The organism is Bradyrhizobium sp. JYMT SZCCT0428 (assembly GCF_018131075.1).
In the GTDB taxonomy this organism is placed as follows: domain Bacteria; phylum Pseudomonadota; class Alphaproteobacteria; order Rhizobiales; family Xanthobacteraceae; genus Bradyrhizobium.
Genome location: NZ_JAFCLS010000016.1, coordinates 1 through 115,343 on the forward strand (window position 1 = coordinate 1; position 115,343 = coordinate 115,343).

General features: G+C 62.7%; 101 protein-coding genes and 1 pseudogene (1 of these 102 running past the window's edge). 44 read left to right on the forward strand and 58 right to left on the reverse strand.

Features of this window, described 5'->3' with window-relative positions:
* Positions 1-582 precede the first annotated feature (582 nt).
* Entirely contained in the window at positions 583-1,530 is a 948-nt protein-coding gene (locus tag JQ575_RS17895; RefSeq protein ID WP_212034541.1) for an ABC transporter substrate-binding protein, read from the forward strand.
* 142 nt (positions 1,531-1,672) lie between these two features.
* Here JQ575_RS17895 and JQ575_RS17900 read toward each other — a convergent pair whose 3' ends face one another.
* The gene (locus JQ575_RS17900) at positions 1,673-3,313 is read right to left on the reverse strand and encodes an acetolactate synthase large subunit (RefSeq protein WP_212034542.1); all 1,641 of its coding nucleotides are present in this window, start codon (positions 3,311-3,313) and stop codon (positions 1,673-1,675) included.
* Complete coding sequence (msrA, locus tag JQ575_RS17905; RefSeq protein ID WP_212034543.1) at positions 3,310-3,849, reverse strand: peptide-methionine (S)-S-oxide reductase MsrA; 540 nt, start codon at positions 3,847-3,849, stop codon at positions 3,310-3,312. Before msrA ends, JQ575_RS17900 begins: the two co-directional genes overlap by 4 nt.
* Before the next feature lie 276 nt (positions 3,850-4,125).
* Between msrA and JQ575_RS17910 the strand changes: the two genes are divergently transcribed.
* Both JQ575_RS17910 and JQ575_RS17915 read left to right on the forward strand, forming a co-directional pair.
* Complete coding sequence (locus JQ575_RS17910; RefSeq protein WP_212034544.1) at positions 4,126-6,453, forward strand: tetratricopeptide repeat protein; 2,328 nt, start codon at positions 4,126-4,128, stop codon at positions 6,451-6,453.
* A 243-nt stretch (positions 6,454-6,696) separates the two neighbouring features.
* The gene (locus tag JQ575_RS17915; RefSeq protein ID WP_212034545.1) at positions 6,697-7,041 is read left to right on the forward strand and encodes a hypothetical protein; all 345 of its coding nucleotides are present in this window, start codon (positions 6,697-6,699) and stop codon (positions 7,039-7,041) included.
* Between the two features lie 68 nt (positions 7,042-7,109).
* On the opposite strand, the gene JQ575_RS17920 is transcribed toward JQ575_RS17915, so the two are convergent.
* Positions 7,110-7,388, reverse strand: a complete 279-nt coding sequence (locus tag JQ575_RS17920) for a hypothetical protein (RefSeq protein WP_212034546.1) — start codon at positions 7,386-7,388, stop codon at positions 7,110-7,112.
* 337 nt (positions 7,389-7,725) lie between these two features.
* On the opposite strand from JQ575_RS17920, the gene JQ575_RS17925 reads away from it, so the two are divergent.
* Together JQ575_RS17925 and fsrB are read left to right on the forward strand one after the other, a co-directional pair.
* Entirely contained in the window at positions 7,726-8,568 is an 843-nt protein-coding gene (locus JQ575_RS17925) for a cyclase family protein (RefSeq protein ID WP_283842625.1), read from the forward strand.
* Positions 8,569-9,080: 512 nt separating this feature from the next.
* Entirely contained in the window at positions 9,081-10,370 is a 1,290-nt protein-coding gene (fsrB, locus tag JQ575_RS17930; protein WP_212034548.1) for a siderophore utilization protein FsrB, read from the forward strand.
* 5 nt (positions 10,371-10,375) lie between these two features.
* Here fsrB and JQ575_RS17935 read toward each other — a convergent pair whose 3' ends face one another.
* From JQ575_RS17935 to JQ575_RS17945, 3 genes are read right to left on the reverse strand one after another with little or no spacing between them, the layout of a single operon-like run.
* Entirely contained in the window at positions 10,376-11,215 is an 840-nt protein-coding gene (locus tag JQ575_RS17935; RefSeq protein WP_212034549.1) for a GNAT family N-acetyltransferase, read from the reverse strand.
* A gap of 35 nt (positions 11,216-11,250) precedes the next feature.
* Complete coding sequence (locus JQ575_RS17940) at positions 11,251-11,943, reverse strand: endonuclease/exonuclease/phosphatase family protein (RefSeq protein ID WP_312015959.1); 693 nt, start codon at positions 11,941-11,943, stop codon at positions 11,251-11,253.
* On the reverse strand, positions 11,940-13,973 hold the full coding sequence (locus tag JQ575_RS17945; protein ID WP_212034551.1) for a VTT domain-containing protein: 2,034 nt from the start codon (positions 13,971-13,973) through the stop codon (positions 11,940-11,942). The genes JQ575_RS17940 and JQ575_RS17945 overlap by 4 nt, the downstream gene beginning before the upstream one ends.
* 206 nt (positions 13,974-14,179) lie before the next feature.
* Here JQ575_RS17945 and JQ575_RS17950 point away from each other — a divergent pair, with 206 nt between their 5' ends.
* Entirely contained in the window at positions 14,180-16,243 is a 2,064-nt protein-coding gene (locus JQ575_RS17950; protein WP_212034552.1) for an ATP-dependent helicase, read from the forward strand.
* Between the two features lie 548 nt (positions 16,244-16,791).
* Here JQ575_RS17950 and JQ575_RS17955 read toward each other — a convergent pair.
* The 8 genes from JQ575_RS17955 to JQ575_RS17990 form a co-directional block, all read right to left on the reverse strand.
* The gene (locus tag JQ575_RS17955) at positions 16,792-17,964 is read right to left on the reverse strand and encodes a fumarylacetoacetate hydrolase family protein (RefSeq protein WP_212034553.1); all 1,173 of its coding nucleotides are present in this window, start codon (positions 17,962-17,964) and stop codon (positions 16,792-16,794) included.
* Positions 17,965-18,023: 59 nt separating this feature from the next.
* Positions 18,024-19,526 (reverse strand): hypothetical protein, encoded by a 1,503-nt coding sequence (locus JQ575_RS17960; protein WP_212034554.1) that lies wholly within the window; start codon positions 19,524-19,526, stop codon positions 18,024-18,026.
* A 167-nt stretch (positions 19,527-19,693) separates the two neighbouring features.
* Positions 19,694-20,776 (reverse strand): zinc-binding dehydrogenase, encoded by a 1,083-nt coding sequence (locus JQ575_RS17965; protein ID WP_212034555.1) that lies wholly within the window; start codon positions 20,774-20,776, stop codon positions 19,694-19,696.
* Between the two features lie 76 nt (positions 20,777-20,852).
* Positions 20,853-22,016: an autotransporter outer membrane beta-barrel domain-containing protein gene (locus JQ575_RS44675; RefSeq protein WP_249166727.1), complete on the reverse strand. Its 1,164-nt coding sequence runs from the start codon at positions 22,014-22,016 to the stop codon at positions 20,853-20,855.
* A complete protein-coding gene (locus JQ575_RS44680; protein WP_312015960.1) occupies positions 22,013-24,766 on the reverse strand; it encodes an autotransporter-associated beta strand repeat-containing protein in 2,754 nt (917 codons plus the stop codon). The genes JQ575_RS44675 and JQ575_RS44680 overlap by 4 nt, the downstream gene beginning before the upstream one ends.
* Before the next feature lie 201 nt (positions 24,767-24,967).
* Positions 24,968-25,912 (reverse strand): DMT family transporter, encoded by a 945-nt coding sequence (locus JQ575_RS17980; RefSeq protein WP_249166738.1) that lies wholly within the window; start codon positions 25,910-25,912, stop codon positions 24,968-24,970.
* Positions 25,913-26,266: 354 nt separating this feature from the next.
* Positions 26,267-27,109, reverse strand: a complete 843-nt coding sequence (locus JQ575_RS17985; protein ID WP_212034557.1) for an aldo/keto reductase — start codon at positions 27,107-27,109, stop codon at positions 26,267-26,269.
* Between the two features lie 7 nt (positions 27,110-27,116).
* The gene (locus JQ575_RS17990) at positions 27,117-27,746 is read right to left on the reverse strand and encodes a LysR family transcriptional regulator (RefSeq protein ID WP_212034669.1); all 630 of its coding nucleotides are present in this window, start codon (positions 27,744-27,746) and stop codon (positions 27,117-27,119) included.
* Positions 27,747-27,874: 128 nt separating this feature from the next.
* Between JQ575_RS17990 and JQ575_RS17995 the strand changes: the two genes are divergently transcribed.
* Together JQ575_RS17995 and JQ575_RS18000 are read left to right on the forward strand one after the other, a co-directional pair.
* Positions 27,875-28,750 (forward strand): VOC family protein, encoded by an 876-nt coding sequence (locus JQ575_RS17995; protein ID WP_212034558.1) that lies wholly within the window; start codon positions 27,875-27,877, stop codon positions 28,748-28,750.
* Positions 28,743-29,417, forward strand: a complete 675-nt coding sequence (locus JQ575_RS18000) for an L-2-amino-thiazoline-4-carboxylic acid hydrolase (RefSeq protein WP_212034559.1) — start codon at positions 28,743-28,745, stop codon at positions 29,415-29,417. Before JQ575_RS17995 ends, JQ575_RS18000 begins: the two co-directional genes overlap by 8 nt.
* Before the next feature lie 7 nt (positions 29,418-29,424).
* Here JQ575_RS18000 and JQ575_RS18005 read toward each other — a convergent pair whose 3' ends face one another.
* The 8 genes from JQ575_RS18005 to JQ575_RS18040 all read right to left on the reverse strand — a co-directional run bounded on the left by JQ575_RS18005 (position 29,425) and on the right by JQ575_RS18040 (position 39,355).
* On the reverse strand, positions 29,425-30,342 hold the full coding sequence (locus JQ575_RS18005) for a hypothetical protein (RefSeq protein WP_212034560.1): 918 nt from the start codon (positions 30,340-30,342) through the stop codon (positions 29,425-29,427).
* A gap of 175 nt (positions 30,343-30,517) precedes the next feature.
* On the reverse strand, positions 30,518-33,223 hold the full coding sequence (locus tag JQ575_RS18010) for a nitrate reductase (protein WP_212034561.1): 2,706 nt from the start codon (positions 33,221-33,223) through the stop codon (positions 30,518-30,520).
* A gap of 13 nt (positions 33,224-33,236) precedes the next feature.
* A complete protein-coding gene (locus tag JQ575_RS18015) occupies positions 33,237-34,454 on the reverse strand; it encodes an NAD(P)/FAD-dependent oxidoreductase (protein ID WP_212034562.1) in 1,218 nt (405 codons plus the stop codon).
* Positions 34,455-34,463: 9 nt separating this feature from the next.
* Positions 34,464-34,889, reverse strand: a complete 426-nt coding sequence (locus JQ575_RS18020) for a globin family protein (protein WP_212034563.1) — start codon at positions 34,887-34,889, stop codon at positions 34,464-34,466.
* 101 nt (positions 34,890-34,990) lie between these two features.
* Positions 34,991-35,785 (reverse strand): ABC transporter ATP-binding protein, encoded by a 795-nt coding sequence (locus tag JQ575_RS18025; RefSeq protein ID WP_192734817.1) that lies wholly within the window; start codon positions 35,783-35,785, stop codon positions 34,991-34,993.
* A gap of 12 nt (positions 35,786-35,797) precedes the next feature.
* A complete protein-coding gene (gene ntrB / locus JQ575_RS18030) occupies positions 35,798-36,718 on the reverse strand; it encodes a nitrate ABC transporter permease (protein ID WP_212034564.1) in 921 nt (306 codons plus the stop codon).
* 62 nt (positions 36,719-36,780) lie between these two features.
* The gene (locus JQ575_RS18035; RefSeq protein WP_212034565.1) at positions 36,781-38,097 is read right to left on the reverse strand and encodes a CmpA/NrtA family ABC transporter substrate-binding protein; all 1,317 of its coding nucleotides are present in this window, start codon (positions 38,095-38,097) and stop codon (positions 36,781-36,783) included.
* 319 nt (positions 38,098-38,416) lie between these two features.
* Entirely contained in the window at positions 38,417-39,355 is a 939-nt protein-coding gene (locus JQ575_RS18040) for a dioxygenase (RefSeq protein WP_212034566.1), read from the reverse strand.
* A 135-nt stretch (positions 39,356-39,490) separates the two neighbouring features.
* On the opposite strand from JQ575_RS18040, the gene JQ575_RS18045 reads away from it, so the two are divergent.
* On the forward strand, positions 39,491-40,753 hold the full coding sequence (locus tag JQ575_RS18045) for a serine hydrolase (protein ID WP_212034567.1): 1,263 nt from the start codon (positions 39,491-39,493) through the stop codon (positions 40,751-40,753).
* 46 nt (positions 40,754-40,799) lie between these two features.
* On the opposite strand, the gene JQ575_RS18050 is transcribed toward JQ575_RS18045, so the two are convergent.
* The 3 genes from JQ575_RS18050 to JQ575_RS18060 all read right to left on the reverse strand — a co-directional run bounded on the left by JQ575_RS18050 (position 40,800) and on the right by JQ575_RS18060 (position 43,709).
* Positions 40,800-42,119: a TRAP transporter large permease gene (locus tag JQ575_RS18050; protein WP_212034568.1), complete on the reverse strand. Its 1,320-nt coding sequence runs from the start codon at positions 42,117-42,119 to the stop codon at positions 40,800-40,802.
* Complete coding sequence (locus tag JQ575_RS18055) at positions 42,116-42,631, reverse strand: TRAP transporter small permease (protein WP_212034569.1); 516 nt, start codon at positions 42,629-42,631, stop codon at positions 42,116-42,118. The genes JQ575_RS18050 and JQ575_RS18055 overlap by 4 nt, the downstream gene beginning before the upstream one ends.
* Positions 42,632-42,710: 79 nt before the next feature.
* Entirely contained in the window at positions 42,711-43,709 is a 999-nt protein-coding gene (locus tag JQ575_RS18060; protein ID WP_212034570.1) for a TRAP transporter substrate-binding protein, read from the reverse strand.
* A 277-nt stretch (positions 43,710-43,986) separates the two neighbouring features.
* On the opposite strand from JQ575_RS18060, the pseudogene JQ575_RS18065 reads away from it, so the two are divergent.
* A pseudogene (locus tag JQ575_RS18065) lies at positions 43,987-45,490 on the forward strand (sensor histidine kinase).
* Between the two features lie 189 nt (positions 45,491-45,679).
* Here the strand turns inward: JQ575_RS18065 and JQ575_RS18070 are convergent.
* The gene (locus JQ575_RS18070) at positions 45,680-45,946 is read right to left on the reverse strand and encodes a hypothetical protein (protein ID WP_212034571.1); all 267 of its coding nucleotides are present in this window, start codon (positions 45,944-45,946) and stop codon (positions 45,680-45,682) included.
* Between the two features lie 647 nt (positions 45,947-46,593).
* Here JQ575_RS18070 and JQ575_RS18075 point away from each other — a divergent pair.
* Complete coding sequence (locus JQ575_RS18075) at positions 46,594-46,989, forward strand: helix-turn-helix domain-containing protein (protein ID WP_192734827.1); 396 nt, start codon at positions 46,594-46,596, stop codon at positions 46,987-46,989.
* 179 nt (positions 46,990-47,168) lie between these two features.
* On the opposite strand, the gene JQ575_RS18080 is transcribed toward JQ575_RS18075, so the two are convergent.
* Positions 47,169-48,824 (reverse strand): FAD-dependent oxidoreductase, encoded by a 1,656-nt coding sequence (locus tag JQ575_RS18080; protein ID WP_212034572.1) that lies wholly within the window; start codon positions 48,822-48,824, stop codon positions 47,169-47,171.
* Between the two features lie 51 nt (positions 48,825-48,875).
* Positions 48,876-49,859 (reverse strand): tripartite tricarboxylate transporter substrate binding protein, encoded by a 984-nt coding sequence (locus JQ575_RS18085; RefSeq protein ID WP_212034573.1) that lies wholly within the window; start codon positions 49,857-49,859, stop codon positions 48,876-48,878.
* A 160-nt stretch (positions 49,860-50,019) separates the two neighbouring features.
* On the opposite strand from JQ575_RS18085, the gene JQ575_RS18090 reads away from it, so the two are divergent.
* From JQ575_RS18090 to JQ575_RS18100, 3 genes are all read left to right on the forward strand, one after another.
* A complete protein-coding gene (locus JQ575_RS18090; protein WP_212034574.1) occupies positions 50,020-50,745 on the forward strand; it encodes a glutathione S-transferase family protein in 726 nt (241 codons plus the stop codon).
* A gap of 20 nt (positions 50,746-50,765) precedes the next feature.
* Positions 50,766-51,587, forward strand: coding sequence for an enoyl-CoA hydratase (locus JQ575_RS18095; protein WP_212034575.1), 822 nt, complete (start codon positions 50,766-50,768; stop codon positions 51,585-51,587).
* A 105-nt stretch (positions 51,588-51,692) separates the two neighbouring features.
* A complete protein-coding gene (locus tag JQ575_RS18100) occupies positions 51,693-52,922 on the forward strand; it encodes a CaiB/BaiF CoA-transferase family protein (RefSeq protein ID WP_212034576.1) in 1,230 nt (409 codons plus the stop codon).
* 60 nt (positions 52,923-52,982) lie between these two features.
* On the opposite strand, the gene JQ575_RS18105 is transcribed toward JQ575_RS18100, so the two are convergent.
* The 8 genes from JQ575_RS18105 to JQ575_RS18140 form a co-directional block, all read right to left on the reverse strand.
* Complete coding sequence (locus JQ575_RS18105; RefSeq protein WP_212034577.1) at positions 52,983-54,065, reverse strand: isocitrate/isopropylmalate dehydrogenase family protein; 1,083 nt, start codon at positions 54,063-54,065, stop codon at positions 52,983-52,985.
* 119 nt (positions 54,066-54,184) lie between these two features.
* The gene (locus JQ575_RS18110; protein ID WP_212034578.1) at positions 54,185-55,252 is read right to left on the reverse strand and encodes an alcohol dehydrogenase; all 1,068 of its coding nucleotides are present in this window, start codon (positions 55,250-55,252) and stop codon (positions 54,185-54,187) included.
* Positions 55,253-55,361: 109 nt separating this feature from the next.
* Positions 55,362-56,342, reverse strand: coding sequence for an ABC transporter ATP-binding protein (locus JQ575_RS18115; protein ID WP_212034579.1), 981 nt, complete (start codon positions 56,340-56,342; stop codon positions 55,362-55,364).
* A complete protein-coding gene (locus tag JQ575_RS18120) occupies positions 56,339-57,334 on the reverse strand; it encodes an ABC transporter ATP-binding protein (RefSeq protein ID WP_212034580.1) in 996 nt (331 codons plus the stop codon). The genes JQ575_RS18115 and JQ575_RS18120 overlap by 4 nt, the downstream gene beginning before the upstream one ends.
* Positions 57,331-58,203, reverse strand: a complete 873-nt coding sequence (locus JQ575_RS18125) for an ABC transporter permease (protein WP_212034581.1) — start codon at positions 58,201-58,203, stop codon at positions 57,331-57,333. The genes JQ575_RS18120 and JQ575_RS18125 overlap by 4 nt, the downstream gene beginning before the upstream one ends.
* Positions 58,190-59,140 carry an ABC transporter permease gene (locus JQ575_RS18130; RefSeq protein ID WP_212034582.1) on the reverse strand — a complete coding sequence of 317 codons (951 nt, stop codon included), beginning with the start codon at positions 59,138-59,140 and terminating at the stop codon, positions 58,190-58,192. Before JQ575_RS18130 ends, JQ575_RS18125 begins: the two co-directional genes overlap by 14 nt.
* Positions 59,141-59,146: 6 nt before the next feature.
* Entirely contained in the window at positions 59,147-60,688 is a 1,542-nt protein-coding gene (locus JQ575_RS18135; protein WP_212034583.1) for an ABC transporter substrate-binding protein, read from the reverse strand.
* A gap of 153 nt (positions 60,689-60,841) precedes the next feature.
* Complete coding sequence (locus tag JQ575_RS18140) at positions 60,842-62,047, reverse strand: CaiB/BaiF CoA-transferase family protein (protein ID WP_212034584.1); 1,206 nt, start codon at positions 62,045-62,047, stop codon at positions 60,842-60,844.
* 191 nt (positions 62,048-62,238) lie between these two features.
* Here JQ575_RS18140 and glgA point away from each other — a divergent pair, with 191 nt between their 5' ends.
* Together glgA and JQ575_RS18150 are read left to right on the forward strand one after the other, a co-directional pair.
* Entirely contained in the window at positions 62,239-63,666 is a 1,428-nt protein-coding gene (gene glgA / locus JQ575_RS18145) for a glycogen synthase GlgA (RefSeq protein WP_212034585.1), read from the forward strand.
* A gap of 265 nt (positions 63,667-63,931) precedes the next feature.
* Positions 63,932-64,228, forward strand: a complete 297-nt coding sequence (locus tag JQ575_RS18150; protein WP_212034586.1) for a hypothetical protein — start codon at positions 63,932-63,934, stop codon at positions 64,226-64,228.
* Between the two features lie 107 nt (positions 64,229-64,335).
* Here JQ575_RS18150 and JQ575_RS18155 read toward each other — a convergent pair whose 3' ends face one another.
* From JQ575_RS18155 to JQ575_RS18165, 3 genes are all read right to left on the reverse strand, one after another.
* A complete protein-coding gene (locus JQ575_RS18155) occupies positions 64,336-66,282 on the reverse strand; it encodes an alkyl/aryl-sulfatase (RefSeq protein WP_212034587.1) in 1,947 nt (648 codons plus the stop codon).
* Between the two features lie 43 nt (positions 66,283-66,325).
* The gene (locus JQ575_RS18160) at positions 66,326-68,146 is read right to left on the reverse strand and encodes an NAD(P)/FAD-dependent oxidoreductase (protein ID WP_212034588.1); all 1,821 of its coding nucleotides are present in this window, start codon (positions 68,144-68,146) and stop codon (positions 66,326-66,328) included.
* Between the two features lie 93 nt (positions 68,147-68,239).
* Positions 68,240-68,668 (reverse strand): DUF1772 domain-containing protein, encoded by a 429-nt coding sequence (locus tag JQ575_RS18165; protein ID WP_212034670.1) that lies wholly within the window; start codon positions 68,666-68,668, stop codon positions 68,240-68,242.
* Between the two features lie 53 nt (positions 68,669-68,721).
* Between JQ575_RS18165 and JQ575_RS18170 the strand changes: the two genes are divergently transcribed.
* A complete protein-coding gene (locus JQ575_RS18170; RefSeq protein ID WP_212034589.1) occupies positions 68,722-69,195 on the forward strand; it encodes a MarR family winged helix-turn-helix transcriptional regulator in 474 nt (157 codons plus the stop codon).
* Positions 69,196-69,359: 164 nt separating this feature from the next.
* Here JQ575_RS18170 and JQ575_RS18175 read toward each other — a convergent pair whose 3' ends face one another.
* Complete coding sequence (locus JQ575_RS18175; protein ID WP_212034590.1) at positions 69,360-70,364, reverse strand: ABC transporter substrate-binding protein; 1,005 nt, start codon at positions 70,362-70,364, stop codon at positions 69,360-69,362.
* Positions 70,365-70,474: 110 nt separating this feature from the next.
* On the opposite strand from JQ575_RS18175, the gene JQ575_RS18180 reads away from it, so the two are divergent.
* The 6 genes from JQ575_RS18180 (at position 70,475) to JQ575_RS18205 (ending at position 75,825) form a co-directional block, all read left to right on the forward strand.
* Positions 70,475-71,122, forward strand: coding sequence for a TetR/AcrR family transcriptional regulator (locus tag JQ575_RS18180; protein WP_192734844.1), 648 nt, complete (start codon positions 70,475-70,477; stop codon positions 71,120-71,122).
* A 229-nt stretch (positions 71,123-71,351) separates the two neighbouring features.
* Positions 71,352-72,122, forward strand: a complete 771-nt coding sequence (locus tag JQ575_RS18185) for an ABC transporter permease (RefSeq protein WP_212034591.1) — start codon at positions 71,352-71,354, stop codon at positions 72,120-72,122.
* 15 nt (positions 72,123-72,137) lie between these two features.
* Positions 72,138-73,175, forward strand: coding sequence for an NAD(P)-dependent oxidoreductase (locus JQ575_RS18190; RefSeq protein ID WP_212034592.1), 1,038 nt, complete (start codon positions 72,138-72,140; stop codon positions 73,173-73,175).
* Positions 73,162-73,986, forward strand: a complete 825-nt coding sequence (locus JQ575_RS18195) for a GNAT family N-acetyltransferase (protein ID WP_212034593.1) — start codon at positions 73,162-73,164, stop codon at positions 73,984-73,986. The genes JQ575_RS18190 and JQ575_RS18195 overlap by 14 nt, the downstream gene beginning before the upstream one ends.
* 7 nt (positions 73,987-73,993) lie before the next feature.
* Positions 73,994-75,049 (forward strand): dihydrodipicolinate synthase family protein, encoded by a 1,056-nt coding sequence (locus tag JQ575_RS18200; protein WP_212034594.1) that lies wholly within the window; start codon positions 73,994-73,996, stop codon positions 75,047-75,049.
* Positions 75,037-75,825, forward strand: coding sequence for an ABC transporter ATP-binding protein (locus tag JQ575_RS18205; protein WP_212034595.1), 789 nt, complete (start codon positions 75,037-75,039; stop codon positions 75,823-75,825). Before JQ575_RS18200 ends, JQ575_RS18205 begins: the two co-directional genes overlap by 13 nt.
* 155 nt (positions 75,826-75,980) lie before the next feature.
* Here JQ575_RS18205 and JQ575_RS18210 read toward each other — a convergent pair whose 3' ends face one another.
* From JQ575_RS18210 to JQ575_RS18220, 3 genes are read right to left on the reverse strand one after another with little or no spacing between them, the layout of a single operon-like run.
* Positions 75,981-77,084 carry an ABC transporter ATP-binding protein gene (locus JQ575_RS18210; protein ID WP_212034596.1) on the reverse strand — a complete coding sequence of 368 codons (1,104 nt, stop codon included), beginning with the start codon at positions 77,082-77,084 and terminating at the stop codon, positions 75,981-75,983.
* Between the two features lie 28 nt (positions 77,085-77,112).
* Entirely contained in the window at positions 77,113-78,144 is a 1,032-nt protein-coding gene (locus tag JQ575_RS18215; RefSeq protein ID WP_249166728.1) for an ABC transporter substrate-binding protein, read from the reverse strand.
* A 22-nt stretch (positions 78,145-78,166) separates the two neighbouring features.
* Complete coding sequence (locus JQ575_RS18220; protein WP_249166729.1) at positions 78,167-79,882, reverse strand: iron ABC transporter permease; 1,716 nt, start codon at positions 79,880-79,882, stop codon at positions 78,167-78,169.
* Between the two features lie 289 nt (positions 79,883-80,171).
* Here JQ575_RS18220 and JQ575_RS18225 point away from each other — a divergent pair, with 289 nt between their 5' ends.
* The 9 genes from JQ575_RS18225 (at position 80,172) to soxA (ending at position 88,098) form a co-directional block, all read left to right on the forward strand.
* Positions 80,172-81,566 carry an MFS transporter gene (locus tag JQ575_RS18225; protein WP_212034598.1) on the forward strand — a complete coding sequence of 465 codons (1,395 nt, stop codon included), beginning with the start codon at positions 80,172-80,174 and terminating at the stop codon, positions 81,564-81,566.
* Between the two features lie 207 nt (positions 81,567-81,773).
* Positions 81,774-82,226, forward strand: a complete 453-nt coding sequence (locus tag JQ575_RS18230; protein ID WP_192734853.1) for a (2Fe-2S)-binding protein — start codon at positions 81,774-81,776, stop codon at positions 82,224-82,226.
* 10 nt (positions 82,227-82,236) lie between these two features.
* Positions 82,237-84,429 (forward strand): molybdopterin cofactor-binding domain-containing protein, encoded by a 2,193-nt coding sequence (locus JQ575_RS18235; RefSeq protein ID WP_212034599.1) that lies wholly within the window; start codon positions 82,237-82,239, stop codon positions 84,427-84,429.
* Between the two features lie 59 nt (positions 84,430-84,488).
* Positions 84,489-84,785, forward strand: coding sequence for a cytochrome C (locus tag JQ575_RS18240; RefSeq protein WP_212034600.1), 297 nt, complete (start codon positions 84,489-84,491; stop codon positions 84,783-84,785).
* 17 nt (positions 84,786-84,802) lie between these two features.
* Positions 84,803-86,077, forward strand: a complete 1,275-nt coding sequence (locus JQ575_RS18245) for an NAD(P)/FAD-dependent oxidoreductase (RefSeq protein ID WP_312015965.1) — start codon at positions 84,803-84,805, stop codon at positions 86,075-86,077.
* A gap of 7 nt (positions 86,078-86,084) precedes the next feature.
* Entirely contained in the window at positions 86,085-86,522 is a 438-nt protein-coding gene (gene soxX / locus JQ575_RS18250) for a sulfur oxidation c-type cytochrome SoxX (RefSeq protein ID WP_212034602.1), read from the forward strand.
* A gap of 9 nt (positions 86,523-86,531) precedes the next feature.
* A complete protein-coding gene (locus tag JQ575_RS18255) occupies positions 86,532-87,008 on the forward strand; it encodes a SoxY-related AACIE arm protein (RefSeq protein ID WP_212034603.1) in 477 nt (158 codons plus the stop codon).
* On the forward strand, positions 87,008-87,328 hold the full coding sequence (gene soxZ / locus JQ575_RS18260) for a thiosulfate oxidation carrier complex protein SoxZ (RefSeq protein ID WP_212034604.1): 321 nt from the start codon (positions 87,008-87,010) through the stop codon (positions 87,326-87,328). Before JQ575_RS18255 ends, soxZ begins: the two co-directional genes overlap by 1 nt.
* Complete coding sequence (gene soxA, locus JQ575_RS18265) at positions 87,325-88,098, forward strand: sulfur oxidation c-type cytochrome SoxA (protein WP_212034605.1); 774 nt, start codon at positions 87,325-87,327, stop codon at positions 88,096-88,098. The genes soxZ and soxA overlap by 4 nt, the downstream gene beginning before the upstream one ends.
* 85 nt (positions 88,099-88,183) lie before the next feature.
* Here soxA and JQ575_RS18270 read toward each other — a convergent pair whose 3' ends face one another.
* Complete coding sequence (locus tag JQ575_RS18270) at positions 88,184-88,957, reverse strand: ferredoxin--NADP reductase (RefSeq protein ID WP_212034606.1); 774 nt, start codon at positions 88,955-88,957, stop codon at positions 88,184-88,186.
* A 149-nt stretch (positions 88,958-89,106) separates the two neighbouring features.
* Between JQ575_RS18270 and JQ575_RS18275 the strand changes: the two genes are divergently transcribed.
* The gene (locus JQ575_RS18275; RefSeq protein ID WP_212034672.1) at positions 89,107-90,303 is read left to right on the forward strand and encodes an amidohydrolase family protein; all 1,197 of its coding nucleotides are present in this window, start codon (positions 89,107-89,109) and stop codon (positions 90,301-90,303) included.
* Positions 90,304-90,449: 146 nt separating this feature from the next.
* Complete coding sequence (locus JQ575_RS18280; RefSeq protein WP_212034607.1) at positions 90,450-91,139, forward strand: hypothetical protein; 690 nt, start codon at positions 90,450-90,452, stop codon at positions 91,137-91,139.
* A gap of 55 nt (positions 91,140-91,194) precedes the next feature.
* Here the strand turns inward: JQ575_RS18280 and JQ575_RS18285 are convergent, their stop codons facing one another.
* The 3 genes from JQ575_RS18285 to JQ575_RS46445 form a co-directional block, all read right to left on the reverse strand.
* A complete protein-coding gene (locus JQ575_RS18285; RefSeq protein ID WP_212034608.1) occupies positions 91,195-91,491 on the reverse strand; it encodes a hypothetical protein in 297 nt (98 codons plus the stop codon).
* A gap of 317 nt (positions 91,492-91,808) precedes the next feature.
* Positions 91,809-92,072 (reverse strand): GlsB/YeaQ/YmgE family stress response membrane protein, encoded by a 264-nt coding sequence (locus tag JQ575_RS18290; protein ID WP_212034609.1) that lies wholly within the window; start codon positions 92,070-92,072, stop codon positions 91,809-91,811.
* A gap of 263 nt (positions 92,073-92,335) precedes the next feature.
* Entirely contained in the window at positions 92,336-92,809 is a 474-nt protein-coding gene (locus tag JQ575_RS46445) for a YidB family protein (RefSeq protein WP_212034673.1), read from the reverse strand.
* A gap of 497 nt (positions 92,810-93,306) precedes the next feature.
* On the opposite strand from JQ575_RS46445, the gene JQ575_RS18300 reads away from it, so the two are divergent.
* From JQ575_RS18300 to JQ575_RS18310, 3 genes are all read left to right on the forward strand, one after another.
* The gene (locus tag JQ575_RS18300) at positions 93,307-94,179 is read left to right on the forward strand and encodes a trypsin-like serine protease (RefSeq protein ID WP_212034610.1); all 873 of its coding nucleotides are present in this window, start codon (positions 93,307-93,309) and stop codon (positions 94,177-94,179) included.
* A 78-nt stretch (positions 94,180-94,257) separates the two neighbouring features.
* Positions 94,258-94,641: a RidA family protein gene (locus JQ575_RS18305; protein ID WP_212034611.1), complete on the forward strand. Its 384-nt coding sequence runs from the start codon at positions 94,258-94,260 to the stop codon at positions 94,639-94,641.
* A 116-nt stretch (positions 94,642-94,757) separates the two neighbouring features.
* The gene (locus JQ575_RS18310; protein WP_249166730.1) at positions 94,758-95,870 is read left to right on the forward strand and encodes a nitronate monooxygenase family protein; all 1,113 of its coding nucleotides are present in this window, start codon (positions 94,758-94,760) and stop codon (positions 95,868-95,870) included.
* Positions 95,871-95,997: 127 nt separating this feature from the next.
* Here JQ575_RS18310 and JQ575_RS18315 read toward each other — a convergent pair whose 3' ends face one another.
* Entirely contained in the window at positions 95,998-96,549 is a 552-nt protein-coding gene (locus JQ575_RS18315; protein WP_212034612.1) for a cytochrome P460 family protein, read from the reverse strand.
* 247 nt (positions 96,550-96,796) lie between these two features.
* Between JQ575_RS18315 and JQ575_RS18320 the strand changes: the two genes are divergently transcribed.
* The 3 genes from JQ575_RS18320 to JQ575_RS18330 all read left to right on the forward strand — a co-directional run bounded on the left by JQ575_RS18320 (position 96,797) and on the right by JQ575_RS18330 (position 100,243).
* Positions 96,797-97,258 (forward strand): hypothetical protein, encoded by a 462-nt coding sequence (locus JQ575_RS18320; RefSeq protein WP_212034613.1) that lies wholly within the window; start codon positions 96,797-96,799, stop codon positions 97,256-97,258.
* A gap of 675 nt (positions 97,259-97,933) precedes the next feature.
* Positions 97,934-98,860: a hypothetical protein gene (locus tag JQ575_RS18325; protein ID WP_212034614.1), complete on the forward strand. Its 927-nt coding sequence runs from the start codon at positions 97,934-97,936 to the stop codon at positions 98,858-98,860.
* Between the two features lie 411 nt (positions 98,861-99,271).
* A complete protein-coding gene (locus JQ575_RS18330; RefSeq protein ID WP_212034615.1) occupies positions 99,272-100,243 on the forward strand; it encodes an ABC transporter substrate-binding protein in 972 nt (323 codons plus the stop codon).
* Positions 100,244-100,326: 83 nt separating this feature from the next.
* Here JQ575_RS18330 and JQ575_RS18335 read toward each other — a convergent pair whose 3' ends face one another.
* Positions 100,327-101,916, reverse strand: coding sequence for an ATP-binding protein (locus JQ575_RS18335; protein WP_212034616.1), 1,590 nt, complete (start codon positions 101,914-101,916; stop codon positions 100,327-100,329).
* Between the two features lie 539 nt (positions 101,917-102,455).
* On the opposite strand from JQ575_RS18335, the gene JQ575_RS18340 reads away from it, so the two are divergent.
* Positions 102,456-103,385, forward strand: a complete 930-nt coding sequence (locus JQ575_RS18340) for an ABC transporter substrate-binding protein (RefSeq protein WP_283842626.1) — start codon at positions 102,456-102,458, stop codon at positions 103,383-103,385.
* Between the two features lie 186 nt (positions 103,386-103,571).
* Here the strand turns inward: JQ575_RS18340 and JQ575_RS18345 are convergent, their stop codons facing one another.
* The gene (locus tag JQ575_RS18345; RefSeq protein ID WP_312015963.1) at positions 103,572-103,886 is read right to left on the reverse strand and encodes a DUF1127 domain-containing protein; all 315 of its coding nucleotides are present in this window, start codon (positions 103,884-103,886) and stop codon (positions 103,572-103,574) included.
* Positions 103,887-103,983: 97 nt separating this feature from the next.
* On the opposite strand from JQ575_RS18345, the gene JQ575_RS18350 reads away from it, so the two are divergent.
* Positions 103,984-105,546 (forward strand): winged helix-turn-helix domain-containing protein, encoded by a 1,563-nt coding sequence (locus tag JQ575_RS18350; RefSeq protein ID WP_212034618.1) that lies wholly within the window; start codon positions 103,984-103,986, stop codon positions 105,544-105,546.
* Positions 105,547-105,763: 217 nt separating this feature from the next.
* Here the strand turns inward: JQ575_RS18350 and JQ575_RS18355 are convergent, their stop codons facing one another.
* Complete coding sequence (locus JQ575_RS18355; RefSeq protein ID WP_212034619.1) at positions 105,764-106,552, reverse strand: DUF4239 domain-containing protein; 789 nt, start codon at positions 106,550-106,552, stop codon at positions 105,764-105,766.
* Positions 106,553-106,902: 350 nt separating this feature from the next.
* Here JQ575_RS18355 and JQ575_RS18360 point away from each other — a divergent pair, with 350 nt between their 5' ends.
* Both JQ575_RS18360 and JQ575_RS18365 read left to right on the forward strand, forming a co-directional pair.
* On the forward strand, positions 106,903-108,303 hold the full coding sequence (locus JQ575_RS18360) for a selenium-binding protein SBP56-related protein (RefSeq protein WP_212034620.1): 1,401 nt from the start codon (positions 106,903-106,905) through the stop codon (positions 108,301-108,303).
* A gap of 83 nt (positions 108,304-108,386) precedes the next feature.
* On the forward strand, positions 108,387-108,974 hold the full coding sequence (locus tag JQ575_RS18365; RefSeq protein WP_249166731.1) for a hypothetical protein: 588 nt from the start codon (positions 108,387-108,389) through the stop codon (positions 108,972-108,974).
* A 45-nt stretch (positions 108,975-109,019) separates the two neighbouring features.
* On the opposite strand, the gene JQ575_RS18370 is transcribed toward JQ575_RS18365, so the two are convergent.
* The 7 genes from JQ575_RS18370 to JQ575_RS18400 all read right to left on the reverse strand — a co-directional run.
* The gene (locus JQ575_RS18370) at positions 109,020-109,475 is read right to left on the reverse strand and encodes a MarR family winged helix-turn-helix transcriptional regulator (RefSeq protein WP_212034622.1); all 456 of its coding nucleotides are present in this window, start codon (positions 109,473-109,475) and stop codon (positions 109,020-109,022) included.
* A 32-nt stretch (positions 109,476-109,507) separates the two neighbouring features.
* Positions 109,508-110,212: an ABC transporter ATP-binding protein gene (locus tag JQ575_RS18375; RefSeq protein WP_211995753.1), complete on the reverse strand. Its 705-nt coding sequence runs from the start codon at positions 110,210-110,212 to the stop codon at positions 109,508-109,510.
* A complete protein-coding gene (locus tag JQ575_RS18380; RefSeq protein ID WP_192734878.1) occupies positions 110,209-111,000 on the reverse strand; it encodes an ABC transporter ATP-binding protein in 792 nt (263 codons plus the stop codon). Before JQ575_RS18380 ends, JQ575_RS18375 begins: the two co-directional genes overlap by 4 nt.
* Complete coding sequence (locus tag JQ575_RS18385) at positions 110,997-112,895, reverse strand: ABC transporter permease (protein WP_212034623.1); 1,899 nt, start codon at positions 112,893-112,895, stop codon at positions 110,997-110,999. The genes JQ575_RS18380 and JQ575_RS18385 overlap by 4 nt, the downstream gene beginning before the upstream one ends.
* A 242-nt stretch (positions 112,896-113,137) precedes the next feature.
* Entirely contained in the window at positions 113,138-114,343 is a 1,206-nt protein-coding gene (locus JQ575_RS18390) for an ABC transporter substrate-binding protein (protein WP_212034624.1), read from the reverse strand.
* A 26-nt stretch (positions 114,344-114,369) separates the two neighbouring features.
* A complete protein-coding gene (locus tag JQ575_RS18395; protein WP_192734881.1) occupies positions 114,370-114,954 on the reverse strand; it encodes an amino acid synthesis family protein in 585 nt (194 codons plus the stop codon).
* 15 nt (positions 114,955-114,969) lie between these two features.
* On the reverse strand, positions 114,970-115,343 hold the 3' end of the coding sequence (locus tag JQ575_RS18400) for a UPF0280 family protein (RefSeq protein ID WP_212034625.1). It continues 535 nt past the right edge of the window; only the last 374 of its 909 coding nucleotides appear in the window; its start codon lies off the right edge, out of view — the gene reads right to left on this strand; its stop codon occupies positions 114,970-114,972.

Below are 115,343 nucleotides of genomic sequence, written 5' to 3' on the forward strand. Positions count from 1 at the left end.
CCGGCCTCCCCTGCGCAATGGCTTTACGGCTTATGCCGTGATCTCCCCGGAGACGAGTTCTTGGTTGACTCCGTCGCTGCCGTTTCCGCTTGCGCTTCTCCGACAACTTGACGCCTGCAACGGGCGCCAGGACCACACGGTTTTGCCGTACGCTGATCCACGCCGTCGTCGAGGCGTAAACCAGCGTCCACCGCAACCCGCCCAACGTCCGTGACGACGGCCGACGCCCTTCTGACCAGGACGGGATGGCCGAATGTATGCACCTGATTTGCCATTCTGGTAAACAGAAATGTTTTTTATCTTGGGGCTTGACACGAATTCCGTAAATCAGAACTGATTTGCCCGTCGCGTTGTTTTGTCGCGCTTGCAGAATTGGCGGCTGTCGCCGATCGCCGGCGCATCCGCTTTGCGCGAGCAGCGGACGTTCCCCTAGCGCAGCTTTGACCCTTCGGACGTCGGGGTGCTTGTCTCCAATTGCTTTTTCCGCTTCAATTGCGCGTGGAATTGAGCACGGCCTACCTGCACCATAAGCACTGTTTTCGCTATCGGCGACGAGGTGTTCAAATGAGGCGGCGGGAGTTCATGAGCCTTGTCACCGCAACGGCTATTTGGCCGATTGCTGCGATTGCCCAATCAAAAGCCATAGCGAAAATCGCGATTATCGGATCGCTCAATCAGACTGCGATCAACGTATTCAAGGATGGTTTGCGCGAGTTCGGCTTCGTCGAAGGCGAAACAATCATCATCCTTGGCAGCCCAGCCAGCGCGGCTTCGCCGGAGGAAGTGTCAAAGTCGGTCTCCAATTTCATTTCGCAAAAGATCGATTTGATCTTTGCGTCCGGGGCAGTCGCCGGGAGAACAGCTAAGGCTGCAACAAGCACGCTCCCAATCGTCTGTCTCACCGGTGATCTGGTTGGGGCGGGATTGGTTCAAAGCCTAGCAAGTCCCGGCGGCAACATCACCGGCATTAGCATTTTAACGGCAGAGGCGAGTGCAAAACGGCTTGAATTGCTAAAGCTGCTCATCCCTGGACTCGAGCGGGTCGCGGCGTTCTACAATGTAGCGGACCCTACAGCTGGCCTCTCGCTGAAGCCAACGGAAGCAGCGGCGAAAGAACTGCAGCTTACCGTTGAGGCGTTAGGAGTTCGCGGGGAGAGCGACTTCAGGAATGCCTTTGCCGCAGCTATTGCAGCGAGGGCGCAGGCCATCGCACTCACAAGCAATCCTCTGTTTGATATAGCCGGAAGTCAAATCGCGGAACTTGCGTTGCAGAACAAGCTCGCGACAATAAGTTTTGCGGATTCATTTCCCAAAGTCGGGGGGCTTGTTTCCTACGGACCAAACATTATGGGCTCCTATCGCCGAGCAGCCTATTTCGTTTCCCGTATCCTGCGCGGCGATAAACCGGAGAACCTCCCTGTGGAACAACCTGCCAAGTATAACCTCGGCATCAACCTGAACACGGCAAGAGCACTTGATATAAGCGTTCCGAAGGGTCTACTGGCATTTGCCGACGAGGTGATCGAATGAGATGGCGACTTCCATTGATGGGCACTTAGCAGACCTTATGTTTCGGTGAACGTCCGCTTTGCCCAAAGGAAGCCCTTCCGCGAGCGCCGGCAGCGCCGTTCTTTTCCTTTCCAAGGTGATCGAGAACCCGACCCAGGCGCTTTCACACCGCCTTAGCTACCGAGTGCAGCTCCTCGACCAGCACGCGCATGTTCTCGCTGTAGTCGACGGGAACCACGACCAGATGCACGCCGCCTTCGCTGAAAGCAGATTCCAGCATCGTCGAGAGCTCCGAGACCTTGCCGACGCGCGCGCCCTTGGCGCCGTAGGACTTGGCATAGGCGACGAAATCAGGATTACCGAACTCGAGGCCGAAGTCGGGAAATTCATCGACTTGCTGTTTCCAGCGGATCATGCCGTAGGCGCGATCCTCCAGGATCAGCACGACGAGGTTCAGCTTGAGGCGCACCGCCGTTTCCAGCTCCTGCGAATTCATCATGAAGCCGCCGTCGCCGCAGACCGCGAGCACGCGCCGCTTGGGATAGAGCAGCGCCGCTGCGATCGCCGAAGGCAGCCCCGCCCCCATGGTCGCCAGTGCGTTGTCGAGCAGCAGCGTGTTGGCGACGCTGGTGCGATAGTTGCGGGCGAACCAGATCTTGTACATGCCGTTGTCGAGGGCCACGATGCCGTCCGGCGGGATGACGGAGCGGACGTCGTGCACGATGCGCTGCGGCGTCAGCGGAAATCGGTCCTCGGTCGAGCGCTCGGCGAGATGGGCGAGAATGCCTTCGCGCAGGCCCAGCAATGCCTGACCGTTGGGCAGCTTGCCTTCGAGGCGATCGGCCAGCGCGGCAAGGCCGGCGCCGATGTCGCCGACGATCTCGGCCTGCGGGAAGTAGACCTGCTCCACCGTCGCCGGCGTGACGCCGACATGGATCACCTGCGGTCCGTCATGGCCCATCAGGAACGGCGGCTTCTCGACGGTGTCATGGCCGATCGAAATGATCAGGTCGGCCTGGTCGATGGCCTCGTGCACCCAATCGCGTTCCGACAGCGCAGCGGTGCCCATATAGAGATTGGAGCCGGCATTGACGGCGCCCTTGCCCATCTGGGTATTGAAGAACGGAATCTTGCATCGGCGCACGAACGCCGACAGCGGCTCGGCCAGCAGCGGGCGGCTCGCCGCGGCGCCCAGCATCACGAGCGGCTTTTTGGCGGCGATGATCATGGCCGCGGCGCGATCGATCGCCGCTGACGGCGCCACCGGCAGCTCGACGGTGTGCGGCGGAATCATATCGGCGGTGGCTTCATCGGCAGCGATGTCCTCGGGCAGTTCGAGATGCACCGGGCCCGGCCGCTCCTGCTGCGCGACGCGGAAGGCGTCGCGAACCAGGGTCGGAATACTCTGTGCTGACACGATCTGCGTCGCCATCTTGGTCAGCGGCCGCATGGTTGCGACGATATCGACGATCTGAAAGCGCGCCTGGCGGCTGCTCCGGATCGCCTTCTGTCCTGTCAGCATCACCATCGGCATCGCGCCGAGATGCGCGTAGGCCGCGGATGTCGTCAGGTTGAGCGCGCCGGGACCGAGCGTCGTCAGGCAGACGCCCGCCCGTCCGGTAAGCCGGCCATAAGTGGCCGCCATAAATCCGGCGGCCTGCTCGTGCCGCGTCAGCACGAGCTTGATCTTCGAGCGCCGCAGCGAATCCAGCACGTCGAGATTCTCCTCGCCGGGAATGGCGAAGATGTATTCGACGCCCTCGTTCTCGAGGGCCGCGACCAGGAGATCGGAGGCTTTGGTCACGCGGCTCCCCTCACCCCCGGCTCCGCCTTCTCCGCCCGGTGCGGCAGCGTCCAGTCCGGCCGGATGAAGTGGCAGGTGTAGCCGTCAGGATATTTCTCCAGATAATCCTGATGCTCGGGCTCCGCTTCCCAGAACGGACCGACGGGCGCCACCTCGGTGACGACCTTGCCGGGCCAAAGGCCGGAGGCATCAACGTCGGCGATAGTGTCTTCCGCAACCCGCTTCTGCTCCTCATTGGTATAGAAGATGGCCGACCGATAGCTCGGGCCCAGATCGTTGCCCTGGCGATTCAAGGTTGACGGATCGTGAATCTGGAAAAAGAACTCCAGCAGCTTGCGATAGCTGATCACTTTCGGATCGAAGATGATCTCGATGCCTTCGGCGTGATTGCCGTGGTTGCGATAGGTCGCATTCGGCACTTCGCCGCCGGTATAGCCCACCCGGGTTGAAATCACGCCGGGATAGCGGCGCAGCAGATCCTGCACACCCCAGAAGCAGCCACCGGCAAGGACTGCGCGTTCCGCCGAAACCGTCATGTCGGTCCTCCCTTCGGTTCACTGCGGGCGTCGTTCCCCGCAAGCCATCAAGCGCGCATAATGCGGCCGAACGATGCCAAATTGCAAACAGCAACAAGCGGCTGCCTTGCGCCAGAAGCGGCCGTTCGAGCCAAGTCGGCTTTTGAACCGAAGGAGACGTCGATCAGACTTACCAAGCGGGCTCATTCTCATCGCAGGCTATGCTGGGCATGCCCGGGGGGCGATCCACGCCGTGACGACAATATGCGCCGCGCCGCCTCCCCCTAGGCGCTTTGGATGGAGTACGAGACGTTTCGGCGTTGCCTTTTCTTAACCCTTTTCCTGGCTCCGGCGTTCCTGCCCCTGCTCGCGCCGCCGGCCCGCGCGGCGGACAAGGCGTGGGAGGATTGCGGTCAAATCGCCGATCAGGAACGCAAGATCGCCGGATGCACGGAAGTGTTGGCGCGCGGTGCGGCAGAGAGCGCGACAGGCCGCGCCAACGCCTATGTCAATCGCGGTTATGCCTACGGCACTGTTGATAACGACCGCGCCATCAAGGACTACGACGAGGCGATCCGCCTCGATCCGAAAGTTGAACGTGCCTATAACGCCCGCGGCCGTTCGTACTTCTTGAAGGGCGACTACGACCGCGCCATCAAGGATTACGACGAGGCGATCCGCCTCAATCCGAAATATGCGCTTGCCTATACCGGTCGCGGCAAGGCCTACTATGGCAAGGGCGACAACGACCGTGCCATCAGGGATCACGACGAGGCGATCCGCCTCGATCCGAAATTGGCGGATGCCTATAGCAATCGCGGCAATGCCTACTCCGGCAAGGGCGACAACGACCGCGCCATCAGGGATCACGACGAGGCGATCCGCCTCGATCCGAATTTTGCGGAGGCCTATTTCAATCGCGGGCTTGCCTACACCAGCAAGCGCGATCACGACCGCGCCATCAAGGATTACAGCGAGGCGATCCGCCTCAATCCGAAGGACGCGAGCGCCCATATGCATCGTGGCGGCGCCTACTTCTTCAAAGGCGATTATATCAGCGCCATCAAGGAGTACGACGAGGCGATCCGCCTCGATCCGAAATATGCGCTGGCCTATGAGATCCGCGGGCGGGCCTATGAAAACAAGGGAGACGCCGCCCGGGCCAGGAAGGATTTCGACGAGGCGGCGCGGCTGCGGCCGAGAGCGGGGCAAGCGGCGTTGACCCCAAAGAATGCCGACGACTTTAACGATCGCGGACACGCCTACGCCGAAAAGGGCGACTACGACCGCGCCATCAAGGATTTCGCCGAGGCGATCCGTCTCGATCCGAAAAATGCGACGTCGTACAACAATCGCGGAGGCGCCTATTCCCACAGGGGCGACAACGACCGCGCCATCAGGGATTTCGATGAGGCGGTCCGCCTAGACCCGAAATTTGTGGCCGCCTATTTCAATCGCGGCAATGCCTACAGGGAGAAGGGCGATTACGACCGCGCCATCAAGGATTACAGCGAGGCGATCCGCCTCGATCCGAAATACGCGCCGGCCTATTTCAATCGCGGGGCGGTTCACACCACCAAGGGCGATTACGACAGCGCCATCAAGGAGTACGACGAGGCGATCAGTCTCGATCCGAAAGATGCAAAGGCCTATTACAATCGCGGCGTCGTCTACTCCAGCAAGCGCGATAACGACCGCGCCATCAAGGATTTCGACGAGGCCATCCGCCTCGATCCGAAATATGTGATTGCCTATTATAATCGCGGCAATATGCACAGGGAGAAGGGCGACAACGATCGCGCCATCGAGGATTACAGCGAGGCGGTCCGCCACGACCCGAAATATGTGGCTGCCTACTTCAATCGCGCGGCTGTTTTCGTCGCCAAGGGCGATCCTGACCGCGCCATCAAGGAATACGACGAGGCGATCCGCCTCAGGCCGAACGATGCGGCCGCCTATGCCAATCGCGCCAGCGTCTACGCCAGCAAGAGCGACAACGAGCTCGCCATCAAGGATTTCAGCGAGGCGATCCGCCTCGATCCGAAAAATATGCGAGCCTATAGCGGTCGCGGCGATGCCTGGCGCCGCAAGAGCGATTTCGATCGCGCCATCAGGGATTACGGCAAGGTGATCGAACTGGCCGGCAAGCCGGAGAAGGCGCACTGGACCTACTGGCTTTACCGCGGCGTGAGTTTTGAGCGGCTCGGCAAATGGCCGCAGGCGGAAGCGGATTTTCTCAAGGCGATGGAGCTCGATCCCGATCAACCCGACGTGCTCAATCAACTCGGCTTTAACTGGGTCGATCGGAAGCTCAAGCTCAGGGAAGGCCTGGCGCTGCTCGAGAAGGCCGTAAAACTCAGGCCGGACGACGGCTATATGCTCGACAGTCTCGGCTGGGCGCACTACCGCCTCGGCGATTACACGGAGGCGATCAAGGTCCTGGAGCGCGCGGCCGCTCTTGAATCGGACAACAGCGAGATAAGAGACCATCTCGGCGACGTGCACTGGCGGGCGGGACGCCAGGACGAGGCGCGCAAATCCTGGGAGCTGGCGTTATCGCTCAAGCCCGATCCAGCCGAGGCGAAGAAGATCAAGGGCAAGATCGCGAAAGGGCTGGAAAAATGAAGCGCCTGCCGGCGCAAGTGGCGACGCGACCGGCCGCGTCCGCGTCTTGCGCCTGCACTGCTTTGAAGCAAAGCCTTCTTTGAAGCAAAGCCTCCTTCTTAGAAGCAAAGCCTTGGGAACATCTAAAAAGATAGATAAAACGGAGCGAAATCCAAAACGGTTCGCAACCTATCTAAATTGAGTGTTCCTCAACTTCGCGGGCTGATGCTCGGTGCAACCGATGGGGCGCATCAGGAGCCGATCATGCCGACCAAAGCTCGAGCAACCGCAACCGCCGGCCCCGCGCAAGCGCGCGAAGATATCATGAGCGCGCAAGCCCTCAGTACCCTGAGCGCGGGTGCGGTAAGCGCGATGAGCGCCGTTGGGGCCGCAGTCCTCAAGAGGCATAAGGATGCGATGGCCAAAAAGCCGGAATGGTTCTGGCACATCTTCGCGAAGTGCGAGGCAAAGGCCGCTCGCATCGCCGAGCAGGCCGCCCGCGCCCCTCAAGCGTGCGGCGATGCGGCATTCATCGAGTCCTATGCCAGGAGCCTGCCGAAACTGATGGCTACTGCGCTAAAAGCTCACGAGAAAGCTCTAAGAGACTGAGCCTGAGGCGTCAGAGACTGAGCCTGAGGGCATCAGAGACTGAGCCCGAGGGCATCGCCTGGAGCAGCCTACGGAGACCGACCTCTCTTTGTGGGGTCGACCAGCACGCTGCGAAGCTCGTCGATCCGTTGCGCAAGATCTATCGCATTTTCCTTCAACACGTTCATCGCATGACCGCGGTGACCCTCATCTTCCAATTCTGCGATCCGGTCGTTGAAGGCGTGCAGCTCCTCTTCCAATTGCTGAATTCCATGCTGAATTGGAAATCGCCGAGCAGGATATTTATCGACGGTTGGTCGCTTCGCTGGACCCGCACCCTGCAAGCCTCGCCGGCGCTGTGTTGACATGGCTCCTCCGAATCGCGAGCACGTGGCGACTTCAATCTAGCGCGTTTTTCGTCGGAAGTAGCGCCATGTTGTTGCTGCGGTGCATGGTCTGCTGGGTAGCCTGGATTACCTCGTCCGGATGGCACATCGTCCCAGGCACGTTGTCCTGCCTTGAACCGCCCGGACGGGACCCGCATACTCTATCCTGGGGTGCCGTTCCAGAGCACCCGCTCTTGGGAGGAACAGGGATGAAAGCATTCACTTTGGGTGCGGCGATCACGCTTGCATTTTCCGCCGCCGCCTATGCGCAGGCACCAAGCTGGACCGTTCCGACGGAAAGCCAGCGCTGCCCTTCGAAATGGGGCGCGGCCGACGAGCGCGGTTCGGCCAATCACCAGAAACCCGCGGCCGTGATGAACGCCGCGAAGCTGTCAAGAGCGGCGAGGTCATCGAGCTCGCATACGTGCTGGGTCCCAGCATGCCGTTCTTCGGGACACGGCGCTTCGACGTGCACACCAAGCGCACCTTCATGAACCAGTTCTCAAACATGCGCGGTTCGAACGAAGAGCTCGTCGTCACCGAACTCGGCCAGGTCGGCACGCAGTTCGACGGCTTTGCGCACCAGACCCATCTCAACAGCTGGTACAATTGCCAGAAGGTCGACGAGAACGCCGAGCGCAACGGCTTCAAGAAGTTCGGCGTCCACAATGTAGGCACGCTGTTCACGCGCGGCGTCCTGATCGACGTCGCAGGCTTCAAAGGCGTCGAGATGCTGGGTGACAATTACGAAATCACCGTGGAGGATCTCGAGGGCGCGCTGAAGAAGCAGAATCTGACGCTGCAGCCCGGCGACGCGGTGCTCATCCACACCGGCTGGGGCAAGATCTACGGCAAGGACAATCCGCGCTACGTGAAATCCTGCCCCGGCATCGGCGTGCCGGCCGCGCTATGGCTCGCCACCAAGGACCCGATGCTGCTCGGCGCCGACAACTGGCCGGTCGAAGTCTCGCCCAACCCCGACAAGCAATTGTCGCTTCCGGTGCACCAGATCGCACTGGTGGTGAACGGCATCCACCTGCTGGAGAACCTCAAGCTTGACGAACTCGCGCAAAAGGGCGTCGGAGAGTTCGCCTTCGTGATGCAGCCGCTCAAGATTCAGGGCGGCTCCGGCTCGACGGTGTCACCGATCGCGGTGAGGTAGCGGCGGCTGTTCGATTTCCAAAAAGCCCGGGGCTTCGACGACGTCCACTCTGGAAGCAGAGCGGACGTCGCACGGCCTTGGGCGATCTGGACATGTCTCACTTGCGGATCTGGCGGGACGACGCTCGCTGATCGCCAGTATCGCGGGCGCTAGCCCGCATTAAAACTGGAAGTTTTCAATCTGGAGCAATTCTAGTCACCACCCATCGCGCTGCAGGGGTGAGTGCGTTAGAGCGAGGCCTCAAAAAATCGTACCGGCCAAGCCGGCAGGCTTCAGGATACATCGCAGCGTGACACCAAGAGAGTTCCACTCGCGTTTCGTCACCCGACGTCAACTGACACGGATGATCTGCCTTGGGGCAGCAGCGGATTTGCCCTCGCCCTGCCGGCGGGCGCCGCACTGGCGCAGTCGTCACTCCCGCGGATCACAGTGGAATCGCCGCAGCAGCGGGCGCAAGGCGATCGGCAAGGTGACCTATCGATGGTGAGGCAACCCCAACACGGGCGAACGCCATGAGATCGATCTTCGGACGACTGCATCGCTGGGCCGGCCTTCTCACGGCCGGCTTTCTGTTTTTCTCGGGCATCACCGGCGCGATCATCTCGTGGGATCACGAGATCGACGATTTGCTCAACAAGCAGCTGTTCGACGTGACCAGCAGCGGTCCGGCTATACCCTCCATCGATCTCGTCAAGCTGATCGAGCAGCGCGATCCCCGTGCGCGCGTCGTCCACATGTTCATGACGCCGGAAAAAGACCACTCGCTGTGGTTCTTCGTGCTGCCGCGGATCGATCCCGCCACCGGCAAGCGATTCAGCCTCGATTACAATCAGATCTTCCTCGATCCCAACACCGGCGTAGAGCTCGGGCGGCGCTACTGGGGCGCGGTGTGGCCGGTGACGCGCGAGAACTTCGTCTCGTTCCTCTACAGGCTGCACTACACCATGCACATTCCGGAGTTCTGGGGCAGCGACCGCTGGGGCATGCGCGTGCTCGGCGTCATTGCCATCATCTGGACCATCGATTGCTTCGTCGGTTTCTATCTGACGCTGCCGTCGCGTCGCCGCGCCCGGGCGGGCCGCGCCCCTGCCGTCGAGCGCGAGCTCGGCCGTGGCTTTTGGGCGCGCTGGGCGCCGGCCTGGAAGATCAAGACCTCGGGCAGCACCTACCGGATCAATTTCGACATCCACCGCGCCTTCAGCCTGTGGACCTGGGCGCTGCTGTTCGTGATTGCCTTCACGGCGTTCTCGCTCAATTTGTATTTCGAGGTGTTCTCGCCGTTGATGAAGACGGTGTCGGACTACACCCCGACGCCCTATGAGCAGCGTCCTTATCGGCATCTCGACGATCCGATCGAACCCAAGGTCAGCTTTGCCGACATCGCCGCGCGTGCGGCGGCCGACGGCAAGAGCCGCGGCTGGACCACGCCGGTCGGCTCGATCAACTATGGCCCGGCGCACGGCGTGTATGCCGCGGGCTTCTTCCACCCCGGCGACGATCATGGCAGCGGCGGCGTCGGCCCGGCGCAGCTTTATTACGACAGCGAGGACGGACGCCCGATCGGCGCGCGACTGCCATGGGTCGGCACCGCCGCCGACATCTTCGTGCAGGCGCAGTTCCCCCTGCATTCCGGCCGTATCGTCGGACTGCCCGGCCGCATCCTGATCTCGATCATGGGGCTCGTGGTTGCGGCGCTGTCGGTGACCGGCGTCGTGATCTGGTGGCGCAAGCGCCGCGCCCGGGTCCGGGTGCGCGAAACCGCGGCGGCACGACCTGGCGGACAGCTCGCGCCTGCGGAATAGCGCCGCTATCCGAGCTCGAAGGTCGTGACCCCGAACACCCGCTCCAGCCGCAGCGGCGGGATCGCGCCGGTATACATCCGCGCGGTCTCGAACACCGGCGTGAGCCCGAGTTCTTGCGCCAACGCGACGGCGTCGCGGTTGATCGCGGGAACGTCGAGGAAGATCTCGCCGCCACCCACATCGGCCAGCAAAGCCGACAGAACCACCTCCGCCGTGGCGCGGTCGTCGGCAACCAGCGGGCCGATCTTGTGGCCCTGCCGGCATGGCCGGATCACGCCCCATCCGGCAAGCGCGCCATCGCGCAGGAGCGCACGGCCGCGATGCCCGGGCGCGTTGATCCAGGCGCGCAGGAAGGCGCTGCGCGGCGCCGGAAACACGGTCGCGTCGTAGGCCTCCACGGCCGCGATCGGAATTTCTCTCAGCGCGACGACGCCGGTTGGCGCGGCCGGGGCCGCGACGGTACCGCCGTAACGGATGTTGGCATAAGCCAGTTCGAACGCGGACCGCCGGTAGTTTTGCTGCTGCGCCACCACGCCGTCGAGCCCGATCACGCGGGGGCCCGCATGCGCGATGGCCGCGTTCCATATTTGCAGACCATGGCCCCGGCCGCGCAGATCAGCGCGCACGATATAGAAACCGAGGAAGGAAAAATAATCGCTGTAATTGACACAGGAGATCGTCGCCGCCGGCGCGCCATCGAGCTCGCCGATGAAGAAGCCCTGGGGATCGACTGACGCGAAGCAGGCGTCGTCGGCAAAGCCCGGGTTCCAGCCTTCGGCCGCCGCCCAATCGACGGCTATCGAGATTTCGTCCGGCCGCATCGGCCGGATGCGCAAATTGTCCATGGCGGCGATCGCGCAGTTGGAGCCTTCAACCGATATCACAAATTATTATGCGAAAACGCGATGTCCGCAATAACCGGCAGATGGTCGGAACAACTTCTTGCCTTGTCATCGGTCCACGCCTTCACGATCGTCCCGCTTGGGGTGGCGTAGATGCGGTCGAGACGCAGTATGGGAAGTCGCGACGGGAACGTCCGCAGCCGGGTTCGAACCGGACATCGCGATGCCAGGGCCCGGCGCACGGACCTGAACCAGAACCAGTCGTTGAAGTCACCGAGGACGATGGTCCAAGGCGCATCTACCAGCGCGGCGAGCGCCTGCGCCTGGGCGTAGCGCTCGTGCATGGAGAGGCCAAGATGGGTCGCCACCACAGTCACCTCGCCGATCGGCGTAAGGATGCGCGCGGAAATCGCCCGGCGCGGTTCCCGCTCCTGATAGGAGACGTCGGTCACTGCAGGTTCGCAGGCGAAGGGCCATCGGCTCAGCAGGACCTGGCCATAGTGGCCGTCCTGCGTGACGATGGAGTGGGCTTCCACGCGATGCTCGCCGACCGCGTCCGCCAGCCGCCCGAACACATCGTCAGAACGCCCTCGCGAGTCGACCTCCTGCAGCGCGACGACGTCGGGCGACCATTTCTCAATGACCGAACAGACGCCTTCAAGGTCGAAATCGGGATTGAGATTGAACGTGCCGTGCACGTTCCATGTCATGACGCGCAGCGTACCCGTCACGTTCGCCGACCGCTCAGCCAGGTCACCAGGAACTGGACCGCGAGACAAACGGCGATCCACAGCACGATGGTCAGGCCGAGCGGCACGATGTTCGACCATGAGGCATTCCTGGCGAAGTCTGCGATCTGCGCGCCCAGCGCGGCCATCGTGATGATGCCCGGCGCCATTCCAAGCAGGGTTCCGATCAGAAAGTCGCTCAGTCGGAGCTGGCTCGCGCCGGCCAGAAGGTTGACCAGCGTAAAGGGAGCGATCGGGACCATTCTGATCATCGCCACCGCGACAACGCCGCGGCCGGCGACGCGGTTCTGAACGCGCAAGGCGCGGGCGCCGAGTACCGCCTGAAGGCGTTTGTGACCCATGAGACGGCCGATCATGAACAACAGCAGTGAGCTCAAGAGGACCCCGACTGTGGCGCTGAGGGCGCCGATCCAGGGCCCCAACGCGGCCGCCGTCGCGGCAATCAGGACGATCACCGGAAATACCACCAGCCCGCCCAGCACGAACAGCGCAACCGCATAGAGCGGCGCAAATGCCGATTGCGCGTGCTGCGAAATCAGCGAGGCTACATATCCAAGATCGGTGTAGCTGCTCAGCGGCGTATAGCGCCAGGCAAGGGCCAGTCCCGCCAACGCGACCGCCGTGCCGGCCGCCGCCATCACGGTACGCCCGTTCCACATCCGCCGCGCGGTGCGCTGAAGGTTGAGCGGATGCCTGGGATCCGCAATCGGCTGGACGATGCCGATCAGCGCCGGCGCATGTTCGAAATCGATCGGCACCAGTGCCCTGCCCGCGCCACTCGCCGCATGGCGGTCGATAAATCCAAACAGGTCGTCCTCATTGTCCGCGATGACAGATTCATCGAGCCCGCAAAAATGCCCGATCAAGCGGCGCCGCTGGCTGCGGATGAAATCACGGTGACGTTCGGACGTCGCCTCGAACGCCAGGTCGCATTCGGTATCCGCCCCCATGGAGCGGTTGTTGATATTGGCGGAGCCGACACGGAGAAAGCCGTCGTCGACGATCATGACCTTGCTGTGCACCATCACTGCCGCGGATGATTTCGCATCGGCGACCGACGGATAGAGGATACGAAGACGATCGGTAACGCCGGCGGCAATGAACGGATCGAGGAAGCCTCCCCGGCCGCCCTGCATCGCCTGGGATTCGAACCATGACGAATGCCCCTTCGGGGTCACGATGAGAACACGTAAGCCGGGAACGTCCACCATCCGCCGCGCCAGCAAGCGCGCGATCTCGTTCGCGCTGGTGAACTGGTTCTCGATATAGATGAAGCGGTTCGCCGCGTTGATCGAGGCCTCGAACAACCGGGCGACCTCATCTATTTCCTCGCAGGTCTCGGTTTTCGGCTCGGTTCTCGCGATGCCGGCCGTGATCGCCCGCGCCTGCGCCGGTACGGATGCCGGCCAATGATCGCCTGCGACGGGCAGCAAGGGTTCGCTGGTGCAGCCGGCCGCCGTCCACCTCGCGATTGCGATTTCGCCGAGCGCGGCAGCCGCCGATCCCTCGACCATGCACTGGACATCGTGGAATGGCGGGTAAGGCTTGCCGTCGGGATCCCTGCGCAACGGATGATCGAGTCGGTGCTCGCTGGTGTCCCACCTGCGGATCGTGAGGTCGAGGCCGCCGACGAAGGCGATCGCATTGTCGACCACGACGATCTTCTGATGCTGCGCGGAGCCCAGTGGCAGACAGGCATCCAGGCAAAAGCGAAGCCGTCCGTCACATCCGGACGTGAATTTTTTGGCGGAGTTCCATTCGCGCTCCGAGGCATATAGCGCCGCGAAGTCCCAGGTCAGGATGTTGATGCGCAGCGCCGGCTTGCTCTGCAGCAAGGCCTTCAGGAACGCGCCGAGCTTGACCGGCAATCCATCTTCGGCGCGGCCTGACGGCCCCACCAGGTCCGTCTCGCTGTGAATATCCCAGCCGACGATATAGACCTGCCGCTCCGCGCGGAGCAGCACGTCCCGCAGGGCCGCGAAATATTCGGCCGCGTCGTTCAGCACCGCCACCCGGCTTGCTTCGCCCTTTTTCCAGATGGTCTGGCCAGGGACGAGAATCGATGCACGTTGAAGCAGTCGTCACCTCTGCGGAATGAGTACATATCCCATTCAAACGCCCGGGAACTTGCTGAGTTCCTTCCTGGCAGTGGCGACGGATCATTGCGAACAAAGCGAGAATCAGTGACCGTTGATTCGCCCCTGGGGACGAACCATCCGTGTCAATTGCCGCTGCCTATCTCGACAATCTCAATCCGGAACAGCGCCGTGCGGTCGAGCATGGTGCGATCGGACCGGGCCCTGTTGCGCCCTTGCTGGTGATTGCCGGAGCCGGATCCGGCAAGACCAACACGCTTGCGCATCGCGTAGCCCATCTGATCGTCAGCGGTGCCGACCCCCGCCGCATTCTTCTCATGACGTTTTCACGCCGCGCCGCGTCCGAAATGACCAGGCGCGTTGAACGGATCGCGCGGAAGGTGATGGGTGGCAATGCCGGCGTGATGACCGATGCCCTGGCCTGGGCAGGCACCTTCCACGGCATCGGCGCGCGTCTGCTTCGTGAATACTCCGACCAGATCGGCCTCAACCCCGCCTTCACGATCCACGACCGCGAAGACTCCGCCGACCTCATGAATCTGGTCCGGCATGATCTTGGCTTCTCCAGGACCGAAGACCGTTTCCCGACCAAGGGTACGTGTCTTGCGATCTACTCGCGATGCGTCAACGCCGAGGCGCCGATCGAGCAGGTTTTGGGGGCATCGTTCCCCTGGTGCGCCGGATGGGCGACTGAGCTGAAAGAATTGTTCGCCGGTTATGTCGAGGCCAAACAGCGCCAGAACGTGCTCGATTATGACGACCTGCTGCTCTACTGGGCGCAGGCCATGAACGAGCCTGAAATCGCCGACGATATCGGCGGCCGCTTCGACCATGTCCTGGTCGATGAATATCAGGACACCAACCGTCTGCAGTCATCCATTCTGTTGGCACTCAAGCCCGGCGGCCACGGCCTCACCGTCGTCGGCGACGATGCGCAGGCGATCTATTCATTCCGCGCGGCGACGGTGCGCAACATCCTCGACTTCCCGACGCAATTCTCGCCACCGGCCAGCATCATCACGCTTGACCGAAACTATCGGTCGACACAGGCCATCCTGGCCGCGGCCAACGGCGTGATCGATCTGGCCCGCGAGCGCTTCACCAAGAATCTCTGGACCGACCGGAGCTCTGGCACGAAGCCTCAGCTTGTCACGGTGCGCGACGAAGCCGACCAGGCGCGCTGCATCGTGGAACGCGTTCTGGAGAACCGGGAGTCCGGCGCGCGGCTGAAGGAGCAGGCCGTCCTGTTCCGGACATCCAGCCATAGCGGTCCGCTGGAAGTCGAGTTGACCCGGCGCAACATCCCGTTCGTCAAGTTTGGCGGTTTGAAATTCCTCGATGCCGCTCACGTCAAGGACATGCTGGCGCTGCTGCGCTTCGTCGAGAACCCGCGCGACCGGGTGGCCGGCTTCCGGCTGATGCACCTGATTCCGGGCGTCGGCCCCGCCTCGGCGCAGCGCGTGCTCGATCACATGGCCAATGATCCCGATCCGATGGCAGCCCTTGCCCGGGCACCGATCCCGCCGCGCGCCGGCGAGGACTGGAAAGCATTCACCGCCGTCCTTGCGGACCTGCGTCATTCAACCTGGCCGGCCGACCTCGAACGCGCGCGTTCGTGGTACGAGCCGCACCTCGACCGCATTCACGAGGATGCCGAAACCCGCCGGGCCGACCTCATCCAGCTCGAACAGATTGCGAGCGGATATGCTTCCCGCGAACGCTTCCTCACCGAACTGACGCTCGATCCGCCCGACGCCACCAGCGACCAGGCCGGCGTTCCCCTGCTCGACGAGGACTATTTGATCCTGTCGACGATCCATTCCGCCAAGGGCCAGGAGTGGAAGTCGGTGTACGTGCTCAATGTGGTCGATGGGTGCATGCCCTCGGACCTTGGTACCGGAACGACGGCCGAGATCGAAGAAGAACGACGGCTGCTTTACGTCGCCATGACCAGGGCCAAGGACGATCTGCATCTTGTCGTCCCGCAGCGTTTCTTCACGCACGGGCAGCACGCGAAGGGCGACCGCCACGTCTATGCCTCGAGAACCCGTTTCATTCCCGCTTCCCTGCTCGCCTTGTTCGACAAGACGACCTGGCCAATTGCAGTGACGGGAGCCGCCTCCCGGCCCGCAAGCAATGGTCCGCGCATTGACGTCGGTGCACGCATGCGCGGGATGTGGCGCTAGTCCGCTGGGCATCTGCCAACGAGATGAGCAGTTCGCAGAGCTGCGCTGGTTCCAATTGTCTTATGTTTGCAACAGGCGCGGCGAAAATTTCCGGCGACACAATCGCGCCGCAGGAAAATCCAAATTGAAAACGCAACTGGTCCCCGATCGACGCAAATCAGGGGACAACTGAATGCGACATGAACGAAATCGGATGAATGGCGATGGGGAACCGGGTGGCTACAGTTTCTTTTTTCAGATCGCGAATGACGGTGAACGGCGGGCCTGTTGCGTCAAAGTCGACGCGCCAAGCATGCAGGAGGCATCGGTTCTGTTCCGCGAGAAATGGCCTGTTATCGAATCGATGGCGCGCGACGGCATCAAGGACGGGGTCGTCGAGGACGGTGTGATTACGCTCGTGATGCCGTAACCACGGGCGACGATTGTAGGGCGGGTTAGGCGAAGCCGTAACCCACCGCCATGGGAAGCAAGTTGGTGGGTTACGCTTTCCGCCTTCGCTCTTCGAGCTACGGCGAGACAAGGCGCTTTGCCCACCCTACGAAGCAACGCTACAGCACCTTCCGCTTCGCCAGGTTCCGCATCAGTTCGCCGATGCCGAACGTCCAGGGCTCGCACTCGTCGCTGGTGCGCATGCGGTTCACGAGCTTTCCGAGTTGCGGCGCCGAAATCGTGACGATGTCGTCGCGCTTGTGGGTAAAGCCCTCGCCCGGCGCATCGCGGTCTTTCACGGGCGCGAACATCGTGCCGAGGAACAGCGCAAAACCATCGGGATATTGATGCACCGGTCCGATGGTCTGCGCTACGAGGTCGGTGGGGTCGCGGCTGATCTTGCTGATCGAGGAATGGCCGTCGAGGACAAAACCGTCCTGCCCCTTCACGGTCAGCCCGACATCCATCTTCCTGACGTCGTCGAGCGAAAAACCATTGTCGAACAGCCGCAGCAGCGGGCCGACGGCGCAGGAGGCGTTGTTGTCCTTGGCCTTCGACAACAGCAGCGCCGAGCGCCCCTCGAAGTCGCGCAGATTGACGTCGTTGCCGAGCATCGCGCCGACAATCGCGCCGCGGCTCGACACCACGAGCACGACTTCCGGCTCCGGATTGTTCCAGGTCGATTTCGGATGCAGGCCGGCGTCCATGCCGGTGCCGACGGAAGACATCGTCGGCGCCTTGGTGAACACTTCGGCGTCCGGACCGATGCCGACTTCCAGATACTGGCTCCAGGCGTTCTGCTCGATCAGCACCGACTTCAGCTTCATCGCTTCGCCCGATCCGGGCTTGAGCTTTGAAAGGTCGTCGCCGACCAGCCGCACCACTTCCTTGCGGATCGCGTCCGCCGAGGCCGGATTGCCGCGCGCCCGCTCCTCGATCACGCGCTCCAGCATCGAGATTGCGAACGTGACGCCCGCGGCTTTCAGGACCTGCAGGTCGAGCGGCGCCAGCAGCCAGGGTTTTGCCCGGTCACGCCGATCGGGCGGCGTGTTGGCGACGATGCTTTCGAGATCGCCGATCCGCGTGCCCGCGGTGCCGCGCAGCGCGTTCGCGGGGTTGGCCTCCTCGCACAGCGCACTGACGGTGGAGAACCGTGCACTGACATCGAAGACGCCGTCGCTGCGGACTGCGACCACGGCCGGGCCTGCCAGATCTGGCATCCAGACCCGCCCCACCAGCGTGCCATTAGCGCCGTCTTCCGGCAGGACGTCTTTTGCGGTTAGTGTGATCATTTGCTCGTCTCCCCTTGCGACTGGTTTTTTGTCACTCTACACGCCCGGCGGCCACGACGCTAACGCGCCGATCGAAGCGCGATCAGTGTCGCCAGCATCTTCGCCCGATCGGCCGAGTCCTGATATGCGTTGACCAGCGTGATCGCGTCATCCAGCTCGGGCCCGGCGGCGCAGCCATGCCGCGCCAGCCATATCAGATTGGGCAACTGCTCGCTGGTCCCCAGCCGTTGCAGCAGTTCGGAATAGGGCCGCGGCTCGTCGGTCGGCGCCGGGCGGTAGATTTTTGCAAACTGGTCGTGCAACTCGCTGAGCGCATTCATGCACAAAGGCTGCGTCGCCTCGAGGTCGAGCCTGACGAGGAAGCGCTGCAGTTTCCAGCGGCTTTCCTCGTCGTATTTGTCGCGCAGAATTTCAACCGCGTCGGCGGTGCGGCTGCTCACCTGGCGGGCGCCGGCCAGCGCCTGCGCCTGCAGGCCCGCCTCGTCGACAAACCTGAGCCATCCCCGCAAATGCGACTGCGCGTTCAACATCGAGAAGCGCTCCGGGCGCTCCCGCGCAGTTCGTCCCAGTTGTTTGGGGTCACGAAGCTCGGCCAGGCGGTGAACGTCATAGCTGGGATCGGTATACGCCTGCGCCATGGTTTCCCACGCCTTCGATTCCGCATCGCAGGAACAGCCATATCCGACCAGCCAGCCCATCGCGGCGAGCGCACCGGATACCTGGTCGGCGATCGCGGCATAGGGTTGGGGCTTGGCGCTGCTCAGCACCAGCGATTCAGCGCGCTTGCCGAGCAGCGCGCGGGCTTTCGCACACAGCGCCGGCGTCGGATCGAGATCGAAGAAGGCGAGATAGCGAAGCGGAAAGTCACCACGCTCAAGCATCGCCTCGGCCTGGACCTGGCGCTGATCAATGCTGTCGAGCACCTTCTGTTGCTTGGTCCCGTCACGCGTCTCGAGGAACGGCGTCCAGTCCCACAGCGGCGCATTGGCGGCTAGGCGCGCGAGATCGGCATCGTACTTTTGCAGCCGCACGGCCTCCTGATCGTCCACCGCCTTGCGCATCTGCGACAGCGGCCAGATCGAGACGCAGACGGCCACGATCGCCGCCAGCAGGACCCCACCGACGATCCGAACGGTGCCTGCGCGCAACGACGCGGCCGACAGCGTGAACAGAGCCCACACAACGATCAGCGGCGGCACCAGCGCCGGAATAACGATTGGCCACAAGAACGGTGAAACGAAAGGGCGCGCGAGCAGATCAGTAGCGGCCGCCGCCACGAGACCCGAGGCCGGAACGATGACCAGCGCGGCAAATTTGGAGGCCCGGGGCGCTGCCCCTGTGGCGCTTGCGAGAATCGTCAGGACCATCAGCAGCAGCCACAGCACGATCATCTGGATCGCCGCATAGGCCTGCGCGAGGCCATTGCCCGCCGCATCGCTCTGGCCGAGACTGGCCACGGTCACCAGTTGCAGGCCCCATAGCAGGAGAATGACGATGCCGAGGACGATGGCGGCGGCGATCGCACCGACGGGAGGCTTTGGCTGGGCTGGTGTGGTGTTCATCGGCCCTGCCTAGCACATGGATATTTCGACGTCGTCGTCCCGGCGAACGCCGGGACCCATAATCCCGGTCATCTGTTGTTGAAAGATAGCCGTCGACCATTGTGCTCAACAACTACTGCCGCGGCGTATGGGTCCCGGATCGCGCTTCGCTTGTCCGGGACGACGATCTACCGCCACGGCTCCACGATGATCTTGGTGTGCCGCTCCGGATTGGCCAGATCCGCGAACGCCTGCGCGACGCCGTCGATGCCGACGCTTGCGGTCACCAGCGAGGCCGCATCGACCTCGCCTTCCGCGATCAGGCGCAAGGAATAGGCGAATTCATCCGGCGTGTAGCCGAGCACATACTGGACGTTGAGCTCCTTGAGGATGCCGAGCATTGGTTCGGAGCGGTCGGTCTCCATGCAGACGCCGACCACGACGATGCGCGCATCGCGCGGCGCGCCTTCGAACACCTGCTGGATCACGCCGGGGATGCCGACGCATTCGAAGATCAGCGCGGGCTTCAGCGCCGGCAACAGGGCCTGCAGCGGCGGCCGCGCGGCCTTTTCCTCCGGTGACATCGCGGCGTGCTCCGCCCAGGTCGTATAAGGCTGCGTGCGCGCAGGGTCCACGACGATGTCGGCGCCGAGCTTTTCGGCCAGCGCCCGGCGCGCCGGCGAATAATCCGCCGCCACGATCGGGTGCAATCCCCTGATCTTGAGTGCGGCGATGACGGCGAGCCCGACCGGGCCGCAGCCGATCACCAGCGGCACTTCGTTGCCGCTGATATTGGCTTTCGCAACCGCGTGAACGCCAACCGCCAGCGGCTCGGTCAGCGCCGCATGCTCGGCCGCCAAGCCATTCGGGACTTCCAGCAGCAGCGCTTCGCTGAGCAGCATGCGCTCGGCATAGGCGCCGACATTGTCGTTGGAGTAGCCGATGCCCTGCGGGCCTTCCGCGGTCAGCAGCGCCGGCAGCGAGCACACCCTGGTGCCGGCCTTGAGTTTTCGCGTGGTGCCCGGACCGTAGTCGAGAATTTCGCAGCAGAATTCGTGGCCGAACACGACGTCACGCGAAAGGTCCATCGGCTTGCGGCCGGGAAAATGTTTTGCAAGTTCAACCATGCGGTGGGCGTGCTTGCGCGCGTGCAGGTCGGAGCCGCAAATGCCGCAAGCCAATGATTTGACCAGCACCATGCCGGGGCCCGGCTTGGGCTCCGGCATCTGGTCGACGACGATCTCACCGTTCCGGAAGATTGCTGCGCGCATCGGCGTCCTCTCCTGTTTTTCGTTATCTTTTCCTCCCACAGCCGGTCGCCGAAGGGAAGAACGAAAACAGGCGGTGTCACCAGCTGGAGCGGATGACGCCCTTGCCGGCATAGGAGCGGGTGATGTCGGAGAATTCGCCCTCGAAGGTGGCTGCGGCGGACCAGCCGCTCAGCCATTTCATTTCGGCGGAGGCCGTGGTCAGCGCGGTTTTCGGCGCCTGCGCCGCGCCGCTGACCAGGAAGGTGGCACCGGGCACCGACTGGAACAGCGCCGTGATGCTGCGGTCGGTATTGAAGTTATGTGCCCAGGCGGCGCGGCCGCGCAGCGTGAGGACCGCGTTCTGCATCGCAAAGGAGCGGTCGAGCCGGACGCCAAGTTCGCTGCGACCCGTGGTGACATCCTTGGCCGCATAGTTCAGCGCAAAGGCATTCGAACCCGACAGCACCTGTTCGGCATAGGCCGGCAATTGATAGGTGGTGAACTGGCCGGCGGCATAGGGCGTGATGCCCATCCATGGCGTGACGTAGCGGTAGCCGCCTTCGACGCGCCCCGACCAGGCGTTGGCGTTGAACTCGGCGCGCAGGCGGTCGACTCCGGCCACAGTGACGGTGCGATCCGTCGTCACATCCTGCCAGCCATAGACCGCCGCGGCGGTGACATAGGCCGCACCGACAGTGTGGCGCACGAAGGCGCCGGCCTGGAACAGGTCCGACCGCCCGTAGCCCGAGCCATTGACGCTGAAATTGGTGCCGCCGCCGGACAGCGCAAAGCCGACCAGCGTCGATGGCGAGATCCGGTAGTCCGCGCCGGCGGCGAGACCGAACGCGCGCACCGCGGCGTTGTTCGATCCGACATTGGCGCTGCCGTCGCTGTTGCTGCCGCCGCCAAAGGCCGAACCCCACACGCTCCAGCGCTGATCGAACAAATCGTTGCGCGCGACATCGGCCTTGGTCGGGAATTTGGCGAAGGCGTCGCGCGCCGTGCCCTGCCGCTTCGCGGCGTAGGCGTATGAACCGCTCTCGCCCGCCAACGGCGTTGCGCTGCCGCCACCGACGCTGGCGCCGCCGTTGCGGCCGGCGATGAAGGGATCGGTCAACAGGCCGAGGAAGATGTTCATCGCATCGAAGGTCGCCTGCTGCGAGCCGGTCGCGACTTCGCCTGAAATTTGCGTCAGGCCCGCGGGCGTCAGGGATCCGACCGCGACCGGAACGCCGCCGCCGGAATTGAAGGCATTCGTCAACGCGTTGGCGACGTTCTGCTGGTTCGGCTGAGACCGTTAGTGAAACTGAGCGCGAGGTTGAGATAAACATTGTTGGCGTCGTAGCTCAGGGTGGGTTTGAAGTTCGGCGCGTTGGTGCCGACCACCGGATTGAACGTGCCGCCAACGCCGCCTGCGGCGTTGAGGATGATGTATTGCTTGACCACATTGCCCGGCCCGAAGCTCGCAGTGACGGTGGCGCCGCCGAGCGCCGCGGCAGCCGTCACATTGGTGCGGTCGGCGGTGGCACCCGAGACCTCGATTAGGTAACTGGCCGCGGCGGTGAATGCGAGACTGCCCTGCACCGTGAGCAGGCCGACCGAATTGCCCGGTGCCAGCGTGCCGCCGTTGATGGTGGTGCTGCTGACGATGCCGTTGCCGCCGAGCGTGCCACCGGCGTTGACGGTCACGCCGCTCGACGAGACGATCGAACCGTTGACGGTGAGTATGCCGCCGTTCACCGTCGTGCTGCCGGTGTACGTATTGATGCCGGACAGGATCAGATTTCCGGTGCCGACCTTCTCCAGCGAGCCGGGACCCGGAAAGCAGCCGCAATCATCGGCAATCACACCGGTCACCTCGGTGGAGAGGTTGTTTCCACCGACGACCAGGGTATTGCCGCCACCGATATAGTAATTGCCGGAACCGGCAAGCGAGCCCACCGTGATGCGGTCATCACCGTTCGGGCCAAGGCTGCCGCCGAATTCGACAGAGCCGGTGCCGTTGGTGATGAACTGCGCGGTGCCGCCGTTGGCGTTGTCGAAGAAGCTGGTGGTGCCGCCGTCATTGGTGATGATCTTGGCGTTGCCGGCGGTGCTGTTGTCGAAGAAACCGGTAGCGCCGCCGTTGTTGGTGATGATGGTGGCGTTGGCCGCGGTGGAGAATGCGTTGAACTCCGTCAAGCCGAAGTTATTGTTGATGATCGTGGCATTGCCGGCGGTTGGCGCATCCGGTCCACCGGGGGCCTGACCGAACGACGTGGTGCCGAAGTTGACGTTGGTGATGGTCGCAGATCCGGCGGAAGCCTGTTCAACGAATAGCAGCTGGGCACCATTCAGGTTGTTGATCTTCGCGGTGCCGGCGTTGGAATTCGCGAAGAAGCCCACGACACTGTTGTCGTTGTTGATGGTCGCACTACCCGCCGTGGCGGTATCGGTCCCGCCGAAAGTACCGAAGGCGAGCTGGCCAAAGTTGATGTTGTTGATGGTCATGCTGCCGGCGGAGGTGGCATTGAGAAAACTCGTAAGTCCACCGTCATTGGTTAGCGAGGTAACACCGGACATGTTGGCGTTGACGACATCGAGGCGCCCGAAGTTGGTGATATCGCCAACGAGCGACGCCGTATGCGTGGCGTCGCCAAGCTGCAATGACCCGCAATTGCAGGAGATTTCTGTGCCGCCGGTATAGGTGTTGTTGCCGAGCAGCACGACCTTGCCGCCGCCGAGCGAGTCCAGCACCGTCAGCTTGCCGGCGCCGATGCCGTCGGAAATGTTGCCGGCAATGGTCAGTGTGGTGCCGTTGGCGTCGATCGCACTGCCAGCGGCGGAGTTGTTGATCCTGAAATTGTTGTTGAAGGTCAGGTTACCGCCGAGACCATCGGGCTGGAACACCGCGTTGTCGAGCGTGACCGTTCCGGTGCCGACCGAACTGTTGTTGGTGACCTGCAGCGTGGTGTTGGTCACCACCGTTCCGCCGGTATAGGTGTTGTTGATGCCGGACAGCAGCACCACGGTGCCGGCCGTGTTGGTCGAATCCGTAATCCGCAACTCGCCCGCACCGCTGATGTTGCCCGCAATCGCGAGGCTGAAGCTGGCCCCGACGAAGCCGTTGGCGTCGATGGTGCCGCCACCGGCATTGAGTTTGAAGTCATTGTTGAAGATCAGGTCGGCAGCTCCGGCCTGGAACGTGGCATTGCTGAGCGCTACCGTCGCGTTGCCGACCGAACCGGCGGTGGTCGCTCTCACCGTAGCTCCGGTCACGTTCAGCGTGCCGGCGATCACGTTGGCGTTCGTCAGCACCAGGGTGCCAGGACCACCGGAACTGATAACGTTCAACACGGGCAATGCGGCAATGTCGTTAATGATGCCAGAGAGCGTCAGTTCGCTGGAGTTCACGTCGATGGTGCCGCCCGCGCTGTTGACGAGAAAATTGTTGGCGATGGTCAGATTGCCTACGGCCTGCAACGTGCCGCCGCCCATGAGCACCGTGCTGGTGCCGAGCGCGCTGGCGTTGGAAACCTGCACGGTGCCGGCCCCGATCACCGTGAAACCGCTATAGGTGTTGGCACCGGACAGTTGAAGCGTGCTCGATCCGGCCTGCACCACGTTAATGCCCGCGCCGCCGATGATATTGGAGATGCCGATAGTCTGGCCGGCATTGGCGACGTTGAAGATGCTGCCGCCGCCGGTGAAGGTTACATCCCCGCCGCTGATCGAAAACGATTTCGAATTGGCATTGAAGGTCCAGGAATCGGGGGTGATCGGCCCGAAGGTTACATTGACCGTGCTAGATCCCGTCGCGTCGAAAACGGCCGACTGGCCGCCAGAAATGGGCGCGCCAGTGGGGGTCCAGTTGTTGTTGTCGTTGTAGTCCGACGTGTTGGCGGGGCCGCCCCAGGTGGATTGCGCGTGAGCCGCCGGCACCGCCGCGAACGCCAGGCCAATGCCAAACAGCGGCGCAACCAAGCGCTGCCGCAGCCGTTTTTCCACGCCGGATGCCGATCGAAAAGCCACGCCCAAACCCCACTACCCCCAGCGCTCTCTGGCGCTGTCCGGGCACAACCTAGCATGGGGTTCCACCGTACAATTACGGTTTGGCGGGAATCCCTTGTTCTGGCTTCGGAAAATCGGCGTTTTCCGGACACACTGTGGTACCCGGGCAACGCTTAGGGCGCGGTCCTTCTCATCCAGCGCAAGGTCGTCGGCCGGGATCGCTCAGGCGTTCGGAGACGACTCGGCCGCGACCGTTAAAAGCTGCGAGCGGCGCACCCGTTCGCGATGCGCGGTGTAGAGACCGCTGGCGACGATGAAGCCGGCGCCGGTCACAGTGTAGACGTCAGGCACCTCGCCGAAAATCAGGAAGCCGAGGATGCTGACCCACAGCAATTGGGTGTAGGAGAACGGCGCCAGCACCGAGGCGTCGGCATAACGGAACGCCAGCACCACGATCCACTGTCCCGCGGTCGAGGCGACGCCGATGAAGATGCCGAAGGCGATGTCGTGCCAGCTCGGTGTCACCCAGACGAACGGCACCAGCGCCGAGAGGATGCAGACGCCCGCGATCGAGGAATAGGTCATCACGGTGATGGCGCGCTCGGTGCCGCTCATCATCCGCGTCATGATCAGCGTGCAGGCCCACGCCAGCGCCGAGACCAGCGGAAAGAACGCGGCGGGATGAAACGCTCCGGTGCCGGGACGCAGGATGATGATGACGCCGATCAGGCCGACGCCGGTCGCGATCCAGCGCCGCAGGCCGACTTTCTCGTTGAGGAACACGATCGACAACGCCGTGACGAGCAGCGGCGCAACGAAGCCGGTGGCGGAGGCTTCCGCGATCGGCAGGTACCGCAGGCCGGAGATGAAGAACAGCGACGAGGCCAGCACCGTCACGCCGCGCATCAATTGCAGGCTGGGCCGTTTGGTCGGCAGCGCAAACAGCGGCGAGCCCGGCAGCATCGCGGGCATCATGATCATGGCGAACACCACGAAACGGATCCACGCGATCTCGATCGAAGGCAGCGTCGCGGACAGATATTTCGCGGTCACGTCCGAGATGCCGAGGAAGACCGTCGACGCCAGGATCAGCGCGATGCCCTTGAACGGACGATCGGCACGAGCGGGCGCTTTGGGGGTGGAGTACTTCTTCTCGGGCAACGGCAAAGGCGCGCTGTCCAGCCTGGCGGCTGCGGCGGGGGACGGTGTCACGGCAATCTCGAAAGCAATAATGATCGAATCGGGCGAGGCTCTAAAAAACGCCATTTGAGGGGGAACAACAAGGTCCGATAATGGGACACGGATATGCGCTGAGGGCGCGATTGCAACACTTTGTTAAGAACCGTGTTGCGCTACAGCGACCTCGTCATCCTCTTTCGTCATGGCCGGGCTTGTCCCGGCCATCCACGCCTTCCTCTCTTATAGAGACAAGACGTGGATGCCCGGCAGCGCAGACAAGTGTACGTAGTCTACGCCGGCAGACTACTATGGCCGGGCATGACGTAAAGTGAATTGCGTTCGCTACAGCATCGGCAGACCGCGCGGCTTCGGGCCACGCGGAAATGCGTTGTCGAGGGCTTCGATCTCGCTGGCGCTCAGCGTCAACTTCCCCGCCGCCGCATTATCCGCGGCATGATCCGCGCTCGCGGCTTTCGGAATGGCAAACACCGCTGGAATGCGCGTCAGAAACGCGAGCGCGATTTGCCGCGCGGTGACCCGGCGCGCATCGGCAATCGCCTGCAAGACCTGCCCTTCCCTGCTGTGCGGCGAGGGAAAATCATTGTGACCGAACGGTGAATAGGCGACGACGGCAACGCCGTGCCGTTCGCACCACGGGATGACAGCATGCTCGATCGCGCGCTCCTGCAAATGATAGAGCACCTGGTTGCAGGCGATCGTGCCCTCACCGGCGACCGCCAGCAGTTCGTTGAGATCGTCGGTGTCGAAATTGCTGACACCCCATGAGCGGATTTTTCCGGCTGATATCAACTGATCGAACGCCGCCACGGTGTCTTCAAGCTCATGGGATCCCCGCCAGTGCAGCAGGTAGCAATCGAGGTGATCGGTCTTCAGCCGCTTGAGCGATCGCTCGCAGGCGGCAATGGTGCCGCGACGCGACGCGTTGCTCGGCAGTACCTTAGAGACGAGATAGAGATCCTCGCGCTTGCCGGCGGCGATCGCCTCGGCGATCACGAGTTCGGCATCGCCATACATTTCAGCGGTGTCGATATGGGTCATGCCGACCTCGATACCGCGGCATAGTGCTGCGACCGCGCTTTTGCGGTCGCCCCGATCGATGTACCAGGTGCCCTGCCCGATGACGGACACTTCCGGGCCTTTGACGCCGAATTTTTTCTGCTTCACGATCGCCTCAACTTCTGATGTTGCCGACCAGACGAGGGCGGCGATGGACTTCGAGCGGGTTCTCGACCGGCAGAGCGCGCAGCCAATCGCGGAAGCTGGCGACCTCGGGACAGTCCGCGGTGCCTTCGGGCGCAATCAGCCAATCGCCCAAACCGGATCCCTCGTCAACGCGGTCGCAGCGATAGCCCGGATGGTGGCCAAGACCGCGGGCGATCAGCAGGTCGACTTTGCCCTCGACCAGTTCGTGCAGGCCGGCGGGCTGCAGCACCCGCAAGCCGATTTCCGCATGGGCGCTTCTAAACGCCGCCAGCTCCAGCCGGCGCAGGTCGAAGCTGCCATGGACCCCCAACTGCAGCAGCACCGCGCCGGCCGGCTTCAATTGCGAGGTCGCGTCCGCAATGCGACGAAAGCCGTCGGATATTTCGGGCAGATAGGCCTGGCCGGCCGCGGTCAGGATGAGCTGCTTATGCAGCCGCTCGAACAGGCGTACGCCGAGGCGCGCCTCCAGCGCTTTCACCTGCTGCCCGACGGCGGCAGGTGTCACATGCAGCTCGTGCGCGGCCAGTTTGAAGCTGAGATGTCGCGCGGCGGCTTCGAACGCGCGAAGCGCATTGAGTGGTGGAAGGGTGTAGGTCATCGCGCTGCAGTTTGTCACTGATAGGCCCTGGCCTTGCAATAGATTTTCTAGTGCTTGAGCGAAGGAACTATGCTTTGCGCCGACCTGATGTCCCCGGTTACGGTCGCATCGCAACACCAGGAGATCCCATGCCTCGCCGACTGGATCATCTCGTTATTTGCGTCCACAATCTGGCAAAGGCCGCGCTGGACTGGCAAACGCTCGGCTTTTCTCTCACGCCGACCGGTGTCCATCCCTTTGGAACCAGCAACCGTCTGGCGATGTTCGGGAATAATTTTCTGGAATTACTGGCCGTTACCGATGCTGGGACGGTGCCGCCAGCCGCGCCCGGCCACTTCAGCTTCGCCGCCCACAACCAGGTTTTTCTTCGCACCGGTGAAGGGATGTCGATGCTGGCCTTGCACAGCACCGACTCCCATGCCGAAGCGGCGCGCTTCAACGCGGCCCATATCGGCGCCTATGCGCCGTTCGATTTTGGCCGTGACGCGGTGCTGCCGGGCGGAGGCACGGCCCGGGTCGGATTTTCACTGGCCTTTGCCACTGATCCCTTGATGCCCGGGATTGCCTTCTTCACCTGCCAGCAACGCCATCCGCCGGAATTGTTCTGGAAGGCCGAATATCAGCACCACCCCAACGGCGCCTTGCGCGTGATCGAGGTCGTGATGTCGGCGCCGGAGCCGGCGCAGCACGGCGCGTTCCTCGAGCGCCTCACGGAGGGCGCCGCCGAGCTAGCGCCCGGGCGGTTGACGATCGGCGAGCGCGGCGACCGGATCACCGTGCTCGGCCCATCCGAGATGGCGCGCCGGTTGCCGAATTGCGCCATCGATGGTTCGCCACGCTTTTGCGCGGCGCGTCTGGCGGTCACCGATCTCGATGCGACCGGGCGAGTCTTGAAGAATAACGGTGTCGCTTTCGAGGTCATCGGCAATGTGTTGCTGACTTCGCCCGCCGCATCGCATGGCCTGGCTCTCGAGTTCGTCGAACAGGAGACTGCCTATGGCTGAGATTCACTCCTTTTACGAGCAGCATCGCGGGGCAATGGAGGCTGCGATGCGCCATCGCCTCGATCTTGCCGAACCGATGTTGTGTGAGCGCGCGCATCTATCCAATATTGACGGGATCAGGCAGGAGGTGATGGACGAATTCGAAATCGTGCTCACCCAAATGCCCTATGTCGGCGGCGCGGCAAGTCGCATGAGCGATTTCTTCATGCGTCTCATGGGCTTTATGGCCATCAGCCGGGTGCTCCGGCGGCGCGGCGTGTCGCTGCCCGTGATCGGCGAAATCGAGCGGGAAACCTACAAGGCGCAATTGCTCACCGTGCCCGAAGCGGAACGCCTCGCCTCGGGGCGTCAATTCATGTCGGCAGAGAATCAGGCTTTGCTGCGCGAGCAGGCTGCAAAAAGCCATCAGCGTAAATTTCCGGAAGATTTCGTCTACGATTTCGTCGAGCCGGATACCGGTGACAAGTTTGAATTCGGCATCAACTACAAGGCTTGCGGCTTCTGCAAATTTGCAGCTCGCCATGGAGATAAGGAAATCCTGCCGCACATTTGTGGGCTCGATTTCGACGCCTATGCCACGCGGGGCATCCAGCTGGAAAGGACACAAACGTTGGCTAGCGGCGCGAGCCACTGCAATTTCCGGTTTTCGCGGCTTCCGTCGGAGTAGGAACCGCCTAGCGTCGCAAAGTCTGTATCAGGGTCTTGTTATTGAGCTGCTGAAGAACGCTATCCAAGCGATCCTTAGTCACTAGGCCAATTCCTGTTCTGCCTACATACCTCTTCTCAGTTCGAGCGGGTTTGATCGTTTCCACCGTGAGGGGGTGAATCCCTTTGGTGTTTGGGTCAGTGTTAGGCACTCGCTTTGTAACTGCTGGGATGTGTACGGTTTCAAATATTCTCTCGAAATCGCCCTTCGTCATTTCTAGCATCGCTATGTCGAGCGAATGGGTTAGCTTTGTTTCGAACGCCAAAACCGACTTCGCCGTACCTCCACTAAAAATGAAGTTAGGTGTAGCACCGGCGTTGAGCGTTGTAAGAAATGCAAGAGAGTAACCAATCGACTTGTCCTTTCCATTAAAGGGAAGTAGTTGACCGAATTCCGAAGCCTGTTCCGCAGCTCGCTGTGCAGCAAGCTGACTCTCAAATACGCGTTCGATCCATTCCGCCAGTCCGAGATTTCCTTCGAGTAAAATTCCCACGTTTATTCCGCGGCAATGGTGGAGGGCCGCTTCTGCAAAAGCTGTATAAACATTGAACAGGCCTGTCCGTTTGGCGTTAAGGCTTGCTCCTGCGCCGAACTCGAGAGGACTAAGGCTGCCAAAGGGTCCGACCAACGACGACGCATTTGCGCCTCCAGTCGTATCTACCGCTAGTGACAATGTGACCCCGGCGGCCCAGCGACTCAAGTCAGGGAACACCTGCTTTCCGTACGGATCTCGTCTCTCACTTAGATTGCGATAAGCACGGCCGATCTCACATTTGACGCGCTCTTCTACTGCAGCTAGCGAAACTCCATCAGCTTGCTCAGTCGGAACGGTCGCGCACCCAGCCGCAAGCACGCAGCAAAACGCTGCAATGACAGGTTTAAACATAATAGGTATCCCCCAAAGCCGACAAAAGCTTCCACAACTTGCGGTAGATGGCAAGGCTTTAATTCAAATTGCAGCCGCGCTCCCTGTCGTTGCGAGCGAAGCGAAGCAATCCATTGGAAGGCAACGCAAGTGTGGATTGCTTCGCTACGCTCGCAATGACGTTGCGAGACCGAGCCTAGTTCGCCGCCACGGCCAATTGCTGCGGCGCGGCAGCCGGCGTGGTCTGCGCGATCAGCCGCTTCAACTCCGGAATGCAGGAGCCGCAATTGGTGCCGGCCTTCAGCTTGGCGCCGATGTCGGCCGCAGAGCGCGCACCGGCTGCGATTGTCTCGCAGATCGTGGTGCGGCCGACGCCGAAGCAGGCGCAGACGATCGGACCGGCATTGGCCAGGCCATCGATCGATTTGCCCGACAGCAGCATGCGGCGCTGGTCGTTGCTGAGCGCGTCGGCGGCAAACAGGCCCTTGACCACATTCCAGTCGCCAGCGTCCCGTGCCGGCCCGATGAAAAGGCAGGTCTCGATACGGTCAGCGGCAAAGGACGCCGCGCGATAGACGCCGCCGCCAAAGTCCTTGTATTCGGCGAGGTCATCGCCGGCGATGGCGCCGAGCCAGGACTGCCAGCCTCTGAGATCGGCATTGTCGGCGAGCAGATAGCCATAGCCGCCATTGACGGCGACGCGCGCCCACCAGGCATGATCGGGCAGTTCGAGCGGCATGCGCGACAATGCAAAACCTCGGAACACATATTCGTAAGGGGTGATCGAGGCCGGCGTCGCCTTGTTCTCGGGCTGGCCTGAAAACGGATCGGTGAGTGGTGCAACCAGCGATCCCACGCGTGCGCCGGTCGCCGTGACCGCGCTCCAGTGGATCGGCGCGAACAGCATGCCGCGCTGCTGGCGATCGCTGACGACAACGCGCAGCGTGCATTGTCCGTAATCGGTCGTGACCCGCGCGAAGTTACCATCGGCGACACCATGCCGTGCGGCATCGTCCGGGTGCACCTCGACATAGGGCTCCGGCAGATGCTGGCCGAGCCGCGGGCTCATCCCTGACCGGGTCATGGTGTGCCATTGGTCGCGGACGCGGCCGGTGTTCAGCCGCAGTGGGCGCGCGGCCGTGGTCTCGGTGCGCAGCGCGGGAGTCTCCGGTACGATAAAGCGGGCCTTCTGTTCGCTGGCGAAAAAGCCGCCTTCGGCAAAGAACCGCGCCTGCGGCTCGGCATTCTGGCGGATCGGCCATTGCACCGGCGCTATCGCGTCAAACGCTTCGTCCGACAGCGCCTGCAAGCCGCCGATGTCGAAATCGCGGCTACCTTCGTTCTCGAACGCCGAGAGTGCCGCGTGCTCGCGAAAGATATCGGCGGCTGATGCAAAATTGAACGCCGCGCCAAAGCCGAGCCGTTTTGCAATCTCGCCGATGATCCACCAATCCGGCCGCGCCTCGCCCGGCGCGGACAGGAATGCGCGTTGACGGGAGATGCGCCGTTCCGAATTGGTCACGGTGCCTGACTTCTCACCCCACGCCTGGGCCGGGAACAGCACCTGCGCGCCCGCATCGACGGTGTCGTTGGAGATCACGTTCTCGGAGACGACGAACAGTTCGAGCTTCTTCAGCGCCGCGCTGACGGCATCCGCGTTGGGCAGCGACACCGCCGGATTGGTGCCGATCACCCACAGCGCCTTGACCTCGCCGCGCGCGATGGCCTCGAACATCTGGACTGCTTTCAGCCCCTCATGGGTCGCGATCCGCGGCGCCTTCCAGAACCGGCGCACGCAGTCGATGTCCACAGGCGTAAAACCCATATGGGCCGCCAGCTGGTTGGCGAGCCCGCCGACCTCGCGGCCGCCCATCGCATTGGGCTGTCCGGTCAGCGAGAACGGCGACGCGCCCGGCTTGCCGATCCGACCCGTCGCCAGATGGCAGTTGAGGATCGCATTGACCTTGTCGGTGCCCTGCGCCGACTGGTTGACGCCCTGCGAATACATCGTGACCACGCGCGGCGTGCCGGCAAACATCTGGAAGAACGCCGCGACATCAGGCTCGGACAGGCCGGTTGCCAGCGCCGTCGCGCTGAGGCTGCCCGCCATGCTACGCGCCCGCGTCATCGCCTCGTCGAAGCCAGTGGTGTGGCGTTCGATGTAATCGCGGTCGAGCGCGCCGTTGTCGGCGAGGTGCACCAGCAAGCCGCTGAACAGCGCGGTGTCGGTGCCCGGCTTCAACCCCAGAAACAGATCGTCATCGCCGACCGTATCGGTCCGGCGCGGATCGATCACCACGATGCGGGCGCCGCGGCTCTGCTTGTTGACCAGCATGCGCTGGTACAGCACCGGATGACACCAGGCCGCGTTGGAGCCGACCAGCACCAGCAAATCGGCCTCGTCGAGATCCTCGTAACAACCCGGCACCGTATCCGAGCCGAACGCGCGGCGATGGCCGGCGACCGATGACGCCATGCACAGCCGTGAATTGGTATCAACGTTGGCGCTGCCGACGAATCCCTTCATCAGCTTGTTGGCGACGTAATAGTCTTCGGTCAGCAGCTGCCCCGAGAGATAGAAGGCGACCGCGCCGGGACCATCGCGCGCGATGATGTGCTGGAACCGGTGCGCGACATGGTCGAGCGCGTCGCTCCAGGCCACACGCTCCATGGTCCCATTGTCGCAGCGGATCATCGGATGCAGCAAACGATTTTCAAGGCCCAGCGTCTCGCCGAGCGCCGAGCCCTTCGAACACAGCCGGCCGAAATTCGCCGGGTGTTCGGGATCGCCCGAGATCGCCGCCCCGCCCCTTCCGTCCGGCGTCGCCAGGATGCCGCAACCGACGCCACAATAGGCGCAGGTGGTCTTGGTGGCGCGCAGATGGGGATCGACGGCGGTCATGCGAGGGGCCGGCTCATGCCGCCTCTGAACGGATCGCGAGCGAGCGGCCGAACATCATGTCGGCGCGAATGCGCGCGGTGGGCTGACGGGTGCGGATCAGTTCGAGATACCAGAGTGCGTCGCTGACATCGCCGATCAGCACCGCGCCGGTCAGCCTTCCGTCCGCGACCACTAGCTTCTTGTAGGTGCCGTAGTTGAGATCGCTGAGCACGATGGTCTCGGAGCCCTCAGTGCCCACGAAATCGCCCGCCGAGAACACGCTGACGCCGGAGACCTTCAGATTGGTCGCCACGATGCTGCCGCTATAAGAGGCGGCGCTGCCTGCGAGATGCCGCGCCAGCACGCGCGCCTGCTCGTAGGCCGGCTCGACCAGGCCGTAGCAGATGCCGCGGTGTTCGGCGCATTCGCCGATCGCAAAGATGTCAGGCGCGGCAGTTTGCAAATGGTCATCGACGACGATGCCCCGGTTGACGGCGATGCCGGCTTCTTTTGCCAGAGCGATATTTGGCCGGATGCCCGCTGCGAAGATCACGGCGTCGGCATCGATACGGCGGCCGTCCGTCAGTTCGACGCCCTCGACCCGGGTCTCGCCATGGATGCGCGCGGTATTGGCGTTGAGCAGGATCTCGATGCCCTTGCGTTCGACCAGCGATTTCAACAGTTCTGCGGCAGGCGCATCGAGCTGACGCTCCATCAGCCGGTCCATCAGATGAACCAGCGTCACCGGCGCGCCGGCCTTGGCGAGCCCGTAGGCCGCTTCGAGCCCGAGCAGCCCGCCACCGACCACCACCACGCGCTTCTTCTGCGCAGCCAGCGTCAGCAGGAGATCGACGTCGCGGCTGTCGCGAAACGTATGCACGCCGGCAAGATCGGCGCCTGATACGTTGAGCCGCAACGGCGACGAACCCGTGGTCAGGATCAGTTTTGAAAACGGGATGCTTTCCTCGTTCGCAATCTTGACTTCGCGCCGGCCGACGTCGACCTCGGTGGCCCGGCAGCCGTATTTCAGGGTAACGCCACGGTCGCGCCACCATGAAGCGGGCCGGAGCTCGATGTCATGCGAAGCGGTCTCGCCGGCGAGAACCGACGACAGCAGCACGCGATTATACGCAAGCCGCGGCTCGTCCCCGATCACGGCGATGGCGTAGCGCCCGAGCGCAAGCTTGGCCAGTTCGTCGACCAGACGGGCGGCAGCCATTCCGTTGCCGACAATAACCAGCGGTTCGCTCATGACGTATCCTCACTCGGCGGCTTCTGCGCTGCCGTAGGCTTCCGAAATCATGTAACCGGACAGTGTACCGTAGGCGGCGGTCCAGGCTGATGCCGTTTCCGGCGTCCAGGCGTCGCCGAGCCCCTTTTCGAGGGTCCACAGCAGGGCGCCGCCAACGACGGGATAGTGCTCGGCCTTTGCGCCGTAATCGACATGGCGCTTGGCGAGCGCGCTCGCGGCTGGGAGCACGGCTTCGAGGTTGGTCAGTCCGCCCACGACGACGGCGAGCGTCGCCATCAATTTCTTGCGCTGTTCGGTCATGTCGTCCGGAAACATTGCCCGGACGCCGGGGGCCACTTCAAACAGGCGGCCGTAAAACAAAACCGCCGCCTGCTCGGAAATCGGCGCGACCTTCGCGAAACTTTGCTGCACGAGTTTGACTTGCTCTGGCGTCATGTCGTTCTCCTGCCTCTTCCAAAGCCCTTGCCCCGTTCGGGAGCGAAATCCTTCGCCCCGGCGGGAGCGAAATCCTTCGCCCCTGGGGAGCAAAGCAAGAACTACGCCGCTTCGACGAAGCGATGCCGCTCGTACAGGAATTCGAGCACGCGCTGCCGGCACTTGAGGTAACCGGGGTTGGTTGCGAGCTCGAGCCGTTTGCGCGGACGGGCCAGCGGCACTTCCAGCACTTCGCCGATCCGCGCGCTTGGGCCGTTGGTCATCATCACGATGCGGTCCGACAGCAGCACGGCCTCGTCGACGTCATGGGTGATCATCAGGATGGTGTTGCCGAGCTTCTGGTGCAGCGCCATCACCGAGTCCTGCAGATGCGCGCGGGTCAGCGCGTCGAGCGCACCAAAGGGCTCGTCGAGCAGCAAAACCTTCGGCTCCATCGCCAGCGCCCGCGCGATACCGACGCGCTGCTTCATGCCGCCGGAGATTTCCGACGGGCGCTTGTCCTTGGCATGGGCCATCTGCACGAGGTTGAGATTGTGCATCACCCAGGCATCGCGTTCGCTGCGGGTCTTGCTCGAAGCGAACACCTTGTCGACGCCAAGGCGGACGTTTTCATAGACGGTCAACCAGGGCAGCAGGCTGTGGTTCTGGAACACCACTGCGCGATCCGGTCCCGGCGAATTGACTTCGCGGTTTTCCAGCAGCACGCAGCCATTGGTGCAGTCGGTAAGGCCGGCCACGATATTGAGCAGCGTGGACTTGCCGCAACCGGAATGGCCGATGATCGAGACGTATTCGCCCTTGTCGATCGTCAGGTTGATTTCCTTCAGCACCTCGGTCGTGGCATTGCCGCGGGTGAAGGTCTTGTCGATGTGGTCGAGCTTCAGATAGGCCTGCATGATATGTTCCCTTCAGCCTGCGGAAGTGCCGCGGGTCACGATCTTGCCGAGGCCCGCGATCAATCGATCGAGCACGAAGCCGATGATGCCGACATAGAACAGCGCGAGGATGATTTCGCTGATGTGCGAGGAGTTCCAGGCGTCCCAGATGAAGAAGCCGATGCCGACGCCGCCGATCAGCATCTCGGCCGCGACGATCGCAAGCCAGGACAGGCCGATGCCGATGCGCAGGCCGGTGAAGATGTAGGGTGCGGCGGCCGGGATCATGATCTTGCCGAAGAACTCCAGCGGATTGAGCTGCACCACGGCGGCGACGTTGCGGTAATCCTGCGGAATGTTGCGGATGCCGACCGCGGTGTTGATGATGATCGGCCACACCGAGGTGATGAAGATGACGAAGATCGCCGAGGGCTGACCGTCGCGGAACGCGGCCAGCGACAGCGGCAGCCACGCCAGCGGCGGGATGGTGCGCAGCACCTGAAACAAGGGATCGAGCCCGCGCATCGCCCAGACCGACTGGCCGACCAGCGTGCCGAGCGCGACGCCGACGATTGCGGCGATCGAATAGCCGAGCGCGACGCGCTGCAGACTTGCGGACAGGTGCCAGAACAGGCCCTTGTCGATGCCGCCGCGATCGAAGAACGGATCGAAGATCAGTTCCTTGGTGTCCTTGAACACGCGCGAGGGCGGCGGCAGGGTGGAGCCGGCGCGTTGGCAGACCAGCTCCCAGAACAGCATCAGGAGCGCGATCACGATCAGCGGCGGCACGACGCGCACCGCGGCGTCCTTTGCCATCTTGCTGTATTTTTCGGCACGCGGCGGACGCTTCGGCGTCATCGTCACGACCGGGGTGGCAACCGGGGCTGAAGCTGCAGGTGTCTTGGGCGCAACAATCGCAGTGGCGGGCTCGGTCTTGATCGCAGGCATATTCATGGGAAATGCGTCTCCGTTTTCAAATGGCAGGCCGCACGCGAAGGCGTGCGGCCTCGCCTCAATCAGACTTCAACACGCTTGATGGACAGGGACTTCAGATAGGCGGCCGGATTTTCCGGATCGAACACCTTGCCGTCGAAGAAGCTCTCCTTGCCGCGCGACTTGGAAGCCGGGATGTCGGCAGCGGCGACACCCATCGTCTTGGCGGCCTCTCTCCAGAGATCCTCACGGTTGACCTTGGCGATCAGCGCCTTGGTGTCGAAGCCCGCGTCATACTTGCCCCAGCGGATGTCCTCGGTGAGGAACCAGAGATCGTGGCTCTGGAACGGATAGGAGGCATGATCGCGCCAATATTTCATGATGTGCGGCGAGTTCTCGACCACCTTACCGGGAATGCCGTAGTCGAACTTGCCTGCCGAGCGGTCGTAGACGTCCTCGACCGGGCAATTCATCCACTGCCGCTTGCCCATGATGGTCGCCAGCTCTTTCTTGTTCTCGGCCTTGTCGGCCCATTGCTGCGCCTCCATCACCGCCATCAGGATCGCCTGGGCGGCCTTCGGATATTTGTCGACCCAGGCCGCACGCATGCCCAATGACTTCTCTGGATGCTTGGCCCAGATTTCACCGGTGTTGACCGCGGTGTAGCCGATCTTCTGATTGATCAACTGCAGGTTCCACGGCTCGCCCACACAGAAGCAGTCCATGGTGCCGACCTTCATGTTGGCGACCATCTGCGGCGGCGGCACCACGATGGTTTCGATATCCTTGTCGGGATCGATGCCGCCGGCGGCGAGCCAGTAGCGGATCCACAGATCGTGCGTGCCGCCCGGGAACGTCATCGCAGCCTTGACCGATTTGCCGGCCGCTTTCTTTTTTTCCAGCGCGATCTTGAACGGCGCGGTGTCGACGCCGAGCTTGAGATCGGCATATTCGTTGGAAACGGAAATGCACTGGCTGTCGAGATTGAGCCGCGCCAGGATGTACATCGGCGTCGGCTGATTGTTCTGCGTCACCTTGCCGGCCGAGATCAGATACGGCATCGGGGTCAGGATATGCGCGCCGTCGATGCCGTTGCCTTCCGAACCCAGCACCAGATTATCTCGCGTCGTGCCCCACGACGCCTGCTTGGCGACCTCGACGTCAGGCATGCCATACTTGGCGAACAACCCCTTGTCCTTGGCGACGAATAGCGGCCCGGCATCGCTCAACGCGATGAACCCGAGCGTCGCCTTGGTCACTTCAGGCCCCGCCCCTTGCGCGAAGGCGCCGGCCGGGAAATTCAGCTTGGCCGCTGGGAGCAAGGCCGCCGTTCCGGCGGTCGCCTTCAGGAGCTGACGCCGGCTGAGGCCTTTCGGGGTCGGGTGGGTGGGCTTCGTCATCGGTATTCGCTCCTTTGCGTGTGAATGGGCCGTCCGATTGGCGTCGCGCACGGGGGCGCAAAAAGGCGCGTTCCGGGGAGGCCCCGGAATGGCGGCGATTCAATTCGGATGAGTGGTCTCAAGGGACGGCATCAATGGCGTCGGCACTAGCTATTCAAGCTTCGTGCCAAGCCCTTTTCAGCGCAAAAAGTATAATTATTTCAAATAATTGATGGTCCGGCGAGGTGACGCCGAAGGATAGCTAGTCGCATTCTAAATTTGCGATTCGCTCAATTCTTGTGCGGCGCACAAGAATTGAGCAGACACAAAAACAGGGGCTTCAGGCGTGCTCGGTGGCCTTGTCAGTCGCCTTGTCAGTGGTCTCGGCCATCATCGGTTTTGGGGCGGCGCCATCGCCCGGTTTCATCCTGAATTCGTAGCTCATCAGGTGCCACGGTGCGGCCGCCGGCTTGCCGTCCGGCATGACCGCGTCGGTTCGTTTCTCGATCTTCGCGACCAGCTCATCCTTGACCCCGAACACGACGTCGGAATCCAGGTACTTGTCGCCCTCCATGAACACATGCGTGATCAGAGGCTGATAGCCCGGTGCCGCGACCAGGAAATGGACATGCGCCGGCCGCATCGCGTGGCGGCGCACCCCAATGATCATCTCACCGACCGGACCGTCGGTCGGGATCGGATAGCTGCACGGCAAAATGGTGCGGAAGAAGAACCGGCCATCGGCATCGGTGACGAAGCGCGCCCGCGATGAGGGTCCCTCGGTGGCATAGGACGCCTTCTGTGAATCGTAATAGCCCTCGTCGTCGGCGTGCCAGATATCGACGGGAACATTCGCCAGCGGCTTGCCCGTAAGGTCGGTGACACGGCTCTGCACGAACATCCGCTCGCCCGGCAAATTGGCCGAGACATCGGTGCCGTGCGGCATCACCTTGTGCTCACCGACATAGAACGGCCCGAGCACGGTGGTCTCGGTGGCGCCTTCGCGTTCACGATGATTGACGGCGTCGACCAGCATCGAGACCCCGAGCACGTCGGAGAGCAGAATAAACTCCTGGCGGATCGGGGTGCACTTCTGACCGGTCCGGGTCAGGAAATCGATCGCGTATTCCCATTCCTCGAAGGTGAGATCGGTCCGGCTGACATAATCGTGCAGCGATTTCACCAGTTCCTGCAGCAGGAATTTCGCCCGCGGATCCGGCGTGTCTTCGAAGCTGCGGATCACGGCGGCAGTCAGTTCGGTTTCGTTGAATTGGGGCATTTTGGCTGTCCTGCGGGGTGCATGGTGGCTCGGTCAAGCCTACACTACCGTACCGCTCGGGGTAAGCGCAGGCGGTTGGAACGGGGCACACTTTTCGGCTATCAAGGCTCCCTCGCCAGCCGGAGTTCAGCCCCGATGTTAGCCCCCACCCCCGCCTCGCCCGAGTCTGCCGGAATGTCCAAGCCGGCGCTTGACCGTCTCGAGAACCATCTCAAGCAGCGCTACATCGACGCCGGCCGCTTCCCGGGAACGCAGGTCCTGATCTACCGCCGCGGCAAGGTCGTGCACTCGACCGTGCAGGGCTTTGCCGATATCGAGCGCAAGGTCCCGGTGAAGGACGACACCATCTTCCGCATCTATTCGATGACCAAGCCGATCACGAGCGTGGCCTTCATGATGCTGCTCGAGGAGGGCCGCGTCGCCCTCGACGAGCCCGTCCATAAATACATTCCGGAATGGAAGAACCTCGGCGTGTTCCAGGCCGGCACCTTCCCGGCGTTCCTGACCCGGCCGCCGTCGCGGCCGATGCTGATCGTGGACCTGTTGCGGCACACTTCGGGTCTTACCTATGGCTTCCAGCAGCGCTCCAATGTCGACGCCGCCTATCGCGAGAACAAGATCGGCGAGGTCATCAAGGCCGGCACGCTGCAAAGCATGATCGAGGACCTCGCCAAAATCCCGCTGGAATTTTCGCCGGGCGAAGCCTGGAACTATTCTGTCGCCACCGACGTGGTCGGCTATCTGATCGGCAAGATCAGCGGCATGCCGTTCGAGCAGTTCCTGAAGGAACGCATCTTCAATCCGCTCGGCATGAACGACACCGACTTCTTCGTGCCGGCGGACAAGGCGCATCGGTTCGCGGCGTGCTATTCGGCCGGCGTACAGATCGGCATGGCGGCCGGCGAGGCCACATTGAAGCTGCAGGATGACCCGGCTACGAGTTCGTTCCTTACCCCGCCCTCGCTCGTCTCCGGCGGCGGCGGATTGTGCTCGACCGCGGCCGACTATCTCACCTTCTGCCGGGCGCTGCTCAATGGCGGTGAGCTTGGCGGCGTCAGGCTGCTCGGCCCGAAGACGCTGAAGCTGATGACATCGAACCATCTGCCCGGCGGGTTGGACCTGCCAGGCATGTCGCGCTCGCTGTTCAGCGAAGCTACCTATAACGGCATCGGCTTCGGTCTCGGCTTTGCCGTCACCATGCATCCGGAGCAAACGCTGATTCCCGGCAGCCCAGGCGAATACAACTGGGGCGGTGCGGCGACGACGTCGTTCTTCATCGATCCCGCGGAAGAACTGATCACGATCTTCATGACGCAGGTGCTGCCGTCGAGCGCCTATCCGCTGCGTCGCGAGCTGCGCACCCTGGTGTATTCGGCGATCACCGACAGCAATCTCTAGAGCAGTAACTCAGTCCCGCGGCGGCCACCGCGGGACTGGATTTCGATTACTTCAACATCTCCGGCACGATCAGGCGCGGCAGGAACAGCGATACGCTGGGAAAGATGATCAGCGCCGCCAGCACCAGCAACATCGGGATCAGCATGATCACGGTGTCCTTGAGCGCATAGCGCAGCCGCACCCCCGCGATCGAGCAGGCGATCATCAAGCATAGCCCATAAGGCGGCGTCACCAGCCCGAACGCCAACGAGACGATCGAGATGATCGCGAACTGCACGGGGTGCAGATCGACCGACCGCGCCAGCGGCTCCAGCACGGTGCCGACGATCACGATCGCCGGAATGGCGTCGAGGAAGCAGCCGACCACCAGGAAGCAGAAGGCGATGAAGAAGCCCGCCGCGATCGGCCCCATGCCCCAGGTCGAAACGTTGGCGAGCAGCCCCTCCGGTATCTTGTAATAGGCGAGCAGCCAGCCGAATGCGCTGGCCGTGCCGACGCAGAACAGCGCGACCCCGGCGAGGCGCCCGGTGTCGAGCAAGGCCCTGTACAGCTCCTTCGCGCCGGTTTCCCGGTAGAAGAAAGCCGAGAGCGCGACCGAATACAGCACCGCGACACAAGCGGACTCGGTCGCCGTGAACCAGCCGAGCAGAATGCCACCAACGATGATGAACGGCGTTATCAGCGCCGGAATCGAGCGCCAGATCGAGCAACGCATCTCCACCCAGCTCGATTTTGGATAGGTCGGATAACCGCGGCGCACCGCATAGACGTGCACGGTCACCATCTGCGCGCCGGCAATCAGCAGTCCCGGAACGATGCCGGCGAGATACATCGCCGCGATCGATGTCGAGATCAGCCCGCCCCACACGATCATCAGGATCGACGGCGGGATGATGACCGCGAGCACCGCCGACACCGCGGTAATGGCGATGGAGAACGAGAGGTCGTAGCCCTCCTTGGTCTGGGCGTCGATGAAGATCTTGGACTGGCTCGCCGCATCCGCGGTCGAGGAGCCGGAGATTCCGGCAAAGAACACCGACAGCACGACGTTGATCTGCGCCAACGACCCCGGCCAGTGCCCGACCATCGAACGCGACAGCGCCACCAGGCGGTCGGTAATGCCGCCAATGCTCATCAGGTTCGCGGTCAGCAGGAAGAACGGCACCGCCAGCAAGATGAAGGAGTTGTAGGCGTTGAAGGTTTCCTGCGCGAGCATCATCGCGGACAGCCGCGGCTCGATCAGCAGGATCGGCAGGCAGGCGAGACCGAGCGCAAAGGCGACCGGCACGCGGATGATCAACAGCCCGATGAAGGTGCCAAACAAAACCAGCGCGGCATCGCCGGAGGAGAGAACGCTGCCAGTCATCGCTCAGTCCCCATCAGGATCCGCGTTTCGTCGACGATCTGCTCGCCCGCGAACGCGATCCAGGTGAAGCCTGCCACCGGCCATGCGACGTGAATCAGCCAGAGCGGCAGATCTGCGAGCTCCGATGTCCTGTTCCAGGCAAAGCGCGTGAACTCGATGCCCGCCCACACGAACACCACCGCCAGCGCCAGGATGCCGAGGCGCGCCAGGATCCGTACCAAAGCCTCGGAGCGCCGCGACAAATCCGGCCACACATCGACCTCGAAATGCTGCGCCTCCCTGACGCCGACCATGGCCCCGATCATGATGGTCCATATGAACAGGAACCGCGCCATTTCCTCGGTCCAGATGTAGGACGGGATGAAGGGCGTATAGCGCGAGATGATCTGCAGCGTGACGGGAATGACCAGGATGCCGACGCAGGCGGCGAGCAGGATTTCCAGCAATTTGCCATAGGCGCGCGTTAGTCGCCGCCAAAGCGACGGATTGAAATCGATCGGCAGTTCGGTCATTGGCGCCCCCGCGCGGTAATACTCATCAAACGGGGCAAGCGGTGAAGCTTGCCCCGAAACTCCGGTCTGCGACGCAGCCCTAGGCGATGTTGATTTTTTCGAAGATGCCCTCGGCGCCAATTTCCTTGGCGTAGGTAGCCATCACGGGATCGGCGAGCTTCTTCATGGCGTCGCGCTCCTGGAACGGCACGCGCTTGAGCTTGCCCGCCTTCTCCAGCGCGTCGAGCTTGATGACTTCCTCGCTGGACTCGAGCTTGCGGCCGAAATCACCGGCCTCCTTGCCCGCTTTCATGATCGCGTCCTGCAGATCCTTGGGCAGGGTCTTGAGCGTCTTCACCGAGAAGCAGATCGGCCGGATCGAGACCGCGTGCTCGGTCAGATTGAGGTGCGGCGCCACTTCGTAGAACTTCATCGCCTCGACGCCGGCGGCTTCGTTCTCGCCCGCGGCGATCACGCCATTCTGGATGGCGTTGTAGACTTCGTTATAGGCGATCACCGTCGGGCTCATGCCGACGGCTGCGAACGTCTTCGACCAGATCGGCGCACCCTGCACGCGCACCTTGAGGCCCTTGAGGTCGGCCAGATTCTTGCACGGCTTGTTGGCGAAGATGTTGCGGATGCCGCCACCGGAATAGCCGACCAGCACCACCTCGGCCTTCGCGGCGACTTCGTCGGCGATCGGCGCCAGGATATTCGCTTCAACGACCTTGTTCATGTGGTCGATGCCCTTGAACACAAAGGGCGCATCGATGAACGGCGCCGCCTTGGCGAAGGTCGACATGTGGGCCGGCGAGACGATGCCGTAATCGACCGCCTTGCCCTGCGACATGTACTCGAAATACTGCTTCTCGAGACCGAGGGACGAGTTCTTGTGCAGCGTGAAATTGACGGGCTTGCCGTAATACTTTTTCACCAGCTCTTCGAACCGAACCAGCGCCTTGGTAAACGCGTGGTCGTCGTTGAACTGCACGGCGCCGTTCAGCGTGACGGGCGCCTGCGCCCTCAAAATGGACGGCATTCCAAGAACGCCCGCGGCCGCTGTCGCACCGAGCCCAGCCAATACTGTTCTGCGCTTCATGTTGTCCCCTCCCTGAGCCCCGCCCTTGTACCGGGTCGTGGGCTTTGCCGACGTTGCGGCTTGCAATTTTCGGAGCGTATTCAAAAGAGCGCTGCGATGGAAGCTAATTCCAATGCGCGGATCGAACAGCACAGTACTGCAGCGAACGCAATGATGCGGCGCACCACGCAGGCCGCCGCTCCGCCGGTCACCAACGCGAAATCGGACTAAAATCCTTGGCGGATGCCGGCTGCTTCTCCTATGCTCGCGGCGGTTGGGCGCCGATCCGGGACGAGCATTGCCAAAGCTTTCACTGCCGATGCGTCTCGTCCTACTGGTGGCGGGAACCACGCTGCCGCTGATCATTTTCGCGGCCGGCATCGTTTTCAATAATTACGTCCAGGACCGCAAGGACACGCAGCGCGTGCTCGAAACCGTACGCGGCATCCGCCTCGTGCTCGACGCCGAAATGCAGCGCATGACCGGCGGGCTCCAGGTGCTGTCGCTGACCAACGCGCTGCGGGACCGCGACTTCGACGGTTTCCGCCGCATCGCTACCGGTTTCCTCGAACAATACGGCAGGGACGGCGTGGTGCTGGTGGCGGACCGCGAAGGCCGCCAGTTGTTCTCCTCGGTCACGACTGACACCGCCACGCTTCCGCTGCGCAACAACCTCGACATTGTCGAGAAGGTCTTCGCGACCAAGCGTCCGCAATACTCGAGCCTGTTCACCGGCGTGGTCAAGAAGGGGCTGATCGTGACGGTCGAAGTGCCGGTCATTCGCGACGGCGAGGTGATCTACGACATCTCGTTCAGCCCGCCGATCGAGATTTTCCAGGACATGATCGAAAAGCAGCTTCCGGGCAAGGACTGGACGATTTCGATCTTCGACGGCGAAGGCACCAATTTCGCGCGTGTACCGAACCCGCAGAACACCATCGGCCAGCGGGCATCGCCGTCGCTCTATGCGGAGCTGGTCCGCAAACCCGAGGGGACCTTTGCGACCGTGTCGCTCGAAGGCGTGCCGCTGATCACCGGCGTTGCGCGCTCCTCGCTCACCGGCTGGACGGTCGCCGGCGGGATTGCGGAAAGCTCGCTGGTCGCCCCGTTATGGCGCAATCTGGCGATCACCAGCGTGATCGGTGGCGTGCTGCTGCTGGTCGGCCTTGCCTTTGCGGTGCGGATGGCGACGGCGATTGCCCGCGGCGAGATGCTGCACGATCTGCTGATCGACGAACTCAACACGCGTCAAGAATACGCTCGCGATCCTGCAGTCGATCACCACCCAGACCTTCCGCAGCGCCAGCCGGGCCGAGCGCGAGAAATTCGAGGGCCGGCTGGGTGCGCTCGCAGAAGCGCATAATTTGTTGAGCCAGGAGAAATGGCAGGGCTCCGAGTTGCAGGACGTCATCGCACGGGTTCTCAAACCCTATCTGCTGAGCAATCCGGATCGGGTGCGGATGTTCGGACCGTTGGTGCCGCTATCGCCGCGGCTCGCCGTGGTGCTGTCGATGATCGTGCACGAGATAGCGACCAACGCCGCAAAATACGGTGCGCTGTCGAACGACAGTGGAACCGTTGCGCTGGATTGGGAGATCATCGCGCAAAGCGATGGCCGCAAACTTCGGATGATCTGGACCGAATCCGGCGGGCCGCACGTTTCTGCGCCGGTGCAGCGCGGTTTCGGCTCGCGCCTGATCGAGCGCAGCGCGCGAGACCAGCTCGGCGGCGAAGCCACCGTCGACTTTCTGCCGCGCGGCGTCGTCTGCACGGTGACCGCGGCGCTCGAGCAGGAGACTTGAGCGGACAGCGATTTCGACTCCGACGAGCCGCGGCGCGTGTTCGAAGAGCCTGGCGGATGTCACTGCAGGCTGGAGCCGGGATGGGGTTGCCCGCAACCAAAGAGCGACAACGAGTCGCACCGGCCAAGCGCCGTGCAGTTCGACCGGTCGGGGAGTTTTTGCGCTGGCCTATCGGGCTGAAGGCAGCGCTTACTTGATGAGCTTCAGATAAGGCGGCAGCCGCGGGCCTGGTTCGGCCTTGGCGCTTTGCGCAGCCTGAGCATCCGTCACCATCAGGTCGCACAATGCCTTGAGTTCGGAATCGGTCACCCGATGCAGTTCCATCCGAAGCTCGAGAATGGCCAGTGATAGCAATCTTGCGGTCTCCGGGCTGGCCTTATCCATCAGAAACGCCCGGCATTCCTCCAGCGTTGCGAGGAGCGACAGCAATCGTTCTTCTGAATGGGCCGCCGGCATTTTATCAGTTCCTGAGCTTGCAAGGTAGATTGGAGGCGGTCCGGATCTTCGCTTCATGAGCCTCTCCACGAAAAGGCACCCAAAATAATTCGGCCACTGTCACGCAATGGATCGTGTGAGAGCCTGACCTGATGATCCAGAACTTTTACTCAATTGTCCAGCGCGCTATCGATTTGAAAATCGTATCGACCGTGCTGTATTTTTCTAAATATCACGGTTGAAGCATGCGCGTGATACAAGCCACGGGAAGTCTTCGTGTAGACCTGAAGGGGTAATTCATCGGCCCACAACCCGCCACAAATATCCGTAGAAGTACCGGGTACACAGGCGCTACACGGTAAGTATGCTCCCAGAATCTGTGGCAAGTGAACTCGCGGTGGTTGTAGTTTGTCGAATAGTTTGCCAAATGTAAGAGTGCGGGGTTTTGCTAAATTATGCCCCGGGCGCCAATGGCTGGAGGCAGCCGACGGCGCCGGTATCAGGGTGTTTCCAATACGCAAATGCGTTTGGCTACCATCCCGCAATCACTCGATATCACGTGGTTCTAACGACGAACTCACGACCCTGACGAACTTAACGCGGTAAATGCGGATGAACCCCTGGCCTAATCGCTCAGGGTTTCCCGATCGAAGGACGGTAAAACCAGAATGAAAACATCAGCAGCAAAGAAGATGAAGCAGCGCAGTGCCGGCAAACCCGACATTGAATTGGGCAAGCGGATTCGCCTGCGGCGTGTTGAGCAGAAGATCTCGCAAGCAGAGCTTGGCGACAAGCTCGGCGTCAGCTTCCAGCAGGTCCAGAAGTACGAGAAGGGCGTCAACCGTGTCGGCGCAGCTCGTCTTCAGCAGATCGCTACCGCGCTCGATGTGCCCGTCACCTTCTTCTACGACGGCGACGGCAAGGCGCGTGAGGTCGAGAGCCTGCTGTTCCTCGACAGCGCTTTCAGCCTGCGGTTGTTGCGCGCCTACAGCAAGATCAAGGACCAGACCGTACAACGTCAGCTGGTGTCCTTGATGGAATCGATCGCAGCGAACGAAGACTGATCGGTTGCCTGGTGTTTTCGCGCGGACCGGGGCCGGTTCGCGCGAAGAGCACGCGCGAAAAAGTATGCGTCCAAAAAAGTACGCGTCAAAAAAATACGCCGTGAATCACTACGCCTCCAACAAATCCGCCCCATCGACAAACAGAGCCCGGTTGTGACTCCGTCAGAACCGAAACGGCTCTAGCTTCCGGCGCCGCGCACACGATCGATCAGCCCAAGCGGATCGTCCGGTACCCGAACGCCCCGCCAGGCCACGTGCTGGTCCGGCCGCGACAAAACCAGACCCGACAGCACCAGACCGTTGCCATCATCGGTGGCAAGGCCCGCTCCCTCGACATCGAGCACGCCGAGCGGCACCCCCCTCACGCGAGCCGCCGCTTCGAGCGCCGCGACGTCGGCGGCTGAATCGAACCTCAACAGCGTAAACCCCTTGCCCATGGCGTCGTAAATCGAACTGCCATCGGCGCGCCGGAAATGCGGCGTGCGGCAGCCCGGGACCGTCGAGGGCGTATAGAGGCTCATCGTGTAGGCCGGAGCCTTAGCGCCGTCATAGGCGATGATCGGCGAGCGATCGTAATAGGTGCCGAAGTTGAGGCCGGCGCAGGCATATTGCTGGACGTTGATCTCATAGGTGAGCCGGCCGATTTCTTCGCGCACGCGCTCGCCTTCCGGACCCGCCGCCTCGATGTCTGCCGGCACCGACCCGCGGCGGCGAATTTCGGCTTCCGCATGCGACATCGCAAACCGTGACACCTGGCTGGTGATCGGCCAGCGTTCCGCCTCATAGGCGTCGAGGATGGAGGGGGGCGCCCAGCCTTTGAGATGAGCCGCCAGCAGCCACGACAGGTTCATGGCGTCCGCAATCCCTGCGTTCATGCCGTAGCCGGCATAGGGCACCCAGATATGCGCGGCATCGCCGGCAATGAAGGCGCAGCGATCACGAAACTTGCTGGCGATCAGTCGGCGGCCATACCAGTCTTCCTTTGAGAGGATCTCATAGTTGAAATCATCGTCCACGCCGAGGATGGTACGCAGGCAGGCATCGCGGTCGACCTCGTCGAAACCGCCCTCGTCCGGCTTCATGTAATTATGCACCAGCCAGCGCTCGCGGCCGTCGATCGCATACACCATGCCCGAGCGGCGCGGGTTGATGGCACCGGTGCCCCACGCCCGCTCACTCTGCTGACGATCGATCAGCCGGGGTGCGCGAATGTAGGTGGACTGCACCCGCTGGATCACGGCATCGCCGGACAATTCGGCGCCGATCGCCTTGCGAACGATCGAGCGCGCGCCGTCGCAACCGATCAGGTAACGGCAATTCACTGTTCTCACGGCGCCGGTGTCGAGGTCACGCAAATTGATACGCGCGCCGGCGTCTTCCACCACGACGTCTTCGACCGAGGTCCGGTTGATGATGCGGATGCGCGATTGCGCCGTCGCATGCTCGAACAGAATTGGCTCCAGAAAAATCTGGTTGATGCGGTGTGGCGGCTCCGGCGTCGGCCAGTTGCAGTCGGGTCCGTCGGTTGCCGTGAAGCGGTCGCGCCGGCACGGGATGCGAATCCGCGTCAGCTCCTGCCCTGTAAACGAGGTGCGGTAGCTGATGTCGTGCGGATAATCCGCCGGCAATCCGGCATTGCGGATTGTTTCGGCGAGGCCCAGCCGGCGGAAGATCTCCATGGTGCGGGCAGCGACGTGATTGCATTTCGGCTCCGGCGGCGCCGCAGGCGCCCGCGTTTCCACCACCGTCACGTCGACGCCCCGCCACGCCAGATCGATCGCAAGGGTGAGCCCGACCGGTCCAGCGCCAACGATCAGCACATTGGTTTCATTCATGCCGGACACGGACCGTGCGCTTGTAGAGGAGCCATTAAAGAAGACTTTCTGTTATTCGAGTTCGGCGCCGGAGTTCCTGACGATCACGGCCCAGCGTTCGACTTCGGTCTTGATGTAAGCTGCAAAACTGTCCGGTGTGGATGGTGGCAGCGGCTCCAGCGAAAGCTTTATCAACCTCTCCCGCGTTGGCGGGTCAGCCATCAGCTTCGCCAGTTGCGCCGCCAATGCATCGACGATCGGCCGCGGCGTGCCCGCCGGCGCGACCACGCCCTGCCAGGCCACCAGTTCAAAGCCGGCGAGACCCGCTTCGGCAAGGGTGGGAATATCAGGCGCAATCGAAACGCGCTTGGGCGTGGTCACACCGAGCACCCTGACCTTGCCTTCGCGGATCTGTTGCAGCGCCGGCTGCAGATCCACCACCATGAAGGGGATGTGCCCCGCGATCACATCGAGCATCGCCGGCACACTGCCGCGATACGGCACGTGGCGGACATCGATTCCGGCTGATGACTTCAGCATTTCGGCTCCGAGATGTTGCGGGCTTCCATTGCCGGCAGAGCCGTAGCTGAGGCCCGGTTTTGATTTGGCGTAGGCGATGAACTCCGGCAGCGTCTTGGCAGGGATCGTCGGATTGATGATCAGCGCGAAGGGCACGCCGGCCACAAGGCCGATCGGCGCAAAGTCCTTTGTCGGGTCATAGGGTAATTTCCTGTACAACGCCTTGTTGATGGCGAGCGTGGTCGAGGTCGCCATCAGCAGCGTGTAGCCATCGGGCTCGGACTTTGCGACCAGATCCGCGCCCAGCGTCGTACCGGCCCCCGGCTTGTTCTCGACAATGACGGTCGCATCCAGGCCGCTCCTGAACTGGTCGGTGACCAGCCGGCCAAGCAGGTCGGTGGTGCCGCCCGGCGGATACGGCACGATCATCCTGATCGTCCGGTTCGGATAGGCCGCCTGAGCCTGCGCCGGCGAAACGGCCAGCCAGGCCAGCCCGCCGCCACATCCCGCAATCGCTTCCCGGCGCGTCAGCGGCATGCATTCCTCCCGAGAGTCGTTCTTCTTGTCTGTTGCGAACCACCATAGCACGCCACAGCGAAAACGCATGGCAGGATTGGGCGTGATTCCAGACCTTGCCCGGGATCGCCGAACCGTGGCACGACAGCCGAAAACTAGATCGGGTTTTCGGGAGGCGACCATGATGATCCTTCACCACGGCTCGCGCTCGAGCGCATCGCGCCGGGTGCGGCTGTGCCTCGAGGAGAAGGGCATCGCATATGAAGGCCACGTCGTCGATATGGCCGCCATGGAACATCATTCGCCGGAATATCTGAAGATCAACCCGCTCGGCGTGATCCCGACCCTGATCCATGACGGCCAGCCGCTGCATGAGAGCGGAACCATCTGCGAATATCTCGACGAGACCTTTCCCGATCCGCCGCTGCGACCGGACACACCCTATCAGCGTGCCGAGATGCGAAACTGGATCCGGCATATCGACGGACTGATCGGCAATCTCATCATCTTCAACTGGCGGCACCATCTGCAGAAGACAGCATCGCAATGGACCGATGCGGAACTGGCGGAAAAGCTGAAGAACATCCCGAGCAAGGAGCGGCAGGAAGCCTGGCTGCGGGTGGCTAGAAAACCGTATACCGAGGAAGAGCGCGACGCCGCGCGGGCCAGGCTGGTGGCACTCCTCGACAAGATGGAAGAGGCGCTGAAGCCTTTCGGCTGGCTCGCCGGCAAATCTTACTCGATCGCGGACATCGCGGCGGCGCCCTTCGTCAAACGCATCGACGAGGAGATAGCGCCGGATGAAATGATTCCGAAGAAACATCCCCGCGTCGCAGACTGGTGGATTAAGCTGCAGGCGCGACCGGCCTATGCGCGCGCCGATTTCGGCCCCTTTGTTACCTCCTGAACCGGACTGGAACCCGACCGATGCTAGACGTTCCCAAGAACACCGAGAAATCCTACGCCGACGGCAAGATCCTGCAGAGCGTCAGCGACGGCGTCGGGGTCATCACCTTCAACAATCCCGAGAAGCGCAACGCCATGTCGCTCGAGATGTGGGAAGGGCTCGGCAGCGCGCTGATCGAATTGCGCGACAATCCCGAAATCCGCGTCGTGATTATGGCCGGCGCCGGCGACAAGGCGTTCGTCTCGGGCGCCGACATCAGCCAGTTCGAGAAGACCCGCCACAACGCCGAGGCGTCCGAAGAGTATTCCAAACGCAGCGCCGCGCAACGCGCGCTGCTGGCGGACTATCCGAAGCCGACGATTGCCTGCATTCGGGGCTTCTGCCTCGGCGGCGGAATGCAGGTCGCGATGCTGGCGGACATCCGGCTTGCGGCCGACAACAGCCAGTTCGGCATTCCCGCCGCCAAACTCGGCATCGCCTATGGCTATGAGGGGCTCAAGCACCTGGTTTCGCTGGTCGGACCGTCCTGGGCGCGGCTCATCATGTACACGGGCATGCGGATCGACTCTGCCGAAGCGCTGCGAATCGGGCTCGTCGATCGCGTCTTGCCCGGGCCTGATTTGTGGGACGCGACCATGGAGATCGCACGCACGATTTCCGGTAACGCGCCGCTCGCGATCAAGGCCGCCAAGATCACCATCGCCGAGGTGCTGAAGGACGAAAGCCATCGCGACATGAACGCGATCAAGCAGATCGGCACCGCCTGCATGGACTCTGAGGATTTTCGCGAGGGCCGCACTGCGTTCATGGAAAAGCGCAAGCCTAAGTTCAAGGGCAAATAGTACGCGTAACCCGGATGAGCGGAAGCGACATCCGGGTCTTTGCTTGCCGGAGTTCCCGCATATCGCTGCGCTCATGCGGGCTATGCACGATCCAAGAGGATTTCCATGCACAAGCCCGTCGAGACCTCCAGCCCTGCGACCGCACCGACCGAAGCTCCGCGGCTGCCGTTGTCGCGGTTCAAGGTGATTGACCTGACGCTGGCGCGCGCCGGTCCCTCCTGTGTCCGCACGCTGGCGGATTGGGGCGCCGATGTGATCCGGGTCGAGCCGCCGCCAAGCGATGCCGACGCCAACGAACTGGTCGGACGTCGCGATGGTTCGGACTTCCAGAACCTGCATCGCAACAAGCGCGCGATTACGCTGAACCTGAAGTCCGATGAAGGCCGCGAGGTTTTGATGCGGCTCGCCGAGCAGGCCGACGTCATCGTCGAGAACATGCGGCCCGGCGTCACCCGGCGCCTCGGCGTCGATTTCGAAGCCGTGAAGAAACGCAATCCGCGCATCGTCTATGGCAGCATCTCCGGATTTGGCCAGTATGGCCCCTACAGCGCGCGGCCCTCGATCGACCAGATCGCGCAGGGCATGAGCGGCATCATGTCGGTGACCGGCATTCCCGGCCAGGGACCGGTCCGCGTCGGCGTCGCTGTCACCGATATCATGGCCGGCGCGTTCCTTGCGCAGGGCATCCTGATCGCGCTGCTCGACCGCGAGGTTTCCGGCGAAGGCCGCTGGGTGCAGACCTCGCTGATCGAAGCCGGCATCAATTTGCTCGACTTCCAGGCCACACGCTGGACCATGGACAAGAAGGTGCCGCCGCAGGAGGGCAACTACCATCCGACCAATGTGCCGATGGGTCTCTACCCCACCGCCGACGGCTTTCTCAATCTCGCCGCCACCAGCAACAAGAATTTCAAGGTATTCTGCAAACTGATCGACCGGGAGAAAGCGGCGGCGGACCCGCGCTTTGCATCACCCGGGCTGCGCGGACGAAACAAGGAAGCGCTGAACGAACTCATCGCCACCGCCTTGCGCGCGAAAACCAGTCACGAATGGTTTGAGATGATGGTAGAGGCCGGCCTGCCCTGCGGTCCCGTCTATAACATCAAGGACGTGTTCGCCGATCCGCAGGTCGAGGCGCTTCGGATCACGCGGCCCGTCACCCATCCACGACTCGGCGAGATCGACCTGATCGCACAGGCTTGCGAGATCACAGGATTTGATCGTTCGATCCGGTCAGCCACGCCGGATCTTGGTGAGCACACTGACGAGGTATTGCAATCGCTGGGCTATGATTCCGAGGCGATCGAGAAACTGAAGGCGGCGCGGGTGATTTGAGTCGCGATGCCGTAGCCCGGACGAGAGAAGCGAAATCCGGGCTACAAGGCTCGCTCTTCCCTACAGCGCCGCCAATACCGCCTTGGTAATATCCGCCGTGCCGTTGCCGCCGCCGAATTCCATCGGCTTGATTCCATCCGCGTAGGCCTTGTCGACCGCGCGCTCGATGCGCTCGCCGGCTTCGGCGGCGGTCTCCAGCCCGTGCTTTTCGGCGAGCCAGTCGAGCATCATCGCCGCCGACAGGATCATCGCCGTCGGATTCGCCTTGCCCTGCCCCATGATATCCGGCGCCGTGCCGTGGCAAGGCTGGAACACTGCGTGGCGGTCGCCGATATCGGCGGATGGCGCCATGCCGAGGCCGCCGATCAGGCCGGCGGCGAGGTCGGAGAGAATATCGCCGAACATGTTCTCCGTCACCATGACGTCGAAATCCCAGGGACGCTTCACCATCATGAGCGAACAGGCATCGACATAGACCCGTTCGGCCCTGACATCAGGGTGGCGCTTGGCGGCCTCATCGAACATCCCGCGGAAGAACGCGAACGCCCTGAACACATTTGCCTTGTCGACACAGGTAAGCCCGCCATTCGCACGGCCGCGCGCCTTGCGGCGTTCGGCAAGGCGGAACGAAAACTCGAACAGCCGTTCCGAGGACTTCCGGGTGATGACGAGCGTCTCGCGCGCCTCGGTATCGGTCACGACGCCCTTGCCCATCGACGCGAACAGGCCTTCGGTGGATTCCCTGATCAGAACAAGATCGATGCCCTTCTGATCGGCGCCGACGATCGGGCTCGGCACGCCTGGAATCAGCCGCGCCGGGCGCACACCGGCATAGAGGTCGAAATGCATGCGCAGCTCGATCTGCGGCGCGATCTCGGTATTGTCGGGGTAGCGTACCGACGGCAGACCGCAGGCGCCGAGCAGGATGGCGTCGGCTTCTTCGCACAGCCGCACCGTGCTGTCCGGCATCGATTTTCCCGTCGCCAGATAATTATTGGCGCCGGCCGGTGCGTTGGTGAAGCGAAATTTCAGGTCCGTTGTCGCCTCAATCTTTCGCAAGACTTCGAGCGCCGGGGCCATCACTTCAGGGCCGATGCCATCGCCGCCGAGTACGGCGATGTGGAGTGCGTTGTTGGCGGACATGGATTTCCTTACGGGAAAGAACTGCACATTAATTCGTCATTGCGAGCGAAGCGAAGCAATCCATGCCGCGGCATAACGGATAGGTGGATTGCTTCGCTTCGCTCGCAATGACGGGGAACCTACGGCGTCAGCACCGCGCGCCCTACCAGCTTGCCCTTCTGCAAGTCAGTCAGTGCCTCGTTGGCCTTGGCGAGCGGCATTGTCGTTACCGGGATCGGCGCGATCTTCTTGGTGCGGACCAGATCGAGCAACTCCTGGGTTTCGCGCAAATTGCCGACATAGCTGCCCTGGATCGTGATGGCCTTGATCGGAATCAGCGGCAGCGCCCAGGTCGCCCCGCCGCCGAACAGGCCGACGATCACGAGCTTGCCGCCCTTGGTCAGGCAGTCGAATCCGAGCTGCGTGGTCTGGGCATTGCCGACGAGGTCGATCACCGCGCGGATCGGCCCGCCCGCCTTTTTCTGCAGCTGCTCCAGTGCATCAGCGGCCTTGCCGTCGACGGTCGCAAGCGCGCCTGCCGCCTCGGCGGCTTCGCGTTTGCGCGCGTCGATATCGACCATGATCGCGCCCTTGCCGCCCATCGCCTTCAGCAGCGACAGCGCCATCAGGCCGAGGCCGCCGGCGCCGAAGATCACGATCGGCGTATGCAGGACGTTCTCGACCTTTTTCAGCGCGCTGTAGGTGGTGACACCCGAGCACGCATAGGGCGCGGCGGTGACGGGATCGAGCCCGTTCAGGTTCAACAGATATTTCGGGTGCGGCACCGTCATGTGATCGGCATAGCCGCCGTCGCAATAGACGCCGAGCGAGTTCGGCTTGACGACGCACATGTTCTCGTCGCCGCCGACACAGGTCTCGCATTTGCCGCAACCGAGCCAGGGATAGACCAGCGTGACGTCGCCGACCTTCAGACCACCGCTCGCGGCCTTGGCCTCGGGACCGAAGGCCAGAATCTCGCCGACGGTCTCGTGGCCCATCGTGCGCGGCAGCGAGACGCCGCGGTCCTTCAGCGACAGCGGCTTGCGCCCGTGGCCGAGATCGTAGCCGCCCTCCCAGATGTGGAGATCGCTGTGGCAGACACCGGCGGCCTTCACCTTGATCAACACCTGCGACCCCGAGGGCTCCGGTGTCGGATGATCGACCTCTTTAAGGGGGGCATTGAACTCGGCGACCTGGAAACTCTTCATCGTTTCTCTCCCGTCATTCTTGTTCTTGAACAGTATTTTCGAGCGGACATTTACTCGGGACATTGCCACGTCCGCCCGGGCGAGACAAACGCACTTGATCCTTCGATATTCAGATCAGCGGATGATGGCAAGCCACGAACTGGCCGGACGCCACGGCGCGAAGTTCCGGCACCTCGTCGCTGCATCGCTGATCCGCTCTGGGGCAGCGGGTCCGAAAACGGCAGCCTGACGGCGGCGAGATCGGCGATGGCGGCTCACCGACCGGAACGGTCTCGGCGGGGCGCACGTCGGGATCGGGCACCGGGATCGCCTCGATCAACAGCGCGGTATAGGGGTGCGCCGGCTTTGCGAACAGTTGCTCGGACGGACCGACCTCGCACAAACGCCCGAGATACATCACCGCGACGCGGTCGCTCACCGCCTTCACCACGGCCAGATCATGCGCGATGAACAGCAGGGTCAAGCCATAGCGCGCCTTCATCTCCTCCAGCAGATTGAGGATCTGGGCGCGGATCGAAACGTCGAGTGCGGAGACCGGCTCGTCGCAGACGATGAATTCCGGATTAAGCACCAGCGCGCGCGCAATGCAGATGCGCTGGCATTGCCCGCCGGAGAATTCATGCGGCAGCCGTCCGACCACGAGCGCCGGATCAAGACCAACGGCGCTGAGCGCCTCGTCGACGAGCTTTTGGCGTTTGGCCGCATCCTTGACGCCTGAAATGATCAGCGGCTCGGCGATGATATCGCCGATCCGCCGCCGTGGGTTCAGCGACGCGATCGGGTCCTGGAAGATCAGCTGCACGCGCTGGCGCATCAGGCGCAACGTATCGCCCTGCATCGCCGTGAGATCCTGGCCGTCGAACAGTACCCGTCCCGACACCGGCCGGCGCAGCTGCAGCACCGCGCGGCCGAGCGTGGACTTGCCGCAACCGGATTCGCCGACCAACCCAAGCGTTTCGCCGCGGGCGATCTGCAGGGAAACGCCGGATACTGCGTGCACGATCTTGTTGCCGACCGGATATTCAACGACGAGGTTATCGACGTCGAGCAGCGGGTCGTTTGAAACGGCGGGTAAGGCTTGCTGCATCATGCGCCGGCACCCGCGCTGGTGTCGATCGGACGGAAGCAGGCAAATTGGTGACCGGGCGAGTCCGATTCCTCAAGCCGCGGCTTCTCGACATGGCATTGTGCCCACGCATAGCGGCAGCGCGGCGAGAACGAACAGCCTTTCAGCGGCCGGGTCGGATCGGGTGGACGGCCCGAGATCGCCGGCAGCGGCGTATGTGGCGCGGCGTCGATCTTTGGAAGCGCGGCAAGCAGCGCCTCGGTATAGGGCATCCGCATTTTCTTGAACAAGGCCGGCGTCGGCGCACGCTCCACCACGCGGCCGGCATACATGACAGCGACTTCGTCGGTGCGGCCCGCGACGACACCGAGGTCGTGGGTGATCAGGATCATCGCCATATGCCGGCGGCGCTGTTCGCGCGCCAAGAGATCCAGGATCTGGGCCTGGATCGTGACATCGAGCGCGGTGGTCGGCTCGTCCGCGATCAGCAGCTTCGGTTCGCAGGACAGCGCGATCGCGATCGCCACCCGCTGCCGCATGCCGCCCGACAGCTGATGCGGATATTGCGTCAGCCGCTGCTCCGGCGCGGGAATGCCGACCGCGGCGAGCAACTCGACGCTGCGTTTGGTCGCCGCCCGCATATCGAGCTCGAGATGTTCCTGCAGCGTCTCGATCAACTGGGTGCCGATGGTCAGCACCGGATTGAGTGAGGTCATCGGGTCCTGGAACACCACCGCCAGCGACCGGCCGCGCAGCTTGCGCAGTTTTTCCGGTGAGAGCTGCAGCAGACTCTGGCCATCGAACATCACGCGGCCGGAGAGTTTTGCTTTTTTCGGCAGCAATTGCAGGATCGCGCGGGACAGCATGGTCTTGCCGCAACCGGACTCGCCGACCACGCCGAGCGTCCGACCGGCGCCGACGGTGAGGTCGACACGGTCCACCGCGCGCAGATTGCCGCGCGGCGTCGGTAAATCGACGATGACGTCCTCGATGGAGAGCAGCGTACTTTCTGTCACAGCGCGCCCTGACGGGGATCGGTGAGCGCCCGGAGCGTGTCGCCGACCAGGTTAAAGGACAATACGGTCAGGAACATCGCGATTGCGGGAATGAAGGCCAGCCGGGGCGCCATCTCGAGACTTTCGCGCCCCTCCCCGATCATGCTGCCCCAGCTCGATATCGGCGGCGGCACGCCGAGGCCGAGGAACGACAGCGAGCCTTCGGCCACGATGGTGATGGCGACGGCGAGCAGGAAGAACGCAAACAACGGCAGCATGACGTTGGGCAGCAATTCGCGCAGCAGGATGCGCGCATGGGTCGCGCCAAGCGCCTGTGCCGCGATCACAAATTCGCGGCGCGCCAGTGTCAGCGTTGCCGCCCGCGCCACCCGCATGAAGGCGGGAATGCCTAACAGTCCTAGAATGAAGGTCAAATGCAGGATCGACTGGCCGAGATAGGCGGTCACGGCCAGCGCCAGAATCAGCGGCGGAAACGCCAGCAGCACATCCATGCTGCCGACCACCACCGATTCGAACCGGCCGCGGAAATAGCCGGCCAGGATGCCGAGCGCGCCGCCGAAGGTGAGCCCGATGATCGGCGCACACAGCCCCACAATCAGCGATATCCGCGCACCGTAGATCACGCGGGCGAGTTCGTCGCGGCCGAGGCCGTCGGTGCCAAGCCAGTGCTCTGCCGAGAACGGTGCGCGCTTTTCCAGCATGTCCATGTCGGTCGGGCTCGGCAGCGGCAGCACGTCGGCGAAGATCGCTACCGCAAACACGAAAATCATCCAGACGATTGCCATCCAGAACAGCGGCCCGAGCCGGCGGCCACGCCGCGCCGGGACTTCCGCAACTGACGCGTCGATGCCGAGTTCAAGCGCGGCCATGGCGAATCCTCGGATCGAGCATCGCATAGAGCATATCGACGATGAAGTTGATCAGCACGAACCCTGCGCCGACCAGCAGCACCACGCCCTGCAGAATGATGAGGTCGCGCGTGGCAATGGCGCCGACCAGGAGCCGGCCAATTCCCGGCAGCGCAAAAACCGTCTCGACAATGACGGCGCCGCCGATCAATCGCCCGATGTTGATTCCGGTGATCGTGACCAGCGTCAGCGACGAAGGCTTCAGCGCATGCACGAACAGGATGCGCGATGCCTTGAGGCCTTTGGCCTTGGCCAGCGCGATATAATCCTCCTGCAGGGTTGCGATCATATCGGAGCGAAGCACGCGCATGATGCCGGGCCATTCGGCGAGCGCCAGCGTCAATGCGGGCAGCACCATGAACCGCAGGTTTTTGGCAGGATCTTCGCCGAACGGCACGTAACCCGTCGCCGGCAGCCAGCGCAGCTCCACCGCAAACAGATAGATCAGCAGGATCGCCGACAGGAAAGTCGGCACCGACAGCATGCCGAAAGCGGTGCCGGTCATGAAGCGATCGAACGGACCGCCGCTGCGCGCCGCACAAATGATCGCCAGGGGAACGCCGATCGCGAGCGCGATGACCTGGGCCAGGACCATGAGTTCCAGCGAGATCGGAAGCCGCTCGGTAACCGCCTGCAATACGGTTTGTCCGGTGCGGAACGATCGGCCCAGATCGCCTTGGAGGATGTTACCGAGCCAGCCGAAGTAACGCACCCAGATCGGCTGGTCCAATCCCATTTCCTGACGAAGGGCTGCGACCTTCTCCGGCGTCGCCTGGTCGCCGAGGATCGTGTAGGCGAGATCGCCCGGCAGCAGCGACGCGATCAGAAACGTCAGCAGCGATACCGCGATCAGCACCGGCACGAGATACAGGAGCCTTCGCGCGACAAAACCCAGCATGCGCTGTTAGTCCAGCCAGACGCGGGATACGTCGACGATTCCGCTGTACATCTTCGGCAAGCCTTTAACCTTCGCGCTCGACATTGCGTAATAGGTGTTCTGGAAGGTCCAGTACCAGATCGCTTCCTTGTTGATCAGCCGGCTGATGGCGCAGTAATCCTCGGCGCGCTTGGCCTGGTCGGCGGTGACCCGCGCGCGGTCAAGCAGTTGATCGAGTTCGGGGTTCGAATAGTTAGCCAGTGCGACCGGGCTGCCGGTGCGGAAATTGGCATACATCTGGACGTCGGGATCGGCGAGATCGACGATCCGCCATGGCGTGACCTGGAACTGGCGCATGAAGGCACGTGGCGGGATCGTAGCCTGGTCGACCTGCTCGATTTCCATGTTGGCGCCGGCCCGCTTCCATAATTGTTGCAGCACCTGACCGACGGCGCGCCCACGTGGCGTCGCCGTGACCAGCATCTTGAATTCGACCGGCTTGCCGTATTCCTTGATCAACGCCTTGGCCTTCTCGAGATCTTCGGGAAGCGCACCATCGTCCTTGCATTTGACCCAGGAGCCGTCGCCATAGGGGTTGGTGGCCGGCCGGGCCAGGCCATTGGTAAGCGCCTGCGACATCTTCTTGCGATCGAGCGCCATCACCAGCGCCTGGCGCACGCGGACGTCGTCGAACGGTGCGACCTTGGTGTTGAAGGCGGCAACCGCCGCGCCGGAGCCGGCATAGGTATGCACCGTCAGCTTCGGATCCTTCTGCGCCTTCTGGATATTGTCGGCGTCAGCCTCGTCGTCCCAGATGACATCGGCTTCGCCGGATTGCAGGCTGGCGAAACGCGACTGCGCGTCCGGCAGCGGCTTCAGGACGATGCGATCGAGATAAACGCGGTCCTTGTCCCAGTAGTCCGGGTTCTTCTCAAGCACCAAGCGGTCGCCCGCGGTCCAGGATTTCAATATGTACGGTCCGGTGCCGACCGGATTGCGGTTGTAGTCGTCCCCCTTGGCTTTCCACGCCGTCGGTGAATGCACGGAATTGTTTCCGCTTGCGAAGCTCACCAACGCCGGCATGTTCACCGAAGGGTCCTTCAGATTATAGACCACCGTCAGTTCGTCGGGCGCCTCCACGGAATTGACGAACGCGATGTAAAACGCGCAACGGCACTTGTTGGCGGGATCCTTCTGCCGGTCGACATTGTCCTTGAAGGCTTGTGCATTGAACGGTGTGCCGTCGTGGAACTTGACTCCGGGCCGCAGCTTGAAGGTCCAGGTCTTGAAATCTTCGGAGGACGACCAGGACACCGCGAGCTTCGGTTGAACGACGCCCTTGTCATCGAGATAGGTGAGGGTGTCGAAGATCGCCGCAGCCGCCGTCAAGGCGGCCGTATCGTACACGCCAACCTTCAGCGGGTCGAAGCCTGCAATATCGAGTTCGAGCCCCATCGTGATGCTGCCGCCCTTCTTCTGGGCGCTGGCGGGAACGGCACACAGCGAGACCGCAAATCCCGCCACAAGAAATAATCGCGCGAGTGCGCTCGAACGGACCGCAGCTGTCATGGATGCTCCCTCTCAAAGTGTCGTCCGTCCGGTGTTCCGGATCGTCGATGGCTGACGGTAAGATTGTCTGGAATCGCAGTCCCGGGCAAGGCCGTTCGCAAGGCGGGATGAAAAGCCGCAGGCTTGAGCCTCATTGCCGATACGCGATCGCCTTCAACCGCGCGCCGACTTCGGCGGTTTGCCGGCAAAGGCCGCGATTTCGTCTTCCGACAGGCCGGTCTCTTTCAGATAGGCACGCGTGTGCTCGCCAAGCGTCGACATGCGTTTCGCGGCTGAAACCCTGGCGCCCGACATGCGGAACGGCAGATTGAGGACCTTGAAGCTGCCGCCGCCATCCCAGACCTCCGCCAACGCGCCGCGATGGGCGATCTGCGGATCCTTCAGCGCCTCGGCCACCGTGCGATAGGCCGATGACGGCACGCCGTGCTCATTGAGCGCGACGAGGCACTGCCCGGTCGTCACCGCGCGCGACCACGCCTCGACGCCCTCCATCAGGCTGCCCCAGTTTTCACGGCGATCGGAATATTTCGCAAAGCGCGGGTCGCTCACCCACTCTGGATGACCGATCACCTTCATCAGGCTCTGAAAGGTTTTTTCGCTGGCGATCGCGACCATGACATAACCGTCCGAGGTTTCGATCGGGCCGAACATCGGCCGCTGCGTCGCCTTGACCTCGAATTGCGACCACTGCAATTCGTTCAATGTCAGGCTCAGCATCGATTCCAGCATCGAAACGTCGATGTGCTGGCCCTTTTCGCTTCCCGCGCGCTGATACAGCGCCGCCGAGATCGCGCCGAACGCGTAGACGCCGGTGAGCACGTCGGCATGATAGATGCCGCAATAGTCCGGCCGGGTGCGCCCGGGCTGATAGGCCAGATGCGCCATCTCATACCCCGAGGCCGCATGGATCACCGGCGCATAGGCCGGCAGTTCGGCCGACGGCCCGGTCTGGCCGTAGCCGGAGATCGAGCAATAGATCAGTTTCGGATTGAGGGCATGCAGTGAAGCGTAATCGAGCTTCAGTCGCCGCATCACACCGGGGCGGAAATTCTCGACCAGCACGTCCGCGTTCGCCACCAGCCGGCGCACCGCCTCCACGCCTTCGGGCGATTTCAGATCGAGCACGAGGCTGTTCTTGCCGACATTGAGCTGCCCGAACGCGGTGCTGCAATGATTCCGCACCGGCGGGCGGGTCCGCATCGTCTCGCCTTCGACGGTTTCGATCTTGATGACCTCGGCGCCCATGTCGGCGAGCATCCGCGTGCAGTGGGGTCCGGCGATCGTGGTTGAAAAATCTATAACGCGCAGGCCGGCGAAGCTCCCTGTCAAATTCCCCTCATCCGCATTATCTATGGTCATACTCGAAGCTCCCTCGGCCTTGCGGCTTCTCATTCGCCTTTGGTTTTCGTGGCGCGGCATGACCCTAAATTGCGCGGTCACGGCATGGAAGCGTTTCTCCAGGAACCACCGGCTATCTGGCGCATTGCCGTAGATAAAAATTGGACCCTTTCTTGCATAAGTCATAGTTCAGGTTGGTACGAGGGCGTTCCTTGAAGGTCTTATTCGTAACCACGGAAATGGATGACTTCGTCCGGGTGGGCGGTCTTGCCGCCGTTTCCGCCGCCCTGCCCCGGGCGCTGCGCCCGTGGAGCGACGTCCGGATCATGTTGCCCGGCTATCGGGACATCCTCGAACAGTTCACCCACATTGAAATCGTTGGGCAATGCGCGCCTTTGGCCGAGATGCCGGCCTGCTCGCTCGGCCGGGCGTCGACGCGGGACGGGCTGCCAGTTTATGTATTGTTGTGCCCACAACTTTACGACCGGCCGGGTAACCCCTACGGCGACGAATCCGGGCGCGACTGGCCGGATAACGACATCCGTTTCGCGCGATTTGCATCTGCGGCGGCCGAACTCGCCGCAGGCACTCTGGACAAGAATTGGGCAGCGGATCTGGTCCACGCCAATGATTGGCAGGCCGCTCTCACACCGGCTTACCTCGCCTGGAAAGGCGTCAAGGTCCCCTCGATCCTGACCATTCACAACCTGGCCTATCAGGGGCTGTTCCCGCGGGAGTCGCTGCGGCGGATCGGCGCGCCCGAAGCCTCCTTCCACATCGACGGTCTCGAGTTCTACGACCAGATGTCGTTCTTGAAGGGCGGCATCGTTTACGCCTCGCATCTGACCACGGTCAGCGCGACCTACGCAAAAGAGATCACGACGCGCGAGCTTGGCTGCGGGCTCGAGGGCCTGCTGCGGCAACGCTCGGACGCTTCGGAATTGACCGGCATCCTGAACGGCATCGACGAAAGCTGGGATCCGCGCGCCTGCGCGCAACTGGCGCAGCAGTTCGGCGCCGGCGATTGGCAAGGCAAGCAAGCCAACGCCGACTACGTCCGCAAGCAGTTTGGTCTTGCGGTATCGCGCGGACCGATCTTCGGTCTGGTCGCCCGTCTCGTGCATCAGAAGGGCATCGACCTCGTTCTGTCCGCCGCCGACGCGATCGTCGAGGCCGGCGGACAAATCGTCGTTACCGGCAGCGGTGAGCCGCATATCGAACAGGCGCTGGTCGATGCGCATCGCCGCAGGCCGGACGCGATCGGCGTCGTCATCGGGTTCAACGATGGACAGGCGCGACGAATTTTCGCCGGCAGCGATTTCACGCTGATGCCTTCGCGGTTCGAACCGTGCGGACTGAGCCAGATGTATGCGCAGCGGTTCGGATCGCTGCCGATCGGTCACCAGACCGGCGGGCTGGCGGAGACCATCAAGGACGGCGAGACCGGCTTCCTGTTCTCGCAGCCGTCGGCGGAGTCCTTCCTCGGCGGCGTGCGCCGCGCATTCGATGCCTTCATGGTGAAGGACCGCCTCGACCTGATGCGTCGCAGCGCCATGGCGCGGTCCTTTAGCTGGGATCTTTCGGCCTCGCTCTATAACGCGCTGTACCGCAACACGGTGGGCTCGCACGCTGGCGCCTGAGGGCGACTGCCGGCGGCGCTGTTGACCATACGGCGCGTGATCAGCCCCGACGCCCGATAGTCGGCCCCCGGAAGCACCTTCCCGCCGCATACCCTGCACGGGGCCGCGCCGCTTGCCGGAGGGGCCGGCGACAGCGTCGCAGCAGGTGCTCACCTGGTTCAAACCACTTTTTTGGGTGGCGCGCTCGAACCGCCTTCCATCTGGCATCGTCGAACTCATGTGCGAACCATTCCGGTTTCGCCGAACCGAGAAATGGAGAGTTTAGATGTCGATGAAGTCGAAATTGTCTTTGGCCGCTCTCGCCGGCCTCGTTGCGATCAGCGCCCTGGCAACCACCAGCGCCAACGCTTTTTCTCCGCTGCGGATGTGTGACGAAACCTCGCCGAGGCTGGGTTGTGGAAGTGGCTGGTTCTACCAGGAGGAGGCCCGCTCCAAGCGTCTGCCAACGCCCCCGCGTCACCAGGCCTTCGGTAGCCGCGAAGATGCCATGCTCAGTGCTGGCGGCGGTGGCGGCGGCGGTGGTGGCGGCGGCGGTGGCGGCGGCGGTGGCGGTGGCCGATAAGCTGCACTGACCCCTATTACGAGTAAGACGCCGCCGGGGTGACCCGGCGGCGCTTCGTGCTTCAACGCCGCGATGAAGACTGCTTGATCTGGGCGACGGCGGACCGCTCAGGTCACCGCTGTCCGCTTCGGTTCGACGATCTCGAACATGCGCGGGAATTCATCCATCAGCATCATCAATTCGCCAAGCCGCATCGGATTGCCGCTGACCTTGAGCGCGCCGCTGCCGACCGCTTCCGGAAACGTCGTCAGTTTGGCGATGATTTCGTCGAGCACGCTGCGCGCCAGCGTGAACGTCGCATCGGCATCCGCCGCCTGTGCGCCCGCCACGTAAGTCAGCGCGCTGTTCTCCAGATTGAGCACGAAGTTTTCGTTGGTGTCCGTAAATTGCCAATTCAGCACGATAAGCTTGCCTTCGGCCTTGGGGCCGTTGAGGCGCACGCCGAGCACGTCCCACAGCTGTCCGGTGCGCAGCGCCGCCAGCGTTTCGCGCGGCATCGCCGCGCGTGCCGGCACCTTCGGCATGCCCAGCCGCAATTCCTGCGCGCCGAACAAATAGGCGTTGCGCCAGGTCGAGCTCTCCGAAGCATAACCGAGCTGCTCGAGCGTATCGGCCAGCATCGCGCGCGCGGCCTGATTGTCGGGATCGGCGAATACGAGATGGCTGACGGCCTGCGCCACGAAGCGGAACTCGCCTTTGGCGAAATCTTTTCGAGCGCGATCGAGGATCGCCTCCGCACCGCCCATATACTCGACATATTTCCGGCCGGATTCGACCGGCGGCAGCGGATCGAGATTGACGGGATTGGCGTCGTACCAGCCGAGATATTTCTGGTAGATCGCCTTCACATTGTGCCTGATATGGCCGTAGTAACCGCGCCCGTGCCAGGCGCCGTCGAGGCTCGCCGGCAGTCTGATCGTCTCGGCGATTTCGGCCGCGGTGAGGCCGTGGTTCATCAGGCGGATGGTCTGGTCGTGCGCGAACTTATAAAGATCGCGCTGCTGGCGGATCATGGTGTCGATCCGCTCATGGCCCCACACCGGCCAATGGTGCTGGCCGCACATCGCATCGGCCTTGCCGCCCCACATTTGCAGCGCCTCGCCGAGATATTTCGACCAGGCCAGCGCGTCGCGGACGTCGGCGCCGCGGAACGGCAGCAGATTGTGGAAATTATGCGTGCAGTTCTCCGCCAGATTCAAAAGCTTGTAGCGCGGGATGAAGAAATGCATCTCCGCCGGCGCCTCGGAGTTCGGCGCCATCTGGAACTCGAACTCGAGGCCATCGATGGTGCGCTTGTCGCCGGTTGCAATGATCAGGTCGGTCGGGCGCAGCAGCGCAACCGATCCCGCAGCCATCGACTTGCCGAGACCGCAATCGACCTGCCCGTGCACGCCCTTGGCCAGCAGCGGCCCGAATTGGTATTGCGCCCGGCGCAGCATCGCCGGGCCGGCGATGATGTTTTCGGAGACCGCGTGCTCCATGAAGAAGTTCGGCGCTAATATCGGCACCCGGCCGTGTGAGAGCGTTTCGTCGTCGAGCACGCCGCGCGCCCCGCCCCAATGGTCGGTGTGGGTGTGGGTGAAGATCACGGCCACGACCCGTCGTTTGCCCCGGTGCTGGAAGTACAATTCCATCGCGGCGCGGGCGCCCTCGATCGAGGTCAGCGTGTCGACAACGATCACGCCGCTGTCGCCCTCGATCAGCGTCATGTTGGCGATGTCGAGCCCGCGCACCTGATAGACACCGGAGACTACTTCGAACAGGCCGTGATGCATGTTGAGGCGCGACTGCCGCCACAAGCTCGGATCCACGGTCGCGGGCGCTTCTTCGGCCGAAAGAAAGCCATAGGGCTCGAGGCTCCAGACCACCCTGCCCTGCGGCGAGGTCACCTTCGCGTTTTCGATCGTGCCGATGAATCCCCGCGCCGCATCGTCGAAATCGCGCGTGTCCGAAAACGGCAGCGCCTTGAGCGTCGCCGCGTGCTGCGCAATGACCGATGCGGAAGCTTGCTTGGGAGTTTCCTTGCGTGCTTCCGCACTTGTTGTTTGGGTCATAGTCGTTCACTCCCTCGCGTCGCAAAAAGGATCCGTAACAGCTTCAGCGGAACTCCAACCCTTCGAAGTCACCACTGCTGCGCCACGTGTCGATATATTTGAAATAGGCCAGCGGGCCTGCGGGATGGCCGACATTCAGCTTGGCCGCCGGACCGGGTTCGCGCCCCTCATTGTTGTAATAGCCGGGGGTGCAATCCGGCGCGCCAATCATCCGCCCGGCGCCGGTCAACAGCAGCTCGACCCATTTGTCCTCGGCTTCCCTGGTGACTTCGATCTGCCTCAAGCCGTTTTGCCGTGCGTGCCTGACCATGACGGCGATAGTCTTTGCGGCTTCGGTCAAATTATGCGGCACGTTCGAGATCAGGTTTGCGCCCTGCGTCGGCTGCACGAAGAAGGCGTTCGGAAAACCGTGGACGTGGATCCCGTGCTTGGATCGCATCCCCTCGGCCCAATGCTCCGACAGCTTGACGCCGCCCCGGCCCGACATGTCGAAGCCCGACCGGCGCTTGTATTCGGTGCCGACCTCGAAGCCCGAGGCGTAGATGATGCAGTCGAGCTGGTATTCCCTGCCCGCGACGACGACGCCCTTCTCGGTGATTTTCTCGACGCCCTTGCCGTCGGTATCGACTAGGTGCGTGCCCGGCGTGTTGAACGCCTGCAGGTAGGAATCGTGGAAGCACGGCCGCTTGCAGAGCTGGCGGTACCAGGCCTTGAGCTTTGCCGCGGTCTCGCGGTCACCAACGATGGTGTCGATCCTCGATCGGATCTCCTCCATCTTCTCGAAGTCGGAGTCCTCAAACGCCGCCAGCATCTTGGCCGGAACCCGCTCCTCGCGCGGCAGCTGCATGATCTTGGCCCGGATCCGCCGCGACAGGTCGGTCCAGCCGTCCTGGACCAGATCTTCCTCGGCATTGCCGCCGGCCTGGTTGGCCGTGAAGTTTTCCAGCCAGCGCTGCTGCCAGCCGGGCGTGGCAATCCCCGAGAACCATTCCGGATCGATCGGCGCGTTGGCGCGGACATCGACGGAGGACGGCGTGCGCTGGAACACGTAGAGCGCCTTGGCCGCGCGGGCCAGATGCGGCACGCACTGCACGGACGTCGCTCCGGTACCGATGATGCCGACGCGCTTGTCGGCGAGCTTGTCCATGTGCGCGCCCGAGGGATCGCCGCCGGTGTAATCGCAATCCCAGCGGCTGGTGTGGAACGAATGTCCCTTGAAGGCCTCGATGCCCGCAATGCCCGGAAGTTTCGGCACGTGCAGCGGCCCCGTGCCCATGCCGACGAACTGCGCCGTGAAGGCATCGCCGCGGTTGGTGGTGACGATCCAGCGCGAGTGCGCTTCATCCCATGTCAGATCGGTGACCTCTGTATGGAACAACGCGTTGTCATAGAGGCCGTACTGCTTTCCGATGCGCCGGCAATGCGCGAGAATTTCCGGCGCGTGCGCGTATTTCTCTGATGGCATGTGCCCGGTCTCTTCGAGCAGGGGCATATAGACCATTGAGGCCGTGTCGCATTGCGCGCCGGGATAGCGGTTCCAGTACCAGGTGCCGCCGAAATCGCCGCCCTTCTCGATGATGCGGATATCCTTGATCCCGGCTTCCGTCAGCCGCGCGGCGGTGGCAAGGCCCGCAAAGCCGCCGCCGATGAAGGCGAAGGTGACGTGGTCGGTCCTGGGATCGCGAGGGGTGACCGGCGTATAGGGATCGTCCAGATAATGCGCCAGCTGTCCCTTGACCTCGATGTACTGGTCGTTGCCGTCGGGACGGAGCCGCTTGTTGCGCTCCTCCATATACTTCGCCCGCAGCTGCTCCTTGTCGAAAGCGCGGCTGCGCAGGTTTTGCGGTTCGTCCGTGACCGTCATCCGAAATTGCCTCTAATCTGCTGCAGATATTCCCGTAGCCGACACGCAGTAAGCGTCCGCACGGCGAAAAGATCAACCGGGCGAAAAAAGGCGTCAGTGCTGCGCCCAGAGATAGGCTGCGGTCGCGGCGAACCCGAGCGCGGTTCGCACGGTGTGCAGCCCTCCCCAATGCACGATCAGGCGGCGCGACTCCGGGCCGGCATCGGCGGCGGCGATGGCGTTCAGCCTGCGGTTCGTCGGCATGATGCCGAACATCGTATAGGGCCAGTTGGCCAGCATGAGAATCGCGCCAACGGTCCAACGCCAATCGCCGGTCTGCCACGCCGCGGTCAATCCCAGAATTCCCGATATCACCGCGCAGCTCGCCTGCATCGCAAAGCCGCGCGCATAGCTGGGTTTCCATTGCGTCAGCAGGCTCCTGTCATCGAGCAGCAGACGCGCCGGCTGTTCGGCGAAATTGATGAAGAAGGCCGCGCCGGCGAAGGCGGCGGCGACGACGGTGGCCAGTTGTCCGATCAGCATCATGACGCACTCCCATATTGACAATATGTTGTCATTTCGTATACTCATTGCCAATGAGAAGCAAGCCACATACGCCAGCTGGACAGGCCCTGACCGGGCTGATCCTTGCCATATTCCGGCTCAACGGCCGGCTGTTGCTGGCCGGCGACCGGCTCGTCGCCGGCCTCGAGCTCAGCAGCGCGCGCTGGCAGGTGCTGGGCGCCATTGCGCTGGCCGAGCGGCCGCAGCCCGTGGCGTGGCTGGCGCGCAACATGGGGCTCAACCGTCAGGGCGTTCAGCGCATCGTCAACGAACTGCGGGATGAGGGCCTGCTCGAACTGCAGCCCAACCCGCACCACCGGCGGGCGCATCTGGTCGTGCTGACCAAGCGGGGGAAGGAAGCGTTTGAGGCCGCGACAAAGCTTCAGGTGCCGTGGGTGAATGCGCTAGCCGACGGCGTCAGCCTGAAGGATCTTGCGACCACGCAGAGGGTGGTTGCGGAACTATGCGAGCGGCTGGAAGCAGGGTCGAGTGAGGATACTGGCTAGCGAGGGCGAATAAACACTCAGCCGCGCTCTCCGTCATGCCCGGGCTTGTCCCGGGCATCCACGCCTTTCTTTCCAGTATCGAAGCAAGCAAGACGTGGATGGCCGGGTCATCTGGCGCGAAGACGCGCTTCGCGCTTGCCCGGCCATGACGAGGAAACCGCCTCTTACTTCTTCACCTTGCTCGCATCCATCTTGATGCTCGTGTCGAGCATCTTGGTCGAGAACGCGGTGCCGACCTCGAACGGCTTTTCCATGCCGAGATAGGTCTGCACCAGTTCATAGTCCTTCTTCATCCGCTCGGCATCGATCCAGCCCAGCGCCTTGGTGGTGGTGAAATCGTCCGTCATCAGGAACTTGATGCGTTCCCACTGGCGTTCCTGGTTCTCCTTGTCGAGCCCCGAGGCGGCATCGAGCAGCGCCTTCAGGCAGGGCGCGACGTCGGCGACGCAGGCGGCAAACGCCTTCTGGCTGACCTTGACGAAGGCGTCGGCGATCTTTGGATTCTTTTCCAGGTAGGCGCCGTTGACGATCAGCGAGTTACCGTACGGGTTGAGCCCGATATCCTTCCAGTTGACGTAGCCGAGGTCGGCACCGAACTCGATCACCTTGAGATCGTGCTCGTTGTAGAAGTCGCTGATGATATCGACCGTATGGCTCTTCAGCGCCGCGATCTTGGCGGTCGGCCCGACATTGACAAAACTGACCGCGTCGGGCGCGATGCCGGCAGCCTTGGCGAACGCCGGCCACATGACCCGCGACGCGTCGCCGGGCGGATTGCCGATCTTGTGGCCCGGAAAGTCCTTGGCGCTGTTCACGCCATAGCTCTTCAGCCAATAGAACGTCTGCCCGGTGTTGGCGTAGATGCTCATCAGCGCCACGACGTCGGCGCCCTTGCTGCGCGCCACCAGCATGGTCGCGAGATCGGCGATGCCGAACGGCGAACCGCCGGAGCCGACCTTCAGCGACGACACGCCGGAACCCTTGCCGGTTTCGATGGTGAGATCGATGCCGGCTTTCTCGTACCAGCCCTGCGCCTTGGCGTAATAGAACGGCGAATGGTCCGCGGTCGGCGCCCAGTTCAGGATCAGGTTGACGGCCTCGCCGGCATGAGAGGGAGCCGCCTGAACCGCAAGCGCAAGTGCCAGTGACGCAATCTTCAAGCCCTTCATGGCATCTCTCCTGGTTTGCAGACTGGTAATATCCCGGCCTTGTCGTTGCACGCCCGCGACGTTACCAATGCAACAAGGACGAGACGGAATTGTCAACTGTTTGGTTGGAAATGCCTATAAGACGAGCTGATAGCACCGGGCCCAAGCGGCGCGATCCGGCGGCGACGCGGGAGAAGCTTCTGACGGCGGCACGCCGTGAATTCGCCGATAGTGGCCTCGCCGGGGCCCGGGTCGACGAGATCGCGGCGCGCGCCGGCGTCAACAAGCAGCTGGTCTATCATTACTTCGGCGACAAGGACGCGCTGTATCTGGCGGTGCTGGAATGGGTCTATGAGGAAATCCGCGCCCAGGAACGCAAGCTCAACCTCGAAGGCCTGCCGCCGCAGCAGGCCATCAAGCGGCTGATCGAGGCTTCCTTCGACCACCTCGCCGCCCATCCCGACTTTATCGTGCTGCTGAACGACGAAAATCGCGGCGGTGCCCGCCATGTGCGCGGGTCCCGCAAGCTGGAGGCGATGCACTCGCCGCTGGTCAGCATGGTTTCCACCATTCTCAGTGAGGGCGTCCGGGCCGGCGTGTTCCGCAAGGGAATCAACGCGGTGCATCTCTACATTTCGATCGCGGGGCTAAGTTATTTCTACTTCTCGAACACCCCGACCCTGTCGGCAATCTTCGGCAAGGACCTGTCGAGCCCGACGGCGAGGCGCGCCCGCCGCAAGCACGTGGTCGACCTGGTGATGCAGTCGCTGCGGCCGTGAGGGCCTGTCGTCCCGGCCTTGAGCCGGGACCCATACGCCGCGGCGGCTTTGCGAACGGTATCTAACGTTCGCGTCCTCACCGATAGGCCGCGGAGTATGGGTCCCGGGTCAAGCCCGGGACGACGGCGGATAGATTCCTAATCAACCAACTGGTTGAAAGTTGGACCGCCCCGCGATAGACTGCCACCGCACGCCCGGGAACCGGACGCGCCCCAACAAGGAGTACGCAGTGTCTGGCGATGCAGGGCGATCGGCGAGGACGGTGGCGATCATCCTGATCGCGCATCTTGCCGTGATCGTGCTCTGGCAGGTGCTGGTCGACGCCTTCCAGGTGCCGAAATTCATCCTGCCCTCGCCGCTGGCCGCGTTCTCGACCCTGACGTCGGCCAAGTATGCCTGGCTCTCCAACCTCTGGGTGACGGGGGCCGAAATCCTCGGCGGCTTCTGCCTCGGCGCGCTGGTCGGCGTCATGCTGGCGGTCATGTTCACCTGGTCGCCGCTGATCAGCCTGTTGCTGCTGCCGCTGTTCGTCACACTGAACATGATCCCGAAGGTGGCGCTTGGACCGCTGTTCATCGTCTGGTTCTCCTACGGCATCTTTCCGAACATCCTGATCGCGTTTTCGATCTGCTTCTTCCCGATCCTGCTGACGACCGCGCGGGGGCTGAGCGAGGTCGAGCCTGATCTGCTGGATCTGGTGAAATCGCTGCGCGGCTCGCGCTGGACGCTGTTCCGGAAGATCCAGCTGCCGGGCGCGCTGCCTTACGTATTTTCAGGCATGAAGGTCGGCGCCATCCTGGCGGTCGCGGGCGCCATCGTCGGCGAGTTCATCGCCTCGGAGCGCGGGCTCGGCTACCTCATGATCCAGGTGCAGGCCTCGCTCGATACGCCGGCGATGGTGATGGCCGTCATTCTTCTGACCCTGCTCGGCGTGGCGCTGTACGGCCTGGTGCTCGGCCTCGAGCGGCTGTTCGTGGTCCGTGACGTCAGGCTGCAATAGGACAAGGGAACAGGCATGCTGCTGACACGCGACCATCTGCCGGAGACGATTCCGGATATCGCCGCCCTCGACGAACTGCTGTGCCGACCGAGCCAGGCGCTGATCGACGACCTGTGCAAGGTCGACGGCGACATCATGGTTCTGGGCGTAGCGGGCAAGATGGGGCCGACGCTGGCGGGGCTCGCCAAGGCCGCCGCACCGGACCGGCGGGTGATCGGCGTCGCACGCTTCAGCGATGGCAGCGTCAAGGACTGGCTGCAGGCCCGCGGCGTCGAAACGATCAATTGCGACCTGCTCGACGAAGCCGCGATCAAGGCGCTGCCGAAAATTCAAAACATCATCTTCATGGCTGGCCGCAAATTCGGCGCCGAGGGCGACCTTTCGCTGACCTGGGCGATGAATTCGCACGTCCCGGCAATGGTGGCACAGGCCTTTGCCGGTTCGCGGATCGTGGCGTTCTCGACCGGCTGCGTCTATCCCTTCGTGCCTGTGAGCGGCCAAGGCGCCGACGAGGACCTAGCGCCAAATCCGCCCGGCGAATATGCGCAATCCTGCGTCGGGCGCGAGCGCATGTTCGAATATTTCTCGCGCAGGCATTCGACGCCCGGCCGGCTGTTCCGGCTCAACTACGCGATCGATATGCGCTACGGCGTGCTGCACGACATTGCGAGCAAGGTGCTGCAAAGCAAACCGATCGATGTTAGCCTCGGCCATGTCAACTTCATCTGGCAGGGCGATGCATCGTCGCAGGCGTTGCGCTGCCTCGCACATTGCGACACGCCGACGTCGCCGATCAATGTCAGCGGTCATGAAATTCTCGCCGTGCGCGATCTCGCCGCCAAATTCGGCCAACGGCTTGGAATTGCGCCCGTCATCATCGGCAAGGAAGAGCCGACGGCGTGGCTGACCAATACGTCGCAAGCCGTAAGTTTGTTTGGCCTGCCTGTTGTCGATACCGAACAGTTGATCCGCTGGACCGCCGACTGGGTGTCGCGGTCGATGCCGAGCCTCGGCAAGCCCACCAAATATGAGGTGCGCGATGGCCGCTACTGAGTACATCGAGCTCATCGAACTCGGCGTCGGCGATGGGCCGGCTGGATTGCTGTTGTCGACGGAGGCGCACTGGAACCAGAACGAGGCCGACTGGCGGTTTTTCCTGAGCAGGGGAATCGTGTTCGGGGTGCGTGACGGCAAGCAACTGGTCGCGACCGCGGCGCTATTGCCCTACTCCGCCGGCAACGCCTGGATCAGCATGGTGCTGGTGACCGCGAGCTGGCGCCGCCGCGGTGTCGCGACCCGGCTGGTCGACGCCTGCCTCAACGCTGCGACAAAGCGCGGCCTCACCACCTGGCTCGACGCGACGCCTGATGGAGCCAACGTCTATGGCCCGCTCGGTTTCACACCGACGCTGCAATTGCGGCGGCTTCGGCTGGAAGCCCCGAAAGGCGTGAGCGCCGCGCAATCGCTATCGACCTGCAGCTTCGCCGATTTCATCGCACGCGATGTCAGCGCCATGGGGTTTGACCGCAGCGCTCTGCTGACCGAGTTCGGCGGCCGCGCCGGTTCCCGCATGGTATCATCAGGCAACGCCGTTGCGCTGGTCCGTGACGGCCGCACCGCGCGCCATGTCGGACCTGTGTTTGCCGAGACCCACGAAAGCGCGCTGACCCTGGTCGATACCATCGTACGGTCAGAGCAAGGCCCGTGGCTGCTCGACGCCGTGCATTCGCAGGACGATTTCCTGCGCGGGCTCACCAACACCGGCTGGACCATCGAGCGGCCGTTCCAGCGCATGCGGTTCGGCCGCGCCACCATGATCGCGGCCGAACTGCCATTCGCCGTCGCCGGCCCGGAATTTGGATAGGATTTTCATGCACCACAGCGAAATCAAATGCGAGGTACGAAAACTGATCGCCGACGGCACGGTGATCCCCGCGCATCCGCTGGCGCTCCATGCCGATCGCACGCTCGACACCCGGCACCAGCGCGCACTGTCGCGCTACTATATCGATGCCGGCGCCGGTGGCCTTGCGGTGGGCGTGCATACCACGCAGTTCGCGATCCGCGATGTCGGACTCTACAAGCCCGTGCTGGAACTGGCGGCGCAGACCGCGGCCGACTGGACCAAGCGGCCGCTCGCGATGGTCGCCGGCCTCGCCGGCCCGACACAGCAGGCGACTGCAGAGGCGCAGATTGCGCGCGGCATCGGCTACCACGCCGGCCTGCTCAGCCTTGCCGCGATGAAATCTGCTTCCGAAGACGAGATCATCGCGCATTGCGAGGCGGTGGCGCGCGAGATTCCGCTGGTCGGATTCTACCTGCAGCCCGCGGTCGGCGGCGTCATTCTCAGCGCAAACTTCTGGCGGCGGTTTGCGGCCATAGACAATGTCATCGCGATCAAGATCGCGCCGTTCAACCGCTACCGCACCCTCGACGTGCTGCGCGGCGTGGCCGCCGCCCGCGCGCTCGACCGCGTCGCGCTCTATACCGGCAATGACGACCATATCCTGCTCGATCTGATGCTGCCGTTCGACCTGCGCGACAACGGCGTTACCACCCGCACTTACTTCAAGGGCGGTCTGCTCGGCCACTGGTCGGTGTGGACCGCGGCCGCGATCAAGCAGTTCGAAATGTGCAAGGCCGCGCGCGGCAAGGACGCCGTGCCGGCGGACCTCCTGGCACTCGACGCCCGCGTCACCGATTGCAACAGCGCGTTCTTTGACGTCGCCAATAATTTTCACGGCTGCATCGCCGGCTGCCATGAAATCCTGCGGCGGCAGGGATTGATGCAGGGGCTGTGGTGCCTCGATCCGGCCGAAGGGCTGAGCCCCGGCCAGATGCAGGAGATCGACCGCGTCTGCCGCGAGCATGCCGATCTCTCCGACGACGCCTTCGTCGCCGACCATTTGCAGAAATGGCTGGCATGACGGCGGAAGAGCCCTTCATAAGCCTGCGCAACGTCCGCAAGGTCTACCGCTCGAAAGGCACGGAATTCCTGGCGGTCTCCGACGTCACCATGGACGTCAGCGAGGGCGAACTGGTCTCGCTGGTCGGACCATCCGGTTGCGGCAAGACCACGGTGCTGAAGATTCTGGCCGGGCTGCACGAGGCCGACGGCGGCACCATCAAGATCGGCAATACCAAAACGCCGTTCGACCCCGCGCGAGATATCGGCATGGTGTTCCAGCAGGCGCTCTTGCTGAAGTGGCGCACCATTCTCGACAACGTGCTGCTGCCGGCCGAAATCGTCGGTCTGCCGATGAAGGCCGCGCGCGCCAGGGCCCGCGATCTGCTCAATCTCGTCGGCCTTGCCGGTTACGAAGACAAATATCCGCAGCAACTGTCCGGCGGCATGCAGCAGCGCACCGCGATCGCGCGCGCCTTCATCCACGATCCCAAACTGATCCTGATGGACGAACCGTTCGGCGCGCTGGACGCCCTGACGCGCGAACAGATGAACCTAGAAATGCTGCGGATCTGGCGCGAAAGCGGCAAGACCATCATCTTCGTCACCCACAGCATCCAGGAAGCCGTGTTCCTCGCCTCGCATTGCGCGGTGCTGACCGCAGGTCCCGCGCGGATGGCGGAGTACTTCCCGATCGACCTGCCGTTTCCGCGCGATCTGCCGATCAAGACCACGGACGAATTCGGTGCGTATGCACGGCGGATTTATGGGAGTTTGGGAATGGGGCCGAGCGAGTAAATCTGAGTTCGTCATTCCGGGGCGATGCAAAGCATCGAACCCGGAATCTCGAGATTCCGGGCCTGGTGCTAACGCACCATCCCGGAATGACGGTTGGCTTCGTCGTCACGCTCCCCGCAACGACGGAACGTGAACTACCCCGGCGCTATCCATCGCTATTCATACGACACCGGGCCGGTGTCACGATAGGCCCAGCAGCTTTCGCGCGGCAGCGACACCGGGGTCTCGATGCCGACCTGATGCCGGGCGGCGGTGCCGAGTTCGACCACCTCCAGCCGGCGGCCGAACAATTCGATGCCATAGGCGGTTTGCGTGCCCTGGTAGCGGCGATCGAGCACGCGTGCCGGAAAGGTGTTGGCGCCGTTGTGCTGGCCGATCGTGATGTTCTCCGGGCGCAACGCGATGCGCACCTTCTCGTCCGGATCCAGCGCATGCAGCAATGCCACCTCGCCCCGGCGTCCGTCGCCGAAATCGACCGTGCCAAATTCACCGTTGCGAGACACCAGCGTGCCCGGAAGTTCGTTGGTGGCGCCGGTGAAATTGGCGACGAACAGATCCGCCGGCCGGTTATAGATCGCGTCAGGGGTATCCATCTGCAGCAATTTGCCGTCGCGCATCACGCCGATGCGGTCGCCGAGCACCACGGCTTCGGCCTGGTCATGGGTGACATAGAGCGCCGTCATACCGGTCTGCTTGAGGATCACGCGCAGATCGTCGCGCAAACGTAGCCGCAGTTTGGCGTCGAGGTTCGACAGCGGCTCGTCGAGCAGCAGCAACTGCGGCCGGTAGACGATACTGCGCGCCAAGGCGACGCGCTGCATCTGGCCGCCGGACAGTGCGACCACCGGGCGCTCGGCATATTCCGACAGGCCGACCAGTTCGAGCGCTTCATCGACCTTGCGGCGGGCGTCGGCGCGCGAAATCTTGCGATGCTTGAGCGGATAGACCACGTTCTGCCGCACCGTCATATGCGGCCACACCGCATAGGACTGAAACACCATGCCGAGTTCGCGAAGGCGCGGCGGCACGAGGATGCCGCTGGCGGGCGCCGACACGATCCGGCCGGCGATGCTGATCTCGCCGTCGGTTGGATGTTCCAACCCCGCCACGCATCGCAACGTCGTGGTCTTGCCGCAACCGGACGGTCCGAGCAGCACCACGATCTCGCCGGCCGGCACGGCGAAGCTGACGCCGTCGATCGCCGGACGGCCGACCGCAAACTGCTTGCGCAGGTCCCTTACCTCGAGAGTCGCCGTCATGAAGAAGCCTGCGTCATGCGTAGATCGCTCACTGCCGGTGACCGTAGGTCTTGTCCCATTCCGCCACCCATGGCTCGTGCAGCTTGACGTATTCGTCGAACTTGGGGAACCAGACCTTGACCACCTTGGGATCGAAACCTTCGGGGTAGACCGGCGCCACCTTGAGCGAGGTCAAATTGCCGAGCTCCCTGATCATGAAGGTTTGCCCCTCCTTCGACAGGCACCAGTTCAAAAAAAGTTTTGCGGCATTGGGATTGGCGGCGGTCTTGGGAATTCCCGTGGCGTAGGGATTGACCGGAGCGCCTTCGGGCGGGAAGAAGATCTTGATCGGCGCGCCGTCCTTCTGCTTCGGATAGATCGCATTGTAGAGCAGCGGACCCATCGCGACTTCGCCGCGCACCAGCGAGTCCGACATCGGCGCGCCCGACGGATAGAGGATCGGACGGGTCGACGCCTGCTTGGCCCAATAGTCCTCACCCAGCACCTGGCGCTCGAACATCACGCGGGTCCAGGTGGTGCCGCCGGACCGGGCGAACACCTGCCCGGTCTGCTTGTCGTATTCCTTCTTGGTCAGATCCATCCACGACTTCGGCGGATTCTTGACCAGTTCAGTGTTGTAGGCAATCGACCACACCAGCGTGACGCGCGGCCACAGTTTCGGGGAAATCAGCGAATCCGGGTTGTAATCCGCAGCGTTCGGCGGCGCGTAGTCCTGGAACAGGTCGGCCAAAGGCTGCATCAGCGCGCGATCAGAATGATCGACCACGTCGGCGATCAACTTGCCAGCAGCGGCCTCAGTCTTGACGCGGGTAATGAGCTGGCCGCCCGGTGCGCGCACCATCTCGACCTTGATCTCGGGGAAGCGCTTCTGGAACTCCTTGATCACCTGCTGCTCGACCTCGGCGAAATTCGCCGTGTAGAACACCAGTTTCCCCTCCTTCTTCGCCGCCGCGATCAATTCGGGCGAGCCGAATTCCTGCGCCTGCGCTGGTGCGCCCCACAGGATGCCGAGACCGGCGACGCCGGTCAGCGCCATTTTGGTGAAGATCCGTCTATTCATAGCAATCCTCCCTCGAGTTTTTTTATCCGGTGCGGGCGACGCCGCTCTGCGTCGCCTCGCGCGACAGCCAGTTTGCGCCGCCGATGAGAACGCCGAGCAGAACCGTCTGCACCAGGCTGAATGCGGCGGTCTTGCCGAGATTTCCGCCTTCGTAATAGTCGAGCAGCAGCACCGACATCACCATGGTGTTGCTGGTGTAGAGAAACAGCGACGAGCCGAGTTCGCGGATCGCCAGCACGAACAGCAGCGTCATCGATGCGATCACGCCGGGCCGCGCCAGCGGCAGCACGATGGTCCGTATGGTGGCGAACATGCCCTTGCCGCAGACCCAGGCGGCTTCTTCCAGCTCGCGGTGGATCTGCATGAACGAGGTCGACAGCGCCTTGACGGTGTCGGGCATGAAGCGCGCGATGAATGCCAGCGCCAGAATCCAGATCGTGCCGTAGAGCCCGCCGGGAATCCCGATCCAGGCCCATAAATAAGCGACGCCGACCACGAGGCCGGGAATCGCGACCGGCACGGTCGAGATCAGGTCGATCCAGCGCCGCCCAGTCACCTGTGTGCGGTGAATGGTGTAGCCGATCGCAAACGCCAGCGCGCCGCCGACCACGGCCGTGATCACGCCGACCTCGACCGCATTGTAAATCGACCGCAGCGTCAGCGGATTGTCGAAGATGCTGTTGAAATGCACCATCGAGTATTGGCGCATGTCGAACAGGCTGGCGACATCGCGGATGAACATGAACTTGCGGAACGCCGCCACGATCAGCGCGAGCAGCGGCAGCACCACCACGATCAGCAGATAGACGATACCGATGGCGAACGTGAACCAGCGCCAGCGCCCGAGATCGAGGCTGCGCGGGCGGAACGCCTTGCCGGCCACCGTCGTGTAGCTGCGGCCGCTGAGCACCCTGTTCTGCAGGAACACCAGCGCGCCGGTCACCACCATCAGGATGATCGCAACCGCGGCAGCCGTGTTGTAGAGCGGCGGCGACCAGTTGGTGAGCTTGAAGATGTAAGTCGTCAATAGCGCCAGATTGGTCGACGACCCCAGCACCGCCGGAATGCCGTAGATGCCGAGCATCACGATGAACGACAGCAGCATGCCCGAGATGATCGCCGGCATGATCAGCGGGAACGTCACCGAGAACAATGTCGCGAACGCGCTGGCGCCGGAAATCTCGGCGGCCTCTTCCAGGCTCGGGTCCATGTTGCGCAGCGCCGAGGAAGTGAACATGTAGACGTAGGGCGCGTAATAGATGCCGAACACGAACACCAGGCCCCACAGCGAATAGAAATCGACGCGCCAGTCGAGCCCGATCCATTTGAACATGGTGTTGATCAGGCCGGTCTTGGGCGAGCCGAGGATCGCCCAGGCCACGCCCGCGACCAGCGGCGGCGCAAACAATGGCAGGATGCTGGCGGCGGCGATAAAGCCCTTGAACGGCGTATTGGTGCGAACCACGATCCAGGAGAACAGCAATCCGATCACGACCGCGATGGCAGTGCCGCCGCCGCAGGCGATCAGCGTGTTGAGCAGCGCCTCGCCGACATTGGGATTCGCCAGGACCACGAGAAAATTCGCGATCGAAAGATGACGCAGGCTGATGCCCTCGACCACCGGGTTGGTGTCGGTGAGCGCCCCCAGCAGCAGCATCAGGATCGGATAGATGACGAGAAAGCCGAGAATAACCAGCAGGAGCACAACCCACAGGTTGGCCCACACGCGCCGACGCATCCCCTCACTCGCGCTACGCATCGCTTCGCCGCGCCGGCTCGCCTGTCCGTCCAAAGCGCTTCCCCTTGGCCTGCGACCGTCCGTTTTCGGATCTTGCGCCCGCAATGCGCGGCGAGCCTAGTCGATCAGACGGCAGGCGGGAAGTAGCACAAAGTCGGCGGCTCAAAATGCCGCGGAAGCCCGCCTTCGCATACGCATCATGCAACGGCGTGCCTGTGGAACATCTCGCGTCCGTAGTACACGCCCCTGAAGGGCGTTACCCGCGCCGGCCGTGGAGAGCCCGATCTCGATGTCAGAAGTTGCGACTGCCAAGCCGCCTGCCACGCCCGGTATCGACGGCTTGCCGCCGGAACTCCGGCGCTGGGCGGTCGCGGCGATCTTTACCGCGCTGGCGCTGGCCTCGCTGGATACGGCGATTGCCAACATCGCGCTGCCCGCCATCGCTGCCGACCTTCATGTCAGCCCGGCCGATGTGGTCTGGGTCGTCAATGTCTATCAGATCGCGCTGGTGGCGACGCTGCTGCCGCTCGGTGCGCTCGGCGAAATCGTCGGCCATCAGCGCATCTATATCGGCGGCCTGTTGCTGTTCACAATTGCCTCGATCGGCTGCGCGTTAGCGTGGTCGCTGCCCAGTCTGGTGGCGGCGCGGGCGCTGCAGGGGCTCGGCGCCAGCGGCATCATGGCGGTGAATGCGGCGCTGGTCCGCTACGTCTACCCAACCCATATGCTGGGCCGCGGTTTTGGTCACAACGCGCTGGTGGTCGGCACCGCCTTCACGCTTGGACCGACGATCGCGTCCGGCATTCTGGCGCTGGGGCCCTGGCCGTGGCTGTTCGCGATCAACGTTCCGTTCGGCCTGATCGCGGTGTGGATCGGACTAAAGACGCTGCCGCCGACGCCACGCGCGACGCACGCATTCGATTTTGCGAGCGCGGCGCTGACCACAGGCTGCCTAGGCCTGTTCATCATCGGGATCGGAAGTGCGGCACACAGCGCACCACCGGCACTGGTAACGGCCGAACTGGTCGGCGCCATCATCCTCGGCTGGATCATGATGCGACGGCAGGCGGATCACCCGGCGCCGATGCTGCCGATCGATCTGTTCCGGCGGCCGATGTTTGCGCTATCGGCGGCGACGTCGGTGTGCACCTTTGCGGTTCAAGGCATCGCCTTCGTCTCGCTGCCGTTCTATTTCGAAGATGTGCTGATGCGCACCCAGGTCGAGACCGGTTTCTTCATGACGCCGTGGCCGCTGGTGGTCGCGATCATGGCGCCGATCGGCGGCCGGCTGTCCGACCGCTATCCCGTCGGCATTCTCGGCGGCATCGGCCTCGCCTTGCTGTGCGCGGGAATGGTGTTGCTGGCGACGCTGCCGGCGGATCCCGGCGTCGCCAACATCGTCTGGCGCATGGTGGTGTGCGGGATCGGATTCGGATTCTTTCAAACCCCGAATTTGCGCGCGCTGATGTCGAGCGCGCCGTCGCATCGCGGCGGCAGCGCGAGCAGCATCGTCGCGACCGCACGGCTGACCGGGCAGACGCTGGGTGCCGCGTTCGCCGCACTGTGCTTTGCGCTCGGCGGCCACGATGGCGCGACGCTTGCCTTGGCACTCGGCGCCGGATTTGCCGCGCTCGGATGCGTGATGAGTTTCCTGCGCCTGGTGGTGAGCGCGCCGCAAGATTGATGGGAGGGAATGTGCCTACAAGGCAGGCAAACCCTGGCCGAGCATGGCGAAGATGACGGCCATGTGGCGCCCTTGCCCGCACGAAACCCCGGTCCGTCAATTTTCTTCCGCGCTGCAAACGCATTTTCTTGATTTGAACTATTCCAGATTGCGGTCCAGTGTCCCCGCCGGGTTCAATTGATGAATTGAGCTAACAGGGGAAACGCGATGGCAAACCTCACTATCAACGGCAAATCAATCAATGTGGACGTCGAGGACGACACCCCGCTGCTATGGGCGATCCGGGAGAACGTCGGACTGACCGGCACCAAATACGGCTGCGGCATTGCACAATGCGGGGCCTGCACGATCCATATTGACGGCGTCGCAATGCGCTCCTGCGGCATCTCGGTCAGCGAAGCCGTCGGCAAGCAGATCACCACGATCGAAGGTCTGGCCGCCAGCGATGGCGCACTGCACAAGGTGCAGCAGGCCTGGATCAAGAACGACGTGCCACAGTGCGGCTATTGCCAGACCGGCATGATCATGGCGGTGGCGGCGCTGCTCAAGGACAAGCCGAAGCCGACCGACAAGGATATCGACGAGACCATCACCAATATCTGCCGCTGCGGCACCTTCCAACAGGTGCGCGAGGCAATCCACGCCGCCGCGAACGCTTGAGGGGGATGTCATGAACAAGCACATCACACCTGCACTCAGCCGCCGCGCCTTCGTCATCGGCACCGCCGCTGCCGGCGCCGGCCTCGCGGTCGGTCTCGACATCCCCTTCGGTGGCCCCACCGTGGTCCGCGCCGCCGATGGATCGCCTGAGGTCAACGTCTGGGTGGTGATCCGCCCCGACGACACCGTCGTGATCCGCATCGCCCGTTCGGAGATGGGACAGGGCACGCTCACCGGCCTCGCCCAGCTCGTCGCCGAAGAACTCGAATGCGACTGGTCGAAGGTCACCACCGAATATCCGACACCGGGTCAAAGTGTCGCACGCAAGCGGGCCTGGGGCGATTTTTCGACCGGCGGCAGCCGCGGCATCCGCACCTCGCAGGACTACGTCCGCAAGGGTGGCGCCACCGCGCGCATGATGCTGGTCCAGGCCGCTGCCAATGAGTGGAAGGTGCCGGTTTCGGAATGCACCGCCGCCAACAGCACCATCACGCACACGCCGTCGGGCAAGAAGACGACCTACGGCAAGGTCGTGGAAGCCGCAGCCAAGCTGTCGCCTCCCGCCGATGCCGACGTCAAGCTGAAGGATCCGAAGGACTGGAAAATTGCCGGCAAGGGCGTGCTGCGGCTCGATACCGCCGACAAGACCACCGGCAAGATGATGTACGGCATCGACGTCAAGCTGCCGGGAATGCTGAACGCCGCGCTGAAGGATTGCCCGGTCTTCGGCGGCAAGCTGAAGAGCTATGACGAAGCCAAGGTCATGGGCATGAAGGGCGTCAAGAAGGTGGTGCGGGTCAACGACTCCACCGTCGCCGTCGTCGCCGACACCTGGTGGCACGCCAAGACCGCGCTCGACGCGCTGCCGATCGTCTGGGACGAAGGCGAGAACGCCAAGGTGTCGAGCGAATCGATCGCCAAGTGGCTGGCCGAGGGCCTCGACAATTCGCAGCCCGCTTTCATCGGCAACCAGAACGGCGATGCCAAAGCCGCCATCACCGGCGCCGCCAAAAAGATCGAGGCGGTGTACAACTATCCCTACCAGAACCACGCCGCGATGGAGCCGCTCAACGCCACCGCGCTCTACACACCCGACAAGTGCGAGGTCTGGACCGGAACGCAGAACGGCGAAGCGGCATTCGCCGCGGTGATGGAAACCTCCGGCCTGCCTGCCGACAAATGCGAGGTTCACAAGCTGATCCTCGGTGGCGGCTTCGGCCGTCGCGGCATGACCGACTATGTCCGGCAGGCCGTCTCCATCGCCAAGCAGATGCCGGGCACGCCGATCAAGCTGTTGTGGTCACGCGAAGACGACATGCAGCACGGCACCTATCATCCGGTCACCCAATGCAAGCTGACCGGCGCCTTCGACAAGGACAACAATCTGACGGCGCTGCATGTCCGGATCTCCGGCCAATCCATCCTGTTCACCGTGCGTCCGGCGGCACTGGTCAACGGCATGGACACCGCGGCATTCCAGGGCCTCGCGCCCACCGGCGACTGGGCGATCGGGTACAGTTTTCCGAACCTGCTGGTCGAACATTCGATGCGCAACCCTCACGTCCCGCCGGGCTTCTGGCGAGGCGTCAACGTCAATCAGAACGCGATCTATCTCGAATGCTTCATCGACGAGCTGGCGCATTCGGTCGGCGAAGATCCGGTCGCGTTCCGCCGCAAGTTGATGGGCAAGCATCCCAAGCACCTCGCCGTGCTCAATGCGGTGGCCGAAAAAGTCGGCTGGGACAAGCCGCCGCCAAAGGGCGTGTACCGCGGCATCTGCCAGCACATGGGCTACGGCAGCTACGTCGCCGGTGCCGCCGAAATCTCGGTGACCGACGGCAACAAGATCAAGGTGCACCGCATCGTCGCGTCCACCGATCCCGGCCACGTCGTCAATCCGGCGCAGATCGAGCGCCAGATTGCAGGCTCGTTCGTCTATGGCCTGTCCGCGTTGTTCTACGGCAATTGCACCGTCAAGGACGGCCGCATCGAGCAATCCAACTTCGACACCTACAATTCGATGCGGATCGCGGAGATGCCGAAGGTGGAGTCGGTCATCGTGCCGAGCGGCGGCTTCTGGGGCGGCGTCGGCGAACCGACGATCTGCGTCGCAGCGCCCGCCGTGCTCAATGCGTATTTCGCGGCAACGGGAAAACGCATCCGCTCAGTGCCGCTGAAGGATCAGGATATCAGCTTCGCCTGACAAATTGGGCGGCGGCCTTCACCGGCCGCCGCTCCACCAACCCTTTCGGATATAAGCTGATGAAAACGTTTTGCGTTGCCATCGGAATTGCAACGGTCGCGGCGTCGAGTTCGCCGCTGCTGGCGGCTTCTGTCCCTCCGCCCGGCGCTGCGGCCTGTTCCGGCTGTCACGCCGCAGGAACCGTGCCGGCCTCGCCGGTTTCGCGGCTGTACGGCCGTGACGCCGGCGACATCATGACCGCGATGACGGGCTTCCGCGACGGATCGCTTCCCGCCACGGTGATGACCCGCATCGCCAAAGGCTTCTCCGACGACGAGCTGCGCGCGATTGCGGCGTGGCTCGCGGCACAGAAGTAAGGGGCGCTATTATGGGCATCAACCATCGCATGAGCCGCCGGGAATTCGTTGGCGGCGGTGCTGCCGCCGTGACGGCGCTAACGCTTCCGCTGCCCGCATTCGCACAAGCCGCGGCGCGCGTCGTCGTGATCGGCGGCGGCTTCGGCGGCGCGAGTTGCGCCCGCGCCCTGAAACAGGTCGACCCGAAACTGCAGGTAACACTGGTCGAACCGAACCGGACCTTCACCGCCTGCCCGTTCAGCAACAACGTGATCGCCGGACTGCGTTCGCTCGAGGAACAGCAATTCGGCTATGACAAGATCGCCGCCGGCGGCGTCACCGTGGTGGCGCAGGCGGCAACGGCGATCGATGCCAACGCGCGGACCGTTGGGCTCGCCGACGGCACGTCGCTCGCCTACGACCGGCTGGTCCTGTCTCCCGGCGTCGATCTGCGTTTCGAAGCGCTGCCGGGCTACGACGAAACCGCCGCTGCAAAGATGCCGCACGCCTGGAAAGCGGGCGAGCAGACGCTGCTGCTGCGCAAGCAACTCGAAGCCATGGACGATGGCGGCCTTGTCGTGATCGCCGCGCCCGCCAACCCGTTCCGCTGCCCGCCTGGGCCCTACGAACGCGCCTGTCTGATCGCGCACTATCTGAAAACCAAGAAGCCCCGTTCGAAGCTGATCATCCTCGACGCCAAGGACACCTTCTCCAAGCAGCGGCTGTTCCAGAACGCCTGGAAGGAACTCTATCCGGGAATGATCGAATGGGTGTCGCTGTCACAGGGCGGCAAGGTGAACTCCGTCGACCCGGCGACCAACACGCTGATTACCGATTTCGGCAACCACACCGCGCAGGTGGCGAACGTCATTCCGCCGCAGCGCGCCGGACGCATCGCCACCATCGCTGGCGCCACCGACAATACCGGCTGGTGCGCGATCGATCCCGTCACTTTCGAATCCAAATCGGCGCCGAACATCCACGTCATCGGCGATGCCTGTATTGCCGGCTCGATGCCGAAATCCGCGTTCTCCGCGAATTCCCAGGCCAAGGCTTGCGCGAGCGCTGTCGCCACGCTGATCGCGGGCCGGGCGCCCGAGGCGCCGAAGCTGATCAACACCTGCTACAGTCTGGCGGCCCCCGGCTACGGCTTCTCGGTCGCCGGCGTCTACCAGCCGAAGAACGGGCTGTTCACCGACGTCGAAGGCGCCGGCGGCGTCAGCCCGGCGGATGTGCCGCGCGACTTCCGCGCGCGCGAGGCCGACTATGCGAATTCCTGGTTCGCGACCATCACGGCGGAAGTCTTTGGCTAGGCTTCGCATGTCGGGTCCGATCCTTGCGGGCGCACTGCTCGCTTTGCCCGGCCTCGCTGCCGCGCAAGAGCTGCGAGGCTATGCCGTGACCGGCGATGCCATTGCGAAGTCGCTGACCGGCGCGCCCGGCGATCCCGCGCGTGGACGAACAACCCTCCTCAACCGCCAAAGCACCTGCATCCTCTGCCACAACGGACCGTTTCCGGAGGAGAAGTTTCAGGGCGATCTGGCCCCCAACCTCGTCGGCTCCGGCAGCCGCTGGTCGGAGGGGCAGTTGCGGCTGCGGCTGGTGGACGCGAGCCGCCTCAATGAAGCGACGATCATGCCGTCCTATTATCGCGTGGACGGCCTGCATCGTGTTGGTCCGGCGTGGCGCGGCAAGCCGATCCTGTCGGCGGAACAGATCGAAGATATCGTGGCTTATCTGGTGACGCTGCGCGAATAGGAAGTGACGATGCAACACAAGGATTCCACACGCCGCCAGTTCCTCGGCCTCGCCGGTGGCGCGGCCGTGCTCGGGGCCGTCCCGATCGTAACGTTGCGGCCGGGCGAAGCGACGCCCGCCGAACTCGCATCCGCGATCCGCAGCGTCACCAATGGCGCGCAAGTGCGCACCGGCAAGGTCAAGCTCGACGTGCCGCCGCTGGTCGAGAACGGCAACACCGTGTCGCTGACCGTCAACGTCGCAAGCCCGATGGCGCCGGAGGATCACGTCCGCAGCATCCACATCTTCAACGAGAAGAACCCGCAGCCCAATATCGGCAATTTCCATCTCGGCCCGCATGCCGGCCGCGCGCAGGTATCCACGCGCATTCGCCTCGCCGACAGCCAGAAGATCGTCGCCATCGCGCGATTGTCCGACGGCTCGTTCTGGTCGGCCAGCGCCGACGTCGTGGTGACGCTGGCGGCCTGCACTGATGAGGTGATCTGATGGCCTCCGCGCTGATCAACGTTCCCGCCAAGGCCAAACGCGGCGACATCATCGAGATCAAGACGCTGATGTCGCACATCATGGAAACCGGTTATCGGCATACCGCCACCGGCGAGGTGGTGCCGCGCGATATCATCACGAGTTTTGCCTGCCGCTATAACGGCACCGAGATTTTTCGCGCTGATCTGTTTCCTGCGATCGCCGCCAACCCGTTCATCACCTTCTTCACCACGGCGACCGCGAGCGGCAAGTTCGAGTTCGAATGGATCGGCGATAACGGCTTTTCCGAAACCGCGTCGGCCTCGATCACAGTCGAATGAGATTGGCCGGCCTCATCGTTCTGTCTGCTCTGTTCGCGGTGGACGCCGCCAGCGCCGAAATTCCACAAGCAGAACGCCGCTCCGGCTATAGCTTCATGGCGCCGGACACCAGGGCGATGCAGGACGACGACACGATAAACCCCGGCATGCTGTGGGTGCTCGACGGCGAGAAATTGTGGGCGCGCAAGTCGGGCGTTACAAACAAGGCGTGCGCCGATTGTCATCAGGACGCGCGCGCGAGCATGAAGGGCGTCGCGGCGCATTATCCCGCCATCGACAAGGCGCTCGGGCGGCCCGTCGACCTCGAGCAGCGCATCAATCTGTGCCGCACCACTCATCAGCAGGCGACGCCGCTTCCCTACGAGAGCCGCGAATTGCTGGCGCTGACCGCTTTTGTCGCGCAGCAATCGCGCGGCGCCGCAATCGAGCCCGGCAACGATCCGCAGCTAGCGCCGTTCGTCGCCAAAGGCCGCGAACTGTTCATGCAGCGGCAGGGCCAGCTCAATCTCGGCTGCACCAATTGTCACGATGAGAATTGGGATAAGCGTCTGGCCGGATCGGCGATCACGCAAGGACACCCGACGGGTTACCCGCTTTATCGGCTGGAGTGGCAATCACTGGGATCGCTGCAGCGCCGGCTGCGCGCCTGCATGACGGGCATCCGCGCGCAAGCCTATGATTACGGTGCGCCGGAACTGGTCGAGCTGGAGCTTTATCTGATGTCGCGCGCCAGGGGCATGCCGCTGGAAGCGCCGGCCATTCGACCCTAGTCATGGGCCCCCAGGGGCCCAGACAAAAAAATCGCGAAAACAACCCCATGCAAAGAAAGGATGGGCCCGGTCTCGCGGTCCTCGGTTACCGCTCCGCGAACGCTTTCTCGACCACGAACTGCGCCGCCTCGCCGTGGTTGCCTTCGACAAAGCCCTTGCCGCCCAGCAGCGTGCGGGTGTCGGCGACCAGCGCCGGGCTGCCGCAGATCATGACGCGGTCATGCGCGGCCTCGAGCGGGGCAAGCCCGATATCGGCAAACAGCTTGCCGGAACTGATCAGGTCGGTGATGCGGCCGCGGTTGTGGAAGGGATCGCGCGTCACCGTCGGGTAATAAATCAGCTGGTTGCGCACGAGTTCGCCGATCAGCTCATCGTTCGGCAGTTCCTTGGTGATCATCTCACCATAGGCGAGTTCCGCGACGCGGCGGCAGCCGTGCAGCAGCACCACCTTCTCGAAGCGCTCATAGGTTTCGGGATCCTTGATCACGCTGAGGAACGGGGCTAGCCCGGTGCCGGTCCCGATCAAATAAAGGTTGCGGCCGTCCTGCAGGTTGTCGATCACCAGCGTGCCGGTGGCCTTGCGGCTGACGATGATCTCGTCGCCTTCCTTGAGATGCTGGAGGCGCGAAGTCAGCGGCCCGTCCGGCACCTTGATCGAGAAGAATTCGAGCCGGTCTTCATAATTGGCGCTGGCGACGCTGTAGGCGCGCAGCAGCGGCTTCTCGCCGACCTTCAGCCCGATCATGGTGAACTCGCCGTTGCGGAAACGGAACGAGGGATCGCGCGTGGTGGTGAAGGAGAACAGCGTGTCGGTCCAGTGATGGACGCTGAGAACGCTTTCCTGATTGAAATTGCTCATCTTTCGATCCGATTGGAGGCAGATGTCGGCAAAATCATTCGTATACGATCATTCGTATACGAATGAATAATCCTTCTTGATCCCGCCGTCAAGCCGCGGGCAAGATGGCCGGCAACGCCCCGAAGGCATTGAACAACAAGGAAAATCCGATGGCGCACGACGCACCCCAGGCAAGCGGCCCGAGCAAGCTGGTGATCCGCAATATCGGGCTGCTGCTGTCGGGGATGCTGGAAAAACCGATCCTGGATGCCGACACCATCGTGGCCGCGAACGGCAAGATCACCGCCATCGGCCGCCTCAAGGACGTCGACACCGAGGGCGCCACGACTGTCGTCAATGCCAACGGCACCACGGTCGCCCCCGGCCTGATCGACAGCCACGTCCATCCCGTCGCCGGCGACTGGACGCCGCGGCAGAACCAGATGGGCTGGATCGACAGCTATCTGCATGGCGGCGTCACCACGATGATTTCAGCCGGTGAAGTGCATATGCCCGGCCGTCCGCGCGACGTCGTCGGCGTCAAGGCGATGGCGATTTTCGCGCAGCGCGCGTTCTGGACGCTGCGGCCCGGCGGCGTGAAGATCCATGCCGGCGCGCCCGTGATCGAAAACGAAATGGTCGAGGACGACTTCAAGGAGCTCGCCGCGGCGGGCGTCAAGCTGCTCGGCGAAGTCGGGCTCGGCGGCGTCAAGGACGGCCCGACCGCGCGCAAGATGGTGGGATGGGCGCGCAAATACGGCATCCAGAGCACGATCCACACCGGCGGACCATCGATCCCGGGCTCCGGCCTGATCGACAAGGACGTGGTGCTGGAAGCCGACACCGATGTGGTCGGTCATATCAATGGCGGCCACACCGCCCTGCCCGACGATCAGATCCGCTGCATCTGCGAGGGCTGCAAGCGCGGGCTGGAGCTGGTTCACAACGGCAATGAACGCTCGGCGCTGTTCACGCTACGCACCGCGCGCGAGATGGGCGACCTGCACCGCGTCATCCTCGGCACCGACGCGCCGGCCGGCTCCGGCGTGCAGCCGCTCGGCATTTTGCGCATGGTGTCGCTGCTGTCATCGCTCGGCGAACTGCCGGCCGAAATCGCCTTCTGCCTCGCCACCGGCAACACCGCGCGCATGCGCGCGCTCGACTGCGGCTTGATCGAGGTTGGCCGCTCCGCCGATTTCGTCATCATGGACATGGCGCAGCACTCGCCGGGAAAGAGCCTGCTGCACAGCGTGCAGCTCGGCGACCTGCCCGGCATCGGCATGACCATCATCGACGGCATCGTCCGCACCCAGCGCAGCCGCAACACACCGCCGGCGACACGGCTGCCGGAGATCGTCGGGCATTGACGGGAATGGAGACCATCGTGCCCGGCGCGTCGGGCCGTATTTTGTGATGTCGCCTCCAAAGCCGTGAACGAATTGCCGGCCGGTCACGTCAAATGCGGACGGTCGGCGCCGCAGGCTGCTGCGCCGTCCAGGTCTTAGAGGGACATTTGAAGAATTTATCGCAAATTGCCGGCGGGGTGGCGGGTCCGGCAGTGGGCTTTGCCGCCACGTTGCTGATCGTCGAACTCGTCGGGTTTGGAAACCGCGCCGACCCCATCGGTTCGGCGCTGCTGGCGGTGTTCGTCTTCGCGCCGGCCGGGGCGATCGCAGGCCTCGTGCTCGGTACCAAGCTCGCGATGCGGATGCGCGGAGGCGAGAACACCGGCAGCCTGGCCGGCAACAGCCTCCGGGCATTCGGTGCGCTGATCCTGCTCTGCGCCGCCGCCGGCACGGCATACTATATCTACGCGGTCACGAGTGCCACGCCGTGGCTCAACCCGAACGCCGCCACCCCGCTTCTTGTCTTCGAAGTTCGCCTGCCGGCAGGAACGGTGCTGCCGGGTTCGCCGCGGGAGATCGCGATTGAACTGCAGACCGACATCAACCGCATGCCGGGTGAACCACGCTTCAACCGGTTCCGCAGCGACGGCGACAAGCCTGTCATCGCAGGCGACGTCGAACTCGCCTTCCGCACCGCGCATCGGCAACTGGAAATCAAGATCAAGGGCCAGCCCGATCGGCTCTACCCCATCGCCCTATCGGCCAAGGCGCCGCATGCCGCACAGCTCGGACCCTGGCAAACCAACGCCGACGGAAGCGAAATCCGCTATCGGGCCCAATGGCCCGGACGCGATTGACCCGGCGGCCGCCGTGCCGGGCGCCCTACCTACCCTCGTCAAATCCCACATCCAACTACACACGAGATTCTATATTCACCAAAACTTCCCCGGCGATGATTTCGGGATCTCCAAGATTCAGGTCATGCAGGCTTGCCTGAACAAACTCCAGCACCTTTTCGTTCGCCGCACTGGCGCTTTCGCGGTCCTCGAACATCATGACAGCGACACCGACGCCGTCGCCTCCATCCAATACATAATAGGATCTGAATCCGTGCGATTCCCGTAGCATCTGACCGATGCCGCTTTTGGCGCGGCGAGCAGCATCCGCAACCGAGCGAACCTTGGCGTACTTTCGAATGACGATGTACATGAGGCCACCCACGCGTTTCAGTTCCCGCCCCCGCGCATCAAAGCATATCGGGCCGCTGCTGGACTAGGGGGTCTACTTCCGAGATGGGTCAGACAGAGAAGCGCTCACTACGAGCAGATTGTCTTCCTGGTTACCCCTGAAAACCGGACATTGCTCAATGCAGTACATGCCTAGCGCATGAGAACGCCGAGATAGATCAAATCTCGCATGGTGTCGGGCATCGCGCAGTAGGCATTCCAAAGCGTGCCTTCCTCGCGCATCGCAAGGCGGCCGAAAGTGCCATAAGCAGACTTCGTGAGACGAGGTTGATTATCTGGCTAGGCGCGCCCCTGGCGCCCGGCCACCATGCCATAAAGGAACAGCAAGATTATTGCGCCGACGATACTGGCGAAGAAGCCAGCGCCATCTCCGGTTTTGTACCATCCCACAGCTTGGCCAAGGTACGTCGCGACGAACGCGCCGACAATTCCCAAAACAGAGGTCAGAATAAAGCCCGTTGGTTCGGTTTTGTCGCCGGGCATGATGAACTTGGCAATCACTCCAACAATGAACCCTATGATGATAGTCCAAATGACACTCATTTCACTGCTCCTGTCCGAGAAAGACGGTACACTTGAGAAACGAGCAGCTCTCGAAGACCTTGACCTAAATCAACATTGGCCGTCTCCCGCTGGCGCCGACGTGATCCGCAGTCGCGCAGACTGGTTGCTAAACGCACCATCCCCCTCGGCGACGCCACCCCGAACTCGTTCGGGAGCCCAGCGGTTTGACGCATGACAGTACAGCGGGCGAAGAACGCGGCCTCGCCCTTGCTGCACCTTTCGACCGCGCGAAGGCGACCGTCTTATGTTGCTTCGCGCGGAGGCAAGCGACCTTCAGGCGTGTATTTGTCGATTGCCGTCGGCAGCTCTCGCGACAGCCGGGCGAGAAGTTCTTCCTGGGAAAGCCCGGTCTGCTGTTCAAGCGCGCTCAAGACATCCCGCCCGATAGCCTGCTTGAGTTGCGGTGGCGAAACCTCCTTGTTGGGGCCGGAGCCAATCCATGATTCCGCCGCCTCTCCTTGACCGTTCTTTGTGAATTGCTCGAGCAGTTCGTTGAGACCATTACCAAGCATGCCGCCTACACCTGCTCCACCCAGCATGCTGGTCAAGCTGCCCGGAAGACCACCTTGAGCTTTCGATTGATCGCCACCATCGGGCTTGGATGATGATGCCCCCGCGACGCTATTGAACATGTCCATGAGCTTGTCCCGATTTTGAAAACCCGCGATCGCCAGCATTCCCAGCAGTGCGGTCATCGATGGCATTCCACGGCTCATTTCAGCCTCCTGCAATTTGTTGAACGCTTTCCCGGACGCCGCCCAAGGCGGCGCTTTCAAACCTTCAGATCGGCAGGCAATTTCCCGCCGTTCGTCTCCGTGCCTGTCTCCAACGGCGCTTCCCTGACGTGGTGGGTGGTTGCAATCCGATTCAGACGGTAAGGACCGTTCGGCTAAGGCGATGTTGACCTGAATCAACGAAACTGCGTTGCGTAAACTATCGCCGCACCATCTCCGGCAATGCTTGAATGACCAAGGAAAGTTGGTTGCGAAAACTGTGCCAAGACAGAAGCCAACATGTAATGCAGATATGGCAAGCTTCCTGACCTTGGCCCCGGCACCGAGCTTCATGTGCTCGCCAAACGTCAAAGCCAGGCGATCGAGCTGGCTGGAAAGTGCGCGCCGCGCATTGACGAACTGTTATCGAGTGCCGACGCAGAACCCCTCGATCCCCTACCGAGCGAAGGCCGCCCGCACCTTAGGACAATGGTGCCCAAATGTCGTTGGAGTTCAGTATCGATGACCGATCGGAGCAATGGCGTGCCCTGACGAGAGTTCGCTCCCATGGGTGTGGAGAGTCAGTTGAGGATTATCGGAGTAATTCTCGCACTTCTGACATTGCAAATGTCATCGAGCCGAGCACAAGAACTCGAACGCACCGCTATCTTTTTGAATTTTGTACCGGCACTCGGATCGCCGATAAAATCGTCCTTACCGCCTACCACTGCGTTCAAAACAGGATTCCAAAGTGGGCAAGCGGCCGCGGAGCTAAGATCAAGGTCGCTGATCACCTGATTTCACCACTGGCGCGCGAAACGAGAATCGACGTAACCCATGACGTCGCTTTGCTATATCTCGAAAAACCGCTTCCAGCGGACGTTCCGATAGTGCCGCTCGCCAGTCGCGGCCAAAAATTCGAAAAATACGTGCGCTTGGGTTATGGTTTCCACGCTGGGCGTGACGGATGGATTCATCGCGATGCTCTCGGGATCCTGAAAGTCGATGAAGTTGTTTTCTGGGACAAGAACCCCAGCGAGAAAGGCAAACTAAGATTTGCTCAGCCGGCAAACCGCACTTGTCCTGGAGATTCAGGCGGCCCAACGCTTGGTCTCAACAACGGAGATTGGTACGTGGTTGGCATTACATCGCGCGTAATGCCCGATATCCGTCATCGCTTTTCCTGGTTCCTTCCGCTGATCCGAGGGAAAGAGCGGCCTAATTATGCTCGCTACTGCGGTGAGTACTACACCTCTGAAAGAGTAACCGAAAATCTGGACTTCCTGGCCAAAGGAGTTCAGACGCTTATTGTCCGGCAGCTGCAAGCCCAGTCGTCATCACCAGGCAAAGCATCCTCGAAACGTCGGAAGTAGTAATGGGAGCGGCAGTGCTGGCCGGCCGGGCTAATTGCAGCTAACCTCCGGGCGTCGATCCCAATTCGCGAGCCAGGCATGCCAAAAATCCAGCGCATCATTGTTCCCGACATTCCAAAGCCGGTCAGCCACTATTGCCACGTGACCCGTGCAGGCCCCCACGTCTGGGTCGCCGGCGTCGTCGGCCAGGCGCAGGACGGCAGCATACCGTCCGACGTTGTTGCCCAATTCGACATCGCCATCGCTGTGATGGACAAGTGCCTGAAGGCGGCCGGCGCCGGGCCCGAGCACGTCGTCAAGGTTCAAGTTTTCATGACCGACATCACGGAACGCCCGAAAATCAACCCGCGCCGCATAGCTTATTTCGGCGAGAATCTGCCGGCCTCCACGCTCGTCGAGGTGAAGGGATTGGTCGATCCACGAATGAAGGTCGAGATCGAGTGCCAGGCCTACGTTGACTAAGAAACGGCGCGTGCCGCCGGCAGCGATGGCACCCGGCGCGTATCGGATTGCGAGAGACTTTCGGCCAACTACAAGATACTTACGACGGTTATAACTAAACAGAGGACCAGGCGGGCATGCCCGACGCGCTCGAGCCCGATGTCCATGTCATGGGAAAACGATTGATGTGGTCCCAAAACGCGTTCACCGACAGGCTCAATCTCAAGTGGCCGATCCTTCAGGCGCCGATGGGCTCGCTCAGTACACCTGCACTCGCCGCGGCGGTCAGCAATGCTGGTGGTCTGGGGGGCCTCGGCATGTGGGGGTTTTCAGCCGAGGATGCAGAGCGGCGGATCGCCGGCTTCCAACAGCTGAGCGGCGGCAGCCTCAACGTCAACTATCCGCTCTGGCCGGAGCCCAGGATTACCCCTGACGTCAGCGGGCCGATGCGGGCGCGCCTGCAGGCGCACTTCGACGCGAAGGGTCTCGGAGCGGTGCCCGAGCCGAAAGGTGCGGCGGGTGAAGTAAGCCACGAACACCTTTCGATGCTGATGCGGGCCAAGCCACAGATGGTGAGCTTCCATTTTGGCCTGCCTCATCAGGAGGTCATCAACGCCATCAAAGACGCCGGAATTTTCATCATTTCCGGCGCCACCACCGTGGCCGAGGCACGGATGCTTGAGCAGCGCGGTGTCGACGCCATCATCGCGCAGGGTACCGAGGCCGGCGGACATCGCGGCACCTTCACCGGTGTCGACATCAGCATGCAGCCGGGCCTGTTCGCGCTGTTGCCGCAAGTGGTGGATGCGGTGAGGGTTCCCGTCATTGCCGCCGGGGGCGTGGCCGATGGGCGAACGGTGGCTGCCGCCTTTGTCCTTGGCGCGAGCGCCGTACAGTTGGGCACGGCCTTCCTGCGCTGCGAGGAGGCCAACGTGCTCGACGCTCATCGCGCGGCGCTGCGCGAGCCCACCGACGCTTGCACTGTCGTCACGGACGTGATCACCGGCCGGCCGGCGCGCTATGTGAAAAACGGACTGATCGACGACCTCGTGGCCTCAGGCCTGAGGCCGGTGGCGTTTCCCGGCCAACTCAGCCTCACCGCGCCGCTCGGGGGCACGGGAGACAGGGAGCTTACCGCATTGTTTGCCGGTCAATCCGCGGCACTCGCCAGCGACACGACTGCCGGCGCGTTGGTCGAGCAGCTTGCGGAAGCGACGTCAGAGTGCCTGCGCGTTTTTTCGCGTTCCTAGCCCTCTCCTCATTTCGATTGCCGTATGCACTCGCCGGCGCGCCGATTTCCGCACTGGGTTGCCTGGTACGGACATCCACCATTATTCGGCGCGGCCGTTACGACCGTCCGTCAACACGATCCGATACTCACCTCTTTCCGTACTCCGTGAAAACGTAGTCGCGGTTCTGCACCGCCGAGTGGCACGCGAACCCGCACTTCGCGTCGTTTTCCTGAGGCGGACGGTCCGCTGCAGTGGCGGGCCTGAACGTATCGGACGCCGCGTCATAGTAGAACTCGGCCCATCCCCATCCGCCGCTGTCCGCAAACCTCTTGCTGTCCTTCACCATGAAACCAGCATCATGCTGGGCACCTGGCACCATTGGCTGACCGGGATACGCCTCTTGTTTTTTCGAATTCCAATGAATTTTCGCCATCTTGGCGCCATCCGGGAAAGACTTGCCATTGCCAGGCACGCCTTCCCTGAAGGCGTCGATCATTACCGGATTTCCCACGATCACAGCGATCCTGCCTCCGCTCTGACTGATCGCGATCACTGGCCAGTCCTCGTATCCTCTGAACTCAGAGAACCCGAGGCCATTCGGTACTTGCACAGTGTATTTGTCCTGCGCGGAAACCGCGACACCAGCTGCGGCGATCGATACCAGAATACTGAGACTGATCATCGTGCTTTGGTTCATTGTCGCATCTCCCTCGTCGGTTCAGCGGCGGATGTCGATAACCCCTTGTTGGAAATTGCGTCGTCGCATTGTGTTCTACGAGGCCAAGGACTGCGACGACCGTTGCGCACGAAGGACAGGATTACAGCATGGATTTGCGCATTGCGAAATGGCGTCCGATGCCATGGTGCGCACCAGTATCCCTGAACTGTCGACGATGCCCGCCAGGGTGATTGGCGGAAGTCAACGCTTACAGCGATGAGGGGCAATGGAGACGCAGCTCGCGGTTTCGCAACGGACGAAGCCGCCGCCGCGCCTGCCCGGCGCCGGCGAGCCGTTAAGCCGCGGGTGCCATCTGCTCGTGCAGCGCTCGCTCGGTGTGACGCTGTTCAAGGGCGGCAATGGTCATCTTGAGATTGTCGCGCCGCTCGATCAGCGTCCTCGCCAGTATCGGATATTTGACGTCGGATCGGTCGGAAACCCGGACGCGCTCCTCTTCGGCTGCGATTTCGGATTCGATCAGTTGAACGGTGCGAACAAGATCAGCCAACATCTTGCCGATTGCTGCGATCTCTCGCACGGCACTTTCGCGCGCTGTCTCAAAACGAGCCTGTATGTCCATTTGCGAGCTCCCTATGACCTGGTTCGGCACATTATGTGCATGGATGCCGAACAGCTGACCCACCCGTCGCAAGCTGTTTGCCAATTGCGACCCGTAAGAACACGGTGACCGGAACCCATCGCCCCCCGGGGGCCTTCGGCCTCGCGCCGCCTACATCGGAAAGAAACCTGCACTCACAGTTTTCCCCCAGCGGCCCCGAAAAGAGATGGGGTTTTCACAGCGCAATATCCATCGAGAAATAAGTTCTTGTGATCGGAGTGGACCTTACAACCATGAATATCCGAACCAACTGTTGTCGGAATGTTTTTCCAACCTTGGAGAGCCCCGTGGGCGAAGTCATCCGTTTTGTTCCGAAATCCGAACTCGAGCGAGCCCGTTTGATCCGGGAAGCCCGTGCGATCTACGAAAGCATATTCCCGTCGGATCATGCCGTCGGCAGCGCGGAGCATGACCGCAGGGAATGAGCGCGCCCAAATTGCGGTGACGGCGCACTTAATGGACGTTCGGCTCAAAAGACCATCGCCGAACCAGTGCACTGTCACCCTGATACTTCACCGTAATACGCCAGCGCAGCCGCGACACGCCGCCGGCGACGACGGTGCCAGAGATCGTGGGCGGGCATGAAATACTCGCTTCATCCTACCGGCCATGGGCGCTTTTGACCCTTAACGGGCATATGGCCGGCGCTCCAACGGGCCGCATCTGAGGCCACCCGCTGGCCGTCACAGTGTGCTAGTCTGAGCCGGCACGATCCCCTGTCTTCGGCGCCGGAGCCGTTGCACCGTGACCCATGATCATAACCCGGCATGGAACGAGGAAAGCCGCTTCGCCAGCGCCCTCGACGATGTGATCATCATACCGATTGTTTCTGTCGCGCTCGCCGCAAACAAGATGCTGCGTTTCATTCTTTCGATCTTGATGCGGCTGCTCGACTACGCCTTCCCATTGGCGATGCAGGTTGTCTGGCTTCCGCTCTTCGCTGTCAGGGTTCTTGGCAATGTCATCGTTACTGTCATAAACGGCGCGTTGCGCTTCCTGCCCCTTTCCGAGACGAAACGTCGACAGTGGGGTACATCGATCCGCCGGAACTGGTCGTGGCTCCGGCGCAAGATCAGCTATCGGGCGTTCGAACATGCTGTGTACCTCGCCTTTGAAAGCGGCATGGCATGGGTGTTCCGAAAATGCCGGCACCTGACGCCGAACACCGCATTGCTCGTCATCCTGGGCGCGGTGCTTTGGCTCCCGATCTCTTTCGGGGCTGCAACGGCGATGCACGCGGTATTGTTTGCCAAGGTCACGTCCTGGCCAGCCTGGATGCAACTCCTGCATCCGCTCGCAACGGTCATCGCCAAGAGCAAGCTGTTGGTGCTGCCGGTGTACCCGGCAGCCTGGCCACAGGCCCGGAAACATCCGTTCGTGCGGCGCGTATTCAAGAGCTATGAAACCATCAGGCGCCTGTATGTGATCAAAAAGATCGGTTTTCGCTATCGGCAGGCAGAGACCGCCGGCGTCGCGGCGGTTGAGAGGCTCGAGCGCACCGCCGGCCTCGCATCGGCGATAAGGTGGCTGCGCGGGGCGCATGTCGCCGAACGGTTCGGCGTGGAAAAGCCCACGCAGAAGTTGCGTACATTCTTCTCGCGATGGTCGATTCAGTTCTCGGCCGAATACTACGAAGCGAAGGAACGGCAGCCTCAGATTTCCCACCATTAACCACAGCAAGCAACGAACGCAGAGACGCTCGTCCATCTGGCGCGGTCGACGGCCGTGGCCGGCGGCCTGGCCGGCGCCAGTATCAAAAAGACACGCCGCCGGGATCAAAATGTATCGCCCGGCGGCGCTTATTCCTGAACTGGGACACTAAAATTCCCAGCACTGCCTAGACTGCACGCCCCGTGCCACAGGGCCATGACATCCGGTTGTTGCTCATGCGCGCACAGCAATCGCGGTCGAGGCGACCAGGTCGACAAACATCACGGTGAGCTGGCGGCGCTCGGCCCCGGGGTGCAAACGAGGGCTTTCCGGAGACAGCGGGCAAGCGAACGTGATGCCCACAGGGCCTCGTACAAGCCCGCCGAAGCCGATACTATTTCACTATTTCCGATCCAGAGCATCGAGGTGGACATGCACCGTCGTGAATTTCTGGCAGCTCTTGTCGCTACGTCGGTAACGTCACAACGCGCGGCACAGGCACAGTCGACCCGCCGAACCTGGCGTATTGCAGTGGTCGAGCCGACATCGGCGCAACTCAACGCGACCAACCTCGCTGCCTTGCGGCGCGGTTTGGAAGAGCTTGGATACGTCGAAGGGCGCAATCTTCTCATGGAGTATCGGTCCGCAGACGGCAATGCCGCGCTCTACCCCAGCCTTGTGGCCGAAGTGATCGGCCGTAATCCCGACCTGATCATCGCCCGCGGCACACCAGCCGCGCTTGCGGTCAAGCGGGCGACACGCACCATTCCCGCGGTCATGATCGTCGGCGAGCCGCTGCTCGTGGTCGACAGCCTCGCGCGGCCAAGCGGCAACATCACGGGCTTCAGCGGGGTGCAGCCCGAGCTTGAAACCAAGCGCATGGAATTGCTCAAGGAGATCGCGCCTTCGACCACTGGCCTCGCTGCGCTCCTGAACATGGGTAATCCTGTCTCCGCGCCACAACTGGAGGAACTCCAGAAGGGCGCGCAGTCCCGCGGCTGGCGCTTCAGATTGTTCGACGTTCGCAAGCGCGAGGACATCGAGCAGGCCTTTGCTGCGCTCGACAACAGTTCAGACGCGATCATAGTAGGACTCGAGGCCCTGACCCAGGCACACCGCGGTCTGATCGCAGATCTTGCCGCAAAGAGCCGCCTGCCGGCAATCTACGGCGGCCGGGAGTTTATGGAAGCAGGCGGACTGATCTTTTATGGGCCAAGTTTCCCTGATGTCTATCGTCGGGTAGCGACGTATGTTGACAAGATCCTGAAAGGGGCAAAGCCCGCCGATTTGCCCGTCGAGCAGCCAACCAAGTTCGAGATGATGATAAATCTCAAGGCCGCAAGGGCGATTGGCCTCGAGGTGCCGCTGTTTCTCCAGCAGCGCGCCGACGAAGTGATCGACTGATTTCAAGCGGCGTCTGCTTCCGCGCAGCTTTGAGGGACCCGCCTATCCCGAGAATATGGGAGCACCTCCCCATCCCAAGGAATTCACGATGCCAGCGCGGTCCGAAGCATCCGTGCGAGATCGGAACTGAGGTAAGGCTTCGGCAGTAGCAGCACGCCGGCATCGAGCCGGCCATGATGAACGATGGCGTTCTCGGTATAGCCGGACGTATAAAGCACCTTTAGTCCCGGACGGCGTTTCAGCGCTTCGGTCGCGAGCTGACGGCCATTCAGTCCCCCGGGGATTATCACGTCGGTGAACAGCAGATCGATGCGTTCGGGACGGTCAATTATTGCCAGCGCCTCGGCGGCATTGCCGGCGGCCAGTGTGTGGTACCCGAAACGGCTGATCTGCGCCACGACGTATTCGCGCACCAGCGCGTCGTCCTCGACAATCAGGATGGATTCGTCGCCGTGCTCGCCTCCCGAGATGCCCGTCTCGGCGGCCAGCGCGTCCGGGACACCCGCCGCCTGAGGAAGGTAAAGCTTCACGGTGGTGCCGTGGCCCTCTTCGCTGTAGATCTTGATGTGTCCGTTCGACTGTTTGACGAAGCCGTAGACCATGCTGAGACCGAGCCCCGATCCCTTCCCGACCTCCTTGGTGGTGAAGAACGGTTCAAACACCTTGTCGAGCAGGCTGCCGGGAATTCCTTCCCCTGTGTCGCTCACCGCGATCATGACGTAGTTGCCCGGATTAACCTCGCTGTTCATGCTGGCGTAGTTCTCGTCGAGCACGACATTCTTGGTTTCGAGCGTCAGCTTGCCGCCGTTCGGCATGGCGTCACGCGCATTCAGTGCAAGGTTCAGGATCGCAGTCGAGAGCTGGCTGGGATCAATCAGGGCCGGCGCGGAATGGTGCACCAGCATCGATTCGATTTCGATCTGCTCGCTGAGGGTCGGTCGTAGCAACCGTACGGCATCGATGACCAGGACGTTGACGTCGGTGTTGCGCGGCTGCAGCGGTTGTCGACGGGCAAAGGCCAGCAGATGTCGCGTCAGGTCGGCCCCCCTCGCTGCGGCGGCGCTGATCATATCGGTGATCTGGCCGAGATGCGGACGATCCTTGACCGCCTCGCCGAGGATTTCGATGGTGCCGGTGATCACGGTCAGAATGTTGTTGAAGTCGTGCGCGACACCACCGGTGAGTTGGCCGATGGCTTCCATCTTCTGCGCTTGCCGGACCTGGGCCTCGCTCGCCTCTATCTCCTGAAAACGTTTGACCATGGCCTCGGCCTTGCGCCGTTGTCGGATTTCCTCCGCAAGTGCCGCATTGGCCTGCTGAAGTTGCATGCGTGTCGGCAGCACCAGGATTCGCGGCAGCATCAGCAGCAGTGCCGCCGTGATCGCGACCGATATCAGCGCCAGGACGCCTTTGGTAAACGCCTCGATGCCGTAGGCCGGCACCCACAGAGTGAGGATCGACAGCAGACGGGTTACGCCGCAGACTGCGGCGAAGATGGCGAATGTCCAGAATACGCCGCGGAACATAACATCGCGGCGCCGCCATACGAAAAACCCGAGGACGAACGCGGTAGCAAAGAAGGCGCCGGCGAGCATGGCGTCGGAAACGGCATTCGGCCAGATCAATTCCGGCTTCCACAGCAGGCATGCGCCATGCGGGGTGAACGTCGACATGTCCAGAATATCCTATTTGAGTTGAGACAATGTTAGAAAGCCCACTCGATAGACCTTTCTCAATTCCTGCCGACCCGCATCAGGGAAGCCGGGCGACCACGCGATGGCCGCGCCGCCGAGAACGCCGAGGAATCGCGCCGATTCACGGCAACTCCGTCCCGGGCTAAGGCCGACTATTTTCGATACCCAGCACGATAGCACGCAGGGGCTCCGCGGCGTGGGAGATAATCCGTGGTGCACCCGCCCCTGCCGTCCCACCTTCCCTGACCGGCGGGGTGATGTCGGGCATTGGTACTTTTCGGACCTGGAAGGTTCGCTGAAGATGCCCCTTGTGAGGGGCAAGCGGACTTCCCGGTTGCGCACTCGAACTTCCGAGTTTGCCCCAGACCGGATATGCCGGCATGGCTATCGCCGAGTTGGTGGTCACATGCCGTTCGCCGGACAGCCCCAGCCTGCTATAGTTCGGCGATAGCGTGGAGAGCGACCAGCGAGGTCACATGCGTCGACGCCAGTTCATAACTTTCCTGGGCGGAGCGGTGATGTGGCCGCTTACGGCAAGAGCACAACAGCCGGCAAGAATACCGCGCGTCATAAGTCTCGCCCCGGTCCACGTTGCGTCGCAGGCGGAAGGAACTCGCAGGATCTTGAGAGAGCTTGGTTACATCGAAGGACGTGATATTCGTCTAGAGTTTCGGGATGTGGCGGGAAATGTTGATGCGCTCCCTCGGCTGGCGCAAGAACTAGTACGAGAGGGCGGCATCGACGTCATTCTCGCTATAAGCACGCCAGCCGCGCTGGCTGCTTACAAGGCAACTCAAACAATTCCGATTGTCGCACTCACGGCCGTTGACCCGGTCGGGTCAGGATTGCCGGATAGCCTCGCGCGTCCCGGCCGCAACGTAACCGGTATCGCGGTTTTTTCCGAGGAAACCACAGAAAAGCGCGTCGAACTGATGCGGGAGGTTGTCCCGCGCGCCCTCCGCCTCGGGACGGTGACGACAAAGCTAAGCAGCGGTGCGCAGAGCCTGGCGCCTGTCCTGGAGACCGGCCGTAAGCTCGGTTTTACGGTCGAGTCCATTAACATCGATGACCCCGCTAATCTTGCGAAGGCTTTAGGCCCGGAAGTCCTGACCAGGTTTGACGCTCTCGTGTTTGCCCCAGATGCCTTGATCAGTGCTCACATGGCAGAGGTAATCAAGCTGATCGGTGCGAGCAAAAAACCTGCGATTTTTCCTTCGCCCGACTGGGTCGCTAACGGCGGCTTTATGTCGTTCGGGCCGGATTTCTCCGACGCCAACCGTCACCTGATCTCGCAGCTTGATCGCGTTCTGAAAGGCGCGAAGCCGAGCGACCTGCCTTTCGAACGACCTACCAAGTTCTATCTCAGGATTAATCTCCGCGTCGCAAAAGAACTGGGCATCGAGCTGCCTCCGACCGTCCTCGCGCGCGCCGACGAGGTGATCGAGTGAGCGTGCCGACTTTCGCTTATGGCACCTTTGAGACATGGCGACCGGCCTTGACGAGTCTGTTTACAGGCGAAGACGGGACGACGGCCAAAGTGACGCGAATGACCCGCATCGGAACTCCGCTCCCGGGGAATGTTGCGCCCGATCATCTCCAATGCCGATCAACCACGCCGTGCCGGATCAAGACAGTCATCGAAGCGGCGGACCGCACTCCTCGCGGTCAAAGGACCTACGCGAGACGACGTATTCGATCTCACCACGCGTCATGCCGATATCCATTAACGCCTGATCGCTGAGGCTGCACAATTCATCCCCCAAGCGTCCGCGCTGGCGCCATTCTCGAAACGCCCCCCAACAACTCCTGAGGGAGCTGAAGATGCGCGACGCAGAGTCGGTCGTGTGTCCCAATCCGCCTGCACTATGGGTCATGCTCATTGCGGTATCTCCCGGGGCAGGTACTACCCCGGAAGAGGATGCCAGGGCGGGGCATGACCCGCTTAACATTGAGCTTACATTTACCTCACCAGCGGCTTACTCTTTGCGCTCTAGCGGTGCCGGAGCTCCCTATTGACGATGGGAGCTGTCCCAAGGGAATGGCAGTTTGCGCTATCTTTTCGGAGAATTCGCATTTGACACTGACCGGCGCGAGCTATGGCGCGGGGCGGACGTCGTCGCCATAGCGCCCCAGGTCTTCGACCTGCTCGATTTCCTGATCCGCAACAGGGAGCGCGTCGTCAGCAAGGATGACCTCATCAGCGCGATTTGGAATGGGCGTATCGTATCCGATGCGGCACTGACGACCCGCCTGAATATCGCCCGGAGCCTGATCGGCGATACCGGGTCTGAACAGCGCCTCATCAAGACCCTGCCTCGCAAGGGCTTCCGTTTTGTCGGTCCCGTGCTGGAAGAGCAGGAGCCCGCAGTCGGGGCAGTTAACCCGGTGGAACCGCTGAAAGCGGCGCTAGCGCTCCCCGATAAGCCCTCCATCGCGGTACTGCCGTTTCAGAACATGAGCGGCGACCCGGAGCAGGAATACTTCGCTGACGGCATGGCCGAGGACATATTGACGGGGCTTGCAAGGCACCGCTGGCTATTCGTGATCGCCCGTAACTCAAGCTTCACATACAAAGGCCGTGCGGTGGATGTGCGCCAGGTCGGGCGCGAGCTTGGCGTACGGTATGTGCTGGAGGGGAGCGTCAGGCGAGTCGGTGGCCGCGTCCGCTTCACTGCGCAGCTCGTCGATGCGGCCACCGGCAACTATATGTGGGGCGAAAAATACGACGGTGAAACGGAAGACCTGTTCGACTTGCAGGACCGGATCACCGAGGCGGTGGTGGGCATTCTGGAACCCACGATCCAGCTTGCTGAAATCGAGCGCACACGGCGAAAGCGGCCCGAGAACCTGGGCGCCTACGACTACTACCTGCGCGCACTGGCGTTGACCGACGCATTCACGCGTGATGCCGTTCAGGCCATGCTGAACAACTGCCTGCAAGCGATCGCACTTGATCCGACGTTTGCTCCGGCGTACGCGATGGCGGCGCGCACCTACATACAGAAGCATATACAAAATTGGTATGTTGACGAGCCAAGAGAACGTGCCGAGGTTCTCGATCTCGTCGAACGTGGGCTTCGCGCGGACCGCCTCGATCCGCTCATGCTCGGCACTGCCGGGCAGTGCTTTGCCTGGTTCGCTCATGACCTTGCGAAAGGCATCGCCTACATAGACGAGGCGCTATCGGTGAACCCGAACCACGCGCACGCCTACTTGCAAAGCGGCATCGTCAGGACGCGGGCTGGTGATACCGGAGTTGCGATCAAGCACCTCAACCATGCGATGCGGCTCAGCCCACGAGATTCCCGTGGCTACGCGATCTTTCACGCGTTGGCGTTGGTGCACCAAGTCGGTGGAAACCTCGAAATGGCACGTGACTGGGCTAATCGAGCCGTGCAGCATAATCCGAACTTTCTGCCCGGCTGGACCGCTCTTGCTTCGAGCGCAGCCTTGATGGGCAGAGACGCAGAAGCGAAGGCGGCCGCGGAAACGCTGCTCAAGCTAGACCCGCAATTCTCAATAAGTCTGCTCGTTCGCCGATTTCCAGTCGTCAGCGACAAGTTCGAGACTTATTACGAAGGACTTCGCCGAGCCGGTGTTCCTGATTAACGCAAGCGCAAGTGTGTCCACAGTTGTCGCGATGGAAGCGCCCCCCGTAGTTCTCCGGGTTAGTCACCTTAAGCGACATTGCCTATAAGGCGTTCGCGAACAGCTGGGGGATGGACTTCGGTCATCACACCGATGTCCAAGGGGTTGTTTGATCGCGAGGCCCGGACTCCTAGGCACTCCGGGCCTCGTTTGATCTCCCGCGCGCAGAATACAGCGCTCACCGGCCCGCCGACGCATCCGGCATGATCTGCAGAAGCGGCTCCGGTCCGACCGAAATTTGACCAGTGAATGGCCGGTCGTGGGCGGCGATCAGCAACACTGAGGCGGCGACCCCGGTCGCGAACAGCGCCATCGCAATCCCCGACGCCAGCCGGTTACCGCAGTGAACGAGCGCGATCACGAAGAGTTCGCAAATCGCCTGCAAATACAGGCTCCACCATTTAACCGGATTGACCTCGGCCTGGCTGATGATGATCCGCTGCCGGCGCGCATCGAGCGCCGTTCCCAATGCGCTGATGATCTCGCGTTGCGCGGTCTGCTGGCCCGCCCCCTGCGGTGACATCGAGACAACGAGTTGCAGCGCCTCGATGAGAGCGGGAGGAGCCGGCCTCAGCGAGGCTGTCTGCCCTGCCATCATCGGCCATTCAACCTTGGCGGTTTGCTCGATATAGCCGCGAACGAGATCGCGCACCCGGCCCTCCTGTTCCGGCGGCAGGCCGGCGGCGAGCAGCACGGCGGCTCGCAGCGCGCTCGCCTCACGGCTCACCGCCGTACTGGCGCGATCATTTTCGCTCCAGACCTGGGCGGCGATGAAGGCGACGAACAGGCCGAAGATGATGCCCAGCACCGGCAGCATGCCCGGCGAAATCGCCTGGAATGATTTCGCGCGTTCTCCCGTCGCGAGCGCCGCAACCGTTGCGAAGATGATGATTGCAAGCAGATAGGTGAAGGCGAAGATCGAAAGCGCCATCACTGGCACAGGCAGATTGTGCAACCAGTCGCTCATTACGCTCCCCGCCCAGTGTCCGAATCCAACCCGGCGCAATTATGTGAAATTCCCGCCCTACCCGCAATCACCGCATCTCGCTCAACAAATCCATCAGCATCTCGCGCCCCCTGGCGTTGAGCGACGCCAGCATTTGTCTCGAGATGGCGGGCGCGTGCAGTGCGGCCTTCCCGGCCACCGCGGGATCGGAGCCCGGATCGTTTCTTTCGCCTGATGGCGTTGAGGTGTATGATCACAACAAGCGAACCCCGCCGGCGGCACAGTCAAGAGGACTCAACGAGCCGAGTTAGTTCTGCTGCATGCCGCTGAGCCATGTTGGTACCCACCAAGGCAACCAGGGAGGCAGTACGATGACGATGAGACCAGACCCCACGTTTCACGCGTCGCCGAAGCTTGCGATGGAAGCTCCGCCAGAGAGCTTCGCCTACACCTTGCTGCTAAGCCCGGACTTTTCAAAACCCGACGCGCTTGCCGTGATCGACGTCAAGCCCGGCTCTTCGCGTTTCGGTCAGATCGTCCACACCGTGACGATGCCCAACAAGGGCGACGAGTTTCACCATTTCGGATGGAACGCCTGCTCATCGGCCTTGTCACCGCTCACCGGGCACGCCTTCCTCGAGCGCCGCTACCTCATCATCCCCGGCATGCGGTCCTCCCGGATCTACATCGTCGATACCAAACCAGATCCCACCCAGGCGAAAATTCACAAGATCATCGAGCCCGACGAGGTCTTCAGAAAGACTGGGTACTCCAGGCCGCACACGATCCATTGCGGACCGGATGGTATTTACGTTTCTACGCTCGGCGGCGGCGGCAAGGATGGCACCGATGGACCGCCCGGCATCTTCATCATGGATTGCGAGACATTCGAAGTGCTCGGACGGTGGGAAATCGATCGCGGTCCTCAAGAGAAGCACTATGATTTCTGGTGGAACCTGCCGCGCGATTACATGGTGAGCAGCGAGTGGGCGCTGCCGCCGCAGTTCGAGAACGGGATCGTGCCGGAAGATCTGCTCTCGAACAAATACGGCCATCGGATCCACTTCTGGGACCTGCGGGCCCGGCGAAACGTCCAGACCATCGACCTCGGTGCCAACCATCAAATGGCACTGGAGGTGCGTCCGGCGCATGATCCCGTCAAGGAGTACGGCTTCCTGGGCGTCGTGGTCGACACCACGAACCTGGAAGGCTCGATCTGGACCTGGTGGCGCGATGGCGGAAAATTTCACATCGAGAAGACCGCCACGATCCCGCCCGAGCCCGCGGCAAAGGAGCAGTTGCCGCCGCTTCTGCAGGGCTTTGGCGCCGTGCCGCCGCTGGTGTCCGACATCGACCTGTCGATGGATGACAAGTTTCTCTACGTCGCCTGCTGGGGCACCGGCGAGATGCGTCAATACAATGTCAGTGACCCCAGAAAGCCCGAGCTTGCCGGATCGGTCCATATCGGCGGCATCGCGCGCCGCACGCCGCATCCGAACGGCAAGGCCTATGCCGGCGGACCGCAGATGGTCGAGATCAGCCGCGACGGCAAACGCGTCTATTGGACCAACTCACTCTACTCGACCTGGGACGACCAATTCTATCCGCAGGGCATTCCGGGCGTCGAGGTGATGGCCAATGCCAACCCGAAAGGCGGCCTCGAACTGGCAAAGGACTATTGCGTGAGCTTCCCCGACGGATACCGGGCGCATCAGATCAGGCTCGACGGTGGAGACTGTTCGACCGATTCATTCTGCTATCCGTCGGCTTGAATGTGAGCACGGCGGATTGGACACCGGCTTGGCTCTGGCTGGCTGTCATCGCGAGCGGCCTTTACCACGGAGTAAATCCGGGAATGGGATGGCCGCTCGCTGTATCCGCCGGATTGATGGAAAGGACGACGCGTGCCCTCGGTGCCGCGCTGGTGCCGCTGACAGCCGGCCATCTGCTGGCGATGCTGCTGGTGCTCCTACCCTTCGCGCTGCTGGTCACCCTCGTCGAATGGCAGCGCCAGATCCAGATCGGCGCCAGCTTCCTTGTCATCGGGTTCGGCATCTTCCGACTTGTCGATCGGCGCCATCCAAGAGCGTTGGCGCGGATACGGCCGACGCAACTGGGGCTGTGGTCCTTTGCCGTGGCAATCGCGCACGGCGCGGGCCTGATGCTGGTGCCGATCTATCTCGGCCTCTGCCGGGAGGCCGACCTCGACAAGGGCCACGAGGCAGCTCTGAGCCTCATCAACGCCAATCTCGGTATGGCCGGGCTGGTCGCCGTCGTCCACGCCGTCGCGATGATTGCCGCCGGCGGATTCCTGGCGTGGCTGGTGTACCGTTATCTTGGCCTCAAATTCGTATCGCGGAGCTGGTTCAATCTGGATACGTCATGGGCAATCAGCCTCATCCTGGTCGGAGCTGTTGCACTGGTGCTCAGCCTCGCGGAGTAGCCCGAACGCTGCGGCGTCACCGCGATTGACACTGACCAAGGCACGTCACCGCAGCTTGTCCAGCAGCGCCATCAGCGTCTCGCGCTCCTTGGCGTCGAGCGGCGCCAGGGTCTCCCGGGTGATCGCGAGCGCATTGGGCGCGGCTTTTTCAGCGAGCTGCTGCCCTGCCCGCGTGAGACTCACCAGCAGGCGGCGGCCGTCCTCGGGATCCGGGCTGGTCTCGGTCAGGCCGCGCGCCGTGAGGCGGTCGATCACACCCTTGATGGTGGCAACGTCCATCGCGGTCAGGCGTCCCAGCAGATTTTGCGAGCACGGACCGGTCTCAGTCAGCTTCGCAACTGCGGCCCATTGCGTCGGGGTCAGATTGATGCCGATCTCGCGGGCGAAAATCGTCGAATGGCGTTGCCAGACCTGACGCAGGATGAAGCCGACCTGCTCGTCCAGAATGTAGGACGGCCGCGTAGGCTTGACGCTCCGTTTCGCCGAAACACTCCTGCCCATCTGCGCTCTCTCTTCTTGTTTGCCGCCGCCGTTTACAGCGACAGATGCGCGTCGCGGATGTCCGGACGCGCGTCGAGTTCAGCCATCGTGCCGCCATAGCAGATCTTTCCGCGCTCGATGATGTAGGCGCGGTCGCAGATCAGCCGGGCGAAATGCAAATTCTGTTCGGAGACGAGGATGCTGACGCCTTCCTTCTTCATGGCCAGGATGGCGTCGACCATCTGCTCCACGATCTTCGGCGACAGCCCCTCGGAAGGCTCATCGAGCAGCACCAGGGATGGATTGCCCATCAGCGTCCGCGCGATCGTCAGCATCTGCTGCTCGCCGCCGCTCATGCGTCCGCCAGGACGCCCGCGCATCTCGCCAAGGTTCGGAAACAGCGTGAACAGCTTTTCGCGGGTCCAATACGGCGCATTGGGACGTTTCGGCTGTCGGCCGACTTCGAGATTTTCCTCGACCGTCAGATCCGTGAAGATGCGCCGCTCTTCCGGCACGTAGCCGAGCCCGCCGCGCACGATCGCATGCGTCGGCTCAGTGGAGACGTCCCTGCCTTCGAACAGGATACGGCCGGAGCGCTGTTGGACCAGACCGACGATGGAACGGAAGGTGGTGGACTTGCCGGCGCCGTTGCGGCCAAGAAGCGCGACGACCTCGCCCTCTCCGACTTCAAGCGCAATATCGAACAGGATATGCGCCGGGCCATAATAGCTGTTGAGGTCCTGCACCGAGAGCTTCATGCGCCGGCTCCCTCGCGGTGGCGCGAATCATAGACCAGACCCTCGCCGAGATAGATGGCGCGGACCTGCGGATTGCCGCGGACCTGCTCCGGTGTGCCCTCGGCGATCAGGCTGCCGCGATTGAGCACGAGGATGCGGTCGGCATGTTCGAACACCACGTCCATGTCGTGTTCGGTGAAGAGTACGCCGATCGACTTTTCACGGGCGATCTGCGCGGTGAGCCGCATCAGTTCGATGCGCTCGCGCGGCGCCATGCCCGCGGTCGGCTCGTCCATCAACAGAAGCTTTGGCTGGTTGGCGAGCGCGATTGCAAGTTCCAGCCGCTTCAGATCGCCATAGGCGAGCTCGCCGCAGGGACGCCCGGCATAGGCGCCCATGCCGACGAGGTCAAGCAGCCGGCCGGCTTCTTCGCGGGCGTAGCGCGCCGTCGAGCCCCAGAGATTGAATAATTGCCGGCCGTACGACACCAGTGCGACCTGCACGTTCTCGCGCACGGTCATGGTCGGGAATGTCGCGGTGATCTGGAAAGTGCGGCCGACACCGAGCCGCCAGACCTGGCGCGGCTTTTTACCGACGGTGTCTTCGCCCAGCAAATTGATCCGGCCGCTGTCGGGGGTGTTCTGGCCGTTGAGCATGTCGAAACAGGTGCTCTTGCCTGCGCCATTGGGTCCGATCAGCGCCAGGATTTCGCCGGCGCGCAGCGCAAACGAAACGCTCCGCACGGCGTGAACCCCGCCATAGGATTTGCTCAGGTTCTCGACCGACAGCAATGTGGGGACCATGCTCATTCGGCGGTCTCGATCCGGGAAGTGGCCAAGGACGACTTAGACGATGATTCAGACGTTGAAGACTTGCGGCGATTGCGGATCGTCTCCAGCACCCCAACGATGCCCTTGGGGAATGCCACCACGATCAGCACGACGAAGCCGCCGAGCACGAGCTTGGACAAATCGGTCTGGCTCACCAGCCAGATGTTGAGCGCCTTGAAGACGATGGCGCCGACCACGGCGCCGGAGACGGTCTCGACGCCGCCGAGCAGCACCATCACCAGCGCATCGACCGACAGCGAAATGCCGAGGCTGTCGGGGAACACGCTGCCTTTCAGGTACGCGAACAACGCACCGGCAAATCCGGCGACGGTCCCGGCGATCACGAACGCGGTCCACTGCACACGCTTGCCGTTGATGCCGATGGCTTCGCTGCGCAGCAGCGAATCCCGGGTCGCGCGCAGCGCGAAACCGAACGGCGAGAACACGATCACTCGCAATATGGCCACCGCGATCGCGGCGACGCCGAGCGACAGCCAGTAGAAACTCGCCGGGCCCGCCGCCCATTTTTCGGGCCAGACTCCCAGAATCCCGTTGTCGCCTCCGGTCACCGTGACCCACTGGAACGCGATCGACCAGACGATCTGCGCGAACGCCAGCGTCAGCATCGCAAAATAGACGCCGGACAATTGCACAGCAAAGAATCCGAAGATGGCAGCACCGACCAGACCGAGCAGCGGGCCGACGAGCAGCGAGACGACCATCGGTAGCCCCGCCATCTTGGCAAGGAACGCGACGCCGTAAGCGCCGAGCCCAAAATAGGCAGCGTGGCCGAATGAAGCGAGGCCGCCGACCGACATCAGGAAATGCAGGCTGGCGGCAAAGATCACGAAGATCGCGATCTCCGACCCGACGGTGAGCGCGTAATTGCCGGCGAACAGCGGCAGCATCGCCGCGACCGCAAGCCCGGCCATTGCCAGCCAGCGTTCATTTGATGTGAGCGGCCGCCACGGATTGACGGTCAGCCCCGGCGTGCGGCGCGCGGCGGCTTCCGGCTTGCCGAACAGGCCCCAGGGACGGACGATCAGCACCACCGCCATGACAAGGAATACCAGGATGATGGAGATCTTCGGGAAGATCAGAATGCCGAAGGCGTTGAGTTCCGACACCAGCACCGCGGCCACGAACGCGCCGATGATACTGCCGAGCCCGCCGATCACAACCACGACGAACACGTCGACGATGATACGCAGATCGAGCGCGTGATGCACCGCGTCGCGCGGGATCTGCAGCGCGCCGCCCAGCGCCGCGAGGAAGACGCCGAGCGCGAACACGCTGGTGAACAGCCATTTCTGATTGACGCCGAGCGCTGCGACCATGTCGCGGTCCTGCGTCGCCGCGCGCACCAGCACACCCCAGCGGGTACGCTGGAACAGCAGCCACAGGACGCCAAGCACGACCGGACTGAGCCCGATCAGGAACAGGTCGTAGGTCGGGATGTTCTGGCCGAAGAAATCGACCGCGCCCTTGAAGCCCGGCGCGCGGCGGCCGAGGAGATCGTCAGGCCCCCAGATCAGCACCACGAGATCCTCGACCATCAAGGTCAGGCCGAAGGTCGCGAGCAGCTGGAACAGTTCCGGCGCGTGATAGATCCGCCGCAGCAGCACCATCTCGACGATCACGCCGACCACGGCGACGACCAGCGCTGCGACGACGATGCCACCCCAGAAGCCGAGCGCGCCGGAGAGGCGCTCGGTCAACGTGAACGCGACATAGGCGCCGAGCATGTAGAACGCGCCATGGGCGAAATTCACAATCCGCGTCACGCCGAAGATGATCGACAGGCCCGACGCGACCAGAAACAGCGACGCCGCGCTGGCGAGACCGGTCAGGAACTGAACGAAGTAGAAGGCCATGGGCGGTCTGTTGCTCGCGTTGGTCAGGTCGGTGGCATCATCCTTCGAGACGCCACGCTCATGCGTGGCTCCTCAGGATGAGGTCTGTTCTTACCTCGCCCCGCTTGCGGGGAGAGGTCGGATCGCCCTTGCGATCCGGGTGAGGGGGTACAGGTCTCCAATAGAAACTGAGCTCGAGGATAGGGCCCCTCACCCCAACCCTCTCCCCGCGAAGAGCGGGGAGAGGGAGAGGATCACGGCCCTCAATCCTTCGGACGAAGCTTTTCGACTTCGGCATCACCAGGGAGATAATCCGTGCCCTTGCGATAGACCGAGTTCACCATCACCCCCTTGCCGTCCTTCAGCGCGGTCTTGCCGACATAAGCACCGAGCGTCGACTGGTGATCGATCTTGCGGAAGGTGATCTCGCCGAACGGTGACGGCATCGACAGCCCTTCGGTTGCGGCGATCAGCTTCTCCGGATCGGTCGAGTTTGCTTTGGCGAGGATCGCTGCAGCCGCCTTGATCGTCTGGTAGCCGACGATCGAGCCGAGGCGCGGATAGTCGTTGAACTTGGCCTGATAGGCTTTCAGGAACTTGTCGTGATCAGGTGTCTTGATGTCGTACCAGGGGTAACCCGTGACGATCCATCCTTCAGGCGTTTCGTCCTTCAGCGGATCGAGATATTCCGGCTCGCCGGTGAGGAAGGACACCACCGAGCGCCCCTTGAACAGGCCTCGCGTATTGCCCTCGCGGACCAGCTTTACGAGATCCGCACCGAAGGTGACGTTGAGGATCGCTTCGGGATTGGCGGCGGCAACGGCCTGCACCACCGGACCCGCGTCGATCTTGCCCTGCGGCGGCCACTGCTCGTCAACCCAGACGATATCGGGGCGCTTCTCCGACATCAGCTTCTTGAACACGGCAACCGCCGACTGGCCGTATTCATAGTTCGGCGCGATCGTGGCCCAGCGTTTTGCCGGCAGCTTGGCGGCTTCTTCCACCAGCATCGCCGCCTGCATGTAGTTGGAAGGACGCAGCCGGAACGTGTAGCGATTGCCCTTCGACCAGGTGATGGCGTCGGTCAGCGGTTCGGCTGCGAGAAAAAACACCTTCTTCTGATTTGCAAAATCGCTGACGGCAAGACCGATGTTGGACAGGAAGGTGCCGGTCAGCATCGCGACGTTCTCGCTCGACACCAGTTCGTTGGCCGCGGTCTGTGCGTCGGCCGGCTTGCCGCCATCGTCCTTGGAGATGACGACGAGCTTCTTGCCGTTGATGCCGCCGGCGGCGTTGACCTCCTCAACCGCGAGCTGCCAGCCCTTGCGGTAGGGTTCGGTGAAGGCGGGCAGCAGCGAATAGCTGTTGATCTCGCCGATCTTGATCTCTCCGCTCTGGGCCATAGCTGAATTCGCCAAGCCCACAACCGCGATCGCCAATCCCGCTCCCAGCAAATAACTTCGTCGCATACCCTCACCCTCCAATGTTGAAGAAACTATCTTAATCCGTCTTCACCTTTGACTTCAGCAACCGTCAATCCGCCGACCCGCGGCAGCGGCCTGCCGCTGTCGGTGACGGCAACCGCGACCATGATCTCGTTGGCACGCGGGGCGTCGTTGATCTGCACTTCCATGCCGTCGAAATGACTGCGCACGAAGGCCGCGTCCTTGTGGCCGAGCGGAATATCCAGCGTGGTGCCCGGACCGCTGCGCTTCTTCGAGGACGGAATCAGCGCCGCGCCCTTACTCAGCACCTTGCGCACCGGCGCGCCCATCTTCGGGTGCAGGATCGCGGCCGCGTGCTCGAGCTCGCCGTTTTCACCGACCGCTGCGGCCTTGCCGTAGCTCTGTGCCTTGGCGCCATCGATCCCGAGGGCTGCCACCGCCCGCTTCGACAGCAATTCGCCGAGTTCCTCCCCGATCGCGATCAAGGGTGAGAGGTCTTCGACATATTTTCCGGCAAACGGGTTTTCGATCACGGCGATCGCCGCGGCACGCCGTGTCGGCGGCGCGATTGTCTTTCCCATCTCCAGATGGGTTTCCTCGACCACCGTGACGATCTTGCGAATGATGGCGCTCATTGGCCTTTTTCCCGCTCAAGCATGAACTGCACTTTCTATCGCGCTTCCGTGATGGGCATGCAACGCAGGCGCCTGGCCACCAGTAGTTCCGACCACGAGCGTTTCGCCAAGCAGACGTAACGCCGCGCCTTCGATCAATCCGGCAGCCAATAACTTCTGGGCGCAGGCAATCCCTGCCCCCAACGCGACCTCAACCTCACCTTCGGTTAACGGCCCGACATCGCGGGTAACTAAGCGGGTGCCGAGATCGCTGTCGGGCTGCAATTCATTGGCCGGACAGCGGACAATCGCGGGGTGATCGGGCAGATCCAGAGCATTGGCGATGATGGTCGCGGCGGCATCGGCCATTGAGGCCGTTCGTGCCAACACAGTGACGGCGTCTGCGATGC

Bases quoted from the DNA above. Each gene is read 5' to 3' on its own strand.
- JQ575_RS18090 (WP_212034574.1), top strand. From the start codon at position 50,020: ATGATGATCCTTCACCACGGCTCGCGCTCGAGCGCATCGCGCCGGGTG.
- JQ575_RS17935 (WP_212034549.1), bottom strand. From the start codon at position 11,215: ATGGACAATTTGCGCATCCGGCCGATGCGGCCGGACGAAATCTCGATA.
- JQ575_RS18275 (WP_212034672.1), top strand. From the start codon at position 89,107: ATGGCGCACGACGCACCCCAGGCAAGCGGCCCGAGCAAGCTGGTGATC.
- JQ575_RS17925 (WP_283842625.1), top strand. From the start codon at position 7,726: ATGGGGCGCGGCCGACGAGCGCGGTTCGGCCAATCACCAGAAACCCGC.
- JQ575_RS18330 (WP_212034615.1), top strand. From the start codon at position 99,272: ATGCACCGTCGTGAATTTCTGGCAGCTCTTGTCGCTACGTCGGTAACG.
- JQ575_RS18150 (WP_212034586.1), top strand. From the start codon at position 63,932: ATGTCGATGAAGTCGAAATTGTCTTTGGCCGCTCTCGCCGGCCTCGTT.
- JQ575_RS18180 (WP_192734844.1), top strand. From the start codon at position 70,475: ATGCCTATAAGACGAGCTGATAGCACCGGGCCCAAGCGGCGCGATCCG.
- soxX (WP_212034602.1), top strand. From the start codon at position 86,085: ATGTCGGGTCCGATCCTTGCGGGCGCACTGCTCGCTTTGCCCGGCCTC.
- JQ575_RS18045 (WP_212034567.1), top strand. From the start codon at position 39,491: ATGTTAGCCCCCACCCCCGCCTCGCCCGAGTCTGCCGGAATGTCCAAG.
- JQ575_RS18095 (WP_212034575.1), top strand. From the start codon at position 50,766: ATGCTAGACGTTCCCAAGAACACCGAGAAATCCTACGCCGACGGCAAG.
- JQ575_RS18195 (WP_212034593.1), top strand. From the start codon at position 73,162: ATGGCCGCTACTGAGTACATCGAGCTCATCGAACTCGGCGTCGGCGAT.
- JQ575_RS18335 (WP_212034616.1), bottom strand. From the start codon at position 101,916: ATGTCGACGTTCACCCCGCATGGCGCATGCCTGCTGTGGAAGCCGGAA.
- JQ575_RS18155 (WP_212034587.1), bottom strand. From the start codon at position 66,282: ATGACCCAAACAACAAGTGCGGAAGCACGCAAGGAAACTCCCAAGCAA.
- JQ575_RS18385 (WP_212034623.1), bottom strand. From the start codon at position 112,895: ATGGCCTTCTACTTCGTTCAGTTCCTGACCGGTCTCGCCAGCGCGGCG.
- JQ575_RS18110 (WP_212034578.1), bottom strand. From the start codon at position 55,252: ATGAAGAGTTTCCAGGTCGCCGAGTTCAATGCCCCCCTTAAAGAGGTC.
- JQ575_RS17910 (WP_212034544.1), top strand. From the start codon at position 4,126: ATGGAGTACGAGACGTTTCGGCGTTGCCTTTTCTTAACCCTTTTCCTG.
- JQ575_RS17965 (WP_212034555.1), bottom strand. From the start codon at position 20,776: ATGCGCGCAGCAATCTTCCGGAACGGTGAGATCGTCGTCGACCAGATG.
- JQ575_RS18240 (WP_212034600.1), top strand. From the start codon at position 84,489: ATGAAAACGTTTTGCGTTGCCATCGGAATTGCAACGGTCGCGGCGTCG.
- JQ575_RS18175 (WP_212034590.1), bottom strand. From the start codon at position 70,364: ATGAAGGGCTTGAAGATTGCGTCACTGGCACTTGCGCTTGCGGTTCAG.
- JQ575_RS18165 (WP_212034670.1), bottom strand. From the start codon at position 68,668: ATGCTGATCGGACAACTGGCCACCGTCGTCGCCGCCGCCTTCGCCGGC.
- JQ575_RS18230 (WP_192734853.1), top strand. From the start codon at position 81,774: ATGGCAAACCTCACTATCAACGGCAAATCAATCAATGTGGACGTCGAG.
- JQ575_RS18020 (WP_212034563.1), bottom strand. From the start codon at position 34,889: ATGACGCCAGAGCAAGTCAAACTCGTGCAGCAAAGTTTCGCGAAGGTC.
- JQ575_RS18345 (WP_312015963.1), bottom strand. From the start codon at position 103,886: ATGTTAAGCGGGTCATGCCCCGCCCTGGCATCCTCTTCCGGGGTAGTA.
- JQ575_RS18270 (WP_212034606.1), bottom strand. From the start codon at position 88,957: ATGAGCAATTTCAATCAGGAAAGCGTTCTCAGCGTCCATCACTGGACC.
- JQ575_RS18290 (WP_212034609.1), bottom strand. From the start codon at position 92,072: ATGAGTGTCATTTGGACTATCATCATAGGGTTCATTGTTGGAGTGATT.
- JQ575_RS18010 (WP_212034561.1), bottom strand. From the start codon at position 33,223: ATGACCGCCGTCGATCCCCATCTGCGCGCCACCAAGACCACCTGCGCC.
- JQ575_RS18220 (WP_249166729.1), bottom strand. From the start codon at position 79,882: ATGCGTCGGCGCGTGTGGGCCAACCTGTGGGTTGTGCTCCTGCTGGTT.
- JQ575_RS18225 (WP_212034598.1), top strand. From the start codon at position 80,172: ATGTCAGAAGTTGCGACTGCCAAGCCGCCTGCCACGCCCGGTATCGAC.
- JQ575_RS17960 (WP_212034554.1), bottom strand. From the start codon at position 19,526: ATGAACACCACACCAGCCCAGCCAAAGCCTCCCGTCGGTGCGATCGCC.
- JQ575_RS18105 (WP_212034577.1), bottom strand. From the start codon at position 54,065: ATGTCCGCCAACAACGCACTCCACATCGCCGTACTCGGCGGCGATGGC.
- JQ575_RS18395 (WP_192734881.1), bottom strand. From the start codon at position 114,954: ATGAGCGCCATCATTCGCAAGATCGTCACGGTGGTCGAGGAAACCCAT.
- JQ575_RS18080 (WP_212034572.1), bottom strand. From the start codon at position 48,824: ATGAATGAAACCAATGTGCTGATCGTTGGCGCTGGACCGGTCGGGCTC.
- JQ575_RS18050 (WP_212034568.1), bottom strand. From the start codon at position 42,119: ATGACTGGCAGCGTTCTCTCCTCCGGCGATGCCGCGCTGGTTTTGTTT.
- JQ575_RS18190 (WP_212034592.1), top strand. From the start codon at position 72,138: ATGCTGCTGACACGCGACCATCTGCCGGAGACGATTCCGGATATCGCC.
- JQ575_RS18315 (WP_212034612.1), bottom strand. From the start codon at position 96,549: ATGAACCAAAGCACGATGATCAGTCTCAGTATTCTGGTATCGATCGCC.
- soxZ (WP_212034604.1), top strand. From the start codon at position 87,008: ATGGCCTCCGCGCTGATCAACGTTCCCGCCAAGGCCAAACGCGGCGAC.
- JQ575_RS18055 (WP_212034569.1), bottom strand. From the start codon at position 42,631: ATGACCGAACTGCCGATCGATTTCAATCCGTCGCTTTGGCGGCGACTA.
- JQ575_RS17955 (WP_212034553.1), bottom strand. From the start codon at position 17,964: ATGATCACACTAACCGCAAAAGACGTCCTGCCGGAAGACGGCGCTAAT.
- msrA (WP_212034543.1), bottom strand. From the start codon at position 3,849: ATGACGGTTTCGGCGGAACGCGCAGTCCTTGCCGGTGGCTGCTTCTGG.
- JQ575_RS18125 (WP_212034581.1), bottom strand. From the start codon at position 58,203: ATGGCCGCGCTTGAACTCGGCATCGACGCGTCAGTTGCGGAAGTCCCG.
- ntrB (WP_212034564.1), bottom strand. From the start codon at position 36,718: ATGAATATGCCTGCGATCAAGACCGAGCCCGCCACTGCGATTGTTGCG.
- JQ575_RS18300 (WP_212034610.1), top strand. From the start codon at position 93,307: ATGTCGTTGGAGTTCAGTATCGATGACCGATCGGAGCAATGGCGTGCC.
- JQ575_RS18070 (WP_212034571.1), bottom strand. From the start codon at position 45,946: ATGCCGGCGGCCCATTCAGAAGAACGATTGCTGTCGCTCCTCGCAACG.
- JQ575_RS18355 (WP_212034619.1), bottom strand. From the start codon at position 106,552: ATGAGCGACTGGTTGCACAATCTGCCTGTGCCAGTGATGGCGCTTTCG.
- JQ575_RS18015 (WP_212034562.1), bottom strand. From the start codon at position 34,454: ATGAGCGAACCGCTGGTTATTGTCGGCAACGGAATGGCTGCCGCCCGT.
- JQ575_RS17995 (WP_212034558.1), top strand. From the start codon at position 27,875: ATGCCTCGCCGACTGGATCATCTCGTTATTTGCGTCCACAATCTGGCA.
- JQ575_RS18200 (WP_212034594.1), top strand. From the start codon at position 73,994: ATGCACCACAGCGAAATCAAATGCGAGGTACGAAAACTGATCGCCGAC.
- soxA (WP_212034605.1), top strand. From the start codon at position 87,325: ATGAGATTGGCCGGCCTCATCGTTCTGTCTGCTCTGTTCGCGGTGGAC.
- JQ575_RS17990 (WP_212034669.1), bottom strand. From the start codon at position 27,746: ATGACCTACACCCTTCCACCACTCAATGCGCTTCGCGCGTTCGAAGCC.
- JQ575_RS18170 (WP_212034589.1), top strand. From the start codon at position 68,722: ATGAGAAGCAAGCCACATACGCCAGCTGGACAGGCCCTGACCGGGCTG.
- JQ575_RS18060 (WP_212034570.1), bottom strand. From the start codon at position 43,709: ATGAAGCGCAGAACAGTATTGGCTGGGCTCGGTGCGACAGCGGCCGCG.
- JQ575_RS18025 (WP_192734817.1), bottom strand. From the start codon at position 35,785: ATGCAGGCCTATCTGAAGCTCGACCACATCGACAAGACCTTCACCCGC.
- JQ575_RS18040 (WP_212034566.1), bottom strand. From the start codon at position 39,355: ATGCCCCAATTCAACGAAACCGAACTGACTGCCGCCGTGATCCGCAGC.
- JQ575_RS18100 (WP_212034576.1), top strand. From the start codon at position 51,693: ATGCACAAGCCCGTCGAGACCTCCAGCCCTGCGACCGCACCGACCGAA.
- JQ575_RS18205 (WP_212034595.1), top strand. From the start codon at position 75,037: ATGGCTGGCATGACGGCGGAAGAGCCCTTCATAAGCCTGCGCAACGTC.
- JQ575_RS18130 (WP_212034582.1), bottom strand. From the start codon at position 59,140: ATGCTGGGTTTTGTCGCGCGAAGGCTCCTGTATCTCGTGCCGGTGCTG.
- JQ575_RS18310 (WP_249166730.1), top strand. From the start codon at position 94,758: ATGCCCGACGCGCTCGAGCCCGATGTCCATGTCATGGGAAAACGATTG.
- JQ575_RS18035 (WP_212034565.1), bottom strand. From the start codon at position 38,097: ATGACGAAGCCCACCCACCCGACCCCGAAAGGCCTCAGCCGGCGTCAG.
- JQ575_RS18340 (WP_283842626.1), top strand. From the start codon at position 102,456: ATGTGGCCGCTTACGGCAAGAGCACAACAGCCGGCAAGAATACCGCGC.
- JQ575_RS18255 (WP_212034603.1), top strand. From the start codon at position 86,532: ATGCAACACAAGGATTCCACACGCCGCCAGTTCCTCGGCCTCGCCGGT.
- JQ575_RS18235 (WP_212034599.1), top strand. From the start codon at position 82,237: ATGAACAAGCACATCACACCTGCACTCAGCCGCCGCGCCTTCGTCATC.
- JQ575_RS18370 (WP_212034622.1), bottom strand. From the start codon at position 109,475: ATGGGCAGGAGTGTTTCGGCGAAACGGAGCGTCAAGCCTACGCGGCCG.
- JQ575_RS18115 (WP_212034579.1), bottom strand. From the start codon at position 56,342: ATGATGCAGCAAGCCTTACCCGCCGTTTCAAACGACCCGCTGCTCGAC.
- JQ575_RS18215 (WP_249166728.1), bottom strand. From the start codon at position 78,144: ATGAATAGACGGATCTTCACCAAAATGGCGCTGACCGGCGTCGCCGGT.
- JQ575_RS18160 (WP_212034588.1), bottom strand. From the start codon at position 68,146: ATGACGGTCACGGACGAACCGCAAAACCTGCGCAGCCGCGCTTTCGAC.
- JQ575_RS18085 (WP_212034573.1), bottom strand. From the start codon at position 49,859: ATGCCGCTGACGCGCCGGGAAGCGATTGCGGGATGTGGCGGCGGGCTG.
- JQ575_RS18375 (WP_211995753.1), bottom strand. From the start codon at position 110,212: ATGAAGCTCTCGGTGCAGGACCTCAACAGCTATTATGGCCCGGCGCAT.
- JQ575_RS46445 (WP_212034673.1), bottom strand. From the start codon at position 92,809: ATGAGCCGTGGAATGCCATCGATGACCGCACTGCTGGGAATGCTGGCG.
- JQ575_RS18320 (WP_212034613.1), top strand. From the start codon at position 96,797: ATGGAGACGCAGCTCGCGGTTTCGCAACGGACGAAGCCGCCGCCGCGC.
- JQ575_RS18365 (WP_249166731.1), top strand. From the start codon at position 108,387: ATGGGATGGCCGCTCGCTGTATCCGCCGGATTGATGGAAAGGACGACG.
- JQ575_RS18390 (WP_212034624.1), bottom strand. From the start codon at position 114,343: ATGCGACGAAGTTATTTGCTGGGAGCGGGATTGGCGATCGCGGTTGTG.
- JQ575_RS18360 (WP_212034620.1), top strand. From the start codon at position 106,903: ATGACGATGAGACCAGACCCCACGTTTCACGCGTCGCCGAAGCTTGCG.
- JQ575_RS18210 (WP_212034596.1), bottom strand. From the start codon at position 77,084: ATGACGGCGACTCTCGAGGTAAGGGACCTGCGCAAGCAGTTTGCGGTC.
- fsrB (WP_212034548.1), top strand. From the start codon at position 9,081: ATGAGATCGATCTTCGGACGACTGCATCGCTGGGCCGGCCTTCTCACG.
- JQ575_RS18285 (WP_212034608.1), bottom strand. From the start codon at position 91,491: ATGTACATCGTCATTCGAAAGTACGCCAAGGTTCGCTCGGTTGCGGAT.
- JQ575_RS18305 (WP_212034611.1), top strand. From the start codon at position 94,258: ATGCCAAAAATCCAGCGCATCATTGTTCCCGACATTCCAAAGCCGGTC.
- JQ575_RS18135 (WP_212034583.1), bottom strand. From the start codon at position 60,688: ATGACAGCTGCGGTCCGTTCGAGCGCACTCGCGCGATTATTTCTTGTG.
- JQ575_RS17895 (WP_212034541.1), top strand. From the start codon at position 583: ATGAGCCTTGTCACCGCAACGGCTATTTGGCCGATTGCTGCGATTGCC.
- JQ575_RS17915 (WP_212034545.1), top strand. From the start codon at position 6,697: ATGCCGACCAAAGCTCGAGCAACCGCAACCGCCGGCCCCGCGCAAGCG.
- JQ575_RS18140 (WP_212034584.1), bottom strand. From the start codon at position 62,047: ATGACCATAGATAATGCGGATGAGGGGAATTTGACAGGGAGCTTCGCC.
- JQ575_RS18380 (WP_192734878.1), bottom strand. From the start codon at position 111,000: ATGAGCATGGTCCCCACATTGCTGTCGGTCGAGAACCTGAGCAAATCC.
- JQ575_RS18075 (WP_192734827.1), top strand. From the start codon at position 46,594: ATGAAAACATCAGCAGCAAAGAAGATGAAGCAGCGCAGTGCCGGCAAA.
- JQ575_RS17920 (WP_212034546.1), bottom strand. From the start codon at position 7,388: ATGTCAACACAGCGCCGGCGAGGCTTGCAGGGTGCGGGTCCAGCGAAG.
- JQ575_RS18005 (WP_212034560.1), bottom strand. From the start codon at position 30,342: ATGTTTAAACCTGTCATTGCAGCGTTTTGCTGCGTGCTTGCGGCTGGG.
- JQ575_RS18000 (WP_212034559.1), top strand. From the start codon at position 28,743: ATGGCTGAGATTCACTCCTTTTACGAGCAGCATCGCGGGGCAATGGAG.